This is a genomic window from Kitasatospora sp. CB01950 (assembly GCF_001905465.1).
Classification (GTDB): domain Bacteria; phylum Actinomycetota; class Actinomycetes; order Streptomycetales; family Streptomycetaceae; genus Kitasatospora.
The window spans coordinates 57181-145890 of record NZ_LISX01000016.1; the positions used below are offsets into that span (position 1 = coordinate 57181).

68 protein-coding genes (1 of these 68 only partly in view) are annotated in these 88710 nt (G+C 72.3%); 21 read left to right on the forward strand and 47 right to left on the reverse strand.

Annotated elements, in window-relative coordinates; genetic code table 11:
* Positions 1 to 199, forward strand: partial view of an alpha/beta fold hydrolase gene (locus AMK19_RS29715; RefSeq protein ID WP_073817482.1) — the final stretch only. It extends 1115 nt beyond the left edge of the window; only the last 199 of its 1314 coding nucleotides appear in the window; the start codon falls outside the window, past its left edge; it ends in the stop codon at positions 197 to 199.
* A 37-nt stretch (positions 200 to 236) separates the two neighbouring features.
* Here AMK19_RS29715 and AMK19_RS29720 read toward each other — a convergent pair whose 3' ends face one another.
* Complete coding sequence (locus AMK19_RS29720; protein WP_073817486.1) at positions 237 to 1712, reverse strand: DUF4192 domain-containing protein; 1476 nt, start codon at positions 1710 to 1712, stop codon at positions 237 to 239.
* A 207-nt stretch (positions 1713 to 1919) separates the two neighbouring features.
* On the opposite strand from AMK19_RS29720, the gene AMK19_RS29725 reads away from it, so the two are divergent.
* On the forward strand, positions 1920 to 4115 hold the full coding sequence (locus AMK19_RS29725) for a RecQ family ATP-dependent DNA helicase (RefSeq protein ID WP_073817489.1): 2196 nt from the start codon (positions 1920 to 1922) through the stop codon (positions 4113 to 4115).
* 304 nt (positions 4116 to 4419) lie between these two features.
* Positions 4420 to 5100, forward strand: coding sequence for a hypothetical protein (locus tag AMK19_RS29730; RefSeq protein WP_073817493.1), 681 nt, complete (start codon positions 4420 to 4422; stop codon positions 5098 to 5100).
* A 173-nt stretch (positions 5101 to 5273) separates the two neighbouring features.
* On the opposite strand, the gene AMK19_RS29735 is transcribed toward AMK19_RS29730, so the two are convergent.
* The 3 genes from AMK19_RS29735 to AMK19_RS29745 form a co-directional block, all read right to left on the reverse strand.
* Positions 5274 to 5795, reverse strand: a complete 522-nt coding sequence (locus tag AMK19_RS29735) for a hypothetical protein (protein ID WP_338015824.1) — start codon at positions 5793 to 5795, stop codon at positions 5274 to 5276.
* A 349-nt stretch (positions 5796 to 6144) separates the two neighbouring features.
* Positions 6145 to 6828: a ribonuclease HII gene (locus tag AMK19_RS29740; protein WP_073817501.1), complete on the reverse strand. Its 684-nt coding sequence runs from the start codon at positions 6826 to 6828 to the stop codon at positions 6145 to 6147.
* 233 nt (positions 6829 to 7061) lie between these two features.
* Positions 7062 to 7685, reverse strand: coding sequence for a TetR/AcrR family transcriptional regulator (locus AMK19_RS29745; RefSeq protein ID WP_073817504.1), 624 nt, complete (start codon positions 7683 to 7685; stop codon positions 7062 to 7064).
* A 143-nt stretch (positions 7686 to 7828) separates the two neighbouring features.
* Here AMK19_RS29745 and AMK19_RS29750 point away from each other — a divergent pair, with 143 nt between their 5' ends.
* Complete coding sequence (locus AMK19_RS29750; RefSeq protein WP_443135054.1) at positions 7829 to 9382, forward strand: MFS transporter; 1554 nt, start codon at positions 7829 to 7831, stop codon at positions 9380 to 9382.
* A gap of 134 nt (positions 9383 to 9516) precedes the next feature.
* Here AMK19_RS29750 and AMK19_RS29755 read toward each other — a convergent pair whose 3' ends face one another.
* From AMK19_RS29755 to nrdR, 11 genes are all read right to left on the reverse strand, one after another.
* The gene (locus AMK19_RS29755; RefSeq protein ID WP_073817513.1) at positions 9517 to 11061 is read right to left on the reverse strand and encodes a DUF4153 domain-containing protein; all 1545 of its coding nucleotides are present in this window, start codon (positions 11059 to 11061) and stop codon (positions 9517 to 9519) included.
* 526 nt (positions 11062 to 11587) lie between these two features.
* The gene (locus AMK19_RS38310) at positions 11588 to 14638 is read right to left on the reverse strand and encodes an Ig-like domain-containing protein (RefSeq protein ID WP_073817517.1); all 3051 of its coding nucleotides are present in this window, start codon (positions 14636 to 14638) and stop codon (positions 11588 to 11590) included.
* 327 nt (positions 14639 to 14965) lie between these two features.
* Positions 14966 to 15922 carry a carbohydrate ABC transporter permease gene (locus AMK19_RS29765; protein WP_073817520.1) on the reverse strand — a complete coding sequence of 319 codons (957 nt, stop codon included), beginning with the start codon at positions 15920 to 15922 and terminating at the stop codon, positions 14966 to 14968.
* On the reverse strand, positions 15919 to 16944 hold the full coding sequence (locus AMK19_RS29770; RefSeq protein ID WP_073817524.1) for a carbohydrate ABC transporter permease: 1026 nt from the start codon (positions 16942 to 16944) through the stop codon (positions 15919 to 15921). Before AMK19_RS29770 ends, AMK19_RS29765 begins: the two co-directional genes overlap by 4 nt.
* A gap of 110 nt (positions 16945 to 17054) precedes the next feature.
* A complete protein-coding gene (locus tag AMK19_RS29775) occupies positions 17055 to 18425 on the reverse strand; it encodes an ABC transporter substrate-binding protein (protein ID WP_073817527.1) in 1371 nt (456 codons plus the stop codon).
* Between the two features lie 182 nt (positions 18426 to 18607).
* Positions 18608 to 19174 carry a Clp protease N-terminal domain-containing protein gene (locus tag AMK19_RS29780; protein ID WP_073817531.1) on the reverse strand — a complete coding sequence of 189 codons (567 nt, stop codon included), beginning with the start codon at positions 19172 to 19174 and terminating at the stop codon, positions 18608 to 18610.
* A gap of 1 nt (position 19175) precedes the next feature.
* Complete coding sequence (locus tag AMK19_RS29785) at positions 19176 to 19406, reverse strand: RNA polymerase subunit sigma-70 (protein ID WP_073817535.1); 231 nt, start codon at positions 19404 to 19406, stop codon at positions 19176 to 19178.
* Between the two features lie 52 nt (positions 19407 to 19458).
* Positions 19459 to 20211: an SDR family oxidoreductase gene (locus AMK19_RS29790; RefSeq protein WP_073817702.1), complete on the reverse strand. Its 753-nt coding sequence runs from the start codon at positions 20209 to 20211 to the stop codon at positions 19459 to 19461.
* Between the two features lie 92 nt (positions 20212 to 20303).
* Entirely contained in the window at positions 20304 to 21035 is a 732-nt protein-coding gene (locus AMK19_RS29795; RefSeq protein ID WP_073817538.1) for a hypothetical protein, read from the reverse strand.
* Positions 21036 to 21119: 84 nt separating this feature from the next.
* The gene (locus tag AMK19_RS29800) at positions 21120 to 23999 is read right to left on the reverse strand and encodes a vitamin B12-dependent ribonucleotide reductase (RefSeq protein WP_073817541.1); all 2880 of its coding nucleotides are present in this window, start codon (positions 23997 to 23999) and stop codon (positions 21120 to 21122) included.
* A 155-nt stretch (positions 24000 to 24154) separates the two neighbouring features.
* Positions 24155 to 24631 carry a transcriptional regulator NrdR gene (gene nrdR / locus AMK19_RS29805; protein ID WP_043909810.1) on the reverse strand — a complete coding sequence of 159 codons (477 nt, stop codon included), beginning with the start codon at positions 24629 to 24631 and terminating at the stop codon, positions 24155 to 24157.
* A 442-nt stretch (positions 24632 to 25073) separates the two neighbouring features.
* Here nrdR and lexA point away from each other — a divergent pair, with 442 nt between their 5' ends.
* Positions 25074 to 25799 carry a transcriptional repressor LexA gene (gene lexA / locus AMK19_RS29810; RefSeq protein ID WP_143200471.1) on the forward strand — a complete coding sequence of 242 codons (726 nt, stop codon included), beginning with the start codon at positions 25074 to 25076 and terminating at the stop codon, positions 25797 to 25799.
* A 122-nt stretch (positions 25800 to 25921) separates the two neighbouring features.
* On the opposite strand, the gene AMK19_RS29815 is transcribed toward lexA, so the two are convergent.
* Genes AMK19_RS29815 through AMK19_RS29835 form a run of 5 tightly spaced genes read right to left on the reverse strand, consistent with a single transcriptional unit; the run spans position 25922 to position 33442 of the window.
* Positions 25922 to 28003, reverse strand: coding sequence for an ATP-dependent DNA helicase (locus tag AMK19_RS29815; RefSeq protein WP_241844647.1), 2082 nt, complete (start codon positions 28001 to 28003; stop codon positions 25922 to 25924).
* Positions 28004 to 28015: 12 nt separating this feature from the next.
* A complete protein-coding gene (locus AMK19_RS29820) occupies positions 28016 to 29791 on the reverse strand; it encodes an IucA/IucC family protein (RefSeq protein WP_073817544.1) in 1776 nt (591 codons plus the stop codon).
* Positions 29772 to 31136: a lysine N(6)-hydroxylase/L-ornithine N(5)-oxygenase family protein gene (locus tag AMK19_RS29825; protein ID WP_073817548.1), complete on the reverse strand. Its 1365-nt coding sequence runs from the start codon at positions 31134 to 31136 to the stop codon at positions 29772 to 29774. The genes AMK19_RS29820 and AMK19_RS29825 overlap by 20 nt, the downstream gene beginning before the upstream one ends.
* 6 nt (positions 31137 to 31142) lie before the next feature.
* Positions 31143 to 31685 carry a GNAT family N-acetyltransferase gene (locus tag AMK19_RS29830; protein WP_443135055.1) on the reverse strand — a complete coding sequence of 181 codons (543 nt, stop codon included), beginning with the start codon at positions 31683 to 31685 and terminating at the stop codon, positions 31143 to 31145.
* Positions 31682 to 33442: an IucA/IucC family protein gene (locus AMK19_RS29835; RefSeq protein ID WP_073817550.1), complete on the reverse strand. Its 1761-nt coding sequence runs from the start codon at positions 33440 to 33442 to the stop codon at positions 31682 to 31684. Before AMK19_RS29835 ends, AMK19_RS29830 begins: the two co-directional genes overlap by 4 nt.
* 257 nt (positions 33443 to 33699) lie before the next feature.
* Here AMK19_RS29835 and AMK19_RS29840 point away from each other — a divergent pair, with 257 nt between their 5' ends.
* Both AMK19_RS29840 and AMK19_RS29845 read left to right on the forward strand, forming a co-directional pair.
* On the forward strand, positions 33700 to 34794 hold the full coding sequence (locus AMK19_RS29840) for a trypsin-like serine peptidase (protein ID WP_143200466.1): 1095 nt from the start codon (positions 33700 to 33702) through the stop codon (positions 34792 to 34794).
* A gap of 56 nt (positions 34795 to 34850) precedes the next feature.
* Positions 34851 to 35999, forward strand: coding sequence for a trypsin-like serine peptidase (locus AMK19_RS29845; protein ID WP_073817557.1), 1149 nt, complete (start codon positions 34851 to 34853; stop codon positions 35997 to 35999).
* A 60-nt stretch (positions 36000 to 36059) separates the two neighbouring features.
* On the opposite strand, the gene hflX is transcribed toward AMK19_RS29845, so the two are convergent.
* The 5 genes from hflX to miaA form a co-directional block, all read right to left on the reverse strand.
* On the reverse strand, positions 36060 to 37562 hold the full coding sequence (hflX, locus tag AMK19_RS29850; protein ID WP_073817560.1) for a GTPase HflX: 1503 nt from the start codon (positions 37560 to 37562) through the stop codon (positions 36060 to 36062).
* 1 nt (position 37563) lies between these two features.
* The gene (locus AMK19_RS29855; RefSeq protein WP_083647488.1) at positions 37564 to 39861 is read right to left on the reverse strand and encodes a RelA/SpoT family protein; all 2298 of its coding nucleotides are present in this window, start codon (positions 39859 to 39861) and stop codon (positions 37564 to 37566) included.
* A 176-nt stretch (positions 39862 to 40037) separates the two neighbouring features.
* Entirely contained in the window at positions 40038 to 40916 is an 879-nt protein-coding gene (gene dapF, locus AMK19_RS29860) for a diaminopimelate epimerase (protein WP_083647482.1), read from the reverse strand.
* A gap of 27 nt (positions 40917 to 40943) precedes the next feature.
* Positions 40944 to 41420, reverse strand: a complete 477-nt coding sequence (locus AMK19_RS29865) for a hypothetical protein (RefSeq protein WP_083647483.1) — start codon at positions 41418 to 41420, stop codon at positions 40944 to 40946.
* Between the two features lie 254 nt (positions 41421 to 41674).
* Positions 41675 to 42625 (reverse strand): tRNA (adenosine(37)-N6)-dimethylallyltransferase MiaA, encoded by a 951-nt coding sequence (gene miaA, locus AMK19_RS29870; protein ID WP_073817571.1) that lies wholly within the window; start codon positions 42623 to 42625, stop codon positions 41675 to 41677.
* A gap of 136 nt (positions 42626 to 42761) precedes the next feature.
* Here miaA and AMK19_RS29875 point away from each other — a divergent pair, with 136 nt between their 5' ends.
* Complete coding sequence (locus tag AMK19_RS29875) at positions 42762 to 42983, forward strand: antitoxin (protein ID WP_073817574.1); 222 nt, start codon at positions 42762 to 42764, stop codon at positions 42981 to 42983.
* A gap of 30 nt (positions 42984 to 43013) precedes the next feature.
* Here the strand turns inward: AMK19_RS29875 and AMK19_RS29880 are convergent, their stop codons facing one another.
* Positions 43014 to 43706, reverse strand: coding sequence for a hypothetical protein (locus AMK19_RS29880; RefSeq protein ID WP_073817718.1), 693 nt, complete (start codon positions 43704 to 43706; stop codon positions 43014 to 43016).
* A gap of 231 nt (positions 43707 to 43937) precedes the next feature.
* Positions 43938 to 45416 (reverse strand): tRNA (N6-isopentenyl adenosine(37)-C2)-methylthiotransferase MiaB, encoded by a 1479-nt coding sequence (gene miaB, locus AMK19_RS29885; RefSeq protein WP_073817577.1) that lies wholly within the window; start codon positions 45414 to 45416, stop codon positions 43938 to 43940.
* A gap of 72 nt (positions 45417 to 45488) precedes the next feature.
* On the opposite strand from miaB, the gene AMK19_RS29890 reads away from it, so the two are divergent.
* Positions 45489 to 46514 (forward strand): TAXI family TRAP transporter solute-binding subunit, encoded by a 1026-nt coding sequence (locus tag AMK19_RS29890; RefSeq protein WP_073817580.1) that lies wholly within the window; start codon positions 45489 to 45491, stop codon positions 46512 to 46514.
* Between the two features lie 4 nt (positions 46515 to 46518).
* Here the strand turns inward: AMK19_RS29890 and AMK19_RS29895 are convergent, their stop codons facing one another.
* Positions 46519 to 47949 (reverse strand): sensor histidine kinase, encoded by a 1431-nt coding sequence (locus tag AMK19_RS29895; RefSeq protein WP_073817582.1) that lies wholly within the window; start codon positions 47947 to 47949, stop codon positions 46519 to 46521.
* Positions 47950 to 47955: 6 nt separating this feature from the next.
* Positions 47956 to 48687 carry a response regulator transcription factor gene (locus AMK19_RS29900; protein WP_073817584.1) on the reverse strand — a complete coding sequence of 244 codons (732 nt, stop codon included), beginning with the start codon at positions 48685 to 48687 and terminating at the stop codon, positions 47956 to 47958.
* Positions 48688 to 49107: 420 nt separating this feature from the next.
* On the opposite strand from AMK19_RS29900, the gene AMK19_RS29905 reads away from it, so the two are divergent.
* The 5 genes from AMK19_RS29905 to AMK19_RS29925 all read left to right on the forward strand — a co-directional run bounded on the left by AMK19_RS29905 (position 49108) and on the right by AMK19_RS29925 (position 54193).
* The gene (locus tag AMK19_RS29905) at positions 49108 to 49836 is read left to right on the forward strand and encodes an amino acid ABC transporter ATP-binding protein (RefSeq protein WP_198953496.1); all 729 of its coding nucleotides are present in this window, start codon (positions 49108 to 49110) and stop codon (positions 49834 to 49836) included.
* Between the two features lie 85 nt (positions 49837 to 49921).
* Positions 49922 to 50842 carry a glutamate ABC transporter substrate-binding protein gene (locus tag AMK19_RS29910; RefSeq protein WP_073817589.1) on the forward strand — a complete coding sequence of 307 codons (921 nt, stop codon included), beginning with the start codon at positions 49922 to 49924 and terminating at the stop codon, positions 50840 to 50842.
* A 41-nt stretch (positions 50843 to 50883) separates the two neighbouring features.
* Positions 50884 to 51534 (forward strand): amino acid ABC transporter permease, encoded by a 651-nt coding sequence (locus tag AMK19_RS29915; protein WP_073817593.1) that lies wholly within the window; start codon positions 50884 to 50886, stop codon positions 51532 to 51534.
* Positions 51531 to 52358 carry an amino acid ABC transporter permease gene (locus AMK19_RS29920; RefSeq protein WP_073817596.1) on the forward strand — a complete coding sequence of 276 codons (828 nt, stop codon included), beginning with the start codon at positions 51531 to 51533 and terminating at the stop codon, positions 52356 to 52358. Before AMK19_RS29915 ends, AMK19_RS29920 begins: the two co-directional genes overlap by 4 nt.
* Positions 52359 to 52465: 107 nt before the next feature.
* On the forward strand, positions 52466 to 54193 hold the full coding sequence (locus AMK19_RS29925) for an FAD-dependent monooxygenase (RefSeq protein ID WP_073817600.1): 1728 nt from the start codon (positions 52466 to 52468) through the stop codon (positions 54191 to 54193).
* A gap of 27 nt (positions 54194 to 54220) precedes the next feature.
* Here the strand turns inward: AMK19_RS29925 and rny are convergent, their stop codons facing one another.
* The 8 genes from rny to AMK19_RS29965 form a co-directional block, all read right to left on the reverse strand.
* Positions 54221 to 55630 carry a ribonuclease Y gene (gene rny, locus AMK19_RS29930; protein WP_241844648.1) on the reverse strand — a complete coding sequence of 470 codons (1410 nt, stop codon included), beginning with the start codon at positions 55628 to 55630 and terminating at the stop codon, positions 54221 to 54223.
* Between the two features lie 158 nt (positions 55631 to 55788).
* Positions 55789 to 56700 (reverse strand): regulatory protein RecX, encoded by a 912-nt coding sequence (locus tag AMK19_RS29935; protein ID WP_241844649.1) that lies wholly within the window; start codon positions 56698 to 56700, stop codon positions 55789 to 55791.
* Between the two features lie 4 nt (positions 56701 to 56704).
* The gene (recA, locus tag AMK19_RS29940; protein WP_073817612.1) at positions 56705 to 57838 is read right to left on the reverse strand and encodes a recombinase RecA; all 1134 of its coding nucleotides are present in this window, start codon (positions 57836 to 57838) and stop codon (positions 56705 to 56707) included.
* A 211-nt stretch (positions 57839 to 58049) separates the two neighbouring features.
* Complete coding sequence (locus AMK19_RS29945) at positions 58050 to 58979, reverse strand: hypothetical protein (protein ID WP_143200467.1); 930 nt, start codon at positions 58977 to 58979, stop codon at positions 58050 to 58052.
* Complete coding sequence (locus AMK19_RS29950; protein ID WP_073817619.1) at positions 58976 to 59509, reverse strand: SigE family RNA polymerase sigma factor; 534 nt, start codon at positions 59507 to 59509, stop codon at positions 58976 to 58978. The genes AMK19_RS29945 and AMK19_RS29950 overlap by 4 nt, the downstream gene beginning before the upstream one ends.
* 102 nt (positions 59510 to 59611) lie before the next feature.
* Complete coding sequence (locus tag AMK19_RS29955) at positions 59612 to 60892, reverse strand: AI-2E family transporter (protein ID WP_073817622.1); 1281 nt, start codon at positions 60890 to 60892, stop codon at positions 59612 to 59614.
* A gap of 34 nt (positions 60893 to 60926) precedes the next feature.
* Positions 60927 to 61121 (reverse strand): DUF3046 domain-containing protein, encoded by a 195-nt coding sequence (locus AMK19_RS29960; RefSeq protein WP_073817625.1) that lies wholly within the window; start codon positions 61119 to 61121, stop codon positions 60927 to 60929.
* 85 nt (positions 61122 to 61206) lie between these two features.
* The gene (locus AMK19_RS29965; protein WP_073817628.1) at positions 61207 to 62745 is read right to left on the reverse strand and encodes a S8 family peptidase; all 1539 of its coding nucleotides are present in this window, start codon (positions 62743 to 62745) and stop codon (positions 61207 to 61209) included.
* A gap of 149 nt (positions 62746 to 62894) precedes the next feature.
* On the opposite strand from AMK19_RS29965, the gene AMK19_RS29970 reads away from it, so the two are divergent.
* Positions 62895 to 67544 (forward strand): ATP-dependent helicase, encoded by a 4650-nt coding sequence (locus AMK19_RS29970; RefSeq protein ID WP_073817632.1) that lies wholly within the window; start codon positions 62895 to 62897, stop codon positions 67542 to 67544.
* A 19-nt stretch (positions 67545 to 67563) separates the two neighbouring features.
* On the opposite strand, the gene AMK19_RS35570 is transcribed toward AMK19_RS29970, so the two are convergent.
* The 9 genes from AMK19_RS35570 to AMK19_RS30010 form a co-directional block, all read right to left on the reverse strand.
* The gene (locus AMK19_RS35570) at positions 67564 to 67800 is read right to left on the reverse strand and encodes a hypothetical protein (RefSeq protein ID WP_143200468.1); all 237 of its coding nucleotides are present in this window, start codon (positions 67798 to 67800) and stop codon (positions 67564 to 67566) included.
* Positions 67801 to 67855: 55 nt separating this feature from the next.
* On the reverse strand, positions 67856 to 68224 hold the full coding sequence (locus AMK19_RS29975) for a helix-turn-helix domain-containing protein (protein WP_030457965.1): 369 nt from the start codon (positions 68222 to 68224) through the stop codon (positions 67856 to 67858).
* A gap of 315 nt (positions 68225 to 68539) precedes the next feature.
* Positions 68540 to 69025 carry a CinA family protein gene (locus tag AMK19_RS29980; RefSeq protein ID WP_073817636.1) on the reverse strand — a complete coding sequence of 162 codons (486 nt, stop codon included), beginning with the start codon at positions 69023 to 69025 and terminating at the stop codon, positions 68540 to 68542.
* Positions 69018 to 69650: a CDP-diacylglycerol--glycerol-3-phosphate 3-phosphatidyltransferase gene (gene pgsA, locus AMK19_RS29985; RefSeq protein WP_073817639.1), complete on the reverse strand. Its 633-nt coding sequence runs from the start codon at positions 69648 to 69650 to the stop codon at positions 69018 to 69020. Before pgsA ends, AMK19_RS29980 begins: the two co-directional genes overlap by 8 nt.
* Positions 69647 to 71101 (reverse strand): 30S ribosomal protein S12 methylthiotransferase RimO, encoded by a 1455-nt coding sequence (rimO, locus tag AMK19_RS29990; RefSeq protein WP_073817642.1) that lies wholly within the window; start codon positions 71099 to 71101, stop codon positions 69647 to 69649. The genes pgsA and rimO overlap by 4 nt, the downstream gene beginning before the upstream one ends.
* Before the next feature lie 72 nt (positions 71102 to 71173).
* Positions 71174 to 72046: a helix-turn-helix domain-containing protein gene (locus tag AMK19_RS29995; protein WP_241844650.1), complete on the reverse strand. Its 873-nt coding sequence runs from the start codon at positions 72044 to 72046 to the stop codon at positions 71174 to 71176.
* Between the two features lie 158 nt (positions 72047 to 72204).
* Complete coding sequence (locus tag AMK19_RS30000) at positions 72205 to 74859, reverse strand: DNA translocase FtsK (RefSeq protein ID WP_073817645.1); 2655 nt, start codon at positions 74857 to 74859, stop codon at positions 72205 to 72207.
* Between the two features lie 132 nt (positions 74860 to 74991).
* Entirely contained in the window at positions 74992 to 75633 is a 642-nt protein-coding gene (locus AMK19_RS30005; protein ID WP_073817649.1) for a response regulator, read from the reverse strand.
* 201 nt (positions 75634 to 75834) lie between these two features.
* On the reverse strand, positions 75835 to 80310 hold the full coding sequence (locus tag AMK19_RS30010; protein ID WP_083647489.1) for a HAMP domain-containing protein: 4476 nt from the start codon (positions 80308 to 80310) through the stop codon (positions 75835 to 75837).
* 514 nt (positions 80311 to 80824) lie between these two features.
* On the opposite strand from AMK19_RS30010, the gene AMK19_RS30015 reads away from it, so the two are divergent.
* The 6 genes from AMK19_RS30015 (at position 80825) to AMK19_RS30040 (ending at position 87717) form a co-directional block, all read left to right on the forward strand.
* A complete protein-coding gene (locus tag AMK19_RS30015) occupies positions 80825 to 83383 on the forward strand; it encodes a SpoIIE family protein phosphatase (protein ID WP_073817727.1) in 2559 nt (852 codons plus the stop codon).
* 258 nt (positions 83384 to 83641) lie between these two features.
* Positions 83642 to 84196, forward strand: coding sequence for an acetate uptake transporter (locus AMK19_RS30020; protein ID WP_073817653.1), 555 nt, complete (start codon positions 83642 to 83644; stop codon positions 84194 to 84196).
* A gap of 170 nt (positions 84197 to 84366) precedes the next feature.
* Positions 84367 to 84756, forward strand: coding sequence for a GntR family transcriptional regulator (locus AMK19_RS30025; protein ID WP_073817656.1), 390 nt, complete (start codon positions 84367 to 84369; stop codon positions 84754 to 84756).
* Entirely contained in the window at positions 84753 to 85643 is an 891-nt protein-coding gene (locus AMK19_RS30030; RefSeq protein WP_073817660.1) for an ABC transporter ATP-binding protein, read from the forward strand. Before AMK19_RS30025 ends, AMK19_RS30030 begins: the two co-directional genes overlap by 4 nt.
* Entirely contained in the window at positions 85640 to 86647 is a 1008-nt protein-coding gene (locus AMK19_RS30035; protein ID WP_073817664.1) for an ABC transporter permease subunit, read from the forward strand. Before AMK19_RS30030 ends, AMK19_RS30035 begins: the two co-directional genes overlap by 4 nt.
* 203 nt (positions 86648 to 86850) lie before the next feature.
* Positions 86851 to 87717, forward strand: a complete 867-nt coding sequence (locus AMK19_RS30040) for a winged helix-turn-helix domain-containing protein (protein ID WP_073817666.1) — start codon at positions 86851 to 86853, stop codon at positions 87715 to 87717.
* An 18-nt stretch (positions 87718 to 87735) separates the two neighbouring features.
* On the opposite strand, the gene AMK19_RS30045 is transcribed toward AMK19_RS30040, so the two are convergent.
* Complete coding sequence (locus AMK19_RS30045; RefSeq protein WP_073817669.1) at positions 87736 to 88608, reverse strand: phosphatase PAP2 family protein; 873 nt, start codon at positions 88606 to 88608, stop codon at positions 87736 to 87738.
* Between the last annotated feature and the right edge of the window lie 102 nt (positions 88609 to 88710).

An 88710-nucleotide genomic window follows, 5' to 3' on the forward strand; every position in this document is an offset into this window, starting at 1 on the left:
GGCTGCGAACCAGGTACCGGTGTACGCGGCGGTGTACCACGACGACATGTACGTGGACACGGCGCACTCGCTGGAGACCGCGGACGCGGTGGCCGGCCTGCGGACGTGGATCACCAACGAGTGGGAGCACGACGGCGTCCGGGTGAGCGGCCGCCGGGTGCTGGCCCGTCTGATGGGGATGGCCCGCGGCGAGATCTAGCCGCTCGCCGCGCGGGCGGGAGATGAACGTACGCATGTCAGCCTCCGGTGGACTGCCGGTGTCGAGGGTCCCCGCAGCGGGGCCTGGGGATCAGGGGCGGCACGGCCCTGAGACGGCACGGTCGGCGCTCGCGGCCGAGGCGGCGGACGGCGGCTGACACGGCGTCGGCCGAGGCTGTCGGCCGACCGCCGGCTGGGCTGCCGTCCTCGCCGGGCTCGGAGCCGACCGGCCCGGGCTCGGAACACGCCCGCTCCGCCCCGGCTTCGCTCCGCCCGGCCCCGGAGTCCTGCGCCGGATCGGCATCGGCGCGGGGCGCGGGCACGGGCGGGGCGGCAGGCCCCCGCGAGGAACCGCCGGGCGGCGGGAGCTCGGGGTGTCGCCGGATCCCGGCCCGGCGCAGCCGGCCGGCGCGTTCGCTCCGAACCACCCGGAGCAGGGCCTCCGGGGCGATGCCGGCGTTCAGCGATTCGTAGAGCAGTTGGGCCAGGGTGTAGCCCGGGTCGAGCTCCAGTGCCCTGGCCAGCACGACCCGTGCCGTGGCGGGGTCGTCGGCCAGCCAGGACGTCCAGGCCAGCAGGGTCATCGGCGGGGCGGCGAGGTGCTCGAACGGGTCGACGCAGCGTTGGACGAGGTACCGCCAGAGCTTCTGGGCCGCGGCGAGTTCGTGCGGTTCGACGTATTCGGCGGCGCGGTCGCGGCCGAGTTTGTCCTGCAGGCCGATCAGGATGCGGGCCGTCCGTCTGGTGTCGAGCTCCCGGGCGCCGCTGCGGAACTCGGCCATCGCGCTGGCAAGCAGCTCGTCGGTGCGCTCGACTGCCGTATGGCGGCCGTCGGGACCGGCCAGCTCGCGGATGAACGGCGGCCCGGCATCCTCCAGCGCGCGGCGCTGCACCTCGCAGAGCGGCGGGCCCACCGGGGCCAGGCCGGACACGATCGCCCTGCGGCTGCCCCTCGGGGCGAGGCCCGCGAAGGTGGCCGCGACGGCAAGTGGGCTGGGCTGGTGGGCGGCACGGACCGGAGTGCCGTCCGGCGGACAGCAGTCGACTCCGGTGCACAGGAAGGACCACCAGTGGCCGGCGGAGACGCAGAGTGCCTCCTTGACGATCACCTGCTCGTCCTGGAAGGCCCGGACGAGTGCGGCCGCCAGCGGGCGGAGCTCCGCCAGCACGGCCTGTCCTCCCTCCGGCCCGGGCGTGCCCTCGTCGGGATCCCGGCACAGGTACAGCAGCACTTGGGCGGGGCGGCGGTCGCGCTGTTCGGACAGCTCGATCAGCAGCCGGGCGGATTCTTCGGCGGTCCGCTCCCAGGACTCCGGATCCGCCGGGATGTCGATCCGGATCACCCCGCCCTGGTCGAGCGCGGGGCCCTGCAGGCCCACCGCGACGATGCTGTCGTCGGGGAAGAAACCCAGCAGGTAGGGGAGCATCTCCGCCATGTCGGCGGGGCCGCGCAGCCGGACCGGGAGGTGGCCGGGGCGCGGGGAGGGCTTGGTGGTGCGGTCGTCTGCGGTCATGGCGGAAAGACTGGACCCGATTCCGCCACCACCGCGGATATTTCGCTCACCCTGTGGATAAACCGGGGGGTTCAGCATCAGCTACCCCTAATGGCGGACAATTCCGGCCCGAACGGCCCCATTTGGCGGCATATCAACCGACAAGATCCGGGTTATCCACAGCCTGCCATTCGCGGTCCGTCCGTGAAGCACGGTATCCATGACCTCATGCAGACGCGCGAACTCCACCCGACCACTCCAGCCGACCGCGAAGCCGTCCGGGCTGCCGCGGAAGCCGTGCTGCACAGCCTCGCCGGACCCGCCGCGACGCTGCGCGAGGACCAGTGGAAGGCCATCGAGGCCCTGGTGGTGGACAGTCGCCGCGCCCTGGTGGTGCAGCGCACCGGTTGGGGCAAGTCCGCTGTCTACTTCATCGCCACGGCGCTGCTCCGGCAGCGCGGCGCCGGCCCGACGGTGATCGTCTCCCCGCTGCTGGCGCTGATGCGCAATCAGGTCGAATCGGCCGCCCGGGCGGGCATCCACGCCCGGACGATCAACTCGGCCAACCCGGAGGAGTGGGAGGAGATCCAGCAGGAGGTCGCCGACGGCCGGGTCGATGTCCTGCTGGTCAGCCCGGAGCGGCTCAACAACCCCGACTTCCGCGACCACGTGCTGCCCAAGCTCGCCGCCTCCACCGGCCTGCTGGTGGTGGACGAGGCGCACTGCATCTCCGACTGGGGCCACGACTTCCGGCCCGACTACCGGCGGCTGCGCACCATGCTCGCCGAGCTCTCCCCCGGCGTCCCGGTGCTGGCGACCACCGCGACGGCCAACGCCCGCGTCACCGCGGATGTCGCGGAGCAGCTCGGCACCGGCGTCGGTGACGCGCAGGCCCTGGTGCTGCGCGGCCCGCTGGACCGGGAGAGTCTCAGCCTCTCGGTGCTGTCGCTGCCCGACCCGGCGCACCGGCTGGCGTGGCTCGCCGACCACCTGGCCGACCTCCCCGGCTCCGGCATCATCTACACCCTGACGGTCGCCGCCGCCGAGGAGGTCACCGAGTTCCTGCGCGAGCGCGGCTATCCGGTCGCCTCCTACTCCGGCCGGACGGAGGACGCCGAACGCCGCGAGGCCGAGGCGGCCCTGCTGGCCAACCGGGTCAAGGCCCTGGTCGCCACCTCCGCACTCGGCATGGGCTTCGACAAACCGGATCTCGGCTTCGTGGTCCACCTCGGCTCGCCGAGCTCCCCGATCGCCTACTACCAGCAGGTCGGCCGAGCCGGCCGTGGCGTCGACCGCGCCGAGGTGCTGCTGCTCCCCGGTCGGGAGGACGAGGCGATCTGGCGGTACTTCGCCTCGATCGGCTTCCCCGCCGAGGAGCAGGTCCGCCGGACGCTGGCCGCGCTGGCCGAAGCCGGCCGACCGCTCTCCACGGCGGCCCTGGAGACCTCCGTCGACCTCCGCCGCAGCCGGTTGGAGACCATGCTCAAGGTGCTCGACGTGGACGGCGCGGTCCGCCGGGTGCGGGGCGGCTGGGAGTCCACCGGTCGGCCGTGGCAGTACGACGCCGAGCGGTACGCAAAGGTCTCCAAGGCCCGCGCGGCCGAGCAGCAGGCGATGCGGGACTACATCGCGACCGAGGGCTGCCGGATGGAGTTCCTCCGACGCCAGCTCGACGACCCGGAGGCGGCGCCCTGCGGGCGCTGCGACCGGTGCGCCCGGGCCCAGCACTCCACCGAGGTGTCCGCCGAGGCCACCGGTGCGGCCCGCGCCGCCCTCGGCCGCCCCGGCGTCTCCTTCGAGACCAGGCGGATGTGGCCGACCGGCATGGAGTCCCTCGGCATCCCGCTGCGGGGGCGCATCCCGGCCACCCAGCAGGCCGAGCCGGGGCGCGCCCTCGGCAGGCTCTCCGACATCGGCTGGGGCACTCGGCTGCGCGCGCTGCTCGACGAGCGCGCCCCGGACGGCCCGCTGCCGCGCGAGGTGCTGGACGCCGTGGTCGGCGTGGTGGCGGACTGGGCACGCGGCCCGGGCGGCTGGGCGGGCCCGGCCGGTCCGGACGGCACCCGACTGGAGCGCCCGATCGGCGTGGTCGCCCTGGACTCCGCGACTCGACCACAGCTGGTGTCGGACCTCGCCGGTGGCATCGCCTCGATCGGCCGGATGCCGCTGCTCGGCCGAGTCGGATACGCCACTGGGGAACCCCCGCACGGGCCGCGCAGCAACAGCGCCCAGCGGCTGCGCTCGGTCGCCGGAACACTCGCGCTCTCCCCGGGTCTGGCCGACACCCTGGCCGCGACTCCCGGCCCGGTCCTGCTGGTCGACGACCTGGTCGATTCGGGTTGGACGCTGACGGTCGCGGCCCGCCTGCTCCGCCAGGCCGGCGCCACGGCGGTGCTCCCCCTCGTCCTGGCCGTCCGGGGGTGAGGGCGATGCGATCCGACTCACCGGCCGTCCGGGCCTGCGGGCGTCCCCGGATGCCGGGCCCCGTTCACCGGACGGCTTCCGCCCGTACGCGCCTCGCTCACCGGAGGGTCAGCCGAATGGCCCTGCGACGGGCCGGGGACATGTCGGGCAATTAGGCCGGTTCCGGGCGGGCTTTGTCATTTCATCATTGCCGCTCGGTTGCTCGCGCCCGAGAATTGGAAGGTATCCAACGCCCGGTCCGTCGGACCCGGCCTTCGGCGTACGCCCGCGCACCCTCGGGAGCGCGGGCACGGGAAGGAGGATCGTGATCAATGGCATCGACCAAGGTCCTTCCCAATACGACGGCCGCCGGACCATCACCCTGCAGGAGTGGGAGCGCCTCGATGTGCCCCTCCTTCACGCACCCCGGGAGTTCGTCACCGAGCTTCACCAGCGGCACCTCCCGCAGCCCGGCACCACAGTGGTGGCGGTGCTCGACCCCGGGCACCGGGTCGTGGCTTCGGCGTCCTTCGGCGTGCGCCCGCAGTTCAGCGACGGCTGGGACCACCGCAACGCGCTGCTCGGCCACCTCCGCCGAGTCACCCCGCACGACCTGAAGCGGATATCCCCGAGCCGCACCGCCGTCCTGTTGCGCTGCCGCGACGGCAGGCCGGACTGGAACGAGCAGGACGGGGCCTGGATGTGGGCACTGCGCGCCGCCGCCGAACTGCACGGACTGCGCTGCGGCTCGTACCTGACGCTCACCCCGGCCGGTTGGCTGTCGCTCGGCGACGGCCGGCACGGGCGCAACCCGCACTCCGGATCGTGGGCCCTCGGCCCGATCCACACCGTCACCGAACTGCCGCCGCGCACTCCGCCGGGCACCGGGCCCGAACGAGCTGCACCGACGGAGCCACCGGTCGCCCCGGTCACCTCGCTGGACACGGTCCGCGCCCTGGAGAGCGGCCGTGACAGCCGGACGATCCGCCGAACTGCCGCCCGCTGAACGGTCGTCCACCCACGACAACCCGCACACCGAAGCGACAGATCGACCGGTCGGCCGACTGACCGACCCGGCACCTCGCAGCCCCAACCCCGTTGCACCGGAACAGTATCGGCGCACGGCAAGGCCCCGGCTCCGCCCGTGGGCGGAGCCGGACCGGTGCGACGAACCGGCGGTCAGGCGAACAGCGGGGCGACGATGTCCGTCTCGCCGCAGACCACCAGCAGCTTCGCGGCCCGCTCCAGCGCCTTGCGCGCCGCAGCGGCCGCCCGCTCCGCATGGTTCTCGTTGACCACCAGCACCACCACGTCACGGCGCAGCGTCCGGTTCGTGGCGGCGTCGGCGTAGAACACGTCGCTGCTGTCGGCGAGTTGAGCCCAGTAGTGCTCCTCGCCGAAGCTGCGCTCGTGGTCCTGCCAGGGGTGCGCGGCACCGACCGTCAGGACCAGCACGTCGCCGGGGCGACGGCCGGACTCCAGCAGCGCGTCGACTGCTTCCTCGGCCCGGTCGAGGGCCTCGGTCGCGGCGACAGGCAGGAGTTGGACGGTCGGCCGGCCGGGGCGCGGCGCGGGGCCGGGCTTGGGCCGGGGTGCGGGCCGCTGACCGGGAATCGGGCGGTCCGCGCGGGGCGGAACGGGGCGCGGCGGGCCGGGGCGAGGGCCCGGGACCTGAGCGGCAACGGCGGTGGAGGAAGGCATACGGGGGGCGGGTGCGTCCGACTTGTGAGGAAGGGGAACGCCGGGGCCCGGGATCGTCTCGTGAATCTCCGGCTCCTCGGGGAAGACAGGCATACCCGGATTCCTATCAAATGCCGGTCGGATGCGCACGGGCACCCCACCACTTGAAAGTCCGGCCGTTCGTGCACGGGCATGCAACAGCGCCCGAGCGACGGGTGGATGAATGATGACGAACCGTCAGAAACAGCGGATTTGGCAGCCCCCAGGACTCCCAGGGGTCGCTCGAAAGTCATGGCGAACCATCGGATTGTTCGACTGCGTGAGGGCGCGTTTCCGCCCCGAGGGCGCGTCGCGCGGCGCCGAGGGGCGCTCAGAATCCGAGCGAGAGCTGTTCGCCGGTGTCGGCCGAAGTGCGCTGCCGCTTGAGGTGGCTCCAGCGCGGCAGGGCGTCCATGTACGCCCAGGACAGGCGGTGGTGCTCGGTCGGGCCGAGCTCCTCCAGCGCCGCGCGGTGGGTCGGCGAGGGGTATCCGGCGTTCTCCTCGAACGCGAACGCCGGGTGGTCCACGCCGAGTTCGGCCATCAGCGTATCCCGTCGGACCTTGGCCAGCACGGAGGCGGCGGAGACGCAGACGCACGACTGGTCGCCCTTGATCACCGTGCGGACCCGCCACGGGCCGCCCAGGTAGTCGTGCTTGCCGTCCAGGATCACCGCGTCGGGCTGCACCGGCAGCGCCTCCAGGGCGCGGACGGCGGCCAGCCGCAGCGCGGCGGTCATGCCGAGGTCGTCGCACTCCCGGGGCGAGGCGGCGCCGATCGCGTAGGCGGTCACCCAGTCCTCCAGGATCGGGACGAGCGCCTCCCGGCGCCGCTCGGTGAGCAGCTTTGAGTCGGTGAGGCCCTCCGGGGGGCGGCGCAGCCCGGTGACGGCGGCGCCGACCATGACCGGTCCGGCCCAGGCCCCGCGGCCCACCTCGTCCAGCCCGACCACCAGGCGGGCTCCGGCCCGGCGCAGGGAGCGCTCGACCGAGTGGGTCGGGGGGTCGTACGGCATCGGGGTTCCTTCGCTGGACAGGGCTTCGACCGAGCCCGCGCCCGAGGGCGCTCCCGGCTCCTTTCAGCGTACGCCGCCACCCGGACAGTCCAACCCGCCCAGCCTGCCCGGACAGCCCTCCCGGCCCGCCCGCTCGACCCGCCCGCTCGACCCGCCCGCTCGACCTACCCAGCCTGCCCGAGCACCCCGCCGCGCCGGAGGCCGACCCGCACCGGGGCTCGCCCCGCGCAGCGCTACGGCCGGATCATCGGCAGCAGCACCTGTTCGAGCAGGTCCTCGCCGAACTCCTCGTCGAACGCCCCCGCGCAGAACTTGGCCCGGTACAGCAGCATCGCCGGCATCACATCGGCGACCGTCGCCACCGCGGCGCCGCGGCGGACGTCTCCCCGGGCCTCGCCGCGCCGGAGGATGCCGAGGATGCCGCCGGTGGTCGGCTCGACCACCCGCTCGTGCAGGAAGCCCTTGAAGAACTCGGCGCGCTCGTGGTCGAGTTCGCCCATCAGGCTCCGGACGGCGGCACCGATCCGGGAGTTCAGCACCACGATGTAGCCCTGGACGACGTGCCGCAGTTCGGCCTCCGCGGAGCCGAGGTCGGGGATGTCGGCGGGCGGCGGCATGGCGGCGACCAGGGCGTCCATCACCAGGTCGGCCTTGGAGGCCCAGCGCCGGTAGAGCGCGGCCTTGCCGGTCTGCGCAGCGCCGGCCACGCCCTCCATCGTCATCCGGGCGAACCCGCCGGACGTGAGCTGGTCGAGCGCGGCCTCGAGGATCGCGGTCTCCAGCGCCTTGCCACGCCTGCGCAGCGGGGCTCCCTCCGCGGGGCCGTCGGCCGATCGTCGCAGGTCCGGCTGATCCATCGTCATCCACCCTAAAAAACGGTTGCGTTCACTATCGGCGCCGCCTAATGTCCCCCACAGTGAACGGCACCGTTCACTATTCGCACCATCGAGCACTTTACCGAGCCAGCAACCGATAGCAGTAGCCGGCAGGGGGCACAACAGTGGCTATCTCCGACATGCTCAGCAAGTCGGCTCCGGCGGGGGCCGGTCGCGACCAGCGCAAGGGCATCACGCTCACGGTCATCGCGGCCACACAGCTCATGGTCGTCCTCGACGCGACCATCGTGAACATCGCGCTTCCGCACATCCAGGACGCGTTGAAATTCTCCACCACCAACCTGTCCTGGGTGATCAACGCCTACACCCTGACGTTCGGCGGCCTGCTGCTGCTGGGCGGCCGGGCCGGCGACATCCTCGGCCGCCGCCGGGTGTTCGTCGTGGGCGTGCTGCTGTTCGGCCTGGCCTCGTTGCTCGGCGGTTTCGCGCAGAACGGCGGCATGCTGCTCGCCGCCCGTGCGCTGCAGGGCATCGGCGGCGCGATCTGTTCGCCGACGGCGTTCGCGCTGATCGCCACCAACTTCCGGGAGGGGCCGGAGCGGAACCGGGCCTTCGGCGTCTTCTCGGCGGTGGCCGGGTCGGGCGCGGCGATAGGCCTGCTGGCCGGCGGTGTGCTCACGGAGTACCTGAACTGGCGCTGGGTGTTCTTCGTGAACGTGCCGATCGCCGTGCTGATCGCCGTCGCCGCGCCGCGCTGGATCAGCGAGTCCGAACGGCGCCCGGGCGCTTTCGACCTGCCCGGTGCCCTCACCTCCACCGTCGGCCTGCTCAGCCTGGTGTTCGGGTTCATCCACGCCGCGGATCCGAAGGCCGGCTGGGGCAACGGCGTGACGATCGCCTCGTTCGCCGTCGGCGCGGCCCTGCTGGTCGCGTTCACGGTCATCGAGCAGCGCACCGCGCAACCGATCACCCCGCTGCGGCTGCTGCGGAGCCGCAACCGCGCCGGCGGCCTGATCATGATGCTCTGCCTGACGGCGGCCATGTTCGGCATCTTCTTCTACGTCACGCTCTTCGTTCAGCGCGTGCTCGGCTACAGCGCGCTCAAGGCGGGTGTGGCCTTCCTGCCGATCAGCGCCGCGATCATCGTCGCCGCGCAGCTCGCCTCAGCCCTCCAGACCAGGTTCGGGCCCAAGCCGTTCCTCGCCACCGGCAGCGTCCTGGTGACGGTCGGGCTGAGCTGGCTGACCCGGACGGACGTGCACAGCAGCTACCCGCTGGGCGTGCTCGGCCCGACGGTCACCTTCGGCTTCGGCATGGGCCTGATATTCGTCCCGGTGATGCTGATGGCGGTCTCCGGGGTCGCGGCACACGAGACGGGCGCCGCCTCGGGCCTGCTCAACTCGGTGCAGCAGATCGGCGGTTCGGTCGGCCTGTCGATACTCACCACGGTCTTCGCCAAGGCCGCCACCTCCGAGGGCAACCGCCGACAGCCGGACTTCCTCGCCCACGCAGGCCCGGCCGAGCTGCAGTACGCCCAGCAGCATCAGGCCTTCCCGCCCGGCAGCACGTGGGCCGACGAGGTGCTGGCGTACGCCGTCTCGCACGCCTTCGTGGTGGGCGTGGCGTTCTCGGTGGCCGCGCTGCTGTCCGCGCTGTTCGTGGTCAAGGCGAAGGCCTCGGACCTGCCCGCCGAGGCCCCTGCCGGAATGGCGATATGACGCCCCGCCGAGCGGGCTGACACACCCGGAGGGTGGAGGCGGGACCCCACCCTCCCCCACCCTCCGCCAGCAACCAGCAACCAGCAACCAGCAGCAGCCGACCGCCAACGGCCGGCCGCCGCCGGAGCCAACGGTCAGCGGTACTCGCTCCGCCCGTCGAGCAGTCCGGCCCGCCGGCAGGCCTGGCCGCCGTCCCAGGTCACCGGGTGCGCCGCGAGGATCTCCCGGGCGCGGGCCTCGGCCCGGCTGATGGCGTACCAGGAGGGCGCGGGCTCGTTCGCCAGCTCGGCGGCGATGGGCTGGAGGGCACAGGTGCGCAGGTCGTCGGGCAGCCGGTCGAGGGCGGGCACGGCGTCGACGGAGAGGCCGCGCAGGTAGTTGATGTCGAGGTGGGCCGCAGAGGTGCGGTAGCGGTCGACGTTCTGCTCGGCGATCAGCCCGTCGGTCCGCAGCAGGCCGAACAGTGCCACGGCGAGGGCGGCGCTGAGCACCACCGCACGGGGCAGCCAGCGTCGGGTGGAGAGCACCGAACCGAACAGCACCATCAGGAAGACCAGCCCGAGCCAGATCTCCACGGCGGCGACGTTGACCCTCAGGCGGGTGAGTCCGAAGGCATCCATGTACAGGCTCATGCGGACCAAGGCGGTGCCGACCACGACGAGGGTGAGGGTGCAGAGCATGCCGAGCATCACCTTGACCAGCCGCCGGTCCCCCGGAGTGCTGCGCGGCGCCCAGTACTTGGCGAGCGCGACGACCAGGAGGGTGAGCACGGCGATCCAGAGCAGTTGCCAGAAGCCTTGGCGGGCGTACGCGGCGGGGGTCATCCCGGTGCGGCGCATGATCGAGCCGTGGCCGCCGATCAGCACCACCAGCTGTACCACCACGAAGGTGCCGAACAGCAGGTTCATCACCGCCAGCGGCATCGCCCACTCCAGGCGTCCGCGTTCCTTGCCGGCGGACGTCCTGGTGCGGTCCCAGCGGCGCGGGGCGGCGGCGGTGTGCGCGGCGCCCAGCGCCAGTACCGCTCCGCCGACGAAGAACACGAAGCGCAGCGGGGTCTCCCCCGGCTCCACCGAGGGGACGAGGTGGCCCAGCAGGTCGGCGACGGTGGAGTCGGCGCCGGCGAACAGCGCGCCGAAGACCACCAGCAGCAGCAGCGAGACCCCGGCGGCCTTCACCACCTGTCCGAGGCGTGCCTTGGCCGGAAAGCGGCGGTCCTTCAGCGCCCGGAAACCCCAGGCGAGTCCGGGCAAGAAGTGCGCCCAGAGTCCTATCGATCCCATCGCGACGCCGACCCAGCGGGTGCCGCCGTGCAGGGTGAGCGAGCCGACGCAGATCGCGGCGATCACGGCGAGCGTCGCCGCCCCGCCCGAGCCGCTGACGGCCGGCACCAGGCAGAGCAGCAGCGCGGCCACGGCGAAGGTCAGGTGCCAGGGCTTGATCCGCCGCCCGGTGCCCAGCGCGGTCATCGCCGCACCGACGGCGGCCGCGAGGGCGCAGAGCAGCAGGTTGACGCCGATCCCGTCACCGAGCACGGCCGCGCTGACCAGCCCGGACACACCCGCCGCCGCCAGCACCCGCAGCCTGGCGGGCGCGGCGGCCCGGGCCTTGCTGGGCCGCAGCCACTCCGGTTCGGGCAGCGGCTGCTGCGGCCGGTACTGGTACGGGTTGGCACCCACCGGGCCCGCCGGGCCGGCCGGGCCCGCCGGTCCCGCCGGTCCCGACGCAGCGCCCCCCACCGGCGTCCCCTTCCCGAACGCCCCCGGCCGCGCAGCCGTCCCCGTCACCCACGCCGTTCCTGCCGCTCCTGCCGCTCCCGGAGGGACCCTGAACGGGTCGGCCGGCGCCGACGCCCCGCTCGCACCCTGCCCCGCCGGGGGCGCCCCGTGCGCACCCGCCCCGGCCGGCGGCTGTCCGCCGGATCCGGCGGCGCCGCTGGTGTCGCTGGTGCCGCTGGAGTCGGACGACTGCGACATGAAACCCCCTCAGAATGCGGGCATGCGAAGGTTTTCGGCCAGTCGCATGCCTGGTCGTGCCGGTGACTCTAGAACCGTAGACCCATTTCTGAACAGGTTCAAAAAGCCGCCGGGGCGGCTTGGTCACAGAGTTGTGACACAGACCGCCCCGGCAGGGGTGGAGCAGAGCCCGATCAAGCAGAGCCCGACCGGGCAGAACCGATCAGGCCGACCAGGCCGACCAGGCCGATCAGTAGGCCCCGTACAGCGAGTACACGAGGTTGTCCTTCACAGCGGTTCCGAAGCTCGCGGGGAAGGTGCCGAACGGCACGCTCGCGCTGCTGTAGACGCCGGACCCGGCGGGTCCGGAGCTGTAGTGCATGTTGTTGACGGTGGAGCTGGTGCCGTTGGAGTTGTAGACCAGCCAGTACGTGGTGTTGGCGGCCAGGGTGTAGCTGATGGAGGCGGTGTTCCAGGCGTTGGCGCTCAGCGAGCCGACCGAGCTGGTGGCCAGCAGGGCGTCCGGCGAGCCGCCGTTGTCGCTGTAGACGGCGATCTGGAACTGATTGTTGGGCGAGGCGCTGGTCTGGCCGATGTGCACGTTCAGCGAGGTGAGCGCGATCGGCGCGGCCCCAGTGGTGATCTTCGAGCCGTTGAGGTGGTTGGAGTTGGTGTCGTCGAGCAGGGTGCCGACGGCGTTGTTGCCGATGGTCTGCGGCGGCGCGCCGGCGGTGGTGAAGGCCGCGGTGTAGGCCGCCGTCTGGGTGTTGCCCGCCAGGTCCTTCACGTTGGCGACGCTCAGCGTGTAGCCGGTGTTGAGCGAGAGCGCGGCGTTCGGGGTGAAGGTGACGGTGTTGGTCGCGGAGTCCAGCGCGACGGTGCCGGCCACCGCGGTGCCACCGGTGGTGGTCTTCAGGGTGACGTTGGCGGCGGTGACGGTTGCCGCCTGGACCGGCTCGCTGAAGGAGGCCTTCACCGGAGCGGTGGCGGCGACGCCGGTGGCACCGTTGGCCGGCACGGAGCCGGTGACGGTCGGCGCGACGGTGTCGGTGCCGTACGTGGCCGTGTAGGAGCCGACGTTGCCGTCGAAGAACGCGTAGGTGATGCCGTGGATGGTCTCGATCCGGTAGTTGACGGTGGTGGCGCCCTGCTTGATGCCGGTGAGGGTGCCGCCCGCCGAGTTGACCGGGACCATGGCCCGCAGGCCGTTGGCGCCGCCGGTGATGCTGAAGCTCAGCGTGTTCGCGCTCCACGCCATCCCGGAGAACGCCGAACCGTTGCGGAAGTCCAGCCAGTTCAGCAGCTGGCGGCCGGAGACCACGGGCGTGCCGTGCGCCTTGGCCGAGGCGACGACCTGGTCGGACGCGGTGGACGCCGCGTAGTCGGTGTGGATGTTGGCGGTCAGGACGGTGTAGTAGCCCTTGGCGTTGTACGCGTTGTCCAGCAGCGTGTTGACGGTGCTGGGCATGGACTGCCCGGACTCGTCGGTGAGTTGGGTGGTGGCCTGGTACTCGTTGATGGTCGCGCCGTTGGTGTCCGCGTACTTCATCGGCAGGCCGGTGCCGTTGAAGTAGCCGGGCCGGTCCTGCACGAAGCTGCCCGGGTAGTAGTAGTAATCGGTGTCCAGCCGGATGCCGTTGGCGAGCTTGGTCTTGGCCTGGGTGGCCCAGTCGTCCCACTCGACGCAGTGGGTGCGGGTGCTGTCCGGGTTGGGCAGCGAGGGGTACTTGGCCTTCCAGGCGGCGAGCTGGGTGGTGTAGACGTTCGCCAGGTCGGTGGGGGCGCCCCACGGCGTGCAGTTGGTGGTGATGTGGGTGCTGATCTCGAAGCCCTGGTCGGAGTAGGCCTTGGCCTGGGCGTCGGTCATCGGCCCGCTGGCGTAGACGTTGGACGAGGCGCGCACGCACTCCCAGTTGGCGACGTTGCAGCCGGTCGGGCTCTGCGCGATGTAGCCGTCGAAGCGCCCGGTGGTGCCGCCGATGCCGTGGTCGTCACCGGTCATCACGACGACGGCCTTGACGTCGCGGGGGAAGTACCAGAACTTCGGCAGCGGCTTCTTGGCGGCGTCCATGGTGGTGACCAGGTTGCCGAGCAGGCGCTGCTGCTCGTCGGCGATCGGGATCTGCGCCTTGTCGAGGTTGTTCCAGTTGAGCTGTCCGCCGGTGCCGAAGAACATCTCGCTGGCCTCGATGCCGTCCACGTTGTCGCGCTGCTGGCCGCCCCAGGCGATGTTGCCCTGGCGGGTCTGCACGACGGACCTGGCGAGGTCGAAGGTGAACGCGGCGGCCTGGCCGGTGCCGACGGTGCGCAGCGTGACGGCCGGGTTGGTGGTGGCGACGGCGGTGTCGCTGTACAGGGTGGCAACGGCGGTGGCGCCGTTCAGCGTGTACTTGTCCGCGGTGCCGTGGTAGCCCATGGTGTCGGAGGTCAGTCCGGTGCCGGGCGCGGCCGTGGTATCGATCTTCAGGTAGGAGTCGGCCAGCGTGTCGGTGGTGGCGGTGAGGCCGAGCAGCCCGGCGAGCTGCTTGTCGGGCCGCATCGCGACGAGCCGTCCGCCGCCGTTGACCCAGGTGGTGAACATGGTGGTCTGGGCGGCCGTCAGCTGGTTCTCCGCGAGCAGCACCACGTCGTACGAGGCGAGCGTGGTGGAGGTGACGGTGCTCAGGTCGGCGGTCTTGTAGTAGTTCAGGCCCTCGGCCTTGAGGATCTCGCCGTAGTACGAGGTGTACGGGTTGGCCGGGTCGGTGACCAGCAGGATCGGGCCTTCGTTGCCGGGGCCGCTGCCGGGCGTGGTGCTGCCGCCGCCGGACGGGGTGTAGGTGGCGTAGATGGAGTAGTTGAGGCTGCCGGTGGAGACGGCGCCGAAGCTGCTGGGCCAGGTGCCGAAGGCCTGGCCGCCGGTGGAGTAGCCGCTCTGGCCGCCGCTGGCGTAGTTGAGGTTGTTGACCGCCGCGGAGACGCCGTTGGAGTTGTACGCCAGCCAGTAGGGCGTGTTGGGCGCAAGGGTCGCGGTGACCGGCAGGGTGTTCCAGGAGTGCGCGGTGAGCGTGCCCGATGCGGAGGAGCCGAGCAGCGGGCCGGGCTTGCCGGCGACGTCGCCGTACACCGCGACCTGGTACTGGTCGTTGGGCGTGGCGCCGACGGCGCCCACGTACACGCTGACGCTGTTGACGGCTCCGCCGCTGGAGCCGGTCACGAAGCGCGAGGTGTTGATGTAGTTGGAGTCACCGGAGTCGGTGGCGGTGCCGGTCGTGTTGTTGCCGAGTACGGCGGTCGCCGCGTGTGCCGCGGGCGCCGCCATCAGTCCGGTGGATGCGAGCAGGGCAACGAGCAGCCCGGCGAGTCGTTTTCTGAACCTCAACGCCAACCCCCCAAGGTCGGATGACCGGATGAACGGCAGAAGTGCCGCCCTCCGTCCTATCGGCTCCGACCCCGGCGCGTCCGCAGAACCCTCACATCACAGCCACGACTTCCGGCCAACTCGAACGCGAATGCTCCGCATCCGACCGGTTTGTCTGCACACCTTCAACACACTCCGTCGTGTTCAACAGTTGAACGACCGCCCAGCCCTGTCCGACAGCCCTCCGACCGACCGCCCAACCCTGCCGAACAGCCCTTCACCGACCGCTCAGCCCTTCACCGATCCGGCGAGCAGCCCGCGGACGAAGTAGCGCTGGAGCGCGAAGAACACCGCCAGCGGCACGATGATCGACAGGAAGGCGCCCGCGGACAGCAGTTCCCAGCGGCTGCCGTTGGAGCCGGACAGCTGGGCGAGTCGGGAGGTCATCGGCGCGACCGTCGGGTTGCCGCCGGCGAAGGTGAGCGCAACCAGCAGGTCGTTCCACACCCACAGGAACTGGAAGATGGCGAACGAGGCCAGCGCGGGGGCGCTCAGCGGCAGCACGATCGAGCGGAAGATCTTGAAGTGCGAGGCGCCGTCCACCACGGCGGCCTCCATCAGGTCGCGGGGCAGCTGGGCGATGAAGTTGTGCAGCAGGAAGATCGCCAGCGGCAGCGCGAACATCGTGTGGGTCAGCCACACCGGCAGGTAGGTGTCCTTCAGGTTGAGCGCCGGGATCACCGTCACCGAGCCGAGGTGCGCACCGCCGGAGAACAGCCGCAGCAGCGGGATCAGCGCCATCTGCAGCGGCACGATCTGCAGCGCGAAGATCACGAAGAACAGCGTGTCGCTTCCCTTGAACCGCACCCAGGCCAGCGCGTACGCCGCCATCGCGGCCAGCACCAGCGGGAACACGGTGGCGGGGATGCTGATCGCCACCGAGTTGACCAGGTACGGCATCAGGCCGCCGGAGGTGCCGAAGGAGTTGTCGAACAGCACCGACCGGTAGTTCTCCAGCCCGAGGTCGGGGTGGACGAACGCCTCCCACCAGCCGGTGGAGGCGACGTCGCCCTTGGGTCGCAGCGAGGTGACCAGCAGGCCGACGGTCGGAAGCGTCCACAGCGCGGTGACGGCGACCACCAGGATGCTCGCCAGCGGGCTGCTGAAGGACCGTCGGACGGCCTTCGCGGGCGGCAGTTCGGGCTTCGCGGCCGTGGTGGGGGCGAGGGTGGGCTGGGCGCTCATCGGGTCGCACGCTCCTTGCGCAGCAGGGCGATGTTGTAGACCACCAGCGGGGCCACCGCGAGGAACAGGATCACCGCGAGGGCGCTGCCTCGGCCGTAGTTGTACTGCTCGAAGCTCTGCGAGTACATCTCGTTGGCGAGCACCTGGGTGCCGAAGTTGCCGCCGGTCATGGTGCGGACGATGTCGAAGGCCTTCAGTGTGATGATCATGATTGTGGTGAGCACCACCACCAGCGTGGTGCGGATCATCGGCACGGTGACGTGCCGGAACAGCCGCAGGCCGGTGGCCCCGTCGAGCCGGGCGGCCTCGGTGATCTCGTCCGGGATGGCCTTGATGGCGGCGGACAGCACCACCATGGCGAAGCCGGTCTGCACCCAGACCAGGACGGCCATCAGCAGGAAGCTGTTCAGCGGCTGGGACAGGATCCAGTTCGGCGGGTCGTCCCAGCCGACCGCGACGGCGAGTTGGCTGAGCAGGCCGACCTGGCTCTGCCCGCTGCCGCGCGACTCGTACACCAGCTTGAAGACGATCGAGGCGGCCACCAGGGAGACCGCCATCGGCATGAAGATCAGCGACTTCCAGACCGCCTGCCCGCGCATCCGGTCCACCATCAGGGCCAGCGCGAGGCCGAGTCCGGTGGCCGTGAGGGGGGCGACGACCAGCCACAGCAGGGTGTTCAGCAGCACCCCGTGGATGGGTGAACTGGTCAGCGCCCAACCGTAGTTCTTCCCGCCGACGAACTTCGCGCCGTCGGCGTCCAGGAAGCTCAGCACGACGGTGCGCAGCAGCGGCACCACCAGGCCGGTGAGCAGCAGCACGATCGCCGGGCCGAGCATCAGCACGATCGCCAGCGGCCGGGAGAGGCGTCCGGTGGCGCGGCCGGCCGCGTAGAACACGGCCAGCAGGACGCCGACGAAGCCCAGCACGGCGGCACCGGTGTTGCCGAACTTGACTGCCGCGTCCTGCCAGAGCGAGTCCGCGAGCTGGAGCGCCGGCCCGGCGAGCCGGGTGTCGGTGGGCATGCGCAGGGGTCCTTCCTCAAGACCTGTGGGATCTCAGGACGTTGTGGCTCGGGGCATGGGGAGGGCAGCGCGGGCAGGACCGCCCGCCCGCGCTGCCCGGGGGCCTCGGCCTACTGCGGCCAGGCGGCGTCGATGTCGGCGGCGGTCTTCTGGATCGACTGGCCCTCGGCGAACCAGGCGGTGAGCGCCTTCCATTCGGCGCCGGCGCCGACCGCGGCGGGCATCAGGTCGGACCCGTCGAAGCGGAAGGTGGCCGTCGGGTCGGTCAGCGACTCGGCCGACAGCTTGTCGATCGGGTCGGTGTAGAGGCTCTTGTCGACGCCCTGGTTGGCGGACACCCAGCCGGGCGAGACCTTGACCCGGCTGCTCGCCCAGTCGGAGCTGGACAGGTAGTTCTGCACGGCCTGCACCTCGGGCCGGTCGGAGAACGCGGCGGCGAACTCGCCGCCGCCCTCGACCGGGCTGGTGACCTGCGGGTTCACCGCGGGCAGGTGGAAGGCGAAGACGTCGCCGTCGGGGCCGATGGCGGTGCCCTTGGGCCACTGCGCCCGGTAGAAGGACGCCTGCTGGAGCATCGCGCACTTGTTGCTGAGGATCGGCGTGCCGGCGTCCTGGAAGGTGGTGGTGGCGATCGACTTGACGTCGCCGAAGCCGCCGTTGACCCAGGCCGGGTTCTGCATCCAGTCGGCGACGGTCTTCATCGCGGTGGTGATCTTCTCGTCGGAGAACTTCACCTTGTGGCTGACCCACTGGTCGTAGACGTCGCCGCCGTAGGAGCCGAGGACGACCTCCTCCAGCCAGTCGGTGGCCGGCCAGCCGGTGGCGGTGCCGGAGCCGATGCCACCGCACCAGGGCTTCGTCGTCCCGGCCTTGGCGATCTTGTCGCTGAGCGCCATCAGGTCGGCCCAGGTCTTGGGGACTTCGTACCCGGCGGCCTTGAAGGCCTTCGGCGAGTACCAGACCAGGGACTTCATGTTGGCGCTCATCGGCGCGGCGTAGAAGGTGCCGTTGACCGACCCGTAGGTCTTCCAGATCGGCGACCACTTGTTCTCGTTGTCGACGGTCTGCTGGGCGGGCTTGACCACCTTGCCGGTCTTCACCATCTGGGCGAGCAGGCCGGGCTGCGGGATGATCGCCAGGTCGGGGGCGTTGCCGCCGGCCACCCGGACCGGCAGCTGCGACTCGAAGTCGTTGGAGCCCTCGTAGACGATCTTGATGCCGGTGCAGGAGCTGAAGTCGGCCCAGGACTTCTCCAGCGAGTCCGACTCGGGCGCCAGGATCGACGCGTACATCGACACCTTGGTACCCGAATGGCCCGCGTAGGGCTGGTACTTGGCGCAGTCACCGGTGAGCGCGGCGGCGGACGAGCCGCCCCCGCCGCCGGACGAGGAGCTGTTGGAGCAGGCGGCTGTCAGTGCCAGTGCCAGAACTGCCGGTACGGCCAGCAGCCTCCGGCGTCCAGTGGTCACGGGGGTGGTCAATGCGGTCCTCCTTGCAAGGGCATGGACATGCCAGCCGTAAGACGAACAACACTGCGCTGTACCGGAGATGAAGGGTGTACCCAGCCGATCGCTGGCTCAAAGACGTTAACCCAGTGACCGACCCACGCCAAGGAGCGCGTTCGACCTTCATCCACCAGCACCCCAGTTGTGACCGCGCCGTGCTACGAGGCCGCCGCCCGGCCGTCGGTCGGCAGCGCCTCGGCGTCCCGCTCCAGGGCCGCCAGGTCGACGCCCCGCTCGCGCAGCAGTCGCACCGCCGTGCCGCCGCCCTCGCGGATCAGGCCGAGCAGCAGATGGCCGGTCTCGATCCGCCGCACCCGCCCGTCGGCCGCGGCGCGCAGCGACAGCGCCATCACCCGTTTGGCCCGGTCGGTGAACCGCGGCCCGCTCCACCGCGAGCGCCCGCCGGCCGGCGGGGCGTCCAGCGCGCCCGGGCCGAACGTCGACTCGACGGCCTCGCGCACCGCCGCCAGGTCGATGCCGATCGCCGCCAGCGCGGCGCCGTCATGCTCGGGGTCCGGGCCGCCCAGCGCGCGGGCCACCGCGAGCCGGCCGGCCTCCAGGTCCAGGCCGAAGCGGCCGAGCAGCCGGGCGGCCGGATCCTGCGGCTGGGCCAGCAGGCCGAGCAGCAGGTGCTCGGTGCCCAGGTGGCGGTGGCCCAGCCGCTGCGCCTCGTCGCCGGCCAGCGTCACCGTGCGACGGGCCTCCGTCGCGAATCGTTCGAACATTTCAGTCCCCTCCCCGGGCGGTCGTCCGCCGCGCGTGCTTCTTGTGCACCGCCTGCCTGGTGACGCCCAGGCAGACCGCGATGTCGTGCCACGACCAGCCCTTGCCGCGGGCGTTGCCGACCTGGAGTTCCTCCAGCCGGTCGGCCAGATCGCGCAGGGCCCGGACGGCGCGCAGGCCGATGGCCGGGTCGCCGCTGCTCGCGTCGGCCGCGAGCTGTCTCGTCTCGCTCATGATGTCAACATAGGTTGACACGATCGGGGCCGTCAACCCCGGTTGACAGAAATCAGTACCGTTCCGCCAGGTACTCCGCGAAGGTGATCCGCCCGTCCGCGTGCTCCGGCACCAGGTTCCCGCCCGCCCGCAGCGCCTTCACCGCCCCGCCCGGCGTCGGCACCCGCAGGACCGGCCGACGGCGGCCCCTGGCCTGCAGGAACTCCTGCGCCAGCGCCTCCACCGGACGCACCTGCGGGCCGCCGAAGTCCGCCGCCCGGCCGACCGGCCCGGCCTCCGCGAGGTCCGCCAGCCGCTCGGCGACGTCCCGCACGTCCACCGGCTGGAACGCCACGCCGCGCGGCAGCAGCAGCACCGGCGCCTTCGACAGCCCGTCCAGCATGCGCACCAGCAGGTCGTGGAACTGGGTGGCCCGCAGCACCGTCCAGCCGAGACCGGAGTCGGCGACCAGCCGCTCGCACTCGGCCTTCGCCCGGTAGTAGCCGAGCGGCACCGCGTCCACGCCGACGATCGACACGTACAGCAGGTGCGGGACGCCGGCCTCCCGGGCCGCCGCGACCAGCCGCCGGGTGGCGTCCACGTCCCGCTTGCCGTTGGTGGTCGCGCAGTGCACCACCGTCCCGGCCCCCGCCAGCGCCGCCTCCACCCCGCGCCCGGTCACCAGGTCCGCGACCGCCCAGCCGTGCTCCCCCGGGGTGTGCGCCTGCCGGCTCACCACCCGCACCGGGCACCCCCGCGCCAGCAGCCGGCGCACCACGGCCCGCCCCAGCGTCCCCGTCCCGCCCGTCACCACCAGCTGCCGCATCGCGCTCACCCCATCTCCACCCCCAGCCTGCCCGCGCCGCCCGTCCCCGGCAGCCCGGCCCACGCACCCGGGGGAACGCGGTCACTCTGCGGTCACATGTCCTCCGGCCAGGGGTGGCCGAGCTGTTCCGCGTAGGCGGGGCTGCCGCCGCAGACCCGGCCCTGGGCGCACGGGTCCGCCGAGGTGAGACGGTCGACGAGGTCGGCGGCCAGTTCGACCGGGTCACCGGCGGGGACTGTCAGTTCGACCTGGAACTGCAGGTAGGGCGAATCGTCGAGGCGGTCCGGCACAGCCGGGCGCCAGAAGAAGGTCAGGTCGATCCGGTCAGGGCCCGAGGGCCAGGTCCACACGGCATCGAACTCGCACTCCCAGGCGGCCAACAGCTCCGGCCGGCGGACGAGTTGGGCCTGCACCAGGCGTCCGACGCCGCGTGCGGGCCAGTCCTCGACCCCGGTGCCGGCGCGGTCGAGCTCCGCCAGGTACTGCGCGGCGTCGAACCGGTACGCCGGGAGGTCGAGGTCCTTGAGGTCGGGGTTGCGCCAGCCGTCCCAGACCACGGCGCCACTCTCCTGACGCACCGTCATATACAGGGCGCCGCAGCAGTATTCAGTACACGCCGCCACATGGAGCCGCACCTCTCCGGGCTCGGGGCCGGGCAGCAGCGGGCTGTACGGCCCGAGCAGCGAGCGCGGGTCCGGGCCGATCGGGAGGGCGAACCCGGCGTCCAGCAGGTCGCGCCCGTCGACCAGCAGCCGGAGCTGGCGCCGGCCCTCCGAGGCGTCCTCGATGCGGAGTTCCAGCCGGCTGTTCGATGCGTCGTCCATCCCGGCATTGTGTCCGCACACGACGCAGGGCGCCGACCGAATTGACGGTCGACGCCCTGCTCGCTACTGCACGGTGACAGTGCGTCAGCTGCAGCCGCTGGTGGAGCCGCAGCCCTCGCAGAGGTAGCAGCTGCCGGCGCGGCGCATCTTGGTGCCGCAGGAGAAGCAGAGCGGCGCGTCGGCGTTCAGGCCGAGGCGGATCTCGGCGAGCTCCGTGGAGTTGTGCGCGGCGGCCGCGGGCTTGGGCTGCTCGACGACCGGGAGGGCGACGTGCGGCTTCTCGGCGGCGAGCGGCGCGGACTGGGCGAGGGACTCGACGTCGAGCTCCTCCTCGATCGGCTCGTAGGAGCCGGTCTCCAGGTGCCGGGTGCGCTCCTCGACGGAGTGGATGCCGAGCGCGGAACGGGTCTCGAACGGCAGGAAGTCGAGGGCCAGGCGGCGGAAGATGTAGTCCACGATGGACTGCGCCATCCGCACGTCCGGGTCGTCGGTCAGGCCGGCCGGCTCGAAGCGCATGTTGGTGAACTTGGCGACGTACGTCTCCAGCGGGACGCCGTACTGCAGGCCGACCGAGACGGCGATGGAGAAGGCGTCCATCATGCCCGCGAGGGTCGAACCCTGCTTGGACATCTTCAGGAAGACCTCGCCGAGACCGTCGTCCGGGTAGGAGTTGGCGGTCATGTAGCCCTCGGCGCCGCCGACCGTGAAGGAGGTGGTGATGCCGGGCCGGCCCTTGGGCAGGCGCTTGCGGGTCGGGCGGTACTCGACGACCTTCTCCACCGCGGGAGCGGGCGCGGCGACCGGCTTCGCGACGGGCGTCTTGGCCTTGGTCTTGGCCGAGAGCGGCTGACCGACCTTGCAGTTGTCGCGGTAGATCGCCAGCGCCTTGACGCCGAGCTTCCAGGCCTGGAAGTAGATCTCCTCGACCTCCTCGACGGTGGCGTTCTCCGGCATGTTGACGGTCTTGGAGATCGCGCCGGAGATCCAGGGCTGGATCGCGGCCATCATCCGCACGTGGCCCATCGGGGAGATCGACCGCTCGCCCATCGCGCAGTCGAACACCTCGTAGTGGGCGGCCTTCAGGCCGGGCGCGTCGATGACGTTCCCGTGCTCGGCGATGTGCGCGACGATCGCCTCGATCTGCTCGTCCTGGTAGCCGAGACGCTTCAGGGCACGCGGGACGGTGCCGTTGACGATCTGCATCGAGCCGCCGCCGACCAGCTTCTTGAACTTGACCAGGGCGAGGTCGGGTTCGACGCCGGTGGTGTCGCAGTCCATCATCAGGCCGATGGTGCCGGTCGGGGCGAGCACCGAGGCCTGCGCGTTGCGGAAGCCGTGCTGCGCGCCGAGCCGGACCACGTCCGACCAGGCGTCGTTGGCGACGGCCCACACCGGCGAGTCCAGGTCGTCCAGCGGGGCGACCGCGGCGGAGGCGTCCGCGTGCTGCTTCATCACCCGCTGGTGCGGGGCGGCGTTGCGGGCGTAGCCGTCGTACGGGCCGACCACGCCGGCGAGTTCGGCGGAGCGGCGGTAGGCGGTGCCGGTCATCAGGGAGGTGATCGCGCCGGCCAGGGCGCGGCCGCCCTCGGAGTCGTAGGCGTGGCCGGTCGCCATCAGCAGCGCGCCGAGGTTGGCGTAGCCGATGCCGAGCTGGCGGTAGGCGCGGGTGGTCTCGCCGATCTTCTCGGTCGGGAAGTCGGCGAAGCAGATGGAGATGTCCATCGCGGTGATGACCAGCTCGACGACCTTGGCGAAAGCCCCCGCGTCAAAGGTGTCGTCGTCGCGGAGGAACTTCATCAGGTTCAGCGAGGCCAGGTTGCAGCTGGAGTTGTCCAGGTGCATGTACTCGGAGCACGGGTTGGAGGCGTTGATCCGGCCCGACTCGGGGCAGGTGTGCCAGTGGTTGATCACCGAGTCGTACTGGATGCCCGGGTCGGCGCAGGCCCACGCGGCCTCGGCCATCTTGCGGAACAGGCCCTTGGCGTCGACGGTCTCGATGACCTCGCCGGTCATCCGGCCGCGCAGGCCGAAGCCGGTGCCGTTCTCGACCGCGGTCATGAACTCGTCGTTCACGCGCACCGAGTTGTTGGCGTTCTGGTACTGGACGGAGGCGATGTCGTCGCCGCCGAGGTCCATGTCGAACCCCGCGTCGCGCAGCGCGCGGATCTTCTCCTCCTCCTTCACCTTGGTCTCGATGAAGGCCTCGACGTCCGGGTGGTCGACGTCCAGGACGACCATCTTCGCGGCCCGGCGGGTCGCGCCGCCGGACTTGATGGTGCCGGCCGAGGCGTCGGCGCCGCGCATGAAGGAGACCGGGCCGGAGGCGTTGCCGCCGGAGGAGAGCAGTTCCTTGGAGGAGCGGATCCGGGAGAGGTTCAGGCCGGCGCCCGAGCCGCCCTTGAAGATCATGCCCTCTTCCTTGTACCAGTCGAGGATCGACTCCATGGAGTCGTCGACGGACAGGATGAAGCAGGCGGAGACCTGCTGCGGCTGCTGGGTGCCGACGTTGAACCAGACCGGCGAGTTGAAGCTGAACACCTGGTGGAGGAGGGCGTGCGTCAGCTCGTGCTCGAAGATCTCGGCGTCGTCCGGGGAGGCGAAGTAGCCGTGCTTCTCACCGGCGGCGCGGTAGGTCAGCACCACCCGGTCGATGATCTGCTTCAGGCTCCACTCGCGCTGCGGGGTGCCGACCGCGCCGCGGAAGTACTTGCTGGTGACGATGTTCACGGCGTTCACCGACCAGAAGTCGGGGAACTCGACGCCGCGCTGCTCGAAGTTGATCGACCCGTCGCGCCAGTTGGTCATCACGACGTCGCGGCGCTCCCAGGTGACCGCGTCGTACGGGTGAACGCCAGGGGTGGTGTAGATCCGCTCCAGCCGCAGGCCGCCCTTCGCCGCCTTGGCGCCCTTCGCGGCCTTCTCCGACTTCGACCCGCGTGCGGAACCACTCGTGGTGTCTGTCATGCCTTGCTCTCCTCCTCCTGGGCAAACGCCCGAAGTGCCCTGAAAAGTCCGGGCACGACTGGTTCGTTCTCCTGGTGCGCGGGCAGGCGGAAGCCCGACCACGGCACACGGGTACTGCGGTGATGTGAATGAAGAAACGTGAAAGGAACCCGGCCTTACGGCACGGGCACCGGAACGGGGGCCGCGGGCCGCTCGGAGCGCAGCTCCGCGATCGCGGCCTCGAAGTCCTCGAGGTTGTCGAACGCCCGGTAGACGGAGGCGAACCGCAGGTACGCCACCACATCGAGCTCCTTGAGCGGGCCGAGTATCGCCAGGCCCACGTCGTGCGTGGAGAGCTCGGCGCTGCCGCTGGCCCGCACGCACTCCTCGACCCGCTGCCCGAGCTGGGCGAGCGCGTCCTCGGTGACCGGGCGGCCCTGGCAGGCCTTGCGCACACCCGAGATCACCTTCTCGCGGGAGAAGGGCTCGGTGACACCACTGCGCTTGATCACCATCAAAGTGGCGGTCTCGACGGTGGTGAACCGGCGGCTGCAGTCCGGGCACTGCCGACGGCGGCGGATCGAGCAGCCGTCGTCGCTGGCTCGGCTGTCCACGACTCGGCTGTCCGGATGCCGGCAGAAGGGGCAGTGCACCTGGAACTCCCTCCCTGCGACCCGACGGCGTACGACTCGCACCACTCTACCCGAAGCGAAACACAAGACCTGTGCCCGATCGAGGACACTAGCCACTAGATCTAGTGGCGGACGCTGCGCCACGCCGGGCGAACGGGTGAGAGCCGAGGACACCGCGCACCGGGACCCCATAGACTGTTCGAGTCGAACATGCAATCGACTTACACCCGGAGGCTTGATCACGTCAGGCAACCTCGAATAAATTCACTCGAACGTGTGTTTGGCGCAACCTTTCGATAGGGGTGCCAGTTGAGCTGGGCAGTTGGAGCACCAGTCGAGAGGGTCGCCCGCGATGTCCACCCCCAGCGCCGCCAGCGTCATGCACACCGTCGAAGCCAAGACCGCCATCCCGGTGCAGGAGCGTTCCGCGCGCACCACTGACCAGGAGAGCATGGATCAGACCATGAGCCGTAGTCAGCCGATCGAGGAGTCCCCGCTCGGTGTGCCCACCCCCGTCGTCCGCGCCCTCCCCGGCCGACCCCCCGGCATCCGCACCGACGAAGCGGGCCTGACGGATCGCCAGCGCCGCGTCATCGAGGTCATCCGGGATTCCGTCCAGCGTCGCGGCTACCCGCCGTCCATGCGCGAGATCGGCCAGGCCGTCGGCCTCTCCTCCACCTCCTCGGTCGCCCACCAGCTGATGGCCCTCGAACGCAAGGGCTTCCTGCGCCGCGACCCGCACCGCCCGCGCGCCTACGAGGTCCGCGGCGTCGAGGTCGCCCGCCCCGCCGCGGCCGAGACCTCCGGCCGGCCCTCCACCTCCTACGTCCCGCTGGTCGGCCGGATCGCCGCCGGCGGGCCCATCCTGGCCGAACAGACCGTCGAGGACGTCTTCCCGCTGCCCCGTCAACTGGTCGGCGAGGGCGAGCTGTTCGCGCTCACGGTCAAGGGCGACTCGATGATCGACGCCGCGATCTGCGACGGCGACTGGGTCACCGTCCGCCGCCAGCCGGTCGCCGAGAACGGGGACATCGTCGCGGCGATGATCGACGGCGAGGCGACGGTGAAGCGCCTGAAGCGCGAGGACGGGAAGATCTGGCTGATGCCGCACAACATGGCGTACGAGCCGATTCCCGGCGACAACGCGACCATCCTCGGCAAGGTCGTGGCGGTCCTCCGCCGGCTTTGACCTTCTGCGGATCGGCCCGAGGAGAGAGGTTCTCTCCTCGGGCCGATCTCTGCGTTCGGGGGTGGTTGCCCGCGCAGTCTCCCGCGTCCCCGGTTGTGCGCCTCCTGCTCAGCGCCTCCTGCTCAGCGCGCCCTGACCGGCGGAGCCGAGGCGTCGATCGCGGAGAGCGACCTGCGGACCTGGTTGCGGTCGGTGGTGTACCAGAAGTCCGGCATGGAGGAGCGGAAGAAGCTCCCGTACCGCGCCGTCGCCAGGCGGGGGTCGAGGACGGCGACGACGCCGCGGTCGTCCGCCGCGCGGACGAGGCGGCCGGCGCCCTGGGCCATCAGCAGCGCGGCGTGGGTCGCGGCGACCGCCATGAACCCGTTGCCGCCGCGGGACTCGACGTCCTTCTGGCGGGCGCTCATCAGCGGGTCGTCGGGGCGTGGGAAGGGGATCCGGTCCATGACGACGAGCTGGCAGGCCGAGCCGGGGACGTCGACGCCCTGCCAGAGCGAGAGGGTGCCGAACAGGCAGGTCTTCGCGTCGGAGGCGAAGGCGCGGATGAGTTCGCCGAGGGTGTCCTCGCCCTGGAGCAGGATCGGCACGTCCAGCCGCTCGCGCAGCGCCTCCGCCGCGGCCTGCGCGGCCCGCATCGAGGAGAACAGGCCGAGGGTGCGGCCGCCCGAGGCGCCGATCAGCTCGGTGAGTTCGTCGAGCATCTCGGGCCGGTCGGGTTCCCGGCCGGGCGGCGGCAGGTGCTTGGCGACGTAGAGGATGCCCTGCTTGGGGTAGGTGAACGGGGAGCCGACGTCCAGCCCGCGCCAGTACGGCGGCGCGTCCTCGCCGGTCTCGGCGGTCGGCCCGTCGGGCGTGCGGTGGTCGGGCAGCCTGGTCTCGCCGGGCAGGCCGAGGGACGCGGCGACGCCGAGAAAGTCACCGCCGAGCTTGAGCGTGGCGGAGGTGAGGACGACCGAGCGGTCCTTGTACAGGTTCTCCCGCAGCAGCCCGGAGACGGACAGCGGCGCGACCCGCAGCGAGGCGGTGCCGAGGCCGAAGCGGTCGCTGCGTTCGATCCAGATGACGTCGTACTCGGAGCCGGTGAGCAGCCGGTCCGCCGTCTCGTGCAGGGTCTCCGCGGAGGCCATCGCCTGCTTGCGGACGGCGTCCTCGTCGCTGAGGCCCTTGTCGCGGGTCTCGCCGAGCGAGGTGATCACCTGGCGGCAGGCGTCCCGGATGCCGGCGACGGCGTAGCCGAGGTACTCGGGGAGTTCCTCGATCTGGCCGGGCTGCGCGGTCTCCATCAGGCCGTGGAAGTTCTCGGCGGCGGCCTGCAGCGCGTCCACCGCCTTCTCGTTGGCGAGTTTGGCCGCGCGCTTGACGGCCCGGTTGACCGCGCCGACGGTGAGTTCGGCGGTGGCGGCGCCGGTGACCCGGTTCACCAGCTCGTGCGCCTCGTCGATGATCAGCAGGCCGTGTTCGGGGAGGACGGGCGCGCCCTCGATCGCGTCGATCGCCAGCATCGCGTGGTTGGTGACCACCACGTCCGCCAACTTGGCGCGTTCGCGGGCCTGTTCGGCGAAGCACTCCTGGCCGTAGGCGCACCGGGAGGCGCCCAGGCACTCCTTGGAGGTGACGGACAGCTGGGCCCAGGCCTTGTCGGAGACGCCCGGGGTGAGGTCGTCGCGGTCGCCGGTCTCGCTCTCGCCGGCCCAGTCGCGCAGCCGCAGCACGTCCTGGCCGAGCTTGCCGGCGGGCCCGCCGAGCGCGTCGACCGGGTCGAACAGGCCCTCGCCCTCGTCGCTCGGGGTGCCCTCGTTGGCGCGATGCAGGCACAGGTAGTTGGAGCGGCCCTTGAGCATCGCGTACAGCGGGCGGCGGCGCAGCGTCGGGTGCAGGGCGTCGACGGTGCGTGGCAGGTCGCGTTCGACGAGCTGGCGCTGGAGGGCGAGCGTCGCGGTGGCGATCACCACGTTGTCGCCGTGGGCGAGGGCGGGCACCAGGTACGCGAGGGACTTTCCGGTGCCGGTGCCGGCCTGGACGAGGAGGTGTTCGCCCTCGTCGACGGCGGCGGCGACCGCCTCGGCCATCCGGACCTGCCCGGGCCGCTCCACGCCGCCGACGGCGGTGACGGCGGCGTGCAGCAGCTCGGGGACGGGGGAGGCGGGGGCGGGAGGCGCCGATGCGTCCGGGCCGCCGGGCAGGGGTGCGGTGTCGTTCGTCATGACCTTCCCAGCCTACGGGGCCGGGGTGACAATCCGGTGCCCCTGGGCCGGGAGGTGCGCGGTGCTGTGCAGCGGGTTGTCGACCTGGCCGTGCACGGCGGCGTGCGGCCGGTCGGGCCGGTCGCGGTAGCCGTCGAGCAGCAGCCGGTTGCGGTTCAGGCAGAGCCGGTCGATCCGCGGCGCGAACAGGTCGAACAGCCGGTGCCGGTCGACGAGTTCCGGGAAGCGGCGCTGGCAGTCGAGCACCCGTTCGCGCAGCAGCTCCCAGAATTCGGCTTCGGGGAGGCCGAGGTGCTCCTCCAGCAGCGGCGCGAGGTAGCGGTAGACGCCGATGAACAGCCCGGAGTGCAGGAACTGGCACAGGTAGTCGGGGTTCTCCCGCAGCAGGACGTCGCCGATGCCGTCGGGCAGGTCGGCGAGTTCCGGCAGCGGCTGGTCGCTGATGTTGACGTCGTCGACGAAGTCCTTGACGGCGAGCCGGACGGGCACGTCCTGCCCGTCGAAGACGATGATCGCGTTCTCGCCGTGCGGGGAGAACACCAGGCCGTACCGGTACAGGAAGTGCAGCAGCGGCGGCAGCATCGCGGCGAACAGCCGGTCGACCCAGTCGCGGACGTCCAGGCCGGAGCGGGCGACGAGTTCGGCGGTCAGCGCGCGCCCGTCGGAGCCGGTCTGCAGCAGCGCGGCCAGGGTGCGGCCGCGTTCGCCCTCGTCGAGGTGGCGGCCGAGGGGTTCGCGCCAGATCGCGCCCAGCAGTTCCTTGTACTGGTAGGGCGCGTCGGGCAGGTCCCGGTACAGCGGGTGCTCGACGGTGACGGAGGCGATCTCGCCGAGCAGGACCACCCGGCATTCGTCGCGCAGGTACGGGTCCTGGTCGCGCAGCCGCCGGATCCAGGCGGTGACGGCGGGCGCGGCGAGGGCGCGTTCGGTGGGCAGGCCGCGCCAGACCAGGGTGTTGAGGATGGCGAGCGGCAGTTTGACGGTGCACCGGTCGGGGCGGCTGAGGTTGAAGAACGAACGGATGGACTGCTGGGGCAGCCGCAGGTCGCCGTCGCTGGGCAGCGGGACGATCTCGCCGCTGGCGATCCACGGCGCGAACAGGCCGACCACGGTCTCGTCCCACTGCCAGGGGTGCACCGGCAGCAGCCAGAACTCGTCGGCGCGGTCGCCGAGTTGGGCGCGGAACGCGGGGTCGAGTTCGGTGTCGTAGATGGTCTCGTCGCCGCGGAAGGCGGCCAGGTTCTTGTGCACCGCGAGCCAGGGCAGGGTGCGCGGCAGCCGGGCCTCGGGGGCCCAGCCGGCCGCGTCGGTGGCGGAGAAGCCGATCCGGCCCTTGTTGGCGACGATCCACGGGTGCCCGGCCTGTCGGCCCTCCAGGGCGACGTGGTCGAGGTCGGCGAGTTCGGCTGCGGTCAGCGCGGTGGCCCGCAGGTGGGCGTCGGCGATCAGCGTGGCGGTGAGTTCGCGGACCAGGTGGCCGGTGGTGTCGCCGGTCAACTTCAGGGTGTGCCGGGCCTGTTGGAGGAAGCGCAGCGGATCGTCCCCACCGACTATCGAGGCCGGGTCGACCTGCCAGCTGCCGTAGGCGCCCCGGCGGGCGGTGAACCGGTAGGCGGCGTCGGGGAGTTCGAGCAGGTAATGGTCGCCCTCGGAACGGGGGTGCAGCAGCTCCTCGTAGGCGAACTCGCCGAGCAGCTTGGCCAGCATGGCGCGCGCGGCGGCCTGCCAGTGCCCGGTGGTGAGCTGGGGCGGCAGGTGGAGTGCGGGGTCAACGGCCGGCTGCGGCACGCTCGTTCCCTTCCTGGGGTCGCGGGAGCACCGGGGCCGTGGCGGGCTCGGGTGCGAAGGTGGTCCAGGCGGTGCGGTGGGGCAGCGGGTGCAGGGTCTTGCCCGCGACGGCGTTCAGGATCACGGCGGCACGGTGCGCGCCGAGCCCGAGGTCCGGGGTGCCGACTCCGTGAGTGTGCAACTCGGCGTTCTGGACGTACAGACCCCCGGTGAGTTCCGGCCGGGTGGCGACCCGGTGGTCGAGGTCGACCCGGTAGCGGCCCTGTGCGTCCCAGTCGATCAGCCCGGCGATCGGGTCGAGCAGCGCGGGCCGGCGGGCCCGGTAGCCGGTGGCGAGCACCACGGCGTCGGTGCGGACCAGGTGGCGGCGGCCGGAGTCGGTGTGCCGGCAGTGCAGTTCGAGCCGGCCGCAGGGTCCGGGCCGGGCCTCGGTGACGGCGGTGCCGGGGAGGATCTCGACCGGTTCCGCGTCGATCGGGCGGCCCACGGTTCGCTCGTACAGGTGATCGTGGATCTCGGCGAGGGTCTCCGCGCTGGCCGCCTTGTGCAGCTGCCACTGGGCGGGCACCAGGGAGTCCCGGACGGGCTCGGACAGTCCGTGGAAGTAGCGGGTGTAGTCGGGGGTGAACTGCTCCAGACCGAGCTTGGAGTACTCCATCGGCGCGAGCGCCCTGGTCCGGGTGAGCCAGCGCACCCGGGTGCCGTCGCCGGCGTGCCGGCGCAGCAGGTCGAGGAACACCTCGGCGCCGGACTGGCCGGAGCCGACCACGGTGACGTCCCGCGCGGGGTCGAGATCCTGCCGGTTCGTCAGATAGTCGGCCGAGTGCAGCACGGCGGGGTGGTGGCGCAGCGCCGCGAACGCCTCGGGCCGGGCGGGTTCGGTGCCGACGCCGAGCACCAGGTTCCGGGCGCGGTACTCCCGGCCGACCGCCTGCACCCGGTAGTGCCGCTCCTCGGCGTCCCAGTGGACGGCGTCGACGGGGCTGTCGAAGCGGCAGTTGGGGAGCCGGTCGGCGGCCCACCGGCAGTAGTGCTCGTACTCGCGGCGCGCCAGCTGGAAGCGTTCGCTGAAGTAGAACGGGAACAGCCGCTGCTGTTCGCGCAGGTAGTTGAGGAACGACCACGGGTTGGTGGGGTCGACCAGCGAGACCAGGTCGGCGAGGAACGGGACCTGCATCCGGGCGCCGTCCACGAGCATGCCGGGGTGCCAGCGGAACTCGGGCCGGGCGTCGAGGAACAGCGCGCCGACGGTGTCGGCCCGGTCGGCGAGCGCGGCCAGCGAGAGGTTGAACGGGCCGATGCCGACGCCGATCAGGTCGTACGGCTGGGGCTGCTGGGTGATCATGGCGTCCTAGCTCTCGGGCCGCGGTCGGATCATCAGGGCGGCGCGCTTGTCGGGGAGGTCGAGGTCGCCGGCGCGGGTGAATCCGGCGGCGGTGAACGCCCGGACGGAGGGCGTGTTGCGGACGTCGGGCTCGGCGAGCACCCGGGTGCAGCGGGGGTCGTCCCGCAGCAGCCGGGCGGCGATCGCGTCGAGCAGCAGGGCGCCGAGGCCCCGGCCGCGGGCGGCGGGGGCGAGCAGCAGGTGCACGCCGAGGTCGTGCGGACGGGCGGGGTAGTGCGCGGCCAGCGGGTCGAGGTCGGCGCGGTACAGCTCGAAGTAGCCGGTGGGTTCGCCGTCGAGCAGGGCGAGGACGGGCCGGCTGCGGCCGTCCCCGTCGAGTTGCCCGGCGAGGTGGGCGGCGGTGGTCTCGGGCGGCCCGGCCAGCGCCCACCAGCGGTGGGTCTCCGGGTCGTTCATCCAGTCCGTGAGCAGGCCGAGGTCGTCGGCCAACTGCACGGCGCGCAGGACGAGTTCACCGGCGGACGTGGGGATGCGGAGGTTCGCCGTCACGCCCGGGCCACCGGGTTGGCGATCTCCACGTACACCGACTGGGTCTCCACCGGGCCGACCAGTTCGTCGAGGCCGTGCAGCCTGGTCAGCAGGTTGGCCTTGCAGCGCAGGGTGGGGGCGTCCAGCAGGTGGGCGGGCAGCGCGGAGCGGGTGGCGGTGGCGGCGGGGCCGGCCAGGAAGCGGCGCAGCGCGGCCAGCAGCAGGTGCTCGTCGGCGAGTTGCTGGGAGCCGAAGGCGCCGATCAGGCCGAGGACGTGGTTGATGCCGAGGTAGTAGGCGAAGCGTTCGTCGGCGACGGCGTCGGGGACGAAGGTGTCGCTGTGTGCGCCGAGGTCGGGCAGCAGCCGGTGCAGCCGGTCGGTGTGCGAGGTGCGGAAGTAGTAGCCCTGGTTGTCGCGGTAGCGGCCGCCGGTGGGCCAGCCCTGCGGGTCGAGCAGGACCAGGCTGTTCTGCTGGTGGGCCTCCAGCGCGATGCCGGCCTGTCCGTCCAGCCAGAGGATCGGCAGCACCACGGCGTCCAGGTAGCGCAGGAACCACTCGGTGGCGACGGTGTGCACGGGTCGGCCGGTGCGGGCGGCGAGTTCGCCGAGCACCTGGGCGAGTTGCGAGCCGGCCGGGTCGGCGGGCTGTTCGGCGATCAGTCCGGCCACGCACAGGGCCCGGTCGCCGGGGCCGAACGGCAGCTGCCGGAGCACGGTGTCCAGGCCGTTCGGGTCGCCGAGCGCGGGGTGGTCGACGCCGATCCAGGCCGGGTCGCGGACGATGTCGAAGCCGGGGTGGGCGGCCTGCCACTGCCGGGCCAGGCCGGCTTCCAGCAGCCGGTGCACCTCCGCGCCGCGGTGGAGTTCCTTGCGCAGGTTCTCCCGGCGGGAGTTGGTGATCCGCAGGCCCAGCGAGAGCTTGAGCATCCACGGGGTGCCGGGTCGGCAGACGGTGCGCACCGAGCTGGTGGGGTGCCAGGGCTCGCCGTGCTGGCCGAGGTCGGTGAGCAGGCCCTGTTCGAGCAGCTCGGCGACGGCCGGCCGGAGCGTCAGCTCGCGCGCCTGCCAGGGGTGCAGGGGCAGCGCCGCGGTGCCGTCGGGCAGCGGCCGGCCGTACAGCTCGGCGGTGATCCGCTCGGCGGGGATGCCGGTGGCGGAGTCGGCGGCGAGCAGGCCGCGGTCGACGGCCCACCAGTGCAGCCGGAACGAGCCGTGCAGCTCCGGCGAGTAGGCGGCGGACTGGGCGGGGCCGAGGCCGTCGCGGCTCTTCGGGGTGGGGTGCAGGGGGTGGCCGAGCAGCAGCGACTGCTCCGCGCGCAGGAACGGGTCGGTCGGGCCGGCGGGGCCGGTCCGGCGGTGGGCGAGGATCTCGGCGGTGCGGCCGACCGAGTCGGCCACCCGGGAGGTGAGGTCGGCGAGTTGGCCGGGTTCGGGGCGGCCGGTGGCACCGGCCACCAGGGCGGCGACGGTGACGGCGTCCACCGGGTGTTCGGCGGCGCCGGTGGAGACGGTGGCGGGGCCGAAGCGGTGCCAGCCGCAGGCCGACCAGTGCCGGACGGGCGCGGAGAGCTGGGCGGCGCCGCCGAGGACGGGGATGCGCAGCAGGTCGCCGTCGGGGCGTTCGGCGGCGGTCTCCCGGGCCCAGCACCGCAACAGGCTCTCGGTGGCGGCGTGTTCGGCGGCGACGGCCGGGTCGGGGTGGAGCAGCAGGTCCGAGCTGGGGTCTCCGGCCGACGGCCGGGCGACCGGGAGAACGTCGGTGAGGATGGTGGCCAAATCCGCTCCTTGAGCCGCGCGATTGCCTTCGGGTAAGGGTTACCTATCCCGACGGGGCCGGCACAAGATCGGCTCACTCGTTCCGGTGAGTTTCGCCCGATGATCCGCGTACCGGCAGCGTCGCTGGGATCCTGACGGACCGTCACCATCACGGTTCGATGACCGGACGCCAACAGGACCGCACCGCCCGCCGGTGGCTCGCACCCGGATGAAAGACTGTCCCCCGGGGGAACGGACCGTTTCAGGGGGGTTGAGAGTTGAGGGCACGGGGGGTGCTGGCCGCGCTGACGGCGGCCGTACTGCTGGGCGGGGTGGCGGGCTGCGGCTCGGACGGCGGGCCGGACGGGGGCGAGAACCCGCGCAGCTTCGCCGAGTTGAAGCACTGGGGGTTCACCGAGTGGGACCGCTGGGCGCAGCGCCACGGCTTCCACAACCCCCCGGTGGCGGGCGTGTGGAGCGCCGAGACGATGGACCAGGCGCCGCCGCAACAGCCCGCGCCCGCCCCGGAGTCACCGGCCCCTTCGTCCCCCGCCGCTTCGTCCCCCGCCGCGCCCTCGCCGTCCACGGGCGGACCGACGGCGGCGGTCGCCGCGCAGCCGGTGCCGCGGCCGTACACCAGCTATCCGGCGTCCGGGAAGGTCTTCATGACGGCCCCGAACGGCGGCACCGGCCAGTGCTCGGCCACCGTGGTCGCCGATCCGGCGCACCCGGGGCACAGCAACCTGGTGTGGACGGCGGCGCACTGCGTCCACGAGGGCAAGGGCGGTGACTGGTACAGGAACCTGGTCTTCGTCCCGGCGTACAACAGCTCGGGCGCGGCCAGCGACCACCACCGGGCGGCGCTCGCCGATGTCGCCCCGCTCGGCCAGTGGTGGGCCGACCAGGTGATCACCTCGCCGCTGTGGACCACCGAGGGCACCCGGGGCGGGGACGCCGCCAACCAGTACGACTTCGCGGTGCTCAAGGTGCGCGGCCCGGAGGGTGAGACCCGCTCGCTGGAGGAGGTCATCGGCACCGCAGTGCCGGTGTGGTTCGACGCGCCGCGCGAGCAGTTGGCGATCCAGGCCTGGGGCTATCCGGCCGTCGCGCCGTTCGACGGGCAGGAGTTGGAGCGCTGCGACTCCGGCCGCCCGGGCTCGCGCAGCTTCGACGCGGCCCGCCCGGCGATGCTGGTGATCGGCTGCACGATGACGGCCGGCGCCTCGGGCGGCGGCTGGTTCGCGGACGGTCCGGACGGCCGTCAGCGGCTGGTCAGCAACACCTCGATCGGCACCTCGGCCCACACCGCCCTGAACGGCCCCTACTTGGAGGGCGTGGCCCGCCAGGCCCTCGACTACATCTCACGGAAGTGACCGTCCGTCACCTCCCGCCACTTTTCGACCGACCGACGACCACGGGGGAACTGCCCATGACCACCCAGCATCGAACCGCCGCGCGCCGTGTCCGCACCATCGCTGCGGCCGCCCTGGTGACGGTGCTCGCCGTCACCACCGCCGCCTGCCAGAGCAGCGGCAAGCCGAACGCGGCCCCGCCGGCCGCCGGCGCCTCGAAGCCGGGCGTGGACGTGAAGGACATTCAGAACACGCTTGCCAAGGTCTCCAGCTGGACCGCCGACGACTGGTCCGACTGGGCCTCCAAGAACGGCTTCAAGCCGGAGGACCTGGAGAAGATCAAGAGCTTCTGGGACGGGAAGAAGCTCTCCGGCGCCCAGGGCGTCAAGGTCGACAAGCCGGACACCAAGCAGTTCCCGTCCATCGCGGACGTGGTCTTCCCGAAGACCATCCCGGCGAAGGCGCAGCCGCACCCGTACAGCGCGGACTCCGCGGTGGTCGGCAAGATCTACTTCGAGAGCCCGGAGGGCGGCATGGTGTGTTCGGGCACCGTGGTGTCCGACCCGAGCCACCCCGGCAAGAGCAACCTGGTGTGGACGGCTGCGCACTGCGTGCACGGGGGCAAGAACGCCGACTACTACCAGAAGCTGATCTTCGTCCCCGGCTACAACAAGTCCGGCGCGAGCAGCAACGGCAAGGTCAAGAGCGCCACCCGTGAACAGCGGGCCCCGATGGGCGTCTGGGCGGCCCGCTCGCTGTACGTGATGCCGCAGTGGACGACCCAGAAGGAGGGGCACACCGGCAGCGCGATCAGCCAGTTCGACTTCGCGGTGATCCGGGTGGCCTCGGAGGACGGCTCCAGCCGTTCGCTGGAGGAGACCGTGGGCGGTTCGGTGCCGATCTGGTTCGGCGCCCAGCCGGGCGAGATCGCCTCGGCGTCGTCGTGGGGCTACCCGGCCGGGCCGCCCTTCGACGGCGAGGAGTTGGAGCATTGCGACTCCACCCTGAAGCCGACCCCGTTCGTCTTCGACTCCTCCCGGCCGCCGATGCTCGCCATCGGCTGCGACATGACCGGCGGCTCCTCCGGCGGCGGCTGGTTCACCAAGCGCGACGGCAAGACGATGCTGTTCTCCGACAACTCGTTCGGTGACGACACCTGGATGGCCGGCCCCAACCTGGGTTCGGACGCCAAGAAGATGTTCGACGCGTTCCTCCAGGCCAAGTAGCCCGGGACACGCGAACGGCCCGAGGAAGGGACTCCTTCCTCGGGCCGTTCTGCGTACGGACTACGCGGTGACGACCGCGTACCGCTCCAGCTCACTCGCGAGCACCGCCGCCACCTTGGCGTGCAGCAGCGTGCCCTCCGCGGTGTGCTCGGTGGAGAGCAGCTCGCCCTCCGCGTGCACCCGGGAGACCAGGTCGCCGCGGGTGTACGGCACCAGCACCTTGACCTCCACCGCCGGGCGCGGCAGTTCCTCGTCGATCAGGGCGAGGAGCTCGTCGATGCCCTGGCCGCTGCGGGCCGACACCACGATGGCGTGCGGCTCGCGGCGCAGCAGGCGCTGGAGCACCGCCGGGTCGGCGGCGTCCGCCTTGTTGATCACCACGATCTCGGGCACGTTCTGTGCGTCGACCGAGACGATCACCTCGCGGACGGCGGCGAGCTGCGTCTCCGGCTCCGGGTGGGAGCCGTCCACCACGTGCAGGATGAGGTCGGCGTCGGCGACCTCCTCCATGGTGGAGCGGAACGCCTCGACCAGGTGGTGCGGCAGGTGCCGGACGAAGCCGACGGTGTCGGCCAGCGTGTACAGCCGGCCGCTCGGGGTCTGCGCCCGGCGGACCGTCGGGTCCAGGGTGGCGAACAGCGAGTTCTCCACCAGGACGCCGGCGCCGGTGAGCCGGTTGAGCAACGAGGACTTGCCGGCGTTGGTGTACCCGGCGATCGCCACCGAGGGCACCTGGTGGCGCCGCCGCTCCTGCCGCTTGGTGTCGCGGCCCTTCTTCATGTCGGCGATCTCCTTGCGGAGCTTCGCCATCTTCTCGCGGATCCGCCGACGGTCGGTCTCGATCTTGGTCTCACCGGGACCACGGGTGGCCATGCCGCCGCCCGAGGTGCCGGAGCCACCGCCACCCATCTGCCGGGACAGCGACGCACCCCAGCCGCGCAGTCGCGGCAGCATGTACTGCATCTGCGCGAGCGAGACCTGCGCCTTGCCCTCACGGGACTTGGCGTGCTGGGCGAAGATGTCCAGGATCAGGGCGGTGCGGTCGACGACCTTGACCTTGACCACGTCTTCCAGGTGGATCAGCTGGCCGGGCGTCAGCTCACCGTCGCAGACCACGGTGTCGGCGCCGGTGGAGGCGACCAGGTCGCGCAGCTGCTGAGCCTTGCCGGAGCCGATGTAGGTGGCCGCGTCGGGCTTGTCACGGCGCTGGATCACGCCGTCCAGGACTTCGGAGCCGGCCGTCTCGGCGAGGGCGGCGAGCTCGGCCATCGAGTTCTCCGCCTCCTCCAGCGTGCCGTCCGTCCACACGCCGACGAGTACCACGCGCTCCAGACGGAGCTGGCGGTACTCGACTTCGGTGACGTCCTGCAGTTCGGTGGAGAGGCCGGCCACGCGTCGGAGCGCGGCGCGCTCGGAGCGGTCGTACTGCTCTCCGTCGTAGGTGTTGCCGAGGCCCTCGTCGATCGCCGCGAGGTCCTCGTCCATCAGGGCTTCCGCCTTGAGGTCGGCGAGGCGGCTGGCCGACTCGCTCGATCGGGTGCGGCTGTCGAACGTGGAGGTCATTTCATCCTTGGGTCGGTCGGGTGATGCTCTCGGACAACACGGCGGAGCCGCCGTGAATTCCCCACGATGGTCGCACGCCCGCTGTGCCCGAGTCATCCCTTTTACCAGCCGTCGCGGCGGCCCCCGCCACCGGCCCCGGTACGGCCGGCTCCGCCCCCGCCGCCGGCATCGCGGGCCGGGCCGGCAACTCCTCGGGCCCGCCCGGCCGGTAGACGTCGTACACGCCGGAGACCCGGAGCATCGCCCGCATCACGGCGGGCAGCACGGCGGCGTCGGCCAGTTCCAGGGTGTAGCTGTGCCGGACCCGCAGCTGGCGGGGCGGCTCGACGTCGGCGGAGAAGATCGACACGCCCTCGCCGGAGATCGCGGCGGTCAGGTCGGCCAGCAGCCGGGGCCGGTTCAGCGCCTCGGCGTGCAGCGTCGCCCGGTAGCCCCACTGCGGGGCACCGCCGGGCAGCCAGCGGACCTCCACCCGGCGGCGGCCGCCGCGCAGCATCCGGAGGCCGGTCGGACAGGGCGCCCGGTGCACCGCGACGACCTTGCCGCGCAGCACGATGCCGGTCACCTCGTCGGGCGGCACCGGCGTGCAGCAGCGCGCCAACCGGACGGCGGCGCCCGGCAGTTCGGGCACATCGGCGGGCGCTCCGGCGGCCGGCGCGGGCGGGGCGGCGGGCGTCGGGGCGCCGGGCGCGGGCGGCCGTTCGGCGGCGGGTGCGGGCAGCGGTCCGGCCGCCAGCCGGCGTTCGATGGCGAGCCGGGCGGCGGGGGTGCGGACGTACTCCAGCCACTCCGGGTCCGGTCCGCTGTCCTCGTCGACGGGGGCGGTGAGCAGGCCGAGCACGTCGCCGTCGCGCAGTTCGGTGGAGAGCGCGGTGAGCCGGCCGTTGACCCGGGCGCCGATGCACCGGTGCCCGGTGTCCTCGCCGATCAGGTAGGCGGCGTCCAGACAGCTGGCACCGGCGGGCAGGTGCAGGGTGGTGCCGTCCTCGGTGACGGCGGTGATCTCGCGGTCGTCGCGCAGGTCGGCGGTGAGCGCGGACCAGAAGGCGTCCGGGTCGGGGGTGCCCTGCTGCCATTCCAGCAGGCGGGCCAGCCAGCCGGGGCGGGCCGGGTCGGTGCGGTCCTCGGGGTCGTCGGCGGCGCCCTGCCGGTCGGTGCGCGGGTCGCCGAGCGCGACCACGCCGGTCTCGGCGACCTCGTGCATCCGCCGGGTGCGTACCAGGACCTCGACCACCTCGCCGCCGGGCAGCGCCACCGCGGTGTGCAGCGACTGGTACAGGTTGAACTTGGGGGCGGCCACGAAGTCCTTGAACTCGCCGGGCAGCGGCGTCCAGCAGGTGTGCAGTTCGCCGAGCACCGCGTAGCAGTCGGCGTTCTCCTCGACCACCACCAGCAGCCGGCCGAAGTCGGCGGGCCGCAGCCCCGCGCTGTCCGGGCCGGCCTCGCGCTTGATCATCACCCGGTGCAGCGAGACCAGGTGCCGGGGGCGGACGGTCACGGTGGAGGAGATCCCGGCCTCGGCGAGCTGGCGGCCGAGTTCGGCGGCGAACGGGGCGAGCACGCCGTCCGTCCAGCCGCCGGCCACCGCGTCGGTGCGCGCGTACTCCTCGGGGTGCAGGGTGGCGAAGACGATGTCCTCCAGCTCCGCCTTCACCACCTGGATGCCGAGCCGTTCGGCGAGCGGGATCAGCACGTCCCGGGTGACCTTGGCGATCCGCACCTGGCTTGCCGGCTTCATGTGCCGGATGGTGCGCATGTTGTGCAGCCGGTCGGCGAGTTTGACCACCATCACCCGGACGTCGTCGCCGGTGGCGACCAGCATCTTGCGGAAGGTCTCGGGTTCGGCCGCCGCGCCGAAGTCGACCTTCTCCAACTTGGTGACGCCGTCCACCAGGTACGCGACCTCCGGCCCGAAGTGCTCGGCGACCTGATCGAGCGTCACCTCGGTGTCCTCGACGGTGTCGTGCAGCAGCGAGGCGACCAGCGTGGTGGTGTCCGCGCCGAGTTGGGCGAGGATCATGGTGACCGCGAGCGGGTGGGTGATGTACGGCTCGCCGCTCTTGCGGGTCTGCCCGCGGTGGCTCGCCTCGGCGACCCGGTAGGCCCGGGCCAGCAGCGCCAGGTCGGCCTGCGGGTGGTGCACCCGGTGCGCCTGCACGATCGGTTCGATGGCGTCGGGGACGGGCGTCCGCCCGGTGGCGAGCAGCGCCGCCCGGCCGGCCCGGCCGAGCGCCGCACGGCTGAAGCGGCTCGCCTGCTGCTTGGACGGCGAGCCCGCCAACTCGGAGCGGATGGTCATCTGCACCTCCGGCAGCAACACCGGAGCGACGGCCGACCCGGTGGTCCATGCTACCGAGCACAGCACGTTCGGCGAGCCCCCGCTTCGACTCCGCCACCGGCCTCACCCGAACGGGGGGATTAGCCGGATACCGGCCTGGGAAGCGGGAGCTGACGATTCGTCCGCCTGACCTGCCGTTACAGCAGCACGCCCTCGGCGACGATCACGGCGGGGCCGGTCATCTCGATCCGGCCGTCGGGGAACTCCTCGATCACCAGCCGGCCGCCGGGCAGGTCGACCGTCCAGCTGACGGCCCGTCCGGTCGCCGCCGGGTCCAGTCCGGCCCGGCGGATCGAAGCCACCGCCACCGCGCAGGCGCCCGTCCCGCACGAGCGGGTCTCGCCGGAGCCGCGCTCGTGCACCCGCATCGCCACCTGCCGCTCGCCGCGGTCCACCACGAACTCCACGTTCACGCCCTGGGGGTACACGCCCTCCGGCGCGGTGGCGGGCGCGTCGTACAGGTGCCCGGCGTGCGCGAGGTCCGCCACGAACGCGACCGCGTGCGGGTTGCCCATGTTGACGTTCAGCGCGGGCCAGCTGCGCCCGTCGACGGTGACGGTGATGTCGTCCGGGCCGGGCAGCACCGCGCGGCCCATGTCCACGGTGATCTCGCCGGGGGTGCCGTCGGCGGCGTCCTCGGCGACCCGCACCTTCTTCACCCCGCCGCGGGTGGCGACCGCCAGTTCGCCCGGCTTCGCGTGCCCGGCGTGCACCAGGTAGCGGGCGAAGACCCGCACGCCGTTGCCGCACATCTCGGCGATCGAGCCGTCCGCGTTCCGGTAGTCCATGAACCACTCGGCCTGCCCGGCCATCGCCGCCGCGTCCGGCTCGGCGGCCGACCGCACCACCCGCAGCACCCCGTCCGCGCCGATCCCGGCCCGCCGATCGCACAGTTCGGCGACGGTGGCCGCCGACAGCTCCAGCTCGCCGTCCGGGTCGGGGACGATCACGAAGTCGTTCTGGGTGCCGTGCCCCTTGAGGAAGGCCGTTCCGCTGATACCGCTGTGCTCGCTCACACCGCCGATGGTAACGGCCGGGGAGTGTCAACCACGCAGGTGGACGACCCGCCAGACGGCCAGCGCCAGGGCCACGGCCACCAGCAGGGTGTAGACCACGATGGCCTTCCAGCCGGCCCGCTCGGAGCTGCCCCGGCGCGGCACGCCCGGCCACTTGTAACCGGCCCGGCGGGCGGCCATCGCGCCCCAGCCGACCGAAGCGGCGGTGATCAGCAGGCCGAGCATCCCGATCATCGCGGTCGCGCCCTCGCTGCCGAAGGCCAGCGGGAAGGCGAACATCAGCGAGCCGAGCATCACCGTTCCGGCGATCGGCAGGATCTGCCACCAGCGCAGCCGACGCCGCGGCCGGATGTCCCGCACGTGCACCACGCCCGGCGCGGCGGCCAGGTCGTCGATCGCGGGCAGGGCCACCGCGTACGAGGTGGTGGGGACGGCGAGCTCGGGCAGCGTCTCGGATCCGTCGCCCAGCAGCTCATCGGTTTCGGGGCCGGTACCCGTTGACACGCGGCCTCCCCAGATGGCTCGACGCGGGCTCCGGGAGCTCGCGGGCAGTGAGGCCGGCCCGCGTGCCGGGCCTCGGTGCTACCGATGATGGCACGTGGCAAGACCCCGACAGGGCGTCCACCGGGTTGATCGGGTGATCCGATGCCAGGACGTGATCCGGTCGTGACCGCCGGTGCCTTCTGCACCTGCGTCTGCCGGTGCAGCTGCCCGGGCGACTGGCCGGATCACGCCCCCGGAGAGCCGAAATCCGCCGGTCAGCCGGTGTCGCCGGAACGTTCCGGGCAGTCGATCAGTTCCATTGCGCGGCCCAGGAGTTCGACCGGATCGGCGCCCTCCGGACGGTCCAGCCAGTGGATCCGCGCGTCCCGCCGGAACCACGACTCCTGGCGCCGGGCGAACCGCCGGGTGGCCCGCACGGTCTCCTCCCGCGCCTCGTCCTCGGTGCACTCGCCGGCGAAGAACGCCAGCACCTGCTGGTAGCCCAGCGCCCGGCTCGCGGTCAGCCCCTCGCGCAGCCCGACCCGCTCCAGCTCCCGTACCTCGTCCAGCAGACCGGCCTCCCACATCCGGTCCACCCGCAGCTCGATCCGCCGGTCCAGCTCCGGACGCGGCACCTGCACGCCGATCTGCACCGCCTCGTACACGGCCCGCTGGGTCGGCAGGTTCGCGGTGAACGGCTGCCCGGTGATCTCGATGACCTCCAGCGCCCGGACGATCCGCCGCCCGTTGCTGGTCAGGATCGCCGCCGCGGCCGCCCGGTCCAGCTCGGCCAGCCGCCGGTGCAGCACCCCCGGCCCGACCCGCTCCAGCTCCTCCTCCAGCCGGGCCCGCACCTCGGGGTCCGTACCGGGGAACTCCATCTCGTCGATCGCCGCCCGCACGTACAGCCCCGAGCCGCCCACCAGCACCGGCACCTTGCCCACCGCCAGCAGCCGGTCCATCTCGGCCCGGGCCAGGCGCTGGTACTCGGCGACCGAGGCGGCCTCGGTCACCTCCCAGATGTCCATCAGGTGGTGCGGGATGCCGCCGCGCTCGGCCTCGGTCAGCTTGGCGGTGCCGATGTCCATGCCCTTGTACAGCTGCATCGAGTCGGTGTTCACCACCTCCCCGCCGAGCTCACGGGCTATCGCCACCGCCAGGTCCGACTTGCCGGCCGCCGTCGAACCGACGACCGACACCACCCGGCGCGGGCGTGCGGAGGACACAGAAGAAGAGGAAGAGGAACCGCTCACCCCACCAGTCTCGCAAAACCCGGGCACCTCCCGTGTCGCACCCTCGTTGACCGGGGAAGATCAGCTATGTCTGGTACCGATCTGATGCGAAAAGCGAGGAACGCACTTCATGGGCCTGATGGACAACCTCAAGGGCAAGGCCGAGGAACTCAAGGACAAGGCCAGCGAGCTGGCCGGAAAGCACGGCGACAAGATCGACAACATGGTGGACAAGGCCGGCGAGACCATCGACAAGGCCACCAAGCACAAGTACAGCGAAAAGATCGACAAGAGCACGTCGGCCGCCAAGCACGCCCGCGACGATTTCGCCGCGAAGCCGAAGGACGACTGACCCCGTAGCGCCGCGGTGGCCTGCTGGCGCTCAGCGCCAGGAGGCCACCAGGTAGCCGACGCCGTACGGGGCGTCCTCGTACCGCAGCTCGCCGCGCATCGCGGTGCCCTCCGCCGCACCCGCCAGCACCTGCCACGGGGCCCGGCCCTCCGCGAGCAGCTCCGCCGAGAGGTCCGCGTCCAGCGCGGCCAACGCCGCCGCGTCCGCGGCGGCCAGCGCCGCCGCCACCGCGCGGTCGTGGCCCTCGGCCCGCTCGTCCAGATACCCCGGGGCCTTCACCGAACGCCGGGCACTGCCGTCGCCCATCACCAACAGGCCCACCCGGTCGGCGAGTTCGGCCAGCCCCCGACCCAGCCCCAGCAGCCGCTCGGCGGCCGTGTCCGCCCGCACCGCGACGGCGTGCGTCGGCACCTGGACGCCCGCCTCCTCCAGCAGCCACGCCCCCACCGTCAACGCCGGCGACAGCTCCGGGCCGTCCACCCCGCCCAGCGGCAGCTTCACCGCCTTCGGCACCCCGTACCGACGGAACGACCCCGCCCCGCCCTCCGTCCACACCCCGGCCTTCTCGCCCGTCCCCACCACGACGACGAGATCCACGCCCCCGAGCTCCCGCACGGCCTCCAGGCACGCCGCCCGCAACACCTCCGCCTCCCCCGCAGCCCCGGTCGCGACCTCGGGCACGAGCAACGGCGGACAGGGGCACACGGCGGCGGCAACAAGCATGTCGATCACTCTACGGTGCAGGCGCGGGGACCTGCGAGGGTGCGAACCCGGGGGCGCGGGGAACTGCGCGAAGCGGAAGGCACCCCACCGCAAGAGCGCTACGCAGGACAATGACCTGCACGTGATCGCGACCTTACGGACGTGACCTGCGCTTGTCGCGCAGTTCTCCCCCAGCCCTGGCGGGCCGGGAGGTACCCCCACGCGCCCCTGTTCTCGCGCCCGCCAGCGCTCTCAGCCGCAGCCCCCCGGCGCCGCAGGCAGGGGCGCCGGGACGCCGACCGACGGGAGGCCGAGCATGACGCCGGCCGGCTTCGCGGGCGCAGCCTGTCGCTTCTCCCACGCGTCGCCCGCGCGGGTGCGGCGCACGCCGAGGACGGGGCCCTCCGCGAGGAGGTGGTGCGGGGCGGCGTAGGTGATCTCGACGGTCACCATGTCGCCGGGCCGCACGCCCCCCTCGGGCCGGGTGAAGTGGACCAGCCGGTTGTCGGGCGCACGCCCGGAGAGGCGGTCCGTCCGGTCGTCCTTCTTGCCTTCGCCCTCGGCGACGAGGATCTCCAGCTTGCGGCCGACCTGCTTCTTGTTCTCCTCCCAGGAGATCCCCTCCTGGAGGGCGATCAGCCGGTCGTAGCGCTCCTGCACCACGGCCTTGGGGATCTGGTTCTCCATCTCGGCGGCGGGCGTCCCGGGCCGCTTGGAGTACTGGAAGGTGAAGGCGTTGGCGAACCGGGCCTCGCGGACGACGTGCAGGGTCTGCTCGAAGTCCTCGTCGGTCTCGCCGGGGAAGCCGACGATGATGTCGGTGGAGATCGCGGCGTCGGGCATCGCGGCGCGGACCTTCTCGATGATGCCGAGGAAGCGTTCCTGCCGGTAGGAGCGTCGCATCGCGCGCAGCACGGTGTCGGAGCCGGACTGCAGCGGCATGTGCAGCTGGTGCATCACGTTCGGCGTCCCGGCCATCGCCGCGATCACGTCGTCGGTGAAGTCCTTCGGGTGCGGCGAGGTGAAGCGGACCCGCTCCAGCCCCTCGATCTCCCCGCAGGCACGCAGCAGCTTGGAGAACGCCTGCCGGTCGCCGAGGTCCGAGCCGTAGGCGTTGACGTTCTGGCCGAGCAGGGTGACCTCGACGACGCCCTCGGCGACCAGTGCTTCGACCTCGGCGAGGATGTCGCCGGGGCGGCGGTCCTCCTCCTTGCCGCGCAGGGCGGGGACGATGCAGAAGGTGCAGGTGTTGTTGCAGCCGACCGAGATGGCGACCCAGGCGGCGTACGCGGACTCGCGCCGGGTGGGCAGGGTGGAGGGGAAGGTCTCCAGCGAGTCCAGGATCTCGACCTGCGCGGAGCGTTCGATCGCGGCGCGCTCCAGCAGGGCGGGCAGGTGGCCGATGTTGTGGGTGCCGAAGACCACGTCGACCCAGGGGGCCTTGCGGACGATGGTCTCGCGGTCCTTCTGGGCGAGGCACCCGCCGACGGCGATCTGCATGCCGCTGTTGGCCTGCTTGGCGGGGGCGAGCCGGCCGAGGTTGCCGTACAGCTTGTTGTCGGCGTTCTCGCGGACCGCGCAGGTGTTGAAGACCACCAGGTCGGGGTCGCCGTCGCCGGCGGCCTTGGTGTAGCCGGCCTCCTCCAGCAGCCCGGACAGGCGCTCGGAGTCGTGGACGTTCATCTGGCAGCCGTACGTGACGACTTTGTAAGTTCGCAAGCTCTCCTCCATACCCACAGAGCAAGGGTACGGGCACCTGCCGGGGCCTCCCGCCGGGCGGTCGGGGCTGGCAGTATCCCTGCCATGGCTGCTTCGACCCGTCCGCCCCGTGCCGGTGCCGCGCTGCGTTCCGCGGCGCGCAGTCCGCTGGTGCGGGTGGCGGCCGTGCTGCTGCTGGTGGTGGGGGGTGTGGGCGGCTGGTGGGTGTCGTCGGCGCGGGCCGGGTCTGGGCTGCACGGGGAGGCGGCGTTCGCGACGGGTGTGCAGCGCGGGGTGTACGACCGGTACGGGGTGCTGCTGAAGGAGTCGATGCGTTCGGCGATGCCCGGGGTGAAGGTCCGGCTGGACAACTCCCAGGGTTCGTTGGACAACCTGGAGCGGGTGCTGTCGGGCCAGGACGACTTCGCGATCGCCACGGCGGACTCGGTGGCGAGTTTCACGAATCCGCAGAAGTCGCAGCTGCGGGCGATCGCCCGGCTGTACGACGACTACATGCAGCTGGTGGTGCCGGCGGACTCGCCGGTGCACAAGGTGTCGGACCTGCGCGGGCTGCGGGTCGGGGTCGGCCAGCAGATGTCGGGCGTGAACCTGGTGGCCCGGCGGCTGCTGGAGGCGGCGGGGCTGGACCCGGACCAGGACGTGCGCTCGTCGATGCTGGGCGTGGGCGACGCGGCGGACCGGTTGCGCGACAAGGACCTGGACGCGTTCTTCTGGTCGGGCGGTCTGCCGACGGCGGCGCTGACCGACCTGTCGGAGCACACCCCGATCCGGATCGTGCCGATGGGTGAACTGTCGGACCCGCTGCACCAGTTGGAGGGCTACGGGATGGACGCCTACCGGGCGGCGACCATTCCGGCGGACGCCTATCCGCTGGTGGAGCCGCAGCGCACGCCGGTGTCGACGGTGGCGGTGCCGAACCTGCTGGTGACCCGGGCGGACGTGGACCCGGCGCTGGTGGAGGCGGTGACCCGGGTGGTGATCGACAGCCGCGACCGGATCGGCGGCCAGGTGCACGCGGCGCAGCTGGTGGACCTGCGCAGCGCGGTGTACACCGATCCGCTGCCGCTGCACGACGGCGCGAAGCGCTACTACCAGTCGGTGAAGCCCTGACGGGTCAACTCCACTGACGCCGCGGCACGGTGAGCAGCACGCAGAGCCCGTTGGGTTCGGCGGGCGCGAAGCCGAGGCTGCCGCCGCCGGCCAGCAGCAGGGTGCGGGCGATGGAGAGGCCGAGGCCGGAGCCGTCGACGTTCTGGTGCCGGGAGGAGCGCCAGAACCGGTCGCCGACGCGGGCGAGTTCCTCCTCGGTGAGGCCGGGTCCGGCGTCGGTGACGGTGGCGGTGACCTCGTCCTTGGTGATGGTGAGGCCGACCCGGACGTCGCTGCCGGCCGGGGAGAACTTGAGGGCGTTGTCGAGGACGGCGTCGAGGGCGCTGCCGAAGCCGATCGGGTCGGCCCAGGCGTGCGCCATCGGCGGTCCCTGCCACTGGAGTCGGACCTGTCGCCGGTCGGCGAGCGGCCGCCAGGCGTCGGCGCGGGTGCGGACCAGTTCGGCGAGGTCGACGGGTTCGGGTTCGGGCCGGGAGCCTTCGGCGGTGGCGAGTCCGAGCAGGTCGTCGAGGACGCGGGCGAGCCGGGCGCCCTCCTCGCGGACGGCGGCGATCTCCTCCTCGCGGCCCTCGGGGAGTTCCAGGCCGATCAGTTCGACCCGCAGCAGCAGCGCGGCCAGCGGGTTGCGCAGTTGGTGGGAGGCGTCGGCGACGAAGGCCCGCTGCTGGTCGATGGCGAGCACCACGTGGTCGGCCATGTCGTTGAACGAGCGGGCCAGGCGGCGCAGTTCGGGCGGCCCGCCGCTGGGGGCGACCCGGGCGCCGAGCCGGCCGGTGGCGATGTCGTGGGTGGCCCGGTCGAGGGTGCGGACGGGGCGCAGCACCCAGCCGGTGAGGCGGACGGCCAGCAGGATGGCGACCATCATGGCGAGCGCCTCGCCGCCGGCCAGCACCAGCCAGCGGTGCAGGATCCGGGCGCGCAGCGGGCCGGTGGGCGATTCGGTGAGGACGACGGCGACCACGTCGCCGTCCCGGACCACGGGCAGGGCGACGGTGAGGGTGCGGTCGGAGGTCCAGGGCCACACCTGGGGCGGGTTGTGGCTGCGGCGGCCGGCCAGCGCCTCCCGGTAGGCCTGGCCGCCGGGTCCGTCGGCGGGGGCGCGCCAGCCGTCGGGGGCGACGGCGACGGCGCTGCCGTCGCGTTCGAAGACGCCGATCCGGGCGCCGTACAGCTCGTGGTAGCGGGCGGCCTCGCTGGTCAGGGCGTGCAGGCGGCCGCCGTCGCCGGGGCCGGGTTCGGGTTCGCCCTTGACGGCGGTGGTGCTGGCGCGGCCCTGGGTGGGGAGGTCCTGGGCGAAGCGGGCGGCGTCGTCGATCCGGTCGACGACGACCTCGGACTGCTCGGACGAGGCGATCAGGTAGGCCAGCGGCGCCCCGAGGGCGGCGAGGACGCAGGCCATCAGGGCGATCAGGATGCCGAGCAGGCGGTTGCGCACGGGACGTCAGCGCTCCGCGGCGTCGTCGGCGGGCGGGCTGTCGGGGCTGTCGGAGGTGAGCCGGTAGCCGACGCCGCGGACGGCCTCGACCAGGCCGGGCAGGCCGAGCTTGGTGCGCAGCGAACCGATGTGGACTTCCAGGGTGCGGCCGTTGCCCTCCCAGCCGGAGCGCCAGACCTCGCTGAAGATCTGTTCGCGGCGGTAGACCACGCCGGGGCTCTGGGCGAGCAGCGCCAGCAGGTCGAACTCCTTGCGGGTGAGTGGCACGTCGCGCCCGTTGACGCTGACCCGGCGGCGTTCGCGGTCGATCTCGACGCCGCGGGAGGCCAGCGGGCCGTCCGGCTCGGGGCCGCTGTCCTCGGCGCTCCTGGGGGTGCCGCGGCGGGCCACCGCGTGGATGCGGGCGAGCAGTTCGCCCATGTCGTACGGCTTGACGACGTAGTCGTCGGCGCCGAGGTTGAGGCCGTGGATCCGGGAGCGGATGTCGGCGCGGGCGGTCACCATGATGACCGGGACGGCGCTGCCGGCCCGGATCCGGCTGCACACCTCGAAGCCGTCGCGGTCGGGCAGTCCGAGGTCGAGCAGCACCACCCGGTAGGGCTCGCTGCCGTCCGGGACGAGCGCGTCCAGGGCCTCGTGTCCGCTGCGGGCGTGTCGGACCTGGAAGCCGTGTCGGCCCAGCACCGCGACCAGGGCGGCGGCCACGCGGTCGTCGTCCTCGACCAGGAGCAGGCGCATCGGGCTCCTTCCTGTGCGTTCGTCGGTATGCGTGCGGGCCGGTGGCGCGGTCGCCGTCGGCATGGCGCGGTCCCACTCGGAACCGGGCCATCCTGGCATCCACTCCCATCCGACGTCACCAGGTCAACCGCATCGGCCGGTCCGTTACCGCTCCGGTATTCGCGGTGCTCGACTACCCGGCGTCACCGAACCGTGATGCTCAAGTTCAGCTCAGATCGGCTGACGGGACGTCGTGTACCTGCCTAAAGTCGCCCCGTTCGGGGGTCCCGGAGCTCCGCCGGCTCCGGCCCCCGGACATCGAAGGACATCGAACGGACCATCACCGGCTCTGCGGACCACGCGAGTTGGCCCCGGGTTCGGAGGACGAGGGAGCGGACGGCGATGACCGAGAACAGTGCCGAGCTGCGCGATGCCGCGCCGCTGGTGGCCCTTCGCGGGGTGAACAAGCACTACGGCGCCCTGCACGTGCTGCAGGACATCGACCTGGAGATAGCCCAGGGCGAGGTCGTCGTACTGATCGGCCCGTCCGGCTCCGGCAAGTCGACGCTGTGCCGCACCATCAACCGGCTGGAGACCATCGACTCCGGCTCGATCGAGGTGGACGGCAAGCCGCTGCCCGCCGAGGGCCGCGAACTGGCCAAGCTGCGTGCCCAGGTGGGCATGGTGTTCCAGTCGTTCAACCTGTTCTCGCACAAGACCGTGCTGGAGAACGTGGTGCTCGCCCAGGTGAAGGTGGGCAAGGTCGCCAAGGCGGAGGCCGAGTCGACGGCCCGCGAGCTGCTGGAGCGGGTGGGCGTCGGCGCCCAGGCCGACAAGTACCCCTCGCAGCTGTCCGGCGGCCAGCAGCAGCGCGTGGCGATCGCCCGTGCGCTGGCGATGAACCCGAAGGTGATGCTCTTCGACGAGCCGACCTCCGCCCTCGACCCGGAGATGGTCAACGAGGTGCTGGAGGTGATGCGTTCGCTCGCCGCGCGGGGCATGACCATGGTCGTGGTCACCCACGAGATGGGCTTCGCCCGCTCCGCGGCCAACCGTGTGCTGTTCATGGCGGACGGCCGGATCGTCGAGGAGAACACCCCCGACGCCTTCTTCACCGCGCCGCGCACCGACCGTGCCAAGGACTTCCTGTCCAAGATCCTGCAGCACTGACTCCCGCTGTCGATCAAGCGTCAGTAGCGTCAATTCGCAGTGGCCCGGACCCCGCCGTGGCCCCTATCGAGGAGAAGAACGACCGATGAAGGCCCGTCGTACCGTTGCCGCCGCCCTGTCCGTGCTCGCCCTGACGGCGGTCGCCGCCTGTGGCAAGGACGGCTCCCCGAGCGACACCCCCACCGCCGCCGGCGGCTCGGCCGCCCCGCAGCTGCCGACCTACACCGTCAAGACCGACGCGAAGCTGGACGGCTCCCCGGTGTGGACCGAGGCCAAGAAGCGCGGCAAGCTGAAGATCGGCGCCAAGGCCGACCAGCCGTTCCTCGGCTTCGAGGACGTGCAGACCGGCAAGCGCAGCGGCTTCGACATCGAGATCGCCAAGATGGTCGCCGCCGACCTGGGCTTCTCGGCCGACCAGATCGAGTGGCAGACCGTCACCTCCACCAACCGTGAGACCTCCATCACCGGTGGCCAGGTCGACTACTACGTCGGCACCTACTCGATCACCCCGGCCCGCAAGGACAAGGGCGTCGCGTTCGGCGGCCCGTACTACATCGCCGGCCAGTCGCTGCTGGTGAACAAGGACAACACCGACATCACCGGCCCCGAGACCGTCAAGGACAAGTCGGTCTGCACCGCCACCGGCTCGACCTCGATCGCCAACATCCAGAAGTACGGCGCCAAGGTCACCCAGTTCGACAACTACTCGCTCTGCGTGGAGAAGCTGCTGACCAAGGAGGTCGACGCGGTCACCACCGACGACTCGATCCTCAAGGGCTACGCCGCGAAGAACCAGGGCAAGCTCAAGGTCGTCGGCAGCCCCTTCTCCGAGGAGCGCTACGGCGTCGGCCTGAACAAGACCGACGCGGCGCTGCAGAAGGCGATCAACGACGCCCTGAAGGCGCACGAGGACAACGGCGACTGGAAGAAGGCGTACGACGCCACCCTGGGCCTGTCCGGCTCCGCCGCGCCGAGCATCCCGGCCCTGGACCCGATCGCCGGCTGACGTCCGGTCAGACCCACTACTGAGAAAGGAGGGCCGCCGGCATGGGACTGATATTCGAGGACGGCAACCTCTCCGCATTCGCCGAAGGCTTCCTGCGGACGATCGAACTGAGCGCGCTCAGCGCCCTGTTCTCGCTGCTGCTGGGCTTCGTGCTGGCGGCCTTCCGGGTCTCGCCCGTTCCCGTCCTGCGGTACTTCGGCACCGCCTGGGTGACGGTGTTCCGCAACACCCCGCTGACCTTGCTGTTCTTCGCGGTGACGTTCATGCTGCCCTCGCTGAACGTGCACATCGACAGCTTCACGGCCGCAGTGATCGCGCTCAGCGCCTACACCGGCAGCTTCATCTGCGAGGTGGTGCGCGCCGGTATCAACACCGTTCCGCTCGGCCAGGCCGAGGCGGCCCGCTCGCTCGGCATGGGCTTCGGCCAGACCCTCGGTCTGGTGGTGCTGCCGCAGGCGACCCGCTCGGTGATCTCCCCGCTGGGCTCGGTGTTCATCGCCCTGCCCCGCAACTCGGCCATCGCGGGCGCCTTCAACGTGCCCGAACTGTTCAGCTTCCAGAAGGTCCTGAGCGAGGAGGCCTACGACATCTTCGCCATCTTCTTCTGGATCGCGCTCGCCTACCTGGCAATCAGCTTCAGCATCAATGCTGTCTTCTCCATCCTGGAGCGTCGCATGGCGGTGGCCCGATGAGCACTCGCACCGCCTCCGTCCTGTACGACGTCCCCGGCCCCCGGGCCCGGGCCCGCAACCTGACCCTCGGGCTGCTCGGCCTGGCCGGCATCGCAGGCCTGCTCTGGTACGTCATCAGCAGCTTCGCCGACGCCGGCCAGTTCGACCCCCTGCTCTGGTCGCCGTTCGAGTACACGGCCGTCCAGCAGCGTTTCGTCGACGGCGCGCTGGACACCCTGAAGGCCTTCGGCCTGGCCGCGATCGGCTCGCTGGTGCTCGGCTCGCTGCTCGCCGTCGGCCGGCTCTCCGACCACTTCCCGGTGCGCATCGTGTCCACCGTCGTGGTCCAGTTCTTCCGGGCCATGCCGCTGGTGATCATGATCTTCGCGCTGTACCGCGCGGCGTTCGGCGCCCAGCCGATGTGGGCCCTGGTGATCGGCCTGGCCCTCTACAACGGCGCCGTGCAGGCCGAGATCATCCGCTCCGGCATCAACGCCGTCCCGCACGGCCAGGCCGAGGCCGCCTACGCCCTGGGCCTGCGCAAGACCCAGGTGATGGCCATCGTGCTGATACCGCAGGCCGTCCGCTCGATGCTCCCGGCGATCATCGGCCAGCTGGTGGTCACCCTCAAGGACACCTCGCTCGGCTACATCATCACCTACCCCGAGCTGCTGAACCAGATGCGGCTCGTCGCCTCCAACTCGGACGGCTACCCGTACATCCCGGTCGTCCTGGTCGGTGCCCCGATCTACATCGGCATGTGCCTCGCCCTCGACGGCCTCGCCCGCTGGATCGAGTCCCGCAGCCGCCGCGGCGCGAGCCGCCGCAGCACAACCGCTGCTTGACGGACACCCAGGTGATCTGTTGCATTGCTCTTCGTGACACCACCTGGGAGCTCCCGCCCGGCAACTGACGGAACAACGGCCGGCCCCGCCGGCCGGAAGGCCCCGACATGGATCCAGTGATCATCGTCGGGGCCGGGCCGGTCGGCCTCGCCCTCGCCCTCGCCCTCGCCCGCAACGACGTTCCCAGCGTGGTCCTCGACGAGGGCGCCGGCGTCTGCCCGGAAAGCCCCCGCACCGTCGTCCTCGGCCCCGACACCGCCGCCTTCCTCGCCCGCATCGGCTACACCCTGGTCGGCTCCGACGCCGCCCGCTGGGACGCCTTCACCGTCTGGCGCCGCCGCGCCGAGGTGCTGCGCCTGCCGCTCGACGACAACCCGGTCCTGCACCTCGCCCAGCACCGCCTCCAGCGCGGCCTGCGCGACGCCGCCACCGCCACCCCGCTGATCCGCCTCACCCCGCGACACCGGGTGGTCGAACTCACCCAGGACCGCGACGGCGTGACCGTCCGCACCACCTCCGCCGCCGACGGCGGGACCAGCTGGCGCGGCAGCCACCTGGTCGGCTGCGACGGCGCCCGGTCCACCGTCCGCAAACTCCTCAAGGTCCGCTTCCCCGGCCGGCCCGCCGTCGACCGGCACGCCGTCGCCACCGTCCGCGTCGACCTGCCGTTCCCCGGCGAGGCCCGGCTGCACCGCGAACCCCCGTGGCGCGGCGACCGCGAAGCCTCCGCCCGCCCGCTGCCCGACGGCCTGTGGCGACTCGACTGGCGACTGCCCCCCGGCCGCCCCCAGCCCACCGAACCCGTCGACCCGCACGCCACCTGGCCCGGCATCGTCACCGGCGACACCCTGCTCACCCGGGTCACCTCCGCGCTCACCGGCTGGTGCGGCGAACTCCCGCCCCATCAACTGCTCGCCGCCGCCGACCACACCTACCAGCAGCGCCTCGCCGGCCGCTTCCGCGCCGGCCGCTGCTTCCTCGCCGGCGACGCAGCCCACCTGCACGGCGCCCTCGGCATGCAGAACCTCGCCGACGGCCTGCGCGACGCCGACAACCTCGCCTGGCGACTCGCCCTCGCCTGGCACCTGCCGCCCACCGACGCCCCCGCCGAGAGCGCCCTGCTCGACGGCTACGAGAACGAACGCCGCGGCGCGGTCGGCGCCCGCCTGCGCGCCGTCGACCAGACCATGCCGCTGCTCCGCCCGCTGCGCGGCTGGGCCCAGACCCGGCGCTCGCTCATCTCCGGTTCCTTCCGCAAGCACGCCCCGCTGCTCGCCGACGGCCACCTCGGCACCGGCCGCTTCGGCGGCGCCCCCGCCTACCCCGCGACGCCCTCCGGCGTCGCCCCCCGCGTCCCCGAGCAGCGCGGCAGCCGCGGCACCTCACTCACCGAACAGCTCGCCCCGACCGCCCCCGGCGTCCTCGTCCCCGACCTGCCCGTGGTCACCGCCGACGGCACCGCGGACACCCTCCGGGCCCGCCTCGGCACCGCGTTCCTGCTCGTCCTGGTCGCCCCCGGCACCACCGTCTGGTCCGCCGAACACTGGCTCGGCGCCGGCCTGATGCCCCGCCTCACCGAACTCGCCGACGCCCTCCCCGTCCCCACCGAAGTCCTGGTCACCGACACCTACCCCGGCGCCACCCCCCACACCGTCCTCCTCATCCGCCCCGACGGCCACCTCCTCGGCACCACCCCCGGCCTCCACCCCGAAAAACTCCACACCCTGACAGCCCCGTTCGGAGCCGGCGCGCAGGAGACGGTACGAAGCGGGGGGCGCGGGGAACTGGACGAATCGGAAGTCACCCCACCGCAAGATCGCGACGCAGGCCAATGACCTGCACGTGATCGCGCCCCGACGGAGCTAGCGCGCGAACTCCGTCGCGCGCGACTCCCGCACCACCGTGATCCTGATCTGCCCCGGGTACGTCAGTTCCTCCCGCACCTGACGGGCCACCTCCCGCGCGATCTCCTGCGCGCGCACGTCGTCGACCATCTCCGGCTGCACCATGACCCGGACCTCCCGTCCGGCCTGCATCGCGTAGACCTTGGTGACCCCGTCGTGCGCCCGCGCGATCTCCTCCAGCCGCTCCAGCCGCCGGACGTACGCCTCCACGGATTCCTTCCGCGCGCCGGGTCGCCCCGCCGAGCAGGCGTCCGCGGCCTGGGTGAGCACCGCCTCGACGGTCTTGGCCTCCACTTCGCCGTGGTGGGCCGCTATCGCGTGGACGACCTCCGCCGACTCCCCGTGCCGGCGGGCGAATTCCGCGCCGATCAGGGCGTGGCTGCCCGCCACCTGGTGGCTGAGGGCTTTGCCGATGTCGTGCAGCAGCGCGGCGCGGCGCACCGGCTCCGGGTCGACGCCGAGCTCCGCGGCCATCATCCCGGCCAGGTGCGCGGACTCCACCAGGTGCCCGAGCACGTTCTGCCCGTAGGAGGTGCGGTAGCGCAACGTCCCCAGGGTGCGGACCAGTTCGGGCTCCATCTCGCCGACGGCGCCGATGCCGACGGTGAGCAGCGCGTCCTCCCCCGCCCGGATGCAGAGCCGCTGGACCTCGCTGCGGCTGCGCTCGTGCGCCTCCTCGATCCGCGCAGGGTGGATCCGCCCGTCGGTGAGCAGCGATTCGAGGGTGAGCCGGGCGCTCTCCCGCCGGACGGGGTCGAAGCAGGAGAGCTGGACCAGCCCGGGGGTGTCGTCGACGATCAGGTTGACGCCGGTGACGGCCTCGAAGGCCCGGATGTTGCGCCCCTCCCGGCCGATCACCCGGCCCTTCATGTCCTCGCTGGGCAGCCGGAGCGTGGTGACGACGGTCTCGGCGGTGTGTTCGGCGGCCAGCCGCTGGACGGACGAGGCGATGATCTCGCGGGCCCGGCCCTCGCCCTCGACGACCGCCTGCCGTTCGATCTCCCGGACGGTCAGCGCGGCGTCCCGACGGGCCTCGGCCTCGGCGGTGCGGACCACTTCGTCGCGGGCCTGGGCGGACGTCAGCCCGGCGGTGCGCTCCAGCAGCAGCCGGTTCTCCGTGGTCTGTTCGGCGAGTTCGGCGCGCACCCGCTCCGCTTCGGCGGCCCGCCCGGCGAGTTCGTCCTCGTGCAGGTGCAGGCGGTGGAGTTCGGCGGTCAACCACGCCTCGCGCCGGTCGAGTTCGGCACGGCGCCGACGCAGCGCCCGGAGCGCGCCGACCACTGCCAGGGCGAGTGCGCCGATCAGCACGCCGGCCGCCAGCAGCAGGAGCAAGGAGGAACCCGTTCCGGTGTCCTGAGCGATCCCCATCCGGCCACTCCCCGTCCTGCGCACGCTGCCGCTGCGGTGACCTCCGCGATCGTCCAGCCACTGAGTGCGAGGCTAGGCGGAGGTTACGAAACGGTCAAGATGCGATCGAGAATTGACTCCGATGATCTGATCGCCAGTCATCATGTCCGTTTGTCCGCCTACCAGTTGTCGTCCTCGCCGTCCTCCGGCTCCGCGTCCAGCGCCTCCCGGACCACCCGGAACGCGAGGCCCTCCGAGTAGCCGCGCCGGGCCAGCACCCCGACCAGGCGGCGCATCCGCACGTCCCGGTCCAGCCCGGCGGTGGAGCGCAACTTCCGTGCCACCAGTGCCCGGGCGGCCTCCGACTCGTCGTCGGCGTCGACCTGGAGCAAGGCCCGTTCCGCGCTCTCCCCGGTGACGCCCTTGGTGCGCAACTCCTGGGCCAGCGCCCGCCGGGAGAGCCCGCGCACCGCGTGCCGGGACTCCACCCACGCCTCGGCGAAGGCGGCGTCGTCGATCAGCCCGACCTCCTCCAGCCGGGTCAGCACCTGCTCGGCGACCTCGTCCGGGATCTCCTTGCGGCGCAGCGCATCGGCCAGCTGCTTGCGGGACTTGGCGGCTCCGGTGAGCAGCCGCAGACAGATGTCCCGGGCCCGCTCCGCCGGATCCCCCTGCTCGGCAGCGGCTCCCCGCCCACGCCGCCCGCCCGCACCGCCCTCCGAGCGCTCACCCTCCGAACGCCCGCCCTCCGAACGCCCAGAACTCGCCCGCCCGGACTTCACCCGCTCGGTCTTCGCCCGCCGCTTCGGCCTCGCCGGCACCTCCGCCAGCACCTCCGCCGGTGCGGCGGCCGGCAGTTCACCCAGCGCGCTGCGCCGCCGACGCCGCCCCCCGGCCAGCTCGGACGCCCGCATCATCTCGGGCAGCTCCCCCGCAGGAAGCTCTGCGGGAAGCTCCGCCGACGGCTCCTCGGCCACCGCCGCGAACCAGTCCGGCGGGCCGGAGGCGTCGTTCTGTTCGTCTCCCCATACGCCCGCACCGGGCCCGTCCTCGGACGGACCCGGTGCCGGGTGGTCAGTGCGGCGTGTCAACGGTTCAGCCCTTGGCGGCGGCCGCCGTCTCCTTGGAGGCAGCCGCTGTCTCCTTGGATGCAGCCGCCGTCTTCTTGGCGGCGGCCTTGGCGGGCGCGGCCGCAGCCGGGATCTCCACCGCGGGGGCGTCGCCCTCGGCGGGCTTCGGGCCGATGCCCAGCTTGCCCTTGATCTTGGCCTCGATCTCGTCGGCCAGCTGCGGGTTGTCCCGCAGGAAGTTGCGGGCGTTCTCCTTGCCCTGGCCGAGCTGGTCGCCCTCGTAGGTGTACCAGGCGCCGGACTTCCGGATGAAGCCGTGCTCGACGCCCATGTCGATCAGGCCGCCCTCGCGGCTGATGCCCACGCCGTAGAGGATGTCGAACTCGGCCTGCTTGAACGGCGCGGCGACCTTGTTCTTGACCACCTTGACGCGGGTGCGGTTGCCGACCGCCTCGGTGCCGTCCTTCAGGGTCTCGATGCGCCGGATGTCGAGGCGGACCGAGGCGTAGAACTTCAGCGCCCGACCACCGGTGGTGGTCTCGGGGGAGCCGAACATCACACCGATCTTCTCGCGCAGCTGGTTGATGAAGATCGCGGTGGTGTTCGACTGGTTCAGCGCACCGGCGATCTTGCGCAGCGCCTGGCTCATCAGACGGGCCTGCAGACCGACGTGCGAGTCGCCCATCTCACCCTCGATCTCGGCGCGCGGCACCAGCGCGGCCACCGAGTCGATGATCACCAGGTCGACCGCGCCGGAGCGGATCAGCATGTCGGTGATCTCCAGTGCCTGCTCACCGGTGTCCGGCTGGCTGACCAGCAGAGCGTCGGTGTCCACACCGAGCTTCTTGGCGTACTCGGGGTCGAGCGCGTGCTCGGCGTCGACGAAGGCGACGGTGCCGCCGGCCTTCTGGGCGTTGGCGGCCAGGTGCAGGGTCAGGGTGGTCTTGCCGGAGGACTCGGGGCCGTAGATCTCGACCACTCGGCCGCGCGGGATGCCGCCCACGCCCAGCGCCACGTCGAGGGCGGTGGACCCGGTCGGGATCACCTCGATCGGCTCGTTCGCCTTCTCGCCGAGGCGCATCACCGAGCCCTTGCCGAACTGCCGTTCGATCTGGGCGAGCGCGGCCTCCAGGGCCTTCTCGCGATCCGTTCCTGCCATGGCTTCCACCCTCGGGTTCTGTGCGTTGCGCTTCATCGTCATCGACGCTAGCGCGTCCCACCGACAATCGGGCCCGGGCGGGCTCGGCCTGTGGAAAACTCTGCGCCGAAGAGTACAAAGAACATACGTTCGAATCCAATCGAAGACCCCGACACGCCACGGCCCCGCCCCGGACGACCGGGAACGGGGCCGCAGGAACCGCTTCGGGCGCCTACTCGCTCAGCAGCCTGGTGCCGGCGTTCGGCAGCTCGACGCCGTTCTTGTCGAAGAACCGCCACGAGCCGACCTTGAGGCCGGGCCGCTCCGGGACCACCACCATGCGGTACGGGGAGTCCTCGACGACGACCGGCGTCGGCTCGGCGACACCGCCGTCCGACCAGTCCACCACCACCTTGCCGACGTCCGGGCCGATGGCCAGCACCGCGAGCCTGATCGGCAGCGGACCGGACGTGCCGGACTTGGCCGAGGGCCCGAGGACGCCGCCGCTGAAGGTGTCCGCCATCCGCGGGTCGAGGTGCCCGGGCGCCGGGTAGCCGCCCTGCGTGTCGTACTTCTGCCGGGCCCCGTCCAGGGTGGCATAGGTGTTGACGACGTCCTCGGTGGGCTGCCAGAACTGCTGGACGTACGCCTCCGTCGGCTTCTCCAGCGAGGGGTCGACGGCGTGGCGCTCCTCCCAGACCGCCACCGCCTGCGCGTACGCCTGCTCCTTCGGGGCGAGCGGCCAGAGCGCCTCCCAGAGCTGCCACTGCTTGCCGTCTGCGGTGCCGTGGCCGATCATCACCCGGACCGGCTTGAGCGGGTCCCGCGCGCCGGTCTTCGTCGCCGCGGCACCGGGGTCGGCGGACGCCTCCGCGCCCGGCACCAGCGGGAGGAACCCGCCGTCGCCGGCCTGCAGGGCCTGCGCGGTCGGGCCGTTCCCGGCGAATCCGTTCAGGCCCGCCACGGTGCCGCTGCCCAGGGCCACCACCGAGGCCAGCGTGAGCGCGCCGACCACCGTGCGGCGACGGTTCCGGATCCGCCGTCCGCCGACCAGGATGCCCTCGACCGGCACCGAGCCGATCTTCACGTCCGCCGCTGCCGCCGCGAGCCCGAGCTCGACCGCCATGTCCCCGCCCGGCACTTCGTTGTTCCCCGCAGTCATACCGCACCCCCCACATGTGTCATGTCCGTCAGTTCCTTCAGCCCCGCGGTGTGCCGCAGTCTCGCTATCCCCTTGGCCGCGTGGCTGCGTACGGCCCCTGTCGAGCAGCCCATCGCGGCGGCCGCCTGGCTGTCGGTCAGGTCCTCCCAGTGCCGCAGCACCACGGCCTGGCGCTGCCGGCGCGGCAGCGTCGCGAGTGCCGCCATCAGCACCCGGCGCTGGTCGGAGCGGGCGTACCCGTCCTCCGGCCCGGCCGTGTCCGGCACGGACTCCACCAGCACCTCGGGTGCCCGGCGCCGCCAGCGGCGGGCGTGCTGGTTGATCATGATCCGGCGCACGTAGCTGTGCGCGTCGTCGGCGCGGCGCACCTTCGACCAGGCCGCGCAGGTCCGCTCCGCGGCCGACTGGGCCAGGTCCTCGGCCGCGTGCTGGTCACCGGTCAGCAGGTACGCCGTGCGCAGCAGCCAGGGCCAGGCCCCGACGATGAACGCCCGGAACTCGTCGTCCGGGCCGAGCTGTTTGTCCCCCATGAGCACCTCCTCACCCATCAAGAGCCCGGCGACGGGGGAAACCGCTTACTCCCGCCGGAAGAACCACGGCGGGGGCCGGGAGACGGGTGAGGAGGTGGCCGGTCAGCGGTCGGAGCGCGGCGTCTCCGTCGATTCCCCGCCGGAGACCATCTGCCGCAGTCGCCGCACGGCCTCCCGTCGCCGGCTGCGGCGCTCCTCGCCGCGGTCGATCCGCGGGTCGTCCTCGACCTCGTAGCGGCGCACGTAGGTGCCGACGAAGCCCTGCAGGGTGGCGGCGGCCGGGATGGCGATCAGCGCGCCGACCGCGCCGAGCAGCGCGGCGCCGGCGATCACCGCGCCGAAGGCGACGGCGGGGTGCACGTCGACGGTCTTGGCGGTGATCCGCGGGTGCAGCAGGTAGTTCTCGATCTGCTGGTAGACGGTCACGAAGACGAGCACCCACAGGGCGTCCACCGGCCGGCCGGTGAGCGCGACCAGGACGGGCAGCGCGCCCGCCAGGTAGGTGCCGATGGTGGGCACGAACTGCGACATGACGCCGACCCAGACTGCGAGCGCGGCGGCGTACGGCAGTCCGATGATCTCGAAGAAGGCCCAGTGCCCGAGGCTGGAGACCAGCGCGAGCACCGCGCGGGAGTACAGGTAGCCGCCGGTCTTGGCGAGGGCGATCTCCCAGGCGCGCAGCACCTCGGCCTGCTTGGTGGGCGGCAGCATCGAGCAGACGGTGCGCCGCACTCGGGGGCCCTCGGCGGTGAAGTAGAAGGTGAACAGGCCGACGGTGAAGGCCTGGAAGAGTCCGCCGACGACGGTGCCGGTGACGCCCCAGACGTTGTCGGCGGCCTGCTGGGCGTACTTCTCGATGGTGCCGGAGTCCTTGAGCACCTGGTGCTGGAGCTGGTCGAGGGACAGCTCGGTGTGGAAGGTGTGGTTGATCCAGTCGATCAGGTCGTGCAGCATCTGCGGCAGCTTCCCGGCGACCTGGGTGACCTGGTCGACGAGCAGTGTGCCGAGCGCGGTGACGAAGCCGGCGACGGCCAGGCCGACGCCGATGAACACCAGGAAGGTGCCGAGGCCGCGGCGCACGCCGCGGGCGGCCATCCGGTCCACGGCGGGTTCCATGGCGAGCGACAGGAAGAACGCCACCAGCAGCATCACGAGCAGGTTGATCAGCTGGTGGAAGGCCCAGTCGGCGAGCTGGAAGAGGCCGACGCAGACCAGCGCGAGCAGCATCGCCCGGGGCAGCCAGCGCGGCATCGAGCGGCTGCTCCAGTCGCCGCGGCGCGGCTGCGGGTCGGCGGTGTCGCCGCCGTTGCGCCGGCCCGGTGGGGTGCTCGCGGGGAGGTCTTCTTCGGACATCAGGTCGGGGGTCTCTGCACTGCTGGACACCGAGCAAGTCTCACCCACCGGCGGGCTAATCGGGTCATCGCAGCCGGGATGACACTCCCTGGGTGACGCAGACCACGCGCCACACGTCCTTGGCCTCCCAGCCGTCGTCCAGGGCCTGGCGCACGGTGCGGCCGCCGAGTTCGGCCATCACATGGTCCTGTGCGAAGGACTCCGCGTACGTCTCGCCGAAGTGCAGGTACATCCGTCGCCAGAACTCGGTCAGCCTCATGCGCCAAGTATCGGGCACCGGTCGGTCGGTGCGGCGGCCGTCGCACACCGGCCGGCCTGCGCCGCAGCCGTCGCGCACCGGCCGGTCAGTGCGGCAGCGCGAGGATGCCGGCGCCGTAGTAGTCGTGGTCCTGGCAGCCGACGGGCAAGGTCTGCACGCAGTTGCCGTCGGCGGCGCGGGCGAGCGCGGCGGTGATCTTGTCGGGGCCCCAGTCGGGGTGCTGGGCGGCGGTGACGGCGACGGCGCCGGTGACGTGGGCGGCGGACATCGAGGTGCCGGCCAGGGCGGCGTACTTGCCGTCGGGCCAGTCGGAGACGACGGCGCCGTCGGTGCCGCTGTCGGGGTCGCCGCCGGGTGCGGCGAGGGAGATCCGGCCGCGGCCGTAGTTGCTGTAGGAGGCGGGCAGGCCGTTGCGGTCGACGGCGCCGACGGTGACCACGCCGGGCAGTTCGCCGGGCAGCCGGATGCATTCGGTGCCGAGTTCGCGGTCCTGCGGGGGGCCGGTGGTGCGGTCGTTGGGGCTGCGGTGGTCGGGGCGGGCGGCGGTGAGGTCCTGGCCGTCGTTGCCGGCCGAGGCGACCACGACGGCGCCCTTGCGCTGGGCGTAGGCGACGGCCCGGCCGACGGCGGCGATCAGCGCGGCCTGGTCGGCGTCCTCGGGGCAGTTGTACTTCCACGGGTCGGCGAAGTAGCTGTCGTTGATGGCGCGGGCGCCGTGGTCGGCGGCCCAGAGCATGCCGCAGACGATGTTCTCGGCGTAGTACTGGCCGAGCGAGCCGAGCAGCCGGACGGCGGCGATCCGCACGCCGGGGGCGACGCCGGTGACGCCGTGCCCGTCGCGGGCGGCGCCGACGATGCCGGCGACGTGGGTGCCGTGGCCGCTCTCGTTGATGGCCGCGTCGGGCCGCCAGGAGCCGCTGCGCGAGTCGGGGCGGCCGTCGGCGCAGGACGCGGAGGCGGCGGGGTCGACGGCGGCGCGCAGGTCGGGGTGGGTGTCGTCGACGCCGGAGTCGAGCACCGCGACGGTGACCTGGGCCAGCTGCTGGGCGGTGGGGACGGCGCCGGTGCGGTCGGCGGAGCGGTCGGCCGGGCGGTCGAGCGGCGGGTGCAGCAGCGCGGCGTGTCCGGCGGGGCGCTCGACGGCGCCGATCATGACGAGGTTCCAGTCGCTGTGCTCGCCGGGGTCGGGAACGGTGGCGGTGCTGTCGTCCTGGCGTTCGACGGCGTCGGCGGTCGGCCGCCCGGGGTCGAACGCGGTGCCGGCCAGCGGCCTCGGCGGCGAGGGCACCGGGACGGTGCGGGTGGCGCCGACGGCGGCGGTCCCGGGCCGGCCGCGGAGCTTCTCGGCGAACCGGCCGCCGGCGTAGGCGAGCACGGCCCCGATCTGCGGGTACTCCTGGACGACCTGCCCGCCGGCCGACCGGACCTGGTCGGCGGCGTGCGCGGCGCCCTCGGCGTCGATGCGATCGTCCAGCACCAGGTAGCTGAGGTAGCTGCCGTCGGTGCCGGTGACGTAGGGGACGGCGCCGCCGATCAGCAGCCCGGAGAGCAGGGTCGCGCCGAGCATGCGGACGCTGCGGCGACGCCGGGGGGTGTTGTCGGGAGCCTGGTTCACCTGCTCCATCGCGCGTTCTCCGCTCGTCGGCCGGGCCGGGTTCCGGTGGGGCTGGTCCGGTTCATCACCATATGGGCGATTTGTACGACTTGCCGGGCGGGTTGCGGCAGACGGTGACCGCCCCGTGACCTGTCAGCCCGTCGGGGCACCATGGGTGCATGGCCACCTCCGCCCCCGACGCGCCCGGCACCCCGAACCCGCTGGACGGCTTCGCCCCCGCCACCCGGTCCTGGTTCACCGGCGCGTTCGCCGCCCCCACCGAGGCGCAGGCGCGGGCCTGGGCGGCGATCCGGCTGGAGACGGACGTGCTGGTGGTCGCCCCGACCGGCTCCGGCAAGACCCTGGCAGCGTTCCTGTCCGCGCTGGACCGGCTGAGCTCCACCCCGCCCCCGGCCGACCCCAAGCGCCGCTGCCGGGTGCTCTACATCTCCCCGCTGAAGGCCCTCGCGGTCGACGTCGAGCGCAATCTGCGCGCCCCGCTGGCGGGCCTGCGGCAGGCCGGCGTCCGGCTCGGCCTGCCCGAGCCCGAGGTGCAGGTCGGCATCCGCTCCGGCGACACCCCCGCCGCCGACCGGCGCAAGTTCGCCACCCACCCGCCGGACATCCTGATCACCACCCCCGAGTCGCTGTTCCTGCTGCTCACCTCCGCCTCCCGGGAGGCGCTGCGCGGCATCGACACGGTGATCCTGGACGAGGTGCACGCGGTGGCCGGCACCAAGCGCGGCGCGCACCTGGCGCTCAGCCTGGAACGGCTGGACGAACTGCTGGACCGTCCGGCCCGCCGGATCGGCCTGTCCGCGACCGTCCGCCCGGTCGAGGAGGTCGCCCGTTACCTCAGCCCGCAGCGCGGCGCGGCGATCGTCCAGCCCGGCAGCGACAAGCGCTTCGACCTGTCCGTGGTGGTGCCCGTCCCCGACCTCGACGACCTGCCCGCCACGCCCGCCGAAGAGTCCGACCCGCAGCGGCAGTCCTCGATCTGGCCGCACGTCGAGGAGCGGATCGTCGACCTGGTGCAGGCGCACCGCTCGACCATCGTGTTCGCCAACTCCCGCCGACTCGCCGAGCGGCTGTGCAACCGCCTGAACGAGATCGCCTACGAGCGGGCCACCGGCGCCCCGCTGCCCGAGTCGCACGCCCCCGCCGAGCTGATGGGCGGCTCCGGCGCGGCCGCCGGCGCCCCGCCGCTGCTCGCCCGCGCCCACCACGGCTCCGTCTCCAAGGAGCAACGCGCCCTGGTGGAGGAGGAGTTGAAGGCCGGCCGGCTGCCCGCCGTGGTCGCCACCTCCAGCCTGGAGCTGGGCATCGACATGGGCGCGGTCGACCTGGTGGTGCAGGTCGAGTCACCGCCGTCGGTCGCCTCCGGCCTGCAGCGCGTCGGCCGGGCCGGCCACCAGGTCGGCGCGGTCTCCACCGGCATGGTCTTTCCCAAGTACCGGGGCGACCTGGTGCAGTCCGCCGTGGTCACCGAACGGATGCGCTCCGGCGGCATCGAGGCCCTGCGCATCCCCCGCAACCCGCTGGACGTGCTCGCCCAGCAAATCGTCGCGACGACCGCCCTGGACACCTGGGACGTGGACGAGCTGCTCGCGCTCTGCCGCCGCGCCGCGCCGTTCGCCACCCTCCCGCAGTCCGCGTTCGACGGCGTCCTCGACATGCTGGCCGGCCGCTACCCGTCCGACGCCTTCGCCGAACTCCGCCCCCGCCTGGTCTGGGACCGCGTCGCCGGCACCGTCACCGGCCGCCCCGGCGCCCAGCGCCTCGCCGTCACCTCCGGCGGCACCATCCCCGACCGCGGCCTGTTCGGCGTCTTCATCGCCGGCGCCACCGGGTCCGATTCGAAGACGGGGAAGAAGGGCGGCGGCCGGGTCGGAGAGCTCGACGAGGAGATGGTCTACGAGTCCCGCGTCGGCGACGTGTTCACCCTCGGCACCACCTCCTGGCGGATCGAGGACATCACCCACGACAAGGTGCTGGTCACCCCCGCCCCCGGCATCCCCGGCCGGCTCCCGTTCTGGAAGGGCGACTCGCTCGGCCGCCCCCTCGAACTCGGCCGCGCCGTCGGTGCGTTCGTCCGCGAGGTCGGCGCGATGGAACCCGCCGCCGCCACCGCCCGCCTGCGCGAGGCCGGCCTGGACGACTGGGCGTCCGCGAACGTGCTGTCCTACCTCGCCGAACAGCGCGAGGCCTGCGGCCACCTGCCCGACGACCGCACCATCGTCGTCGAGCGCTTCCGCGACGAGCTCGGCGACTGGCGGATCGTCGTCCACTCCCCCTTCGGCGCCCAGGTGCACGCCCCGTGGGCCCTCGCCATCGGCGCCCGCCTGCGCGAGAAGCACGGCCTGGACCCGCAGGTGATGCACGCCGACGACGGCATCGTGCTGCGCCTGCCGGACGCCGACCTGCTCGCCGACTTCCCCTCGGCCACCACCTCGCATGGCAGTGCGGCACCGCCCGCCGACGAGGCCCCGGTCGGCGCCGACGCCGCCGTCTTCGACTCCGCCGACATCGAACAGCTCGTCACCGACCAGGTCGGCGGCTCCGCCCTGTTCGCCGCCCGCTTCCGCGAGTGCGCCGGCCGCGCCCTGCTGCTGCCCCGCCGCAGCCCCGGCAAGCGCACCCCGCTCTGGCAGCAGCGCCAGCGCGCCTCCCAACTCCTCGAAGTGGCGGCCGAGTACGGCTCCTTCCCGATCGTGCTGGAAGCCGTCCGCGAATGCCTCCAGGACGTCTTCGACGTCCCCGGCCTGGTCGAGCTGATGCGCGACCTCGAATCCCGCGCCGTCCGCCTGGTCGAGGTCACCACCCCCGAACCGTCCCCGTTCGCCCGCTCCCTGCTGTTCGGCTACGTCGCCCAGTTCCTGTACGAGGGCGACTCCCCGATCGCCGAACGCCGCGCCGCCGCCCTGGCCCTCGACTCCCGGCTGCTGTCCGAACTCCTCGGCCAGGCCGAACTGCGCGAACTCCTCGACCCCAAGGTGCTCGCCGACCTGGAGGCCGAACTCCAGCGCCGCACCCCCGAACGCCGCATCAGGGACGCCGAGGGCGTCGCCGACGCCCTGCGCCTGCTCGGCCCGCTCAGCGAGACCGAACTCGGCGAACGCGGCGCCGAACCGCTCTGGGCCCTGGAACTCGAATCCGCCCGCCGCGTCATCCAGGTCCGGATCGGCGGCGAACTCCGCTGGTCCGCCATCGAGGACGCCGGCCGGCTCCGCGACGCCCTCGGCACCCCGCTGCCCGTCGGCGTCCCCGAGGCCTTCACCGAACCCGTCAAGGACCCCCTCGGCGACCTGCTCGCCCGCCACGCCCGCACCCACGGCCCGTTCACCGCCCACGACGCCGCCGAACGCTTCGGTCTCGGCACCGCCGTCGTCACCGGCACCCTGCACCGCCTCACGGCCGCCGGCCGCCTGGTCCAGGGCGAGTTCCGGCCCGAAGCCACCGGCACCGCCCCCGAGTGGTGCGACGCCGACGTCCTGCGCCGCCTGCGCCGCCGCTCCCTCGCCGCCCTCCGCCACGAGGTCGAGGCCGTCCCCCCGAAAGCCCTCGCCGCCTTCCTCCCGCAGTGGCAGCACCTCGCCGGCCACCGGCTGCGCGGTGCCGACGGCCTCTACCGCGTCGTCGAGCAGCTCCAGGGCACCGCCCTGCCCGCCTCCGCCCTCGAAAAGCTCGTCCTCCCCGCCCGCCTCACCGACTACTCCCCCGGCCTGCTGGACGAACTGATGGCCGCCGGCGAAATCGGCTGGTCCGGCGCGGGCGCCCTGCCCGGCAAGGACGGCTGGATCAGCCTCCACCTCCCGGAGAACGCCCACCTGCTGCGCCCCGAACCGCTCCCGCTCACCCCCGGCCCGGTCCACACCGCGCTGCTGGAGGCCCTCACCGGCGGCTACGGCGCGTTCTTCCGCCAGCTCGCCGAACGCGTCCCCGACACCCCGGACGCCGAGATCGTCGACGCCCTGTGGGATCTGGTCTGGGCCGGCTACGTCACCAACGACACCCTCGCCCCGCTGCGCAACCTGCTCGGCTCCGGCCGCACCGCCGGCGCGACCGCCCACCGGGCGCCGCGCTCCACCCCGCGCGGCCGCTACGGCGGCGCGGCCCGCGGCCTGGCCCGCCCGAGTTCCCGTTCCGGCCCGCCGACGGCCGCCGGCCGCTGGTCACTGCTGCCCTCCTTCGGCGGCGACCCCACCGTCCGGGCCGCCGCCCAGGCGCAGGCCCTGCTCGACCGGCACGGCATCCTGACCCGAGGCACCGTCGCAGCCGAACGCGTCCCCGGTGGCTTCGCGGGCGTCTACCGGGTGCTGGCCGCCTTCGAGGAACGCGGCAAGGCCCGCCGCGGCTACTTCGTGGAGGGCCTCGGCGGCGCGCAGTTCGCCATGGAGGGCGCGGCGGACCGCCTGCGCTCGGTCAACTCCCGCCTGGAGCGGACGAACGGCGACTGGTCCGCGACCTCCCCCGCGGACGCCCCGCAGGCCGTCGTCCTGGCCGCCGCCGACCCCGCCAACGCGTACGGCGCGGCACTGTCCTGGCCCGAACCCCCCGAGGACACCACCGGCGCCCACCGCCCCGCCCGCAAGGCCGGCTCCCTGGTCGCCCTGGTCGACGGCGAACTTGTCCTCTACCTCGAACGCGGCGGCAAGTCCCTGCTCACCTGGTCCACCGAGGGCCCCGCCCTGACCGCCGCCCTCGCCGCCCTGACCAAGCCCCTCACCATCGAACGCATCAACGGCCACCCCGCCCTCACCAGCCCCCTGGGCCCCCACCTGGAAACGGCCGGATTCCACCCCACCCCCAAGGGCTACCGCATCAGATGAGGGCGCGAACACGTGCGAGTCATTGCCCTGCGTCGCGATCCTGCGGCTGGGCGCGTTCCCCTTCGCGCAGTTCCCCGCGTCCCTGACGGTGCTCTCCCCGCGTGCGTGCGTGCACCGGAATGAGCCCGATCCCCCACCAGCCCGCCGCGAGTACGCCAAGGGCGGCACCGCCGGAAATCGCGGTGCCGCCCGTAAGCAGCAGTATCAGACCCAGGCCCACCAGTGCCGTCGCACCCAGCAGTAGCGCCTTTCGCATCGCGGCCCTCCTTCACTCGCCGCCCCCGGGAACGGAGGGCGGAATCGAGGTCCGGTCAGGCCGCCACCACGTCCATCGCCGCCTTGGGCGAGATGGAACCGGACCGGTCGACGCCGGGGGCCGGCAGCGGAACCGGTTCGAGCACCGGCCTCAGCAGATCACCCTCGGAGAGGGTGGCCATCGCCGCAAGTTCGGCGAGCGACAGTTCGTCGCTGACCTCGCGCATGACCTCCGACATCCGGACGTCGAGCGCGTCGCAGATGGCGGAGAGCAACTCGGAGGACGCCTCCTTCTGACCCCGCTCGACCTCGGAGAGGTATCCGAGCGAAACCCTGGCGGCTGCCGACACCTCGCGGAGTGTGCGGCCCTGGCGCTGGCGCTGCCGACGCAGCACATCGCCCAGCAGGCGACGGAGCAGAATCATCGGTGCCTCCCTCCTCGGACTGCGGATCGAGATGTCACGACCCCACCGTACCGCCTTGTCCGTGTCCCGTGCGGGGACCGGGGTCGTGTTCACTCTGGGCTGCAAGGCGTCCCCTCCCCTGTTCTTCCCCTTCCGGGCCGTCGAACCACCCGTGACGGGCAGATGTCCGGCTCCGGACGTCCGGTCGACTCCTGGTCGACGCGGGGGCGGTCCGGCCGGGTTCGGCCCGACCGGAGCATCCGGTCTAACACGTTCCTCCATCGGGTGCGGCGGGTTCGTGGGATTCCACCCGACCCGCCCGTTCGTCGGTCATGATCAGCGGTCGGCGTCCGTGCCGGTCAGCCGACTCAGCAGCAGGTCGAGCGCGGCCTCCACCGACCCTTGCCGGATCGTGTCACGCGCACCCGACAACCGGAGCGGGAGCGCTTCTGTTCCCCGGGGCCCGGCGAGGGCGACGTACACGGTGCCGACGGGCTGCCCGTCCTGCGGGTCGGGCCCGGCGACGCCGGTGGTGGCCAGCGCCCAGTCGGCGCCGAGCAGCCGCCGGACGCCTTCGGCCATCTGCCGGGCCACCACGGGGTGGACCGGGCCGCGCACGTCGAGCAGGCCTTCGTCGACGCCGAGCACGGACGCCTTGAGGTCGGTGGCGTACGCGGTGACCGAGCCCCGGAACACCGCGGAGGCGCCGGGGACGTCGACCAGGGCAGCGGCCAGCAGGCCGCCGGTGAGCGACTCGGCGACGGCCAGCGTCGCGCCGTCCGCCTTGAGCGCCGTCAGCAGGCGGACGGCGCGATCACTCACCGCGGCGCTCCCGGGCGATGCCCTCGCGGCGCAGCCGGACGGCCTGGACCACGTAGTCGAGGCCGGTGCCGACGGTGAGGACGACGGCGATCCCCATCATCACGGCGCGGGAAGTGGCCAGCGGCCCGGTGAGCACCAGGACGTACATGCCGACCGCGATGCCCTGGGTGAGGGTCTTCAGCTTGCCGCCGCGGCTGGCCGGGATGACGGCGTAGCGGATCACCCAGAACCGCATCAGGGTGATGCCGAGTTCGCGGGCCAGGACGACCGCGGTGACCCACCAGGGCAGGTCGCCGAGGATCGACAGGCCGATCAGGCCCGCGCCCATGATCGCCTTGTCGGCGATCGGGTCGGCGATCCGGCCGAAGTCGGTGATCAGTCCCTTGCTGCGGGCGAGCGCCCCGTCGAACACGTCGGTGATCATGGCGACGGCGAACGCCGCCCAGGCGAACGCCCGCCACTTGGGGTCGTGCCCGCCGTCGGCGAACAGCAGCGCGACGAAGACCGGCACCAGCAGCAGCCGGAACATCGTCAGCACGTTGGCGATGTTCCACAGGCCGGGCTGCGGCGGGACGGCGGCCGGGGTGGGCCGGGTCGCGGCCGGGGCCCCCGGCCCCTTGGTCATACGTCGGCTCCGAGCAGCGTGATCGCCTCGGCGACCAGGTCGACGCCCTCGGTGCCGACCACGGTGGCCCGGTAGAACTGGCCGATCTCGGCGTCGTCGGCGCCGAGCAGGGTGGTCAGGCCGTCGGTCTCGGGGGCCTGGTGGGCGGCGCGGCCCTCCACGACCCCGTCCTCGATCGACTCGACCAGGACGGTGACCTCCTTGCCGACGCGCTGTTCGGCGCGCTGCGCGGTGAGTTCCTCGGCGAGCTTGGAGAGCCGGGTGACGCGGTCGTCGACGATGTCCTGGTCGAGCTTGCCGTCGTAGCCGGCGGCCTCGGTGCCGTCCTCGTCGGAGTAGCCGAAGACGCCGATGGCGTCCAGGCCGGCGTGGGTGATGAACCGTTCCAGCTCCGCGAAGTCCTCCTCGGTCTCGCCGGGGAAGCCGACGATGAAGTTGGAGCGGGCGCCGGCCTCGGGGGCCTTGGCGCGGATCGACTCCAGCAGGCCGAGGAACTGCTCGGTGGAGCCGAAGCGGCGCATCCGGCGCAGCACGGCGGGCGCGGAGTGCTGGAAGGACAGGTCGAAGTACGGCATGACCTTCGCGGTGCCGGTCATCACGTCGATCAGGCCGGGGCGCATCTCGGCGGGCTGCAGGTAGCTGACCCGGACCCGCTCGATGCCGTCGACGGCGGCGATCTCGGTGAGCAGGGTCTCCAGCAGGCGGATGTCGCCGAGGTCCTTGCCGTAGGAGGTGTTGTTCTCGGAGACCAGCACGACCTCGCGGACGCCCTGGCCGGCCAGCCAGACGGCCTCGTTCAGGACGTCGCTGGGGCGGCGGGAGATGAACGAGCCGCGGAAGGCGGGGATGGCGCAGAACGAGCAGCGGCGGTCGCAGCCGGAGGCCAGCTTGATGGAGGCGACGGGGGCGTCGTCGAGACGCTTGCGCAGGGTGCGCGGGCCGGAGGCGGGGGCGAGGCCCTCGGGGAGGTCCTCGGGGGTGCCGTGGCCGGGCAGCGCGACCTCGGCGGCGGCGGCCTGGCGTTCGACGGGGGTGAGCGGGAGCAGCTTGCGGCGGTCGCGGGGCGTGTGGGCCTCGACGTGGCCGCCGGAGAGGATGGTGTTCAGGCGGGTGGAGATGTCGGCGTAGTCGTCGAAGCCGAGGACGCCGTCGGCCTCGGGGAGGGCGTCGGCGAGTTCCTTGCCGTAGCGCTCGGCCATGCAGCCGACGGCGACCACGGCCTGGGTACGGCCGTGGCCCTTGAGGTCGTTGGCTTCGAGGAGGGCGTCGACGGAGTCCTTCTTGGCGGCCTCGACGAACCCGCAGGTGTTGACGACGGCGACATCGGCTTCGCTGGCGTCGTCGACCAGCCGCCAGCCATCGGCCTCCAGTCGCCCGGCGAGTTCCTCGGAGTCGACCTCGTTGCGGGCGCATCCGAGCGTGACCAGGGCGACAGTGCGGGGTTCAGGCATGACGCCAAGATTAACGCGCGCCCCCCGGTGGAGTTCCCCCCGGAGGGCGCGCGGTTTGTTCGAGCGGCCGGATCAGCCTGCCTGCGGGTCGCCCGGGGTGTAGGTGAGGTGCACCACCTGGCCGTCCTGACCGGCCGGACCGAGGTCCTTTCCGTTGACGAACAGGTGCACGGCCCCGCCGTTGCCGATCACCAGGGTGATCTTCTTCGGGTCGGTGAAGGTCTGGTCCTGGCCGGCTTCCAGGTTGTTGGAGAACAGTGACTTGCCGCTGCCGTCCTTGGCGGTGACCCAGCTCTTCTCCTGGCCGGCGACCAGCTTCACGGTGACCTTGTCGGCGGGGACGGCGGCGACCGCGCCACCGCCCGTCTCGGGGGCGGGCGGCTGGGCGGAGGCCGACAGGGTGGCCGGGGCGGAGACGCCGGAGGGCAGCGGGGCGCTGGCCGCGCCGGGCCCGTTGCCGTCGGAGGACGAGGAGCCGACCAGGTTGTAGCCGATCAGCACGACCACGGCGACGATCGCGGCGACCATGGCGGCCGTCCAGTTCGGGCGGCGGTGGTCCTTGACCTTGATCGGCCCGACGTCGAACAGCCGGGCGGCGGGCGCGGCGGCGCCCCCGCCGTGCTCGGCGTCGTAGCGGGCGACCAGCGCCTCGCCGTCCAGGCCGACCTCGCGGGCCAGCAGCCGCAGGTGGCCGCGGGCGTAGAAGGCGCCGCCGCAGCGGTCGAAGTCGTCGGACTCGATGGCGTGCACGATCGGCACCCGGATCCGGGTGCGGGTGCTGACCTGGTCGACCGTCAGGCCGGCGTCGATGCGGGCCCTGCCGAGCAGCCGCCCGATGCTCGGCCCGTCGGCGGCGTGACTCGGCTCCGCGGGGTGCTCCGTACTGGCGGAGGCGGGCGCGGAGGAGCCGGGGGCGGAGCGGCGGGGGGACTTGCCGATGGTCACTGGGCACGCCTTTCGAGCGGAGGCCACCTGCTGAGGAACCAGTCTAGGGGTGGTGCCGTAACGTTTCTCAACCGGAGGGGGCCCGAACGTGCCACAGTTCGGCCTCCGAAGTTGACGGGTGGTCACCTTGCGTTCCGACCGCCGGGACCACCCGTCGCTCACCCGCGCAGGGTGATCAGGACACCGTCCAGTTCGTCCGGTTTGACCAGCACGTCGCGGGCCTTGGAGCCCTCGCTGGGGCCGACGATGCCGCGCGACTCCATCAGGTCCATCAGCCGGCCGGCCTTGGCGAAGCCGACCCGGAGTTTGCGCTGGAGCATCGACGTGGAGCCGAACTGGGTGGTGACGACCAGTTCGACGGCCTGGACCAGCAGGTCGAGGTCGTCGCCGATCTCCTCGTCGATCTCCTTCTTGGGGCCGGTGCCGACCACCACGTCGTCCCGGTAGCGGGCCGTCAGCTGGTCCTTGCAGTGCTGGACGATCTTGGCGATCTCCGCCTCGGTGACGAACGCGCCCTGCATGCGGACCGGCTTGGAGGCGCCCATCGGCAGGAACAGCGCGTCGCCCTTGCCGATCAGCTTCTCCGCGCCGGGCTGGTCGAGGATGACCCGGGAGTCGGCCATCGCCGAGGTGGCGAAGGCCAGCCGGGACGGCACGTTGGCCTTGATCAGGCCGGTGACCACGTCCACCGAGGGACGCTGGGTGGCCAGCACCAGGTGGATGCCGGCGGCGCGGGCGAGCTGGGTGATGCGGACCACCGAGTCCTCGACGTCGCGCGGGGCGACCATCATCAGGTCGGCCAGCTCGTCGACGATCACCAGCAGGTAGGGGTACGGCGTGAGCTCCCGTTCGCTGCCGAGCGGCGGCTGCACGGTGCCGGCCCGGACGGCGGCGTTGAAGTCGTCGACGTGCCGGAAGCCGTAGGCCGCCAGGTCGTCGTAGCGCATGTCCATCTCGCGCACCACCCACTGGAGGGCCTCGGCGGCCTTCTTCGGGTTGGTGATGATCGGCGTGATCAGGTGCGGGATGCCCTCGTACGCGGTCAGCTCGACCCGCTTGGGGTCGACCAGCACCATCCGGACCTCGTCGGGGGTGGACCGCACCAGCACCGAGGTGATCAGGCAGTTGATGCAGGACGACTTGCCCGCGCCGGTGGCGCCGGCCACCAGCACGTGCGGCATCTTCGCGAGGTTGGCCATCACGGTGTGGCCCTCGACGTCCTTGCCCATGCCGACCACCATCGGGTGGTTGTCCTCGGCGGCGGTGCGCGAGCGCAGCAGGTCGCCGAGGGTGACCATCTCGCGGTCCCGGTTGGGGATCTCCACGCCGACGGCGGACTTGCCGGGGATCGGCGAGATGATCCGCACGTCGGGGGTGGCCACCGCGTAGGCGATGTTCTTCGCCAGCGCGGTGATCCGCTCGACCTTCACGGCGGGGCCGAGCTCGACCTCGTAGCGGGTGACCGTCGGGCCGCGGCTGAAGCCGGTGACCTTGGCGTCCACCTTGAACTCGGCGAACACCCCGGTGAGCTGGGCGACGATGTCGTCGTTGACCTGCGAGCGGGCCTTGGCGGGGGCGCCGCGCTCCAGCAGGTCCAGGGACGGCAGGGAGTAGGCGATGTCGCCGGACAGCTGGAGCTGTTCCATCCGGGCCGGGGCCTCGTCGTGGCCGTCGGGGGCCCCGGCGGCGGGCGCCTCGGACGGCCAGAGCTCCTCCGGGGGCGCCGTGTTGTCCTTCACCTGGCCGACCATGCTGGCCACGGCGGGCGAGCCGGCCACGCCGAACAGCAGCGCGCCGTCCACCAGGTCCGCGGCGGCGCCGGCGGCCAGGTCGCGGGTCTGGTACGGGTCCTTCTCGAACGAGACCGGCACCGGGTCGGACGCCCGGTCCTCGTCGCTCTTGCGGCGGCGGCGTCGGCGGGGGGCCTCGTCCTCGATGGTGATCGGCAGCGCGTCGGGGTCGGCGTCCTCCGGCGGGGCGGTGGAGTACTCGCGGTCCTCGGCACCCGCCGCGGCGTCCTCGTACTCGCCGGGCAGCGGCTCGGCGACACCCAGCCGGACGCCCAGCAGGCGCAGGCGCTGCGGGATGCGGTTGATGGGGGTGGCGGTGACCACCAGCAGGCCGAAGACGGCGAGGAGCAACAGCAGCGGAACGGCCAGCGGCGGGCCGGCGGCGGCCATCATCGGGGTGGACCCGGCCCAGCCGATCAGGCCGCCGGCCTGCCGGATCCGGGTGGCGCCGGCGCCCATGGCGGGCGCGCCGCAGCCGATGTGGACCAGGCCGAGCACGGCGACCACCAGCGCGGTCAGGCCGATCACTATCCGGCCGTTGGCCTCGGGCAGCTCGGGGTGGCGCATCAGGCGCACCGTGACGGCGCCCAGCAGGAACGGCACCAGCACGTCGAGCCGGCCGAACAGGCCGGAGACCACGGCGGTGGCGGCCTCGCCGAGCCAGCCCTGCGGGCTGAACCAGGTGCCGACCGCGGTGACCAGGGTGAGCGCCAGCAGCAGCAGCGCCACGCCGTCCTTGCGGTGCTCGGGGTGCAGGTTGCGGGCGCCGTGCCCGTAGCTGCGGAACACCGCGCCGACCGCGTTCGCCAGGCCGAGCCAGAGCGCGCGGACGGCCCGGAAGAGTATCGGCCGGGGCGGGGGCGGCGGGGGTGCCGCCGCGGCCGCCTTCTTGGCCGGGGCCTTCTTCGTCGGCGCCTTCTTGGCGGCCGGTTTGGCCTCGGCGGGCTTCTTGGCGGGTGTCTTCTTGGCCGGCCCGGGCTTGCTGGTGCGTGCGGAGGCGCTTCCGGGCGTTCGTGTGGCCATGGGAGGCAGCCTACCGGCGCGGACGGGCCCCGGACATGCGCGGGCGCACTTCGGCGGGTTGCCCCGTCAACGCGCCGTCAGCGAGCCGTCAGCGCCCCGGGAACCACCCGTTCGAGTGACGCTGACGGGCGCTCAGTTCGCGCCGGGGCGCAGTGCGTCCAGTGCCCGGCGCAGGCCGACCAGTTTGCGCTCCAGGTGGGCGGCGCTCGCGGCGGCTCCGGCGCTGTCGGCACCGGCGTCGAGCTGCTTGGTGAGCGCCTCGGCCTGCTCCTCGACGGCGGCCAGCCGGGCCGACAGTTCGCCGAGCAGCGCCCCGCCGATGGCCGGCTGCTCCTCGTCCGTCTCCAACTGCAGGCGCAGCAGTGCGGCCTGCTCCTTGAGCTGGGTGTTCTTCTGGTAGAGGTCGACGAAGACCGAGACCTTGGCGCGCAGCACCCACGGGTCGAAGGGCTTCGAGATGTAGTCGACCGCGCCGGCCGCGTAGCCGCGGAAGGTGTGGTGCGGACCGTGGTTGATCGCGGTCAGGAAGATGATCGGAATGTCCCTGGTCCGCTCGCGGCGCTTGATGTGCGCGGCGGTCTCGAAGCCGTCCATGCCAGGCATCTGGACGTCCAGCAGGATGACCGCGAAATCGTCGGTGAGGAGCGCCTTGAGCGCCTCCTCGCCGGAGGAGGCGCGCACCAGCGTCTGGTCGAGCGCGGAGAGGATCGCCTCCAGGGCGAGCAGGTTCTCCGGACGGTCGTCGACCAGGAGGATCTTCGCCTTCTGCACCACGACCCGCCCTCCTGCCGGTTGTTTCCCCAGAGCGGGCACCTTCGTGCCGCCCATCACTGCCCCGGTCATGCTAGCCGTACCCCCTTGCCTGCCACAGGCCCGGTGCCGGGCGTCACCGTCCGGTCACTGTTGGCAACGACGGGTGACCTTACCGGGTTCCCGGTCGGGGCCGCCAGCGCGGCCGGCCCCGTCGGGCGGCGGTTACCTGACGGGCAGGTGCTGGCGCATCACCGCCAACAGGTGGTCGGTCTCCACGGGTTTGGTGATGTGGTCGGTGGCGCCGGCCTGCAGGCTCTTCTCCCGGTCGCCCTTCATGGCCTTGGCGGTCAGCGCGATGATCGGCAGGCCGGCGAACCTGGGCATCCGGCGGATCTGCTCGGTGGTCGCGTAGCCGTCCAGCTCCGGCATCATGATGTCCATCAGCACCAGGGCGACCTCCTCGTGCTGTTCGAGCATCTCGATGCCCTCGCGGCCGTTCTCGGCGTACAGCACGGTCAGGCCGTACTGCTCCAGCACGCTGGTGAGGGCGAACACGTTGCGGATGTCGTCGTCGACGATCAGCACCCGCTCGCCGTCGAAGCGGACCGGGGTGCCGGCGTTGGTGCGCACCGGCTCGCCCTGGCGCGGGATGGTCTCCTCGACGAGGCGGGGGGCCTCCTCGGGGCGGGCGGCGCGGCGGCGCTCCAGGGTGGAGCGGCGGCGTTCCTCGACCAGTCCGCGGGCCTCCTGGGTCCACTGCTCGGCGGGCGTGCGGGAGGGCTCCAGGGCGCGCGGCGCGGCCCCGCGCTCCAGGGCGACCGGCTCGGGGCCCTCGCTGCGCAGCGGCAGGTAGAGGGTGAAGGTCGAGCCGCCGCCGATCTCGCTGGCCACGTGGATCTCGCCGCCGAGCAGCCGGGCGATCTCCCGGCTGATGGACAGGCCGAGGCCGGTGCCGCCGTACTTGCGGCTGGTGCCGCCGTCGGCCTGCTTGAAGGCCTCGAAGATCTCCCGCAGCTTGTTGCCGGGGATGCCGATGCCGGTGTCGGAGACCGAGAAGGCGATCAGCTGCTCGTCGGGGTCGGCGATGGTGCCGGTCTCCAGCAGTTGCTCGCGCACGTGCTGGGGGGTGTCGGGGCCGGCCACCGGGCGGATCATCAGCTCGACCGCGCCGGCGTCGGTGAACTTCACCGCGTTGGACAGCAGGTTGCGCAGCACCTGCTGGAGGCGCTGCTCGTCGGTGTGCAGGGTGATCGGCAGGTCCGGGGAGACCCGGACCGCGAAGTCGAGGTTCTTCTCGGCGGTGAGCGGCCGGAACGCGGCCTCCACGTAGTCGACCAGCTGGACCAGGGCGATCCGGGCCGGGCGGACGTCCATCTTGCCGGCCTCGACCTTGGACAGGTCGAGGATGTCGTTGATCAGCTGGAGCAGGTCGCTGCCGGCGCCGTGGATGGTCTCGGCGAACTCGACCTGCTTGGCGGACAGGTTGCCCTCGTTGTTGTCGGAGAGCAGCTTGGCCAGGATCAGCAGCGAGTTGAGCGGGGTGCGCAGCTCGTGCGACATGTTGGCGAGGAATTCGCTCTTGTAGCGGGAGGCCAGCGCGAGCTGTTCGGCGCGCTCCTCGAGGATCTGCCGGGCCTCCTCGATCTCGCTGTTCTTGATCTCGATGTCGCGGTTCTGCTGGGCGAGTTGCTCGGCCTTCTCCTGCAACTCCTCGTTGGTGCGCTCCAGTTCTTCCTGGCGGGCCTCCAACTCGGCGGAGCGCATCGACAGTTCGGCGGTCAGCCGCTGGGATTCCAGCAGCAGGCCCTCGGTCTTGGTGTTGACCGAGATGGTGTTGACGGTGACGCCGATCTGGTCGGCGATCTGGATCAGGAAGTCCAGCGCGACGGTGGTGAAGCTGGAGAAGGTGGCGAGTTCGATCACGCCGAGCAGCCGGTCCTCGAACAGCACCGGCATCACCACCACGTGCGCCGGGGAGGACTCGCCGAGGCCGGAGGAGATCTTCAGGTACCCGGGCGGGGTCTCCTTGAGCACGATCGGCCGCTTCTCCACCGCAGCCTGCCCGATCAGGCCCTCGCCGAGCCGGAAGGTGGTGGGCATGGTGCGCCGGTGGTAGCCGTAGGAGCCGATCAGGCGCAGCACGATGTCGTTCTCGTCGTCGTCCTCGGTGACGAGTTCGGCGCTGCGGCCGGCGGGCTGGGCGAGGAAGAACGCGCCGTGCTGGGCGGAGACCACCGGGGTGAGCTCGCTCATGATCAGCGAGGCGACGGCGGACAGGTCGCGGCGGCCCTGCAGCAGGCCGGACATCCGGGCCAGGTTGGACTTCAGCCAGTCCTGTTCCTTGTTGGTCCGGGTGGTCTCGCGCAGGTTGGCGATCATCTGGTTGATGTTGTCCTTGAGCTCGTCGAGCTCGCCGGACGCGTCCACGTTGATCCGCAGCGACAGGTCGCCCCTGGTGACGGCGGTGGCGACCTGGGCGATCGCGCGCACCTGCCGGGTCAGGTTGTTGGCGAGTTCGTTCACCGATTCGGTGAGGTCCTGCCAGGTGCCGGCGACGCCGGGAACGCGGGCCTGGCCGCCGAGGCGGCCGTCGGTGCCGACCTCACGCGCCACCCGGGTGACCTCGTCGGCGAACGCCGAGAGCTGGTCGACCATGGTGTTGATGCTGGTCTTGAGCTCCAGGATCTCGCCGCGGGCGTCCACGTCGATCTTCTGCGAGAGGTCGCCGCGGGCGACGGCGGTGATGACGAGGGCGATGTTGCGGACCTGGCCGGTGAGGTTGTTGGCCATCAGGTTGACGTTCTCGGTCAGGTCCTTCCAGATGCCGGCCACGCCCGGCACTCCGGCCTGGCCGCCCAGCATGCCGTCGGTGCCCACCTCGCGGGCGACCCGGGTCACTTCGAAGGCGAACGCCGACAGCTGGTCGACCATGGTGTTCAGGGTGTCGGCGAGCGCCGCGACCTCGCCGGCCGCGTCGACGGCGATCTTCTTGGACAGGTCGCCGCGGGCCACCGCGGACGCCACCTCGGCGATGTTTCGCACCTGGGAGGTGAGATTGGACGCCATCAGGTTGACGTTGTCGGTCAGGTCGCGCCAGATGCCGGACACGCCGGAGACCCGGGCCTGGCCGCCCAGCATGCCGTCGGTGCCGACCTCACGCGCCACCCGGGTGACCTCGTCCGCGAACGCGGACAGCTGCTCGACCATGGTGTTGACGGTGGTGACGAGCTCGCGGATCTCGCCCTTGGCGTCGACGGTGATCTTCTTGGAGACGTCGCCGCGGGCCACCGCGGTGGTCACCTCGGCGATCGAACGCACCTGGCTGGTCAGGTTGTTGGCCATCAGGTTCACCGAGTTGGTGAGGTCCTTCCAGGTGCCGGAGACCCCGGGCACGCTGGCCTGGCCGCCGAGGATGCCCTCGGTGCCGACGTCCCGGGCGACCCGGGTGACCTCGTCCGCGAACGCCGAGAGCTGGTCGACCATGGTGTTGATGGTGTTCTTGAGCTCCAGGATCTCGCCGCGCGCGTCGACCTGGATCTTCTGCGACAGGTCGCCCTTGGCGACCGCGGTGGTCACCTGCGCGATGCCGCGGACCTGCGAGGTGAGGTTGTTCGCCATCGAGTTGACGTTCTCGGTGAGGTCCTTCCAGACGCCGGCCACGCCCGGCACCTGCGCCTGCCCGCCGAGGATGCCCTCGGTACCGACCGCGCGCGCCACCCGGGTCACCTGCTCGGCGAAGCCGGACAGCTGGTCGACCATGGTGTTGATGGTGTTCTTCAGTTCGAGGATCTCGCCGCGCGCGTCGACCTCGATCTTGCGCGAGAGGTCGCCCTTGGCGACCGCGGTGGTCACCTCCGCGATGTTGCGGACCTGCGCGGTCAGGTTGGCGGCCATGAAGTTCACCGAGTCGGTGAGGTCGCGCCACACGCCGGCCACGCCCGAGACCTGCGCCTGACCGCCGAGCCGGCCCTCGGTGCCCACGTCGCGGGCCACCGTGGTCACCTGCGCCGCGAAGGAGTTGAGCTGGTCCACCATGGTGTTGACGGTGTTCTTCAGCTCCAGCATCTCGCCGTCGACGTCGACGGTGACCTTGCGCGACAGGTCTCCGCGGGCGACCGCGGTGGTCACCTCGGCGATGTTGCGGACCTGCGCGGTCAGCCGACCGGCCATGGTGTTGACGGAGTCGGCGAGGTCCTTCCAGGAGCCGGAGACGCTGCGCACCCGGGCCTGCCCGCCGAGCTTGCCCTCGGTGCCGACCTCGATCGCCACCCGGGTCACCTGTTCGGTGAACTCGCTGAGCTGGTCGACCAGCCCGTTGACGGTGCGGCCGACCTTGAGGAACTCGCCGCGCAGCGGGTAGCTGGCGCCGGTGGTGTGCACCGAGCGCAGCTCCATGGTCTGCGTCAGGTCGCCCTCGGCGATCGAGGACAGCACCCGCCCGACCTCGGCCATCGGCCGGGCCAGGTCGTCGATCAGCGCGTTGCAGTTGTCGACGGCGGCCATCCAGGCGCCCTCGCCGACGCCGGTCTCCAGCCGCTCGGACAGCCGGCCCTCGCGGCCCACCGCCCGCCGCACCCGGGCGAGTTCACCCGTCAGGTGCTGGTTGCGCTCGGCGACCTCGTTGAACACCGCGGCGATCTCGGCCAGCAGGCCGTCGCCGGGAAAGGTCAGCCGGCGGCGGAAGTTGCCGTCGCGCATCGCGGTCAGCGCGGTCAGCAGCTTGCGCAGCTCCGCGGGCTCCGCGCCGCGCCCGGGGCCCTGGCGCCGGCCGCCGCCGGCCCGCGAGGGCGGCGCCGACCGCGTGCCGCGCGAAGCGGCCGTCGTGGTAGCGGACACGTCCTTGGTCGCCGAACTCAACGAGGCCCTCCCAGGTCCTGACTGTCACCGCGGCGGAAGGGCCGGTGAGCGGCCCGTCGATTCCCCGCCGTCCCCTCGACCGTACTGCGGTGGCGACGGCACACGGACCCCCCAGTGTGACAGCACTGGCACCCGGTGTCGGACCGGTTGCGGAGGGTTCCCGGGAACGACCAGGGGAACAGCCGGAGAAACTCGTGAAGGAAATCACCCCCAGGGGCTTGTTTCAGCGCCCCGCCCCCGCGGGGTACCAACCGGAAAGTAGGGTGGAGGGCCGCACCGGCCCGAGGCGACCCCGCCCCGGACCGCCGCAGGTCCTGACCCCACCCGCCGTACCAGCAGCAGAGGAGACGTGGCCGTGGTCACCGCGCGCGCAGCCGCCACCTTCGAACCGGTCGACCGGTCGGCCGCCGCAGCCCGCGGCTTCGTCCGGGACGCCCTGCTCGGGTGGGACCTGCCCGAGGTGGTGGACGACGCCGTGGTGCTGGTCAGCGAACTGGTCACGAACGCCGTGGTGCACGCCGGGACGGCCGCCGAGGTGGCCTGCCTCCGCGAGGAGGACACCGTCCGGATCGAGGTCAGCGACCGGCACCCGGAACGCGGCCAGGACTCCTTCGCCAACGTGACGCTCAACTCGGACCGGTACGCCGACCCCGACGGCGAGGGCGGCCGCGGCCTGCTGATGTGCTCGGCGCTGTCCAGCAGTTGGGGCGTCGAGTACGCGGCCGGCCGGAAGACCGTGTGGTTCCGGCTCGCCCTGCCCGAGCAGCAGCCCGGCACCCGGTACGCGCTGCCCAGCCTGCCCGGCGGCGAACTGCCCGCCACGGACGGACCGCTGCGGGTCGCCGTCGTCCAGCTCGACGACCACGGCCGGATCCGGCACTGGAACGCCGACGCCGAGTCGCTCTTCCACCGCCCCGCCGACGCCGTGTTCGGCCGCCCCTGGGCGGAACTGGCCGTCTGGCCGCAGACCCCCGGCCTCGGCCTCGGCGACACCCTGCGCCTGGCCCGCTGGGAGGGCAGCTACGCGGTGCGCGGCGGCGACGGCGCCACCCGCGAGGTGTACGGCACCCACGTGCGGCTGCGCGACAGCGGCGGCGTGCCGGTGGTGCTGTGCCTGCTGGTGCGCGAGTCCGACCGGGCGGTGCTGCGCACCCCGGGCACCGGCGCGTCCACCGAGGCCGCCACCACCACCGCCGTCGAGCCGCTCGACCTGCTGGTCGGCCCGGTCTCCCCCGACGACCTGTCCAGCCTGCTGCAGCGGATCGTCGAACGCGCCCGCGACCTGCTCGACGCCGACGCCGCCTACCTGATGCTCACCAGCGAGGACGAGACCGAGTTCGAACTGCGGGCCGCCACCGGCCTGGCCGGCCCGGCCCGCCGCTTCTCCCGGCTGCCGATCGACGGCGGCGCGGGCCGCTACGACTCGGCCCGGCTGCCGGCCGTCCACGAGGACCTGGCGGTGCGGCCCGGCGCCGCGCCGCTGCTGGTCGGCACCGACCTGCGGTCGCTGATCACCGTCCCGCTGAAGGTCGAGGGCCGGCTGACCGGCTCGCTCGGGGTGGCCGCCGCCCCGCCGGGCCGCTACGACAACGAGGACGCGCTGCGCCTGCAGTTCGCCGCCGACCGGATCGCGCTGGCCCTGGAGTCCGCCCGGCTCGGCGAGTTGGAGCGGCTGCGGCGCGGCTCGCTGTCCTTCCTGGTGGAGGCCTCCGACCTGCTCGCGGGCACTCTGGAGCACGAACAGACGCTCGCCCTGATGGCGCAGATGGCGATCCCCACCCTGGCGTCCTGGTGCGCCGTCTACACCACCGCGGACGCCGCCGCGGGCGCCGAACTCGCCTTCGTGCTGCACGAGGACGAGGACCGGATCGACCCGCTGCGCGCCCTGCTCGACAAGTCCCCCGCCCCGGAGGCGGTGTTCAGCCCCGGCGCCCGCACCTGGACGGCGCCCTCCGACACCGCCCGCGCGCTGGGCCTGGCCGACAGCCCCGAACTGGCCGGGCTGCTCGGCGAGACGGTGGTGCTGCCGCTGTCCGCCCGCAACCGGGTGATCGGCCTGCTGGTGCTCGGCACCCGGCGCGGCGTCCGGTTCCGCCAGGAGATCCTGGAGCTCGGCGAGGACCTCTCCCGCCGGGCCGCCCTGGCGCTCGACAACTCCCGCCTCTACTCGGAGCGCACCGCCACCTCGCAGGCCTTCCAACGCGCCCTGCTGCCGCCGGAGTTGCCGAAGATCCCGGGCGTCGAGGTGGAGGTCTTCTACCAGGCCGCGGGCGAGGGCAACGAGGTCGGCGGCGACTTCTACGACCTGTTCCCGATCCGCGAGGGCACCTACGGCTTCGCCATCGGCGACGTCTGCGGCACCGGCCCCGAGGCCGCCTCGGTCACCGGCCTGGCCCGCAACTCGCTGCGCCTGCTGGCCCGCGAGGGCCTGAGCGCCCCGCAGGTCCTCACCCGACTGAACGCGGCGATCCTCGACGAGGGCAGCCGGGCCCGCTTCCTCACCCTGCTGTACGGCGAGTTGACGCCCCGCGAGGACGGCTCGACCGTCCTGTCGCTGGTCTGCGCGGGCCACCCGCTGCCCCTGCGGCTGCGCACCGACGGGCAGGTCGACCAGGCCGCTTCACCGCAGCCGCTGCTCGGCGTGATGGACGAACTCGACCTGACCGCCGAGGAGTTGGTACTCACGCCCGGCGAGGTGCTGCTCTGCGTGACGGACGGCGTCACCGAACGCCGGGAGGGCCGCCGGATGCTCGGCGACGACGGCCTGATCGAGGTCCTGACCGGCTGCGCAGGCCTGACCGCCGGCGCGGTCGCCGCCCGCGTCCACCGCGCGGTGGAGCGCTTCGCCCCGGAGCCGCCGTCCGACGACATGGCGATCCTGACGCTCCGCATTCCGACGCAGCGTCAGAACTAGTCACGGTTTGCTCACACTTGCTCGTCCCTGGCGGTTCACAAGGGTACAAGTCGCGGGAGCCGGGTAGACCGTAGGCACCGGGGGGTCCACCCCGGAGGGCATCGACCGGCGGCTCGGCCGCCGGCTCTCTCATATCGCCGCAGCCGCCCGCACCCTTCTTCGGTGCGCCCACGACCCGGCACCCGGCACCACCTCTCGCACACTCCACTTTTCACCGCGATCTCGCCATGCCCTGGCGCAGAGTGAAAGGAGCCTCCGGTGAGCAATGACGCCTCCGGGGCGAATGCCCGATCCGCAGACGCGGGTCCGCTCGGTTATCTGGCCCTCGGTCTCACCCTGCTCGCGTACGGCCTGCTCGGCACCGGTGTCCTCAGCGGCACCTCGTCCGGCGCCGCCGCCTCGCTGGCCCACCTGGTCGGCGGGGTCACGCTGTTCGTCGCCGGCCTGTGGCAGTTCTACGGCGGCAACCGCTTCGACGGCACCGCCTTCACCGCCCTCGGCGCCTTCTGGGCGACCTCGGCGGCGGCCGGCGCGACCGGCAAGAACACCACCGGCCTGTTCCTGCTGCTGTGGGCGCTGCTGGCGCTCACCCTGACCGCCGCCGCCTGGGGCGCCGGCCAGCTGATCCGTGCGGTGTACGGCCTGCTGACGCTGGCCCTGCTGCTCGACGCCATCGGCGTCCTCAGCGGCTCCGGCGGCTGGGGCAAGGTCGGCGCCTGGGTCGCCGCCCTCTCCGGCCTGGCCGCCTGGTACTGGGCCACCGCCGCTCTCACCGGCGGACGTTGGGGCCGGGTGGCACTCCCGGTCAAGTAACCGCCGCAGTCCCCGAGGCCCGGACGCCACCCCCACGGCGCCCGGGCCTCGGCATGTCCGCATGTCCGCATGTCGTTCTCCCAGCTCAAGGCCCTTTACTTTCTTATGACTTGACGGCCTGTCGGATCGTCAGTTCTATAGTGCTAGGAAGCTAGATAAATGAGGTTGCGGTGATCGAGTTCCACATCGAGCCCCGGTCCGGTGTCGCCCCCTACCTGCAACTGGTCCACCAAGTACGGCAGGCGCTCCGACTGGGCCTGCTGCACCAGGGCGACCGGCTGCCGAAGGTCAAGGACGTCGCAGCCAAGGTCGCGATCAACCCCAACACCGTGCTCAAGGCTTACCGCCAGCTGGAGAACGAGGGCCTGGTCTCCCCCAAGCCGGGCGTCGGCACCTTCGTCACCGGCACCCTCGGCGACCCCGCCACGTCCGAACACGAGCCGCTGCGGCAGGAGTTGCGCCGCTGGCTGGCCTCGGCGCGAGCCGCCGGACTGGACCCGGAGTCCATCGAGGCCCTGTTCCACCAGACCTTCCGAAGCACCGCCGAAGAGGAGCGATGACCGCGATCGTCGAAACCCGGGCGCTGACCAAGCGCTACGGCCGCCGCACGGCCCTGGCCGACTGCACCCTGACCGTCCCCGCCGGACGCGTCGTCGGGCTGGTCGGGCCCAACGGCGCCGGCAAGTCCACCCTGCTGCAGCTCGCCTGCGGCCTGCTCACCCCCACCAGCGGCACCGTCGAGGTGTTCGGCCGCCCGCCGGCCGCCGACAGCGCCCAGCTCGGCCGGGTCGGCTTCGTCGCCCAGGACACCCCGACCTACGCCGCCCTGACCATCGCCGACCACCTGCGCCTCGGCGCCAAGCTCAACCCGCACTGGGACGCCGCCCTCGCCGACCGCCGCATCCGCCGGCTCGGCCTCGACCCCTCCCAGCGGGCCGGCCGCCTCTCCGGCGGCCAGCGCGCCCAGCTCGCACTCACCCTCGCCATCGCCAAGCGGCCCGAACTGCTGCTGCTGGACGAGCCGGTGGCCGCCCTCGACCCGCTCGCCCGGCGCGCCTTCCTGCAGAGCCTGATGGAGTTCGTCGCCGAGTCCGAGTCCGAGGCCACCGTGGTGCTCTCCTCCCACCTGGTCTCCGACCTGGAACGGGTCTGCGACCACCTGATCGTGCTCGCCGACTCCCGCGTCCGGGCCGACGGCGAGATCGACGACCTGCTCGCCACCCACTTCCGGCTCACCACCGCCCGCCGCGACCCCGACACCCTGCCGGCCGGCATGCGGGTGATCCACGCCGAACACACCGAACGCCAGAGCACCTTCGTGGTCCGCGCCGACGCCGCCGTCGACGACCCGTCCTGGGCGATGGAACCGCTCGGCCTGGAGGACTTGGTCCTCGCCCACCTCGAAACCGCCGCCGACCTCCGACCCGCCCTGGAGCCCCAGCGATGATCTGGCTGACCTGGCGTCAGTTCCGCGCCCAGTTCCTGGCGGCCGCCGCCGTACTCGCCGCCGCCACCGGCTACCTGGTGATCGTCGGACTGCAACTGCACAGCGGTTTCGACAACCTGCCCGCCGACTGCGACGGCCTCTGCCCCGGTGCTGGCCGGCTGATCGGCCGCTACCGCAACCCGTACTACATCGGCAGCGCACTGGTGCTGCTGGCTCCCGCACTGATCGGGGCATTCTGGGGCGCACCGATGATTGCCCGGGAGCTGGAGACCGGCACCCACCGGTTGATCTGGAACCAGGGTGTCCGCCGCGGTCGCTGGCTGGCGGCGAAGCTGTTGGTCACCGCAGCCGCCGCGATGCTCGTCACCGGACTGCTCAGCCTGCTCGTGTCCTGGTTCGCCGACCCGCTCGACCGGCTCAACCAAGACCGCTTCCAGCCGCTGATGTTCGACGTCCGCGGCCTGGTCCCGCTCGGCTATGCCGCATTCGCGGTCGCGCTCGGTGCCTGCGCGGGCCTGTTCCTGCGCCGCACCACGGCCGCGATGGCCGTCACCCTGGCCGTGTTCACCGCCGTCCAGGTCCTGATGCCGCTGGCTGTCCGGCCCCACCTGCGGCCGGCCGTGCACTCCGAGGTCGCACTCAACGCCACCACGCTCGGCACCGCCCGGATGTTCGGCTTCAGCGGCGACACCCTCGGCCCCGACTCCCCGATGATCGCCAGCCTCGACATCCCCGACGGCTGGGTCCTCACCGGCAACGAGCCCCAGGCCGTCCGCCACGCCGACGGCCGCGCCGTGACCTTCGGCACCCAGCCCTGCCGGGCCGAGGCCGGCGGCCCCGCCACCCGCGAATGCCTTGCCCAGGCCGACCTGCACATCGCCGTCGACTACCAACCCGCCGACCGCTACTGGCCGTTCCAGTGGATCGAGACCGCGATCTACCTCGCCCTCACCGCGGCCCTGGCCGCCCTCACCACCTGGGGCCTGCGCCGCCGCCTCGGCTGACCGACCGAACAGCCGCGGCCGAAGCCAACGCAACTGGCTTCGGCAGCACCCGTTCACCATACGGCGCTCGGCAGCAACGGTGGGACGACGGCGGCCTGCTTCGCGCATGCGAGTGCCCCTGCGCTCCCGGGCCTCTCGGGTGATCCCGCAATCCCCTCCCGCCGCACCGGCCGGTTGCTAGGGTCTCCGTTCGGAGGGGACTCATGGGCCAGTGGCAGGTGGGCACGGAGACGCTGGCCGCATGCCGTTTTGCGTTCTCGCCGCTGGTGGAGACCGTCGCCACGCTCGGCATCCTCGCCGAGATCCGGCCCGAGCCCTGGCGCCGTGCCTGGCTCGCCACCCACCGGCCCGCGTTCCACCGGCGCCTCGCCGACGCGCCGCATCTCGCCGACTGGCTGACCGGCCGCCGGCCCACCCACTGGCCCGGCGAGTTCCGGCTCCCGCCGCCCGACCCGGACGCGGCCCCGCACGGGCTCGACCTCACCGGACTCGACCTGGCCGCCGAGCTCGCCGAACTCCTCGACTGGACGTGGCGGCACGTCGTCCACCCCGAATGGCCCGCCCGCCTGCGCGCCCTCCACGCCGACGCCACCGCCCGGCGCCGCCTCGCCGACCACCACGGCTGGCCCGCCGCCCTCCCCGCGCTCGGCCCCCAACACCGCTGGCTGTCCACCGGCCGGCTCCAACTCGCCACCCCCGCCGACGTTCCCCCGGACGCCGAGCTGCTGTTCGTCCCCACCGGTGCCCGCCTCGGCTGGGTCATGCAGGACGCGGGCCGCGTCGCCGTGATCTACCCGGTCTCCGCCGTGCCCGTCCCCACCCCGCGCACCCCGCCCGCCAGTCTGGGCCGCCTGTTGGGCAGCGCCCGCGCCGAGCTGCTCGCCGGTCTCGACCGCCCGCGCGACACCGTCCAGCTCGCCACCCTCACCGGCCTCAGCCCCGCCGCCGTCGGCGACCACCTCAGCGTCCTGCTCGACGCCCGCCTGGTCGCCCGTGCCCGCTCCGGAACCGCCGGCCGCTACTACCGCACGGCCCTCGCCGACGCCCTGCTCGCCGCCCAGCCCGGCTGAGCCGCACCGCGAGCTCCGTCAGCCCTGCACCGCGCTGTGCTCCCGCTCCTCCGCACCCGCCGCCACGGCCTCGTCCTCCTCCGGCCGGCGCCACCCCGACGCCACCGCCTGCAGCAGGTACACGGTCAGCAGGATCGCCAGCGCCACCAGCCCGTCCGCCCAGAAGTGGTTGGCCGTCACCACGACCACCCACACCGTCACCAGCGGGTGCAGCACCATCAGCCACCGCCACGGCCCGCGCGCGACCGCGATCACCGCCACCGCCGTGATCACGCACCACGCCACGTGCACCGAAGGCATCGCCGACAGCTGGTCCGCCACCACCCCCGCCACCGCGTTGCCGTACACCGACTGCCCGTACTGCGCCGCCAGGTCGACGAACCCGTTCGCCGGCAGCATCCGCGGCGGTGCCACCGGAATGAACTGGATCAGCAGACACACGGCCGTGGTCGCCACCACCGTGGTCCGCACCCACGCGTACCGCTGACGGTGCCGCAGGAACAGCCACAGCAGCACCACCAGCATCACGCCGAAATGCATCGTCGCGTAGTAGTAGTTCGCCGCCCGCACCAACCACGGATGCCCCACCACGGCCCGCTGCCAGGACGCCTCGTCCGGCAGCCCGAAGTCCGCCTCCGTCCGGTGGATCCAGTCCGCCCGATCCAGCGCATGGTCCGTCCCGACCAGCGACAGATGCCCGACCACCTGCCACAGCGCGAACAGCGCCAGCAGCGTCCCCGCCTCCCGCAGCACATCCGCCGCAACCCGCCCCCGACGCCACTCCCCCGCCCCGGCCCGCCGCGCGGCCGCCCGCCCGACGGTGAAAGCCGCTCCGTACAACGCCGCGGAGGCAGCGGCCGAGGTTTGCCAGGTCAGGGTCAGGTTCTGCATTTGCGAAGGTTATCCGGAAATTTTCCGGCCGGGAACGCAAAGAAGCCCCCTGACATCCCGTCAGGGGGCTTCTTTTGAATGATTGTTCGGCGGCGTCCTACT

Bases quoted from the DNA above. Each gene is read 5' to 3' on its own strand.
- AMK19_RS29770 (WP_073817524.1), bottom strand. From the start codon at position 16,944: ATGCCCACCGACACCCGGCTCGCCGGGCCGGCGCTCCAGCTCGCGGAC.
- AMK19_RS29975 (WP_030457965.1), bottom strand. From the start codon at position 68,224: ATGATTCTGCTCCGTCGCCTGCTGGGCGATGTGCTGCGTCGGCAGCGC.
- AMK19_RS38310 (WP_073817517.1), bottom strand. From the start codon at position 14,638: ATGGCGGCGCCCGCGGCACACGCGGCGACCGCCGTACTCGGCAACAAC.
- AMK19_RS29925 (WP_073817600.1), top strand. From the start codon at position 52,466: ATGGATCCAGTGATCATCGTCGGGGCCGGGCCGGTCGGCCTCGCCCTC.
- AMK19_RS29965 (WP_073817628.1), bottom strand. From the start codon at position 62,745: ATGGAGCAGGTGAACCAGGCTCCCGACAACACCCCCCGGCGTCGCCGC.
- AMK19_RS29725 (WP_073817489.1), top strand. From the start codon at position 1,920: ATGCAGACGCGCGAACTCCACCCGACCACTCCAGCCGACCGCGAAGCC.
- AMK19_RS29740 (WP_073817501.1), bottom strand. From the start codon at position 6,828: ATGCCGTACGACCCCCCGACCCACTCGGTCGAGCGCTCCCTGCGCCGG.
- AMK19_RS29855 (WP_083647488.1), bottom strand. From the start codon at position 39,861: ATGACCATCCGCTCCGAGTTGGCGGGCTCGCCGTCCAAGCAGCAGGCG.
- miaB (WP_073817577.1), bottom strand. From the start codon at position 45,416: ATGGAGGAGAGCTTGCGAACTTACAAAGTCGTCACGTACGGCTGCCAG.
- AMK19_RS29785 (WP_073817535.1), bottom strand. From the start codon at position 19,406: ATGAGCGAGACGAGACAGCTCGCGGCCGACGCGAGCAGCGGCGACCCG.
- AMK19_RS29970 (WP_073817632.1), top strand. From the start codon at position 62,895: ATGGCCACCTCCGCCCCCGACGCGCCCGGCACCCCGAACCCGCTGGAC.
- AMK19_RS29960 (WP_073817625.1), bottom strand. From the start codon at position 61,121: ATGAGGCTGACCGAGTTCTGGCGACGGATGTACCTGCACTTCGGCGAG.
- rny (WP_241844648.1), bottom strand. From the start codon at position 55,630: ATGGGGATCGCTCAGGACACCGGAACGGGTTCCTCCTTGCTCCTGCTG.
- AMK19_RS30010 (WP_083647489.1), bottom strand. From the start codon at position 80,310: ATGCGCGACGGCAACTTCCGCCGCCGGCTGACCTTTCCCGGCGACGGC.
- AMK19_RS30035 (WP_073817664.1), top strand. From the start codon at position 85,640: ATGATCTGGCTGACCTGGCGTCAGTTCCGCGCCCAGTTCCTGGCGGCC.
- AMK19_RS29765 (WP_073817520.1), bottom strand. From the start codon at position 15,922: ATGAGCGCCCAGCCCACCCTCGCCCCCACCACGGCCGCGAAGCCCGAA.
- AMK19_RS29875 (WP_073817574.1), top strand. From the start codon at position 42,762: ATGGGCCTGATGGACAACCTCAAGGGCAAGGCCGAGGAACTCAAGGAC.
- AMK19_RS29795 (WP_073817538.1), bottom strand. From the start codon at position 21,035: ATGGACGACGCATCGAACAGCCGGCTGGAACTCCGCATCGAGGACGCC.
- AMK19_RS29720 (WP_073817486.1), bottom strand. From the start codon at position 1,712: ATGACCGCAGACGACCGCACCACCAAGCCCTCCCCGCGCCCCGGCCAC.
- AMK19_RS29825 (WP_073817548.1), bottom strand. From the start codon at position 31,136: ATGATCACCCAGCAGCCCCAGCCGTACGACCTGATCGGCGTCGGCATC.
- hflX (WP_073817560.1), bottom strand. From the start codon at position 37,562: ATGACCTCCACGTTCGACAGCCGCACCCGATCGAGCGAGTCGGCCAGC.
- AMK19_RS29815 (WP_241844647.1), bottom strand. From the start codon at position 28,003: ATGACGAACGACACCGCACCCCTGCCCGGCGGCCCGGACGCATCGGCG.
- AMK19_RS29920 (WP_073817596.1), top strand. From the start codon at position 51,531: ATGAGCACTCGCACCGCCTCCGTCCTGTACGACGTCCCCGGCCCCCGG.
- AMK19_RS30045 (WP_073817669.1), bottom strand. From the start codon at position 88,608: ATGCAGAACCTGACCCTGACCTGGCAAACCTCGGCCGCTGCCTCCGCG.
- AMK19_RS29945 (WP_143200467.1), bottom strand. From the start codon at position 58,979: ATGACTGCGGGGAACAACGAAGTGCCGGGCGGGGACATGGCGGTCGAG.
- AMK19_RS29950 (WP_073817619.1), bottom strand. From the start codon at position 59,509: ATGGGGGACAAACAGCTCGGCCCGGACGACGAGTTCCGGGCGTTCATC.
- AMK19_RS29780 (WP_073817531.1), bottom strand. From the start codon at position 19,174: ATGTTCGAACGATTCGCGACGGAGGCCCGTCGCACGGTGACGCTGGCC.
- AMK19_RS29745 (WP_073817504.1), bottom strand. From the start codon at position 7,685: ATGGATCAGCCGGACCTGCGACGATCGGCCGACGGCCCCGCGGAGGGA.
- AMK19_RS30000 (WP_073817645.1), bottom strand. From the start codon at position 74,859: ATGGCCACACGAACGCCCGGAAGCGCCTCCGCACGCACCAGCAAGCCC.
- AMK19_RS29790 (WP_073817702.1), bottom strand. From the start codon at position 20,211: ATGCGGCAGCTGGTGGTGACGGGCGGGACGGGGACGCTGGGGCGGGCC.
- AMK19_RS30030 (WP_073817660.1), top strand. From the start codon at position 84,753: ATGACCGCGATCGTCGAAACCCGGGCGCTGACCAAGCGCTACGGCCGC.
- AMK19_RS29735 (WP_338015824.1), bottom strand. From the start codon at position 5,795: ATGCCTTCCTCCACCGCCGTTGCCGCTCAGGTCCCGGGCCCTCGCCCC.
- recA (WP_073817612.1), bottom strand. From the start codon at position 57,838: ATGGCAGGAACGGATCGCGAGAAGGCCCTGGAGGCCGCGCTCGCCCAG.
- AMK19_RS35570 (WP_143200468.1), bottom strand. From the start codon at position 67,800: ATGCGAAAGGCGCTACTGCTGGGTGCGACGGCACTGGTGGGCCTGGGT.
- AMK19_RS29915 (WP_073817593.1), top strand. From the start codon at position 50,884: ATGGGACTGATATTCGAGGACGGCAACCTCTCCGCATTCGCCGAAGGC.
- AMK19_RS29845 (WP_073817557.1), top strand. From the start codon at position 34,851: ATGACCACCCAGCATCGAACCGCCGCGCGCCGTGTCCGCACCATCGCT.
- AMK19_RS29900 (WP_073817584.1), bottom strand. From the start codon at position 48,687: ATGCGCCTGCTCCTGGTCGAGGACGACGACCGCGTGGCCGCCGCCCTG.
- lexA (WP_143200471.1), top strand. From the start codon at position 25,074: ATGAGCCGTAGTCAGCCGATCGAGGAGTCCCCGCTCGGTGTGCCCACC.
- AMK19_RS29890 (WP_073817580.1), top strand. From the start codon at position 45,489: ATGGCTGCTTCGACCCGTCCGCCCCGTGCCGGTGCCGCGCTGCGTTCC.
- AMK19_RS29800 (WP_073817541.1), bottom strand. From the start codon at position 23,999: ATGACAGACACCACGAGTGGTTCCGCACGCGGGTCGAAGTCGGAGAAG.
- AMK19_RS30040 (WP_073817666.1), top strand. From the start codon at position 86,851: ATGGGCCAGTGGCAGGTGGGCACGGAGACGCTGGCCGCATGCCGTTTT.
- pgsA (WP_073817639.1), bottom strand. From the start codon at position 69,650: ATGACCAAGGGGCCGGGGGCCCCGGCCGCGACCCGGCCCACCCCGGCC.
- AMK19_RS29910 (WP_073817589.1), top strand. From the start codon at position 49,922: ATGAAGGCCCGTCGTACCGTTGCCGCCGCCCTGTCCGTGCTCGCCCTG.
- AMK19_RS29880 (WP_073817718.1), bottom strand. From the start codon at position 43,706: ATGCTTGTTGCCGCCGCCGTGTGCCCCTGTCCGCCGTTGCTCGTGCCC.
- rimO (WP_073817642.1), bottom strand. From the start codon at position 71,101: ATGCCTGAACCCCGCACTGTCGCCCTGGTCACGCTCGGATGCGCCCGC.